Source organism: Pseudomonas rustica, from assembly GCF_049959085.1.
Taxonomy (GTDB): Bacteria; Pseudomonadota; Gammaproteobacteria; order Pseudomonadales; family Pseudomonadaceae; genus Aquipseudomonas; species Aquipseudomonas rustica.
The window spans coordinates 2,432,522-2,547,864 of record NZ_CP188200.1; the positions used below are offsets into that span (position 1 = coordinate 2,432,522).

At 59.6% G+C, this 115,343-nt stretch carries 84 protein-coding genes, 1 tRNA gene and 2 pseudogenes (1 of these 87 cut by a window edge); 41 read left to right on the plus strand and 46 right to left on the minus strand.

Annotated elements, in window-relative coordinates; genetic code table 11:
* The 3 genes from ACP3TY_RS11200 to ACP3TY_RS11210 all read left to right on the plus strand — a co-directional run.
* On the plus strand, nt 1-895 hold the 3' portion of the coding sequence (locus tag ACP3TY_RS11200; protein ID WP_159811297.1) for a zeta toxin family protein. Its footprint begins 14 nt before the window's first position; 895 of the gene's 909 nt are visible here — the last part of the coding sequence; its start codon lies off the left edge, out of view; the stop codon is at nt 893-895.
* 97 nt (nt 896-992) lie between these two features.
* Complete coding sequence (locus tag ACP3TY_RS11205) at nt 993-2,912, plus strand: PAS domain S-box protein (RefSeq protein WP_426619979.1); 1,920 nt, start codon at nt 993-995, stop codon at nt 2,910-2,912.
* A 74-nt stretch (nt 2,913-2,986) separates the two neighbouring features.
* The gene (locus ACP3TY_RS11210) at nt 2,987-3,523 is read left to right on the plus strand and encodes a hypothetical protein (RefSeq protein WP_053119988.1); all 537 of its coding nucleotides are present in this window, start codon (nt 2,987-2,989) and stop codon (nt 3,521-3,523) included.
* 254 nt (nt 3,524-3,777) lie between these two features.
* Here ACP3TY_RS11210 and ACP3TY_RS11215 read toward each other — a convergent pair whose 3' ends face one another.
* The 4 genes from ACP3TY_RS11215 to ACP3TY_RS11230 form a co-directional block, all read right to left on the minus strand.
* Nucleotides 3,778-4,074 carry a hypothetical protein gene (locus ACP3TY_RS11215; protein ID WP_159811295.1) on the minus strand — a complete coding sequence of 99 codons (297 nt, stop codon included), beginning with the start codon at nt 4,072-4,074 and terminating at the stop codon, nt 3,778-3,780.
* Between the two features lie 186 nt (nt 4,075-4,260).
* Entirely contained in the window at nt 4,261-5,604 is a 1,344-nt protein-coding gene (locus tag ACP3TY_RS11220; RefSeq protein ID WP_400651461.1) for a cation:proton antiporter, read from the minus strand.
* Nucleotides 5,605-5,773: 169 nt separating this feature from the next.
* Nucleotides 5,774-6,631 carry a glucose 1-dehydrogenase gene (locus ACP3TY_RS11225; protein WP_426619980.1) on the minus strand — a complete coding sequence of 286 codons (858 nt, stop codon included), beginning with the start codon at nt 6,629-6,631 and terminating at the stop codon, nt 5,774-5,776.
* A gap of 182 nt (nt 6,632-6,813) precedes the next feature.
* Entirely contained in the window at nt 6,814-7,962 is a 1,149-nt protein-coding gene (locus tag ACP3TY_RS11230) for a MalY/PatB family protein (RefSeq protein WP_426619981.1), read from the minus strand.
* A gap of 288 nt (nt 7,963-8,250) precedes the next feature.
* On the opposite strand from ACP3TY_RS11230, the gene fdnG reads away from it, so the two are divergent.
* The 7 genes from fdnG (at nt 8,251) to ACP3TY_RS11265 (ending at nt 17,322) form a co-directional block, all read left to right on the plus strand.
* On the plus strand, nt 8,251-11,316 hold the full coding sequence (gene fdnG / locus ACP3TY_RS11235) for a formate dehydrogenase-N subunit alpha (RefSeq protein WP_426619982.1): 3,066 nt from the start codon (nt 8,251-8,253) through the stop codon (nt 11,314-11,316).
* A gap of 14 nt (nt 11,317-11,330) precedes the next feature.
* Nucleotides 11,331-12,266 carry a formate dehydrogenase subunit beta gene (gene fdxH / locus ACP3TY_RS11240; protein WP_034154153.1) on the plus strand — a complete coding sequence of 312 codons (936 nt, stop codon included), beginning with the start codon at nt 11,331-11,333 and terminating at the stop codon, nt 12,264-12,266.
* A complete protein-coding gene (locus ACP3TY_RS11245) occupies nt 12,263-12,928 on the plus strand; it encodes a formate dehydrogenase subunit gamma (RefSeq protein WP_053120000.1) in 666 nt (221 codons plus the stop codon). The genes fdxH and ACP3TY_RS11245 overlap by 4 nt, the downstream gene beginning before the upstream one ends.
* 3 nt (nt 12,929-12,931) lie before the next feature.
* Complete coding sequence (gene fdhE, locus ACP3TY_RS11250) at nt 12,932-13,858, plus strand: formate dehydrogenase accessory protein FdhE (protein WP_426619983.1); 927 nt, start codon at nt 12,932-12,934, stop codon at nt 13,856-13,858.
* A gap of 45 nt (nt 13,859-13,903) precedes the next feature.
* Nucleotides 13,904-15,307 carry an L-seryl-tRNA(Sec) selenium transferase gene (gene selA, locus ACP3TY_RS11255; RefSeq protein ID WP_426620460.1) on the plus strand — a complete coding sequence of 468 codons (1,404 nt, stop codon included), beginning with the start codon at nt 13,904-13,906 and terminating at the stop codon, nt 15,305-15,307.
* Nucleotides 15,304-17,220 carry a selenocysteine-specific translation elongation factor gene (gene selB, locus ACP3TY_RS11260; RefSeq protein ID WP_426620461.1) on the plus strand — a complete coding sequence of 639 codons (1,917 nt, stop codon included), beginning with the start codon at nt 15,304-15,306 and terminating at the stop codon, nt 17,218-17,220. The genes selA and selB overlap by 4 nt, the downstream gene beginning before the upstream one ends.
* A 6-nt stretch (nt 17,221-17,226) precedes the next feature.
* Nucleotides 17,227-17,322, plus strand: a tRNA-Sec gene (locus ACP3TY_RS11265).
* Between the two features lie 64 nt (nt 17,323-17,386).
* On the opposite strand, the gene ACP3TY_RS11270 is transcribed toward ACP3TY_RS11265, so the two are convergent.
* From ACP3TY_RS11270 to ACP3TY_RS11295, 6 genes are all read right to left on the minus strand, one after another.
* Entirely contained in the window at nt 17,387-17,677 is a 291-nt protein-coding gene (locus ACP3TY_RS11270) for a type II toxin-antitoxin system RelE/ParE family toxin (protein ID WP_053120007.1), read from the minus strand.
* Entirely contained in the window at nt 17,670-17,915 is a 246-nt protein-coding gene (locus ACP3TY_RS11275; RefSeq protein ID WP_053120009.1) for a type II toxin-antitoxin system ParD family antitoxin, read from the minus strand. Before ACP3TY_RS11275 ends, ACP3TY_RS11270 begins: the two co-directional genes overlap by 8 nt.
* 172 nt (nt 17,916-18,087) lie before the next feature.
* Nucleotides 18,088-19,023, minus strand: a complete 936-nt coding sequence (locus ACP3TY_RS11280) for an IS110 family transposase (protein ID WP_426619984.1) — start codon at nt 19,021-19,023, stop codon at nt 18,088-18,090.
* Between the two features lie 309 nt (nt 19,024-19,332).
* Complete coding sequence (locus tag ACP3TY_RS11285) at nt 19,333-20,598, minus strand: OprD family porin (RefSeq protein WP_426619985.1); 1,266 nt, start codon at nt 20,596-20,598, stop codon at nt 19,333-19,335.
* 186 nt (nt 20,599-20,784) lie between these two features.
* Nucleotides 20,785-22,488: an amidase gene (locus ACP3TY_RS11290; protein WP_426619986.1), complete on the minus strand. Its 1,704-nt coding sequence runs from the start codon at nt 22,486-22,488 to the stop codon at nt 20,785-20,787.
* A gap of 260 nt (nt 22,489-22,748) precedes the next feature.
* Nucleotides 22,749-24,131 (minus strand): aspartate aminotransferase family protein, encoded by a 1,383-nt coding sequence (locus tag ACP3TY_RS11295; RefSeq protein ID WP_426619987.1) that lies wholly within the window; start codon nt 24,129-24,131, stop codon nt 22,749-22,751.
* A gap of 157 nt (nt 24,132-24,288) precedes the next feature.
* Between ACP3TY_RS11295 and ACP3TY_RS11300 the strand changes: the two genes are divergently transcribed.
* A complete protein-coding gene (locus tag ACP3TY_RS11300) occupies nt 24,289-24,894 on the plus strand; it encodes a TetR/AcrR family transcriptional regulator (protein ID WP_426619988.1) in 606 nt (201 codons plus the stop codon).
* Between the two features lie 953 nt (nt 24,895-25,847).
* On the opposite strand, the gene proP is transcribed toward ACP3TY_RS11300, so the two are convergent.
* The 3 genes from proP to ACP3TY_RS11315 all read right to left on the minus strand — a co-directional run bounded on the left by proP (nt 25,848) and on the right by ACP3TY_RS11315 (nt 30,293).
* Nucleotides 25,848-27,353, minus strand: coding sequence for a glycine betaine/L-proline transporter ProP (gene proP / locus ACP3TY_RS11305; protein WP_053120021.1), 1,506 nt, complete (start codon nt 27,351-27,353; stop codon nt 25,848-25,850).
* A gap of 190 nt (nt 27,354-27,543) precedes the next feature.
* Nucleotides 27,544-28,821 (minus strand): OmpP1/FadL family transporter, encoded by a 1,278-nt coding sequence (locus ACP3TY_RS11310; protein ID WP_426619989.1) that lies wholly within the window; start codon nt 28,819-28,821, stop codon nt 27,544-27,546.
* 206 nt (nt 28,822-29,027) lie between these two features.
* Nucleotides 29,028-30,293, minus strand: coding sequence for a mechanosensitive ion channel family protein (locus ACP3TY_RS11315; RefSeq protein ID WP_282351649.1), 1,266 nt, complete (start codon nt 30,291-30,293; stop codon nt 29,028-29,030).
* A 351-nt stretch (nt 30,294-30,644) separates the two neighbouring features.
* Here ACP3TY_RS11315 and ACP3TY_RS11320 point away from each other — a divergent pair, with 351 nt between their 5' ends.
* The 4 genes from ACP3TY_RS11320 to aspT all read left to right on the plus strand — a co-directional run bounded on the left by ACP3TY_RS11320 (nt 30,645) and on the right by aspT (nt 36,229).
* On the plus strand, nt 30,645-31,760 hold the full coding sequence (locus ACP3TY_RS11320; protein ID WP_400645582.1) for an AI-2E family transporter: 1,116 nt from the start codon (nt 30,645-30,647) through the stop codon (nt 31,758-31,760).
* Between the two features lie 55 nt (nt 31,761-31,815).
* Complete coding sequence (locus tag ACP3TY_RS11325) at nt 31,816-32,826, plus strand: helix-turn-helix domain-containing protein (protein WP_426619990.1); 1,011 nt, start codon at nt 31,816-31,818, stop codon at nt 32,824-32,826.
* A gap of 72 nt (nt 32,827-32,898) precedes the next feature.
* Entirely contained in the window at nt 32,899-34,512 is a 1,614-nt protein-coding gene (locus ACP3TY_RS11330; RefSeq protein ID WP_426619991.1) for a mechanosensitive ion channel family protein, read from the plus strand.
* 25 nt (nt 34,513-34,537) lie between these two features.
* Nucleotides 34,538-36,229 (plus strand): aspartate-alanine antiporter, encoded by a 1,692-nt coding sequence (gene aspT, locus ACP3TY_RS11335; protein WP_426619992.1) that lies wholly within the window; start codon nt 34,538-34,540, stop codon nt 36,227-36,229.
* Between the two features lie 554 nt (nt 36,230-36,783).
* Here aspT and ACP3TY_RS11340 read toward each other — a convergent pair.
* The 5 genes from ACP3TY_RS11340 to ACP3TY_RS11360 are packed head-to-tail and all read right to left on the minus strand — an operon-like array spanning nt 36,784 to nt 53,883.
* Nucleotides 36,784-38,880, minus strand: coding sequence for an HlyD family efflux transporter periplasmic adaptor subunit (locus ACP3TY_RS11340; protein ID WP_426619993.1), 2,097 nt, complete (start codon nt 38,878-38,880; stop codon nt 36,784-36,786).
* Nucleotides 38,880-40,226: an efflux RND transporter periplasmic adaptor subunit gene (locus tag ACP3TY_RS11345; RefSeq protein WP_426619994.1), complete on the minus strand. Its 1,347-nt coding sequence runs from the start codon at nt 40,224-40,226 to the stop codon at nt 38,880-38,882. The genes ACP3TY_RS11340 and ACP3TY_RS11345 overlap by 1 nt, the downstream gene beginning before the upstream one ends.
* Nucleotides 40,223-40,996: an efflux RND transporter periplasmic adaptor subunit gene (locus ACP3TY_RS11350; RefSeq protein WP_159811821.1), complete on the minus strand. Its 774-nt coding sequence runs from the start codon at nt 40,994-40,996 to the stop codon at nt 40,223-40,225. Before ACP3TY_RS11350 ends, ACP3TY_RS11345 begins: the two co-directional genes overlap by 4 nt.
* Nucleotides 40,977-42,512, minus strand: a complete 1,536-nt coding sequence (locus ACP3TY_RS11355) for a TolC family protein (protein ID WP_053120049.1) — start codon at nt 42,510-42,512, stop codon at nt 40,977-40,979. The genes ACP3TY_RS11350 and ACP3TY_RS11355 overlap by 20 nt, the downstream gene beginning before the upstream one ends.
* Nucleotides 42,513-42,537: 25 nt before the next feature.
* The gene (locus ACP3TY_RS11360) at nt 42,538-53,883 is read right to left on the minus strand and encodes a VCBS domain-containing protein (protein ID WP_426619995.1); all 11,346 of its coding nucleotides are present in this window, start codon (nt 53,881-53,883) and stop codon (nt 42,538-42,540) included.
* A gap of 443 nt (nt 53,884-54,326) precedes the next feature.
* Here ACP3TY_RS11360 and ACP3TY_RS11365 point away from each other — a divergent pair, with 443 nt between their 5' ends.
* The 5 genes from ACP3TY_RS11365 to ACP3TY_RS11385 all read left to right on the plus strand — a co-directional run bounded on the left by ACP3TY_RS11365 (nt 54,327) and on the right by ACP3TY_RS11385 (nt 60,499).
* Complete coding sequence (locus tag ACP3TY_RS11365; protein WP_159811819.1) at nt 54,327-54,695, plus strand: co-regulatory protein PtrA N-terminal domain-containing protein; 369 nt, start codon at nt 54,327-54,329, stop codon at nt 54,693-54,695.
* Between the two features lie 291 nt (nt 54,696-54,986).
* A complete protein-coding gene (locus ACP3TY_RS11370; protein WP_426619996.1) occupies nt 54,987-55,562 on the plus strand; it encodes an RNA polymerase sigma factor in 576 nt (191 codons plus the stop codon).
* A 75-nt stretch (nt 55,563-55,637) separates the two neighbouring features.
* Nucleotides 55,638-56,264, plus strand: a complete 627-nt coding sequence (locus ACP3TY_RS11375) for a response regulator transcription factor (protein ID WP_159811817.1) — start codon at nt 55,638-55,640, stop codon at nt 56,262-56,264.
* A 107-nt stretch (nt 56,265-56,371) separates the two neighbouring features.
* Nucleotides 56,372-59,917 carry a transporter substrate-binding domain-containing protein gene (locus ACP3TY_RS11380; protein ID WP_426619997.1) on the plus strand — a complete coding sequence of 1,182 codons (3,546 nt, stop codon included), beginning with the start codon at nt 56,372-56,374 and terminating at the stop codon, nt 59,915-59,917.
* A 111-nt stretch (nt 59,918-60,028) separates the two neighbouring features.
* Entirely contained in the window at nt 60,029-60,499 is a 471-nt protein-coding gene (locus ACP3TY_RS11385; RefSeq protein WP_159811815.1) for a hypothetical protein, read from the plus strand.
* 32 nt (nt 60,500-60,531) lie between these two features.
* Here the strand turns inward: ACP3TY_RS11385 and ACP3TY_RS11390 are convergent, their stop codons facing one another.
* Nucleotides 60,532-61,551: a hypothetical protein gene (locus ACP3TY_RS11390; RefSeq protein WP_426619998.1), complete on the minus strand. Its 1,020-nt coding sequence runs from the start codon at nt 61,549-61,551 to the stop codon at nt 60,532-60,534.
* A 372-nt stretch (nt 61,552-61,923) separates the two neighbouring features.
* On the opposite strand from ACP3TY_RS11390, the gene ACP3TY_RS11395 reads away from it, so the two are divergent.
* Nucleotides 61,924-62,610, plus strand: a complete 687-nt coding sequence (locus tag ACP3TY_RS11395; RefSeq protein WP_400645549.1) for a DUF5064 family protein — start codon at nt 61,924-61,926, stop codon at nt 62,608-62,610.
* Between the two features lie 45 nt (nt 62,611-62,655).
* On the opposite strand, the gene ACP3TY_RS11400 is transcribed toward ACP3TY_RS11395, so the two are convergent.
* The 5 genes from ACP3TY_RS11400 to ACP3TY_RS11420 form a co-directional block, all read right to left on the minus strand.
* Entirely contained in the window at nt 62,656-63,237 is a 582-nt protein-coding gene (locus ACP3TY_RS11400) for a HupE/UreJ family protein (RefSeq protein ID WP_426619999.1), read from the minus strand.
* Nucleotides 63,234-64,010, minus strand: coding sequence for a DUF4198 domain-containing protein (locus tag ACP3TY_RS11405; protein WP_426620000.1), 777 nt, complete (start codon nt 64,008-64,010; stop codon nt 63,234-63,236). The genes ACP3TY_RS11400 and ACP3TY_RS11405 overlap by 4 nt, the downstream gene beginning before the upstream one ends.
* A 174-nt stretch (nt 64,011-64,184) precedes the next feature.
* Nucleotides 64,185-65,246 (minus strand): DUF4331 family protein, encoded by a 1,062-nt coding sequence (locus ACP3TY_RS11410; RefSeq protein ID WP_426620001.1) that lies wholly within the window; start codon nt 65,244-65,246, stop codon nt 64,185-64,187.
* Between the two features lie 44 nt (nt 65,247-65,290).
* Entirely contained in the window at nt 65,291-65,989 is a 699-nt protein-coding gene (locus ACP3TY_RS11415) for a cytochrome P460 family protein (protein ID WP_400645541.1), read from the minus strand.
* 32 nt (nt 65,990-66,021) lie between these two features.
* Nucleotides 66,022-66,354 carry a cupin domain-containing protein gene (locus ACP3TY_RS11420; RefSeq protein WP_159811808.1) on the minus strand — a complete coding sequence of 111 codons (333 nt, stop codon included), beginning with the start codon at nt 66,352-66,354 and terminating at the stop codon, nt 66,022-66,024.
* Nucleotides 66,355-66,575: 221 nt separating this feature from the next.
* Here ACP3TY_RS11420 and ACP3TY_RS11425 point away from each other — a divergent pair, with 221 nt between their 5' ends.
* A complete protein-coding gene (locus ACP3TY_RS11425; RefSeq protein WP_426620002.1) occupies nt 66,576-67,346 on the plus strand; it encodes a DUF2092 domain-containing protein in 771 nt (256 codons plus the stop codon).
* Nucleotide 67,347: 1 nt separating this feature from the next.
* Nucleotides 67,348-67,929 carry a hypothetical protein gene (locus tag ACP3TY_RS11430; protein ID WP_159811806.1) on the plus strand — a complete coding sequence of 194 codons (582 nt, stop codon included), beginning with the start codon at nt 67,348-67,350 and terminating at the stop codon, nt 67,927-67,929.
* A gap of 366 nt (nt 67,930-68,295) precedes the next feature.
* On the opposite strand, the gene ACP3TY_RS11435 is transcribed toward ACP3TY_RS11430, so the two are convergent.
* Nucleotides 68,296-68,958 (minus strand): DUF3313 domain-containing protein, encoded by a 663-nt coding sequence (locus ACP3TY_RS11435; RefSeq protein ID WP_400645536.1) that lies wholly within the window; start codon nt 68,956-68,958, stop codon nt 68,296-68,298.
* Nucleotides 68,958-69,272, minus strand: a complete 315-nt coding sequence (locus tag ACP3TY_RS11440) for a hypothetical protein (RefSeq protein ID WP_282351683.1) — start codon at nt 69,270-69,272, stop codon at nt 68,958-68,960. The genes ACP3TY_RS11435 and ACP3TY_RS11440 overlap by 1 nt, the downstream gene beginning before the upstream one ends.
* Before the next feature lie 147 nt (nt 69,273-69,419).
* Here ACP3TY_RS11440 and ACP3TY_RS11445 point away from each other — a divergent pair, with 147 nt between their 5' ends.
* Nucleotides 69,420-70,142: a response regulator gene (locus tag ACP3TY_RS11445; protein WP_053120109.1), complete on the plus strand. Its 723-nt coding sequence runs from the start codon at nt 69,420-69,422 to the stop codon at nt 70,140-70,142.
* Complete coding sequence (locus ACP3TY_RS11450; protein ID WP_400645531.1) at nt 70,139-71,485, plus strand: ATP-binding protein; 1,347 nt, start codon at nt 70,139-70,141, stop codon at nt 71,483-71,485. The genes ACP3TY_RS11445 and ACP3TY_RS11450 overlap by 4 nt, the downstream gene beginning before the upstream one ends.
* Here ACP3TY_RS11450 and ACP3TY_RS11455 read toward each other — a convergent pair.
* A complete protein-coding gene (locus tag ACP3TY_RS11455; RefSeq protein WP_426620003.1) occupies nt 71,474-72,586 on the minus strand; it encodes a GlxA family transcriptional regulator in 1,113 nt (370 codons plus the stop codon). The two genes, ACP3TY_RS11450 and ACP3TY_RS11455, sit on opposite strands and share 12 nt — an antisense overlap.
* A 47-nt stretch (nt 72,587-72,633) precedes the next feature.
* Here ACP3TY_RS11455 and ACP3TY_RS11460 point away from each other — a divergent pair, with 47 nt between their 5' ends.
* The 7 genes and pseudogenes from ACP3TY_RS11460 to ACP3TY_RS11490 all read left to right on the plus strand — a co-directional run bounded on the left by ACP3TY_RS11460 (nt 72,634) and on the right by ACP3TY_RS11490 (nt 81,806).
* Nucleotides 72,634-73,611 carry an ABC transporter substrate-binding protein gene (locus tag ACP3TY_RS11460; protein ID WP_426620004.1) on the plus strand — a complete coding sequence of 326 codons (978 nt, stop codon included), beginning with the start codon at nt 72,634-72,636 and terminating at the stop codon, nt 73,609-73,611.
* A gap of 61 nt (nt 73,612-73,672) precedes the next feature.
* Nucleotides 73,673-74,791, plus strand: coding sequence for an aryl-sulfate sulfotransferase (locus ACP3TY_RS11465; protein WP_426620005.1), 1,119 nt, complete (start codon nt 73,673-73,675; stop codon nt 74,789-74,791).
* 104 nt (nt 74,792-74,895) lie between these two features.
* Complete coding sequence (locus ACP3TY_RS11470; protein ID WP_426620006.1) at nt 74,896-77,193, plus strand: TonB-dependent receptor; 2,298 nt, start codon at nt 74,896-74,898, stop codon at nt 77,191-77,193.
* Between the two features lie 101 nt (nt 77,194-77,294).
* Nucleotides 77,295-78,584 carry an NAD(P)/FAD-dependent oxidoreductase gene (locus ACP3TY_RS11475; RefSeq protein ID WP_426620007.1) on the plus strand — a complete coding sequence of 430 codons (1,290 nt, stop codon included), beginning with the start codon at nt 77,295-77,297 and terminating at the stop codon, nt 78,582-78,584.
* Nucleotides 78,585-78,609: 25 nt separating this feature from the next.
* Nucleotides 78,610-79,167: a helix-turn-helix domain-containing protein gene (locus ACP3TY_RS11480; protein ID WP_426620008.1), complete on the plus strand. Its 558-nt coding sequence runs from the start codon at nt 78,610-78,612 to the stop codon at nt 79,165-79,167.
* Between the two features lie 25 nt (nt 79,168-79,192).
* On the plus strand, nt 79,193-80,539 hold the full coding sequence (locus ACP3TY_RS11485) for a glutamine synthetase family protein (RefSeq protein WP_426620009.1): 1,347 nt from the start codon (nt 79,193-79,195) through the stop codon (nt 80,537-80,539).
* Between the two features lie 83 nt (nt 80,540-80,622).
* Nucleotides 80,623-81,806: pseudogene (locus ACP3TY_RS11490) on the plus strand (DUF2252 family protein).
* 118 nt (nt 81,807-81,924) lie between these two features.
* On the opposite strand, the gene ACP3TY_RS11495 reads toward ACP3TY_RS11490, so the two are convergent.
* Together ACP3TY_RS11495 and ACP3TY_RS11500 are read right to left on the minus strand one after the other, a co-directional pair.
* On the minus strand, nt 81,925-83,223 hold the full coding sequence (locus ACP3TY_RS11495) for a carbohydrate porin (RefSeq protein ID WP_401237848.1): 1,299 nt from the start codon (nt 83,221-83,223) through the stop codon (nt 81,925-81,927).
* An 89-nt stretch (nt 83,224-83,312) separates the two neighbouring features.
* Nucleotides 83,313-85,718: a glucose/quinate/shikimate family membrane-bound PQQ-dependent dehydrogenase gene (locus ACP3TY_RS11500; RefSeq protein WP_053120128.1), complete on the minus strand. Its 2,406-nt coding sequence runs from the start codon at nt 85,716-85,718 to the stop codon at nt 83,313-83,315.
* Nucleotides 85,719-86,091: 373 nt separating this feature from the next.
* Here ACP3TY_RS11500 and solA point away from each other — a divergent pair, with 373 nt between their 5' ends.
* Both solA and ACP3TY_RS11510 read left to right on the plus strand, forming a co-directional pair.
* On the plus strand, nt 86,092-87,270 hold the full coding sequence (gene solA / locus ACP3TY_RS11505) for an N-methyl-L-tryptophan oxidase (RefSeq protein WP_426620010.1): 1,179 nt from the start codon (nt 86,092-86,094) through the stop codon (nt 87,268-87,270).
* Entirely contained in the window at nt 87,267-88,046 is a 780-nt protein-coding gene (locus ACP3TY_RS11510; protein ID WP_156316147.1) for a MetQ/NlpA family ABC transporter substrate-binding protein, read from the plus strand. Before solA ends, ACP3TY_RS11510 begins: the two co-directional genes overlap by 4 nt.
* 5 nt (nt 88,047-88,051) lie before the next feature.
* Here ACP3TY_RS11510 and ACP3TY_RS11515 read toward each other — a convergent pair whose 3' ends face one another.
* Nucleotides 88,052-89,260: an MFS transporter gene (locus ACP3TY_RS11515; protein ID WP_426620011.1), complete on the minus strand. Its 1,209-nt coding sequence runs from the start codon at nt 89,258-89,260 to the stop codon at nt 88,052-88,054.
* Nucleotides 89,261-89,490: 230 nt separating this feature from the next.
* Between ACP3TY_RS11515 and ACP3TY_RS11520 the strand changes: the two genes are divergently transcribed.
* The 4 genes from ACP3TY_RS11520 (at nt 89,491) to ACP3TY_RS11535 (ending at nt 94,577) form a co-directional block, all read left to right on the plus strand.
* Nucleotides 89,491-90,411, plus strand: coding sequence for an AraC family transcriptional regulator (locus ACP3TY_RS11520; protein ID WP_053120135.1), 921 nt, complete (start codon nt 89,491-89,493; stop codon nt 90,409-90,411).
* 88 nt (nt 90,412-90,499) lie between these two features.
* Nucleotides 90,500-90,955 carry a (2Fe-2S)-binding protein gene (locus tag ACP3TY_RS11525; RefSeq protein ID WP_053120137.1) on the plus strand — a complete coding sequence of 152 codons (456 nt, stop codon included), beginning with the start codon at nt 90,500-90,502 and terminating at the stop codon, nt 90,953-90,955.
* Nucleotides 90,955-93,207: a molybdopterin cofactor-binding domain-containing protein gene (locus ACP3TY_RS11530; protein WP_426620012.1), complete on the plus strand. Its 2,253-nt coding sequence runs from the start codon at nt 90,955-90,957 to the stop codon at nt 93,205-93,207. Before ACP3TY_RS11525 ends, ACP3TY_RS11530 begins: the two co-directional genes overlap by 1 nt.
* 17 nt (nt 93,208-93,224) lie before the next feature.
* Nucleotides 93,225-94,577 carry a c-type cytochrome gene (locus ACP3TY_RS11535; protein ID WP_426620013.1) on the plus strand — a complete coding sequence of 451 codons (1,353 nt, stop codon included), beginning with the start codon at nt 93,225-93,227 and terminating at the stop codon, nt 94,575-94,577.
* Nucleotides 94,578-94,601: 24 nt separating this feature from the next.
* On the opposite strand, the gene ACP3TY_RS11540 is transcribed toward ACP3TY_RS11535, so the two are convergent.
* Complete coding sequence (locus ACP3TY_RS11540; protein WP_426620014.1) at nt 94,602-95,726, minus strand: ATP-binding protein; 1,125 nt, start codon at nt 95,724-95,726, stop codon at nt 94,602-94,604.
* A gap of 154 nt (nt 95,727-95,880) precedes the next feature.
* On the opposite strand from ACP3TY_RS11540, the pseudogene ACP3TY_RS11545 reads away from it, so the two are divergent.
* A pseudogene (locus tag ACP3TY_RS11545) lies at nt 95,881-96,027 on the plus strand (LysR family transcriptional regulator); the annotation flags it as partial.
* Nucleotides 96,027-96,275 carry a MarR family winged helix-turn-helix transcriptional regulator gene (locus ACP3TY_RS11550; RefSeq protein WP_282352033.1) on the plus strand — a complete coding sequence of 83 codons (249 nt, stop codon included), beginning with the start codon at nt 96,027-96,029 and terminating at the stop codon, nt 96,273-96,275. The pseudogene ACP3TY_RS11545 and the gene ACP3TY_RS11550, both read left to right, overlap by 1 nt.
* Before the next feature lie 36 nt (nt 96,276-96,311).
* Here the strand turns inward: ACP3TY_RS11550 and ACP3TY_RS11555 are convergent, their stop codons facing one another.
* The 3 genes from ACP3TY_RS11555 to ACP3TY_RS11565 form a co-directional block, all read right to left on the minus strand.
* Complete coding sequence (locus ACP3TY_RS11555) at nt 96,312-97,544, minus strand: nucleoside permease (protein ID WP_426620462.1); 1,233 nt, start codon at nt 97,542-97,544, stop codon at nt 96,312-96,314.
* Nucleotides 97,545-97,613: 69 nt separating this feature from the next.
* A complete protein-coding gene (locus ACP3TY_RS11560; RefSeq protein WP_426620463.1) occupies nt 97,614-98,666 on the minus strand; it encodes a sugar phosphate isomerase/epimerase family protein in 1,053 nt (350 codons plus the stop codon).
* A gap of 19 nt (nt 98,667-98,685) precedes the next feature.
* On the minus strand, nt 98,686-99,879 hold the full coding sequence (locus tag ACP3TY_RS11565; RefSeq protein WP_426620015.1) for a Gfo/Idh/MocA family protein: 1,194 nt from the start codon (nt 99,877-99,879) through the stop codon (nt 98,686-98,688).
* A 187-nt stretch (nt 99,880-100,066) separates the two neighbouring features.
* Between ACP3TY_RS11565 and ACP3TY_RS11570 the strand changes: the two genes are divergently transcribed.
* A complete protein-coding gene (locus ACP3TY_RS11570) occupies nt 100,067-101,086 on the plus strand; it encodes a LacI family DNA-binding transcriptional regulator (RefSeq protein WP_426620016.1) in 1,020 nt (339 codons plus the stop codon).
* A 7-nt stretch (nt 101,087-101,093) separates the two neighbouring features.
* Here the strand turns inward: ACP3TY_RS11570 and ACP3TY_RS11575 are convergent, their stop codons facing one another.
* The 12 genes from ACP3TY_RS11575 to ACP3TY_RS11630 form a co-directional block, all read right to left on the minus strand.
* Nucleotides 101,094-101,996, minus strand: coding sequence for a bestrophin family protein (locus ACP3TY_RS11575; RefSeq protein WP_426620017.1), 903 nt, complete (start codon nt 101,994-101,996; stop codon nt 101,094-101,096).
* 113 nt (nt 101,997-102,109) lie between these two features.
* Nucleotides 102,110-103,159, minus strand: coding sequence for an acyltransferase family protein (locus ACP3TY_RS11580; protein WP_426620018.1), 1,050 nt, complete (start codon nt 103,157-103,159; stop codon nt 102,110-102,112).
* Nucleotides 103,160-103,277: 118 nt separating this feature from the next.
* Nucleotides 103,278-104,753: a family 16 glycosylhydrolase gene (locus ACP3TY_RS11585; RefSeq protein WP_426620019.1), complete on the minus strand. Its 1,476-nt coding sequence runs from the start codon at nt 104,751-104,753 to the stop codon at nt 103,278-103,280.
* Complete coding sequence (gene galE, locus ACP3TY_RS11590; protein WP_426620020.1) at nt 104,750-105,805, minus strand: UDP-glucose 4-epimerase GalE; 1,056 nt, start codon at nt 105,803-105,805, stop codon at nt 104,750-104,752. The genes ACP3TY_RS11585 and galE overlap by 4 nt, the downstream gene beginning before the upstream one ends.
* Before the next feature lie 30 nt (nt 105,806-105,835).
* Nucleotides 105,836-107,254 (minus strand): oligosaccharide flippase family protein, encoded by a 1,419-nt coding sequence (locus ACP3TY_RS11595; protein ID WP_426620021.1) that lies wholly within the window; start codon nt 107,252-107,254, stop codon nt 105,836-105,838.
* A 13-nt stretch (nt 107,255-107,267) separates the two neighbouring features.
* Complete coding sequence (locus ACP3TY_RS11600; protein ID WP_159811782.1) at nt 107,268-108,221, minus strand: glycosyltransferase family 2 protein; 954 nt, start codon at nt 108,219-108,221, stop codon at nt 107,268-107,270.
* 17 nt (nt 108,222-108,238) lie between these two features.
* A complete protein-coding gene (locus ACP3TY_RS11605; protein WP_282351745.1) occupies nt 108,239-109,552 on the minus strand; it encodes an O-antigen ligase family protein in 1,314 nt (437 codons plus the stop codon).
* The gene (locus tag ACP3TY_RS11610) at nt 109,549-110,661 is read right to left on the minus strand and encodes a glycosyltransferase (RefSeq protein ID WP_053120167.1); all 1,113 of its coding nucleotides are present in this window, start codon (nt 110,659-110,661) and stop codon (nt 109,549-109,551) included. The genes ACP3TY_RS11605 and ACP3TY_RS11610 overlap by 4 nt, the downstream gene beginning before the upstream one ends.
* Nucleotides 110,658-111,740, minus strand: a complete 1,083-nt coding sequence (locus ACP3TY_RS11615) for a glycosyltransferase (protein ID WP_426620022.1) — start codon at nt 111,738-111,740, stop codon at nt 110,658-110,660. The genes ACP3TY_RS11610 and ACP3TY_RS11615 overlap by 4 nt, the downstream gene beginning before the upstream one ends.
* Nucleotides 111,741-111,742: 2 nt before the next feature.
* A complete protein-coding gene (locus tag ACP3TY_RS11620) occupies nt 111,743-112,447 on the minus strand; it encodes a WecB/TagA/CpsF family glycosyltransferase (RefSeq protein WP_426620023.1) in 705 nt (234 codons plus the stop codon).
* A 13-nt stretch (nt 112,448-112,460) separates the two neighbouring features.
* A complete protein-coding gene (locus ACP3TY_RS11625; RefSeq protein WP_426620024.1) occupies nt 112,461-113,801 on the minus strand; it encodes a UDP-glucose dehydrogenase family protein in 1,341 nt (446 codons plus the stop codon).
* Nucleotides 113,802-113,870: 69 nt separating this feature from the next.
* A complete protein-coding gene (locus ACP3TY_RS11630) occupies nt 113,871-115,262 on the minus strand; it encodes an undecaprenyl-phosphate glucose phosphotransferase (RefSeq protein WP_426620025.1) in 1,392 nt (463 codons plus the stop codon).
* Nucleotides 115,263-115,343: the final 81 nt, after the last annotated feature.

Sequence of the window (115,343 nt, forward strand, 5' to 3'; positions counted from 1 at the left end):
CATCTACCGCTACACCCCGGAACAACTCAGTGCCGCTCTCAGCGATATCACCGCAACGTTGTTCGCCGGAATCACGCCTGACACCCGACCAAAACTATTGATCACCGCCGGCGTACAAAGCTCGGGCAAGACCTGGCTGCTGGAAAAAACCTTGTTGCCATCCGGCAACTACAAAAACCACGTGCGCCTGTATTTGCCGGAATACCGCAGCAAACACCCGCAGTATCAAGAAATGCTCAAGCACGGCGTACTGCACGCCTATGAGCACAGCGAAACGTTCATTCGCGAGCTGTGCGGCAAGATCTTCGAAAAAGCCTTCACTGAGAAACTCAACATCATCATGGAATGCGCCTTCGACTCGATCGACTTTGCAGCGCTGCCTGCCATCGCCGTCAACGCGGGATATCAACTGGAGGTGCACATCGTCGCGTGCAATCAGCCTTTTGCATTTCTGTCCGGCTTCAAACGGGCCTTCAAAAGCCTGGAAACGCAGGAAGTCGAACGATTTGTCCGGCCCTCGGAACTCAAAGCCAGTCTGGCAACGGCGCATGCAGTAGTGTTTGCACTTGAGGCAGCGGCAAAGCTGTCGGATGGCTCGCAAATCCTTTTATACGAACGTGGAATGGGGGCTCTGCAAGATCGCGTGTTGCGTGCACGCAGCCTTTACAGCAGAGACGAGCAGGGCGTACTGAACGTGACCACGCCGAATGAGCCCTATAGCTATGCGGAGTACCAACGCATCAGCAGTGCTTCAATCAGTGGCAATATGGAACGCGACGAATTTATAAAGGCGTGCCACCGGATGCTGCTGCAGACCCGACAATACGCCGAGCAGATCCCTGACTATGTGTACGACGCGCTCTATTCACGCATTCTCAAGTACGTGCAGCGTTGAATGACCAAATCCTTGCGTGGTTTAACCGACATGCGCTTCCCAAACCGCCGGTTTGACGCATACTCCTCCAATACCAAATGTGCTTGAGTCGTACCTGATGATCAAAAACACCAAGACCGCTGCGATCGAAGAAATGCGTTTCAGGCTTTTGATCGATGCAGTGGTCGACTACGCGATCTACATGATCGACCCGGACGGCATCATCACCAGCTGGAACTCCGGCGCCAAACGTTTCAAGGGCTACGAAGAAGCCGAGATTCTCGGTGAGCACTTTTCCCGCTTCTATACCGCCGACGACCGCGCCGCCGGGTTGCCGCAGCGGGCGCTCGACACGGCGATTCGTGAAGGGCGCTTTGAGGGCGAAGGTTGGCGGGTACGCAAGGATGGCACCAATTTCTGGTCGCACGTGGTGATCGATCCGATCATCGACCCCAATGGCCAGCTGCTGGGGTTCGCCAAAATCACCCGCGACCTGACCGACCGCAAGATGGCCGAGGAAACCCTCAGACGCAGCGAACAGCAGTTCCGCATGCTGGTGCAGGGCGTGACCGATTACGCAATCTACATGCTCAGCCCCGAAGGTCGGGTCAGCAACTGGAACCAGGGTGCACAGCGGATCAAAGGCTATCTGCCTGAAGAAATCATCGGTCAGCATTTTTCGGTTTTTTATACGCCAGAAGACCGTGCGGCCGGCGAACCACAACGGGCGTTGGCGATTGCCACCCATGAAGGTCGCTTCGAAAACCGTAGCTGGCGGGTACGCAAGGACGGCACGCGGTTTCTCGCGCACGTGGTGGTCGATGCCATTCGCGGTGAAACCGGCACGCTGCTCGGCTTTGCCAAGATCACCCGTGATGTCACCGAAGCCCATAAAGCCCAACAAGATCTGGAAAAAACCCGCGAAGCCTTGTTCCAGGCGCAGAAGATGCAGGCTATCGGCCAACTCAGTGGCGGCATCGCTCATGACTTCAACAACCTGCTGACGGTGATTCTCGGCAACCTCGAGATTGTCCAGAAGCGCATTGGCGATGATCCGAAACTCACCCGGTTGCTGGAAAACGCCACCCAGGGCGCACTGCGCGGCGTGTCGCTGACCCAGCGCATGCTGGCGTTCGCTCGTCGTCAGGAACTCAAGACCGAGGCGGTCGATATTCCGCAACTGGTGCAAGGCATCACCGGGCTGCTGCGCAGTTCCTTGGGGCCGAACATCAAAATCGAGACACGTTTCCCCCTCGAACTTGATCGCGTATTGGCTGACACCAATCAGCTGGAGCTGGCGATCCTCAATCTGGCGACCAATGCCCGTGATGCCATGCCCGACGGCGGTAGCGTCATTATCAAAGCTGAACACGAAGTGGTGCTGGAACAAGCTCAGCATGCGCTGGCGGCCGGTCACTACGTGTGCCTGAGCCTCACCGACACGGGCGCCGGCATGGATGCCAACACCCTGGCATCGGCCAAGGATCCGTTCTTCACCACCAAAGGCTTGGGCAAGGGCACGGGGCTGGGCTTGTCGATGGTGCATGGCTTTATTGAGCAACTGGGTGGGCGGTTCGTTCTCAAAAGCGAACCGGGGCAGGGCACCACGGCTGAACTCTGGTTGCCAGTGGCGACCCATGCGGACATTGCCAGTCCGTTGCCGGTCATTGAACCCGTCAGTTCAGTGCCACGCTTGAGCGTATTGGTGGTGGACGACGACAGTCTGGTACTGACCAGCACGGTGTTGCTGCTCGAAGACCTTGGCCACCGGGTGCTGAGCGTCACCTCAGGTGCTCAGGCGTTGAGCCTGTTCGATCAGGGTGAAGTGATCGATCTGATGATCACCGACATGGCCATGCCACACATGAGCGGCGCGCAACTGGCACACGCCGTAAGGTTGTTGAAACCGGATCTGCCGATCATCCTCGCCACCGGTTACGCCGAGCGTCTGGAGGGTTTTGCGGCACAACTGCCGCGTTTGCCGAAACCGTTCACGCAACTCAATCTGCTGGAGGTCATTGCCCAATCAATGAAATGACCCGTCGGGAGATCCGCCTGAACTTGTCCGCTGTGGAGTTCTTCTAACTGTTTTCCACTCCGGAGCGTGCGTCCTTGTCTCGCATACTGACTCATCCAACTGCTGAAGAAACCCTGACCGAACACGACGCAAAAATGTTTGGCTCGCCCAAGGAGCGGCTGGATTTTTACCGTCGGGAAATACAATACGAAACCAGCATTCTGGCCAACCGTACTGACGCTTATCTGGCGGCGCAATCGTTTCTGGTGATCGCTTTTGCTTCGTGCATGGCCAATCTCAACCCGGAGTGGGGCAAGTTGTTCACCTTGGTGGTGCCACCGTTTCTGGCATTGCTCGGGCTGCTTAGCTCGCTCAACGCCTGGCCAGGGATTCGGGCGGCGTACGACATTATTGATCACTGGCACTTCAAGCAGAGTCATTTGCTGCACAGTGAACCGGTGATGGGCTTGGCGTATGACGAGTCGCCGCTGTTCAGTGAGATGGAGTCGACTCACAAGGGGTACCGAAAGTCGCTGCTGTTTTCGGTGCGTACGCCGTGGATTTTTGCGGTGTTCTGGATAGTGTTGGGGAGTTATGCGGTGTTTATCCAGGTGACTAACCCTGGGGGATGATGCATAGCAAAAAGCCCGACTGAAATGGCCGGGCTTTTCATATTTCGCAATCAATCTGCGGTGTGCTCTAAATCGATCCCCCTCACCCCAGCCCTCTCCCCCAAGGGGTAGAGGGGGAAGGGAGCAGATCTTTTGCTGTGTTCAAACCTGAGTTCGACCGGATATTTCAGGTCGGCGTATCTCGAACAAACACTGCGGTCAGTCCCCTCTCCCTCCGGGAGAGGGCTAGGGTGAGGGGCTTTTGACCTAGAGCCTCAAGCCACCGTCTCAAGCTCCCGACGCAACCCCGCCGAATTCTGCGAAGACATCGGAATCGGCGGGAAGTCCTCGTTCAGCACGCACAGATGATCAATCGCGTCTTCAAACATAAAATCGGCTTTCTTGCGCAAGGCCCGATAGTGCTCAAACTGTTCGAAATCCAGATTTTCCACTTCCAGCAACGCATTCGCCGCTCGATTGAGCGCGTGGGCGTTTTCGAAGAGTTGACGATTGCGTTCCAGAGCCAGTGCTCTGCAAGCCTTGATTTGCGCAGGAGTCGAGCATTCTTTCATGACCGTAACCTTATTCTTCGGGGTTCCTTTTCTCAGGCCCTCAAGCCGCAGGGGAACCGAACCTGCCGGGCCCCGTCGGACTCATCCGGCGGGGGGTTATGCTTGTGACTGTCGAAAATCGGGCAGGGATCCATTTTTTTTAAAAAGAATATTCGATGGGTTTTCATGGAAACCTGTAAGGAAAAATCAGCTTTTTTGTTTTTTTCGCTGTTCGTAGCGCGCCAGGATCGGTTGCGTGCTGATGCCGTGTAGCAGAATGCTCAGCGCAACCACTGACAGCGTGAGATCCGTGCACAGCGTCGCCACCGAATCCGTCAGCCCATGGTTCAGCGCATAAAACAGATAAAACAGACTGCCGATCCCGCGGATGCCAAACCAGCCGATCAACAATCGTTGCCTGCCTTCAAGCAACGATCCCCAGGGCATCAAAGCCACACAGGCCGGACGGATCACACAAAACAGCACGGCACCGACCAGTAATGCCCGCCAGTCCCAATGGGCGATCAACACGACGCCGAGCAGAGTCACCAAAAACACTTCCATGGCCCGTTCGACCAGACCGCCAAACGAAAGCATGTCACCCATCATGATGCCGGCAGCCACCTGGCTGCTTTCCAGCCGCTCGGTATCGCCATGCACCGCGTACTGCGGCTCGATGTTCTGGTGGCCCACCACCGGTTGCACCAGATGCTCGGCGGGCGGCTGCCCGGCACCGGTGGATTTCACTTCGATCTGGCGCAGGCCCAGGCCCGCTGCGAACACCGACAGAAAGCCGTAGCCGCCGATGGCTTCCGCCACCACGTAGGCGAGGGCGATCAGCGCTAGCGCGAGGTAATCGTTGGGGCTCAAGGTGCTGTCGTCATTACGGATGCGCAGCGACAACGTGACGCGTCCGATACCGCGCCCCATCCAATAACCGGTCAAGAGTCCCGCGGGCACGGCCCACAGCACATTGCGCAAGACCCAACCCTGCCACTCGGCGGAGGTGCCTTCGCCATGGATCAACAGCAGTCCGAGAATCACAAACGGGAACGCGATCCCGTCATTCAAACCCGCCTCACCGGACAGGCCGTAGCGCACGCTGTCGACGTCCCGCGCATCGTTGACTTGCACCAGTGCCGCCAGCACCGGGTCGGTCGGCGCCAGGATCGCGCCAATCAGCAGCGACGGCCCCCACGGCAATTGCAACGCCCAATGCAACAGCAGACAAACCCCGATGATGGTCACCACCATCACCGGCCCGGCCAGTCCAAAAGCGATTCGCCAACGCTTGTCACGCAAAGGCAATCGCAATTTCAACCCGCAGACAAACAGCGAAAAGAGCACCGCAACTTCCGTCAGGTGCTCCATCCACAGCGAGGTTTCTTCCAGAGGCAGTTTCAGCAGGCCCAAGCCACTGGGGCCGATGGCGATGCCCAGCAGCAGGCAAACCGCTGACGTCGTGACCGGCATCCAGCGCAGGTACGACGAGGTCAGTGCCAGGGTCAACAACACGGCGCCGAGCACCGCGACCCACACGATAAAACTCATGTTGTGCCGCCTCCGAATGTTCCATATGACGGCAATCGCACCGCATTTTTTGGGTAGCTGCCATATCACTGTAGGAGCTGCCGCAGGCTGCGATCTTTTGATCTTGAAAAACACAAGCAAAAGATCGCAGCCTGCGGCAGCTCCTACAGTGACGCAAGGCCACAGGGTTTCAGAGCATCGGTTTGCCGCCGGTGACGCCGTAGCGCTGACCGGTGATGTAACTGGCTTCATCCGAGGCCAGCAGCACATAAATAGGCGCCACTTCCACCGGTTGACCTGGGCGGCCAAGCGGGGTTTGCGCACCAAAGTTCTGCACTTCGTCGTCGGGCATGGTCGAGACAATCAGCGGCGTCCAGATCGGCCCCGGCGCCACGCAGTTCACGCGAATTTCCTGCGGCCCAAGCATCTGCGCCAGACCGCCGGTGAAATTGGCAATCGCGCCTTTGGTGGTGGCATAGGCGAGCAGGCTGGGTTTGGGCATGTCCGAGTTGATCGAGCTGGTATTGATGATCGACGAGCCGGCGCGCATGTGTTTGAGCGCCGCTTGGCACAGGCGGAAAATCGCCGTGATATTCACGTCAAAGGTCATCACCCATTCTTCATCGGGGATTTCCTCGAAGGTTTCGTGGGTCATCTGAAACGCAGCGTTGTTGACCAACACATCGATGCGGCCGAAGCGTTCGACGGTTTTATCGACCAAGGCCTGGCAGTGGGATTTCTGCGCGAGATCGCCCGGCAGCAAGAGGCAATGGCGCCCGGCCTGTTCGACCCAGCGTGCGGTTTCCTTGGCGTCTTCGTGTTCGTTCAGATAAGCGACCGCAACGTCTGCGCCTTCACGGGCAAAGGCAATCGCCACGGCGCGACCGATGCCGCTGTCGGCGCCAGTGATCAGGGCAATTTTGCCGGCCAGGCGTCCAGAGCCGACGTAGCTTTGCTCGCCACAATCGGGGTAGGGCTGCATTTTGCTTTGCGAACCGGGGACGGCTTGGGCTTGTTTGGCAAAGGGAGGTTTTGGATAGTCGGTCATCGCGGGTCTCCGAGGTCTCATGGCAGGTATGGGTGGTTGACCCGGGGTGTTTGCCGTGAGTTCGATCGGATTTCCATACCCCCCCCTGTAGGAGCTGCCGCAGGCTGCGATCTTTTGATCTGGTTTTTTAAGATCAAGATCAAAAGATCGCAGCCTGCGGCAGCTCCTACACGGGAATGGTGTCAGCGGTTAGCCAAAGCACGCTTCATCCGCGCAATGCCTTCTTCCAGCATCGAGCGTGGGCAGCCGAAGTTCAGGCGTACGAACTGTTGGTGCTGATCGCCAAAGTCCAGACCGGCGCTGAGGCCAACCTTGCCTTGCTCAAGGAAGAACTGCTGCGGGTTGGCCAGATCCAGCGCCGAGCAATCCAGCCACGCCAGATAAGTCCCTTGCGGCACATTAATCGTCACGCCCGGCAAACGGCTGCGCACCGCATCTACCAGATAATCACGGTTGGCTTGTAGATAGGTTTTCAGCTCGGCCAGCCACGGCGCGCCTTCGCTATACGCCACGCGAGTCGCTTCCATGCCCAGCGGATTGACGCTGTCGACCATGCCGCAGCGGGCGTGGTTGACGCGTTCGCGCAGGGCGGCGTCTTGAATGATCATGAACGAGGTCTTCAGGCCGGCGATGTTGTAAGCCTTGCTCGCCGACATCAGGGTGATGGTGCGCCGGGCAATTTCCGGGCTCAGCGAGGCGGTCGGAATGTGTACGCGGCCGTCGAAGCACAGTTCGGCGTGAATCTCATCGGAGACGATCCACGCGTCCTGCGCCACGCAAATGTCGGCAACGGCTTGCAGTTCTTCGCGACCGAATACTTTGCCCAGTGGGTTGTGCGGGTTGCTCAGCAATAGAGCGCCACCACCGTTTAGCGAATCACGCAATACGTCCAGCGGCGTCAAGTAGGTGCCGTCCGCCTGCGCATTGAATTCCAGCTCGACCTTGTTCAACCCCCAATGCCCCGGCGCATGGCGCAGCGGCGGGTAGTTCGGCACTTGCACCACAACGTTCTGCTGCGGCTGCACCAGCGCTTTCAACGCCATGTTGAAACCGGATTCAACGCCCGGCAGGAAGATCAGCTCTTGCGGTTTGACCTTCCAGGCGAACTTGGCCCAGAGGTCGGCGACGATGGCTTCGCGCAGGCTGTCCTGAGCAACGCTGTAACCCACCAGCGGGTGCAACAAGCGCTGTTGCAGCGCCTCGATGACTACCGGCGGCGCGGCGAAATCCATGTCAGCAACCCACATCGGCAACACGTCCGCCGGGTAGCGGCTCCACTTGGTGCTGCCGGTGTTGTGGCGGTCGAATAGCTGATCAAAATCGAAAGTCATGCGCGGTCTCGTGAAGGCGGGTTGTTCATGGGCGCCATGATAAACCCTCAACCCCTGTAGGAGCTGCCGAAGGCTGCGATCTTTTGATCTTGTTTTTTACAAGCAAAGTCAAAAGATCGCAGCCTTCGGCAGCTCCTACAAAGGCTCTGCAGCCTCCGACGGTCGGTTTTCACACAGAACGTGTGGTCTTTGTCTACAGTGAAAAGGTCGGCAGACGTTTGCCGCAACCGTGTTTGTCCAGATAAAACCCGGCACAAGTACCGGGTTCCACCTGATCAGGAGTGCACGATGGATCTCAGCCGTCGTCAGTTCTTCAAGGTCGCCGGTATCGGCCTTGCAGGCTCGAGCCTGGGCGCGTTGGGCATGACCCCGACGCTGGCCTTCGCCGAGCAGGTGCGCCACTTCAAGCTTGCCCACACCCATGAAACCCGCAACACCTGCCCGTATTGCTCGGTCGGCTGCGGTTTGATCATGTACAGCCAGGGCGATGCTGCGAAGAACGTTGCGCAAAACATCATTCACATCGAGGGCGACGCCGACCACCCGGTCAACCGCGGCACCCTCTGCCCGAAAGGCGCAGGCCTCCTCGACTTCATTCACAGCCCCGGCCGTTTGCTCTACCCGCAAACGCGCAAACCGGGCAGCAGTGAATGGACGCGGATCAGTTGGGACGAAGCGCTTGATCGCATCGTCGACCTGATGAAGACCGACCGTGACGCCAACTTCATCGAACAAAATGCCACTGGGCAAACGGTGAATCGCTGGCTGAGCACCGGTTTTCTCGCGGCGTCGGCGGCGTCCAACGAAGCCGGTTACATCACCCAGAAGGTGATTCGCAGTCTCGGCATGCTGGGGTTCGATAACCAGGCGCGTGTCTGACACGGCCCGACGGTGGCAAGTCTTGCCCCGACGTACGGCCGTGGTGCCATGACCAATACCTGGACTGATATCGCCAACGCGAATCTGATCCTGGTGATGGGTGGCAACGCAGCAGAAGCGCATCCGTGCGGCTTCAAATGGGTGACCGAGGCCAAAGCGCACAATGCTGCGCGGCTGATTGTGGTTGATCCGCGTTTTACCCGCACCGCTTCGGTGGCCGACTATTACGCGCCGATCCGCACCGGCACCGACATCGCCTTCATGGGCGGGCTGATCAATTACCTGCTGACCGAGGACAAAATCCAGCACGAGTACGTGCGCAATTACACCGACGTCTCGTTCATCGTCAAAGAAGGCTATGGCTTCGAAGACGGTATCTTCAGCGGCTACGACGTCGCCAAGCGCAGCTACACCGACAAGTCCGGTTGGGGCTACGAGATGGGCGACGATGGCTTTGCCAAAGTCGATCCGACGCTGCAGCACCCGCGCTGCGTCTATCAATTGATGAAGGTGCATTACAGCCGCTACAACATCGACCTCGCCAGCCAGATCTGTGGCATGCCGGTCGACGCCATGCAGAAAATCTGGGACGAAATCGCCACCTGCTCGATTCCGGGCAAGACCATGACGATTCTCTACGCCCTTGGCTGGACGCAGCACTCGATCGGCGCGCAGATCATCCGCAGCGCGGCGATGGTGCAACTGCTGCTGGGCAACGTCGGCATGCCCGGCGGCGGCGTCAACGCCTTGCGCGGGCACTCGAACATTCAGGGCCTGACCGACCTTGGCTTGCTCTCCAATGCGCTGCCGGGTTACCTGACATTGGCCAGCGACAGCGAGCAGGACTACGGTCAGTTCATCCACAAGCGCACGCAGGTTCCGCTCAGACCGGGGCAATTGTCCTACTGGCAGAACTACAGCAAATTCCACGTCAGCCTGATGAAGTCGTGGTACGGCGCCAACGCCACTGCCGAAAACAATTGGTGCTACGACCATTTGCCGAAACTCGACATCCCCAACTACGACGTCTTGAAAATGTTCGACCTGATGAGCCAGGGCAAGGTCAACGGCTACTTCTGCCAAGGCTTCAACCCGATCGCCGCGCTGCCGGACAAAAACCGCGTGATGGGCGCATTGGCGAAACTGAAATGGTTAGTGGTGATGGATCCGCTGGCCACCGAGACCTCGGAGTTCTGGCACAACGTCGGGCCGTACAACGATGTGAAAAGCGCGGAGATCCAGACCGAAGTCATTCGCCTGCCGACCACGTGTTTTGCCGAGGAGGACGGCTCGCTGGTCAACAGCAGCCGCTGGTTGCAATGGCACTGGAAAGGCGCCGATGGCCCGGGCGAAGCGCAGACCGACATTCGCATCATGGCGGAACTGTTCCTGCGCCTGCGCAAGCGCTATCAGGCCGAGGGCGGCAAATTCCCTGATCCGCTGCTGAAACTGACGTGGCCGTACAAGATCCCCGACGAGCCTTCGCCGGAAGAACTGGCCAAGGAAATCAACGGCAGCGCCGTGGCTGACTTCACCGATGCCACAGGCGTGGCGGTCAAGGCTGGCTCGCAACTGGCCGGTTTCGGCTTGCTCAAGGATGACGGCAGCACCGCGTCCGGCTGCTGGATTTTCGCCGGTAGCTGGACTGAAGCGGGTAACCAGATGGCCCGACGCGACAATGCCGATCCGTATGGCATGCACCAGCATTTGGGCTGGGCGTGGGCGTGGCCGGCGAATCGGCGGATTCTCTACAACCGCGCTTCGGCAGATGTTTCCGGTAAACCGTGGGATCCGAAAAAACGTCTGGTCTGGTGGAACGGCAAAGCCTGGGGCGGCACCGACGTGCCGGATTACAAGGCTGACGTGCCACCAGAAGCCGGGATGAACCCGTTCATCATGAACCCCGAAGGCGTGGCGCGATTCTTCGCCGTCGACAAGATGAACGAAGGGCCATTCCCCGAGCACTATGAGCCGTTCGAAACGCCGATCGGCATCAACCCGCTGCACCCGCAAAACAAGAAAGCCACCAGCAACCCGGCGGCGCGGATCTTCGATTCGGTCTGGGAAACCCTCGGCGAGGCCAAGGACTTCCCCTACGCCGGCACCAGTTACCGGCTCACCGAGCATTTCCACTTTTGGAGCAAGCACTGCAAGTTGAACGCGATTGCCCAACCCGAGCAGTTCGTGGAAATCGGCGAAGTGTTGGCGAAAGAGAAGGGCATCGCTGCCGGCGATCGCGTGCGGGTCAGTTGCAAACGCGGCTTTATCGAAGCGGTGGCAGTGGTGACGAAAAGGATCCGGCCGTTGCAGGTCAACGGCCAGGTCGTGCATCAGATCGGCATCCCGCTGCACTGGGGTTTCACCGGTCTGACGCGTCACGGTTACCTGACCAACACCCTGGTGCCGTTCCTCGGCGATGGCAACACACAGACCCCGGAATCCAAGTCATTCCTGGTCAACGTGGAGAAGCTCTGATGGAGAATCTTTAAATGGCCAGCCAAGACATCATTGCCCGCTCGGCCACCACGACGGTGCCGCCGTCGGTGCGGAATCAGGAGGCGGTGGCGAAGCTGATCGACACCACCAAGTGCATCGGCTGCAAGGCCTGCCAGGTCGCCTGCTCGGAGTGGAACGAGCTGCGCGACGAGGTCGGCCACAACCACGGCACCTACGACAACCCGCAGGATCTGAGCGCGGAAACCTGGACGTTGATGCGCTTCACCGAACACGAAACCGACGCCGGCAACCTCGAATGGCTGATCCGCAAGGACGGCTGCATGCACTGCGCCGAGCCCGGTTGTCTGGCGGCGTGCCCGAGCCCCGGCGCGATCATCAAGCACGCTAACGGCATCGTCGATTTCGATCAGGATCACTGCATCGGCTGCGGTTATTGCATCACCGGTTGCCCGTTCAACATTCCGCGCATTTCGCAGAAAGATCACAAGGCTTACAAGTGCACCTTGTGTTCGGATCGGGTCGCAGTCGGGCTGGAACCGGCCTGCGTAAAAACCTGCCCGACCGGGGCCATTGTTTTCGGTACCAAGGAGGACATGAAGGAACACGCTGCCGAACGCATCGTTGACCTGAAAAGCCGTGGCTTCGAAAACGCCGGTTTGTATGACCCGGCAGGCGTTGGCGGCACGCATGTGATGTACGTGTTGCATCACGCCGACACGCCAACGATCTACGCCAACCTGCCGCAGGATCCGGCAATCAGTCCGTTGGTGGGTCTGTGGAAAGGCATCAGCAAACCTCTGGGTCTGCTGGCCATGGGCGCGGCGGTGTTGGCCGGGTTCTTCCATTACGTGCGCATCGGCCCGAACCGCGTAGAAGAAGATGAACATCCAACACCGCCCGACACTTCGGTGCACGTCGTCGACCCGGCGGTGCACACCTTCGATCCACGCGGGGAGGAGCGGCCATGAGCAACAAGACGATCCTGCGTTACACCGCCAACCAGCGCACCAATCACTGGCTGGTGGCGATCCTGTTTTTCATGGCCGGACTGTCCGGGCTGGCGTTGTTTCATCCGTCGCTGTTCTGGCTGAGCAACCTGTTTGGCGGCGGGCCATGGACGCGGATTTTGCATCCGTTCATGGGTGTGGCGATGTTCGTGCTGTTCCTCGGTCTGGTGTTCCGTTTCTGGCGCGCGAACTTCTTTATCGACAACGACTGGAAGTGGATGCGCCGCATTGATCGGGTGCTGGTCAACGATGAAGAAAGCGTACCGCCGGTGGGCAAATACAACGCCGGGCAAAAGCTGCTGTTCTGGACTTTACTGCTGTGCATGCTCGGGTTGCTGTTCACCGGACTGGTGATCTGGCGCGCGTACTTCAGTGCGTTTTTCGGCATCACCGTGATCCGCTGGGCGATGCTTCTGCACGCGCTGGCCGGGTTCGTGCTGGTGCTGAGCATCATCATTCACATCTACGCCGGGCTGTGGATCAAGGGTTCGGTGGACGCGATGATGCACGGCTGGGTCAGCCGCGCCTGGGCGAAGAAACACCATGAACTGTGGTATCGCGACATCACCCGCGACGAGCGTCAACCGGACGTGCCGGAGCGACCGATCACCAAAAAGGGCTGACTTTTGCCAACCATTCTTGAACCTGGGGAAATTGAAGCGGCGGCCAGTTCGCCGCCGTTTCTGCACCTGCCGCCGCACAATCTGTTTTCCCTGCGCGCTGATCGCCTCGAGCAGTTGGCCGAGGGGCATCCGTTGGCCGAGTATCTGCGCCTGATCGCCGGTTTATGCCGGGTTCAGCAGCAGGTGTTCGACGATCCGCCACTGACCGCGCCGTTTGATCAGCAACGGATTGAGGCGTGTCAGCAGCACGGTTTGCCGCCGTTCGCGGCGGATACGTTGGTGCGCGAGGAGGGATGGCAGGCTTATCTCGAGGCTTTGTTGCAACGTTATCAGCCGGGTGAACAGCCTGCTGTTGTCGAGGCGGTCGACACCTTGCGCGGCGCCAGTTCCGGCCAGTTGCGCGCGTGGGCGGTGGCGCTGGTCAGCGGGCAGTATTCGATGGTGCCGGCGCAATTGGTGCCGTTTCTCGGCGCGGCGCTGCAAACGGCGTGGAGCCATTGGTTGCTCACTGCGCCGGATCTGAAATTGAAACCTGGCGATAGCCTCAGCCAGTGCCCGGCTTGTGGTTCACCGGCGATGGCGGGGGTGATCCGTCATCGTGGCAAGCACAACGGTTTGCGCTATCTGGTCTGCTCGCTGTGTGCCTGCGAATGGCACGTGGTGCGGGTCAAGTGCGTGTATTGCGAATCAAGTAAGGGTCTCGATTATTTCAGCCTTGAGGATGATCGCCACGCGGCGAATCAGGCGCCGTTGCGGGCTGAGGTTTGTCCGGGCTGTAACAGTTATCTGAAACTGGTTTATCTGGAAAACGATGCTGACGCCGAGGCGCTGTCGGCGGATCTCTCCAGTTTGCTGCTGGATATGCGTCTGGCGCAGGACGGTTATCAGCGTCTGGCGCCGAATCTGTTGCTGGCACCGGGAGACGAATGATCTGAGCGTCTACACTCTGGCGCAGTGATCTGTCTCCAGGAGTGGCTGATGTCCCTGCGGTTACCTTCCATTGATGGTTTGTTGCGTCACCCGGCTTGCGCTCCTTTGGCCGAGCGTCATGGGCGTGAATCGTTGTTGGCAAGCTTGCGCCAACTGCTTGATGAACTGCGTCCCGCCGTGTTGAGCGGGCAATTGTCGGCGGTTGAAATCAGCCCCGAAGTGCTCGCCGGTCGCGTCGGCGAACGCTTGGCGCAGCAACAACGCAGTAACGTGCGCCGGGTGTTCAACCTCACTGGCACCGTGTTGCACACCAATCTGGGCCGCGCGCTGTTACCGGACGAAGCCATCGAAGCCGTGCAAATGGCCGCGCGTTATCCGCTCAATCTCGAATTCGATCTGGCCAGCGGCAAACGCGGTGATCGCGATGATCTGATCGAAGGCCTGATCCGCGAACTGACCGGCGCCGAAGCCGTCACCGTGGTCAATAACAACGCTGCGGCGGTGCTGCTGACGCTCAACAGTCTGGGCGCGCGCAAGGAAGGCATCATCTCGCGCGGTGAGCTGATCGAGATCGGCGGCGCCTTTCGCATCCCCGACATCATGGCCCGCGCCGGCGTGCGTCTGCACGAAGTCGGCACGACCAATCGCACCCATGCCCGCGATTACGAAGCAGCGATCAGCCCACGCAGCGGCTTGATCATGCGCGTGCATGCGAGCAATTACGCCATCGAAGGGTTTAACGCGCGGGTGCCCACCGCTGAGCTGGCCGAGTTGGCGCATCGGCATGCTTTGCCGTTGCTGGAGGATCTGGGCAGCGGCAGTTTGCTCGATTTGACGCGCTGGGGTTTGCCGGCCGAGCCGACGGTGCGTCAGGCGCTGCTCGATGGCGCGGACATCGTCACCTTCAGCGGCGACAAATTGCTCGGGGGGCCGCAGGCCGGTTTGATCGTCGGGCGCAAAGAACTGATCGCGAAAATCAAAAAGAACCCGCTGAAACGCGCGTTGCGTGTCGACAAGTTGACCTTGGCCGCGTTGGAAGCGGTGCTGGGTTTGTATCGCGATCCGGATCGGCTGGCCGAGCGTCTGCCGAGTCTGCGACTGCTGACTCGACCGCAGTCGGACATCTTTGCGCAGGCCTCGCGCTTGCAACCGGCGCTGGCTGAAGTGCTGGGCGAGGGTTGGCAGGTCAGTGCGGTTGAGGCCTTGGGCATGATCGGCAGCGGCAGCCAACCGGTGGCGCGTTTGCCGAGTGCGGCGTTGTGTCTGCGCCCGCACGTTTCCAAGCGATTGCGCGGGCGTTGCTTGTTGAATCTTGAAGCGGCACTGCGCGCGTTGCCGATCCCGGTGCTCGGCCGTATCGACGACGATGCGCTGTGGCTGGATCTGCGCCAACTCGACGATGAACCGGCGTGGCTGGCGCAATTGCCGCAGTTGCAGGTCGAGCCGTGATTGTCGGCACAGCGGGGCATATCGACCACGGCAAGACATCGCTGCTGCAAGCGCTGACCGGACAAACCGGTGATCGTCGTCCGCAGGAACGCGAACGCGGGATGACCATTGACCTTGGTTATCTGTATGCCGAACTCGAACCGGGCGCGGGCCTGACCGGGTTTATCGATGTGCCGGGGCATGAAAAATTCACCCACAACATGCTCGCCGGGGCGCAAGGCATTGATCGGGTGTTGCTGGTGGTTGCGGCGGATGACGGCGTGATGCCGCAGACCCGTGAACATCTGGCGATCGTCGAACTGCTCGGAATACCGCGTGCACTGGTGGCTATCACCAAGTGCGACCGGGTCGAGGCGGGCAGGGTGGAAGAAGTGCAGCGTCAGGTGCTCGATCTGCTGGAGGCCGGGCCGTTTGCCGAGGCGCCGGTTGTGATTGTCTCGAGCGTGACCGGGCAGGGCGTTGATGAACTGCGTGAGCTGTTGCTGCAAACGCAACGTGAAGTGCTGGAACGCAGTCGTGAGGGTGGTTTTCGATTGGCCATTGATCGGGCGTTCAGCGTCGCCGGTGCGGGGATTGTGGTGACGGGTACGGCGCTGTCGGGCGAGGTCTCGGTGGGCGATAAACTCACGCTCGGGCCGTCCGGGAAATCGGTGAAGGTGCGCGGGTTGCACGCGCAGAATCAGGCGGCTGAGCAAGCCTTCGCTGGGCAACGGGTGGCGCTGAATCTGAGCGGCGAACGCCTGGAATTGGCGCAGATCCATCGCGGGCAATGGCTGCTGCCGGAGTGGTTGCATGCTCCGACTCAGCGGGTGGATATCGAATTTCAATTACTGCCGGGCGAACGGACTTTCGAGCATTTTCATCCGGTGCATGTGCATCTCGGCACGCAGGACGTGATCGCGCGGGTGGCGCTGCTTGAAGGGTCGCGCCTGAGTGCTGGCGAGCGGATGTTCGCGCAACTGCTGATCAACGCGCCGGTGCATGCGGTGAAGGGCGATCGGCTGATCCTGCGTGATTCCAGCGCTCAGCGCACTCTTGGTGGCGGGAGTGTGCTTGATCCGTTTGCCCCGGCCCGACAGCGCCGCAGTCCTGAGCGTTTGGCGCAGTTGCAGGCGTTGGCTGACAGCGAGAGTTTTGAGCAGGTGTTGTCAGCGTTGCTTGATCACAGCGCCGGCGGCCTCGGCCCGCAACGGCTGGAACGCCAATTCAATCGTCCGCGCGCAAGCTGGTCTTTGCCTGAGAATGTGCGCCTGATCGAGACGCGCCAGGGCCCGGTGCTATTCAACGTGCAGCGCTGGGGGCAGCTGAAATTCACCCTGCTGGAGCAATTGGCGAAGTTTCATGAACTGGAGCCCGATCAGATGGGCCCGGATCGTGATCGCCTGAGACGCTTCAGTGCGCTGCCGCTGGAACGTTCGACGTTTGCCAGTTTGCTCGACGAATTGCGCGACGCCGGCGCGATCACCGCCAGTGGCCCGTGGCTGCATCTGCCGGATCACCAGGTGCGTCTGAATGCCGAGGACGAAATCCTCTGGCAGCGACTGCAACCGCTGTTTGAAAACGGCGGCTTCGATCCGCCGTGGCTGCGCGACGTGGCGAAGATGCTTGGCGAGGATGACGCCGTGGTGCGTTTGCTGTTGCGCAAACTGGCGCGACTGGGGTTGATGCATCAAGTGGTGCGCGACCTGTTCCTCAGCGACAGCCAACTGCGCAGGATGGCGGCGATCCTCCTGCAACTGGCCAAGGAAAATCCGCAGATCCAGGTGACAACCTTCCGCGATGCGCTAGGCTTGGGACGCAAACGCTGTATTCAGTTCCTCGAATACTTCGACCGCCTCGGCCTGACCCGGCGCAGCGGCGAAGCACGGCAAATCCGCTACGACAACGCACTGGCCAACACCAGCGCGCACTGAGTTCAAGGAAGGCAATCGCGCCCGGTGGCGCGGCCGGGCTTCAAACCCGGTTGGGGACGGCATCCGTTCCCGGGCAGGTTCGACTCCGGCTGCCTTCCGCCAATTATCAGAATCAAAAGATCGCAGCCTTCGGCAGCTCCTACAAAAGCCTGCGATCTTTTGATGTTCAAAGTTTGCGTTGCGCATCCATCCGATCATGCAGGATTCGAATGATCGCAATGCCATAGGCCGTAATGCGAAAGTAGATCATGTGCCGTTCTACGCTGCAGCGCCGATAACCAACACGGATGGCATCGCAGGCGGGTGCTGTTTTGGGACGCTCAGTCAATTGAGCAAATGCAGTGGTGAGAATATCGATGTAACGATTTGCCTGATCTAGGCCCCATTGTTGCGCGGTATAACTCCAGATCGCCTCGAGGTCGCCCTCGGCAGCAGGTGTCAGGCGATATTCAGCCATGCGTAGTCAGCATTCTCTGTTTGAACGCCTCTGGATCGAAGGGGCGTGGTTTGCCGCTGGACTCACCTTCGCGAAGCGCTGCACGAATCGTTTCAAGTTCAGCAGTGCGTTCTTGTTCACGTCGGATCAGATCGCGAATGTATTCGCTGTCGTTGGTGTAATGGCCGGCGTCGATTTGAGCTTTGATCCAGTTATCTTGTTGGTCAGTCACGGTGATGGTTTTTCGAACGGTTCCCATGATCGGGCCTCCAGTGAAAGGGTCGATAGCGCGGAATTTATCATACTATTGGTGCGCTAAGATGCTCTCTTGTGGGAGCAACTGTCTTGATACCCTTTATTTTGAATGCAGGGTGATAGGCAGCTGATCTCCCACAGCCCATAGCCGTGCATTTTTTCCCAGAAACACCGCTCTATTTCAAGCCAACTGTTCCTTCCATGGCGTTCGATCTCGGATCATTGCGTTCAGTCTTATCAACAGCACACGCATGCAGGCGATCAGCGCTACTTTTGCGCATTTTCCTTTGTTGCGTAGGGTTTGATATCGAGCCTGAAACTCGGACTGGCGCGTAATCACGACCCAACTTGCCATGTACATCGCGCGGCGAGCGGAAAATCTTCCCCCCCTCAATGTGTCGAAGTCCTTTGTGTTTCCCGCTGTCGTCGTTGTAAGGGGCTATACCTGCCAAAGCTGCTATTTCGTGGCGTCCAACCTCACCCAGCTCAGGTAAATAGGCCATTAAACTGGCAGCCGTCACGAGCCCGATACCCTTGACCGAGCACAAGCGCGCAGCTTTATCACTGTCCAGTTTTTTCGCACTTTGACGGATCAGCTTTTCTATCGACTTTATTGCCTGGGTTAAATAGTCGATATGGCTCTGCAACAAGGGTTTCACCAAATCTGCTGAAGCCGTTTTGATGCGTCGCAAATCGTCACTTTGTTGCTGAACAAAGTTTTCACGCTGCTGTACGAGCGCACGCAAATTATCCTGCTCAGGGCTAGAGACTCGACTGTTAGGCGACTTTATGACTTCTGCAAACTGCGCAAGAAGTCGTGCATCAATCGGGTCGGTTTTAGCGCGTTGGCCCATTGCACTGGCAAAGCTCTTGGCGCGGCGAGGATTGATTCGTATAACGTCGAACCCCCCGGCCTGAAGCGCTTTCATGACCTCTCGCTCATAACCACCTGTGGCTTCAAGCAACACGCGATTGACCTTGTAGCAATTAAACCAATCAATAAGCTTGGGGAAGTCACTGATGCTATTGGAAAAACTCGCACCTACGTCTTGCGGGTTAATCCGAATCTCAAGAGTATCTTTGGCGACATCGATACCGGCGCAGGAAAACATGGCGGAATCCTCTTACACTCAAAGGTGAGAGCACTCTGGTTGGGCACCACGCTTGTACTGTTCGAGGTCGGCTCGTTCAACTGTTCGGGCTCAATAACCAGAGCGAGAGATGATTGGCAGCTTGGGCTCCCACACGTGCTTTAAGCACCCCGGGCATTCAGCTTGCCAACCATCCCTCTCATCCCGATAAGCGGGCTTGCTCGCGAAAGCGGTGGGTCAGTCAACATTGCGGGCGACTGATGCGCCGCTTTCGCGAGCAAGCCCGCTCCCACAGTTTTGATTGTGTTTCGGGCAGGGTGATTTGTTCTGTCAGAAGGCGAGCGGGTATTGGATGACGATGTAGATGCGGTCGATGTCGTCGCCGGCCTGGGCTTCGTTGGCGCGGTGGGAGACGTGGGAAAGTTGTACTGAGAGGTCTTTTGCCGCGCCGGACTGGACGATGTATTTCATGTCGATGTCGCGCTCCCAATGTTTGCCGCCATCGCCTTGCTGAAATTGATACGCGCCGCCAACCGGGGCGTGGGTGCCGTCGATGTGGTCGCCGGTGACGTAGCGGGTCATGAAGGTCAGGCCGGGGATGCCGAAGGCGCCGAGGTCGAGGTCGTAGCGTGCTTGCCAGGAGCGTTCGTGGGCGCCGTTGAAGTCGGCGTATTTGATCGAGTTGGCGAGGTAGATCGAGTCGCCGCCGACAAAATCGAACGGCGTGTCGCCATTGACTCGCTGCCAGCCAAGCATTACTGCGTGCGCGCCGAAGGCATATTTGCCGGACAGGCTGAAGGCTGTGTTGTCGATCGCGCCGGCCAGCGCCTGACCGGTGTTGCGGGTGTGGTAGAGGTTGGCGTCGAGCAGCAGGCCGGATTGCTTGAAATGCAGATTGCCGTAGTACTGGCGCCAAGTGTCGCTCAGGTCGGAGGCGTAGAGCGCGCCGCCGAGTGGGCTGTCAGCGAACAGATCGGCGCCGATAAAACTGATGCCGCCGGCTGCGGTATTGGCGCCGTAGCCGTAAAAATCGCCTTTGCCCGATGAGCTGTCCTGATTCTTGAACGCGGTGAAATGTCCGGCGACCAGATTCAGGTTGTCGATCTCTCGGCTGTTGAGCAGCAAACCCGTGGCGTACTCCGGTTGCAGGCGTTTGTCGGAGGTGTCGAAGACCGGCGTTTCTACGGTCATTTCGCCGAACGCCAGAGTGGTGCGTGAGGTTTTCAGCTTGAGTGCACCGCCGGCGCTGGAGTAGTTGCTTTCGCTGCGGCCGTCACTGTCGACCGGCAGCAAACCCGTGCCGGAATGGCCCTTGCCGCCATCGAGTTTGATCCCGGAAAAGGCGTGGGCGTCGATGCCAAAGCCAAGTGTTCCTTCAGTGAAACCTGATGAGAAGGTACCGATAAACCCTTGCGCCCATTCCTGTTTATAGTTTTTGCCGCTGGGTGAGGGGGATCGGTAGTCGTTGCTCAGGTAGAAATTGCGCAGAAGGATTTCGGTTTTCGCGTCGTCAAAGAAATCGCTGGCGGCGCCGGTTCCGGACAGACCACAGAGCAGGGCTAGCAGGGTGATACGCGAGGGAGCGCGATCAATCATGGTCGGAGGCCAGCAGCAATTGAAGTGGCACCGATGATCGCGGGATTTCAGAGCAGGCGATTGAGCCAATGTGCTGACTTGATGGGCCCTTGTAGGAGCTGCGGCACGCTGCGATCTTTTGATCTTGATTGCAAAAAACCAAGGATCAAAAGATCGCAGCGTGCCGCAGCTCCTACAGGGATGGTGTTACGACAGTGGCGGGGTGCGTGGCGGGATCTGGCGTTTGCTGCCGGTCGATTCGAATGCGGCGGCTAGGCGCAGCAGGCTCGAATCGTCGTAAGCGCGACCGGCGAAGGTCAGGCCGACCGGCATACCGATGTCGGCCATCACGCCCATCGGCACGGTGACGGTCGGTACCCCGAGATGACGGATCGCGAGGTTGCCGTTGGCCACCCAGACGCCGTTGCTCCAGGCGATGTCCGCCGATGCCGTGTTAACGTCGGCATCCGCCGGGCCCACATCGGCCACCGTCGGGAACAGCACGGCGTCGAGACCGAGCTTATCCATCCACTCTTCCAGATCGATGCGACGCGTCTCTTCTAGCCCACGCAAGCCATCGGGCACGGTGCTGATTTCATTCCACGGCGTGATCCCGCGTTCAGCCATGCGCACGTATTCGTCCATGCCGGCGACCAGATCGCCCTCACGGTTGGGCAGGGTGCCCGGCTCGTGCGGGAAAATCTTCAGCCCGTCGACGTCAACCAGACGATTGAGCTTCGGATCGCCGTTGGCTTGCAGGAAGTCGTCGAACGCCCAAGCGGTCAGATCCCACAGTTCATGGTGAAGAAACTCTTTCGAGACCAGACCACGGGTGAACACGGTCGGCGCGCCAGGACGATCGCCTTCGCAGTTGGAGACCAGCGGGAAGTCAGTTTCGATCACTTCAGCGCCCGCCGCTTCGAGTGCCAGACGTGCCTGTTTCCACAGATCAATCACCGATTCGCGGGTGTTGATGCGCTGGCCGGTCGGGCCACCGATGCCCGGTGCTTCGCTGGTGCCAGCCTCAGGATCGGCATTGATGAACATGCGTGGTACGGCGAATCGTTTGCCGGCCAGCGCTTTCGCGTCGGCGGCCAGATCAGCATAAGCAGCAGGGCGCACGGAGCTGACGCTCGGGATCGGCACCCAGGGTTGCAGGCGCCACAGGTCGCCACGGGTGTCCGGGTCTTCGGCGACGACGATGTCTAGGACTTCGAGCAAGTCAGCCATGGTGCGCGCGTACGGCACCACAACGTCCATGGTCGGGGTTAACGGCCAGTTGCCGCGCACCGAAATTACGCCGCGCGACGGCGTATAGGCGCACAGGCCATTATTCGAGGCCGGGCCGCGACCGCTCGACCAGGTTTCTTCGGCCAGACCGAACGCGGCGAAACTGGCAGCGGTGGCAGTCCCGGCGCCGTTGGACGAGCCGGAAGCAAAGGGTGCGGTCAGGTAATCAGCGTTGTACGGGCTCTCGGCGCGGCCATAAACGCCACGCTGCATGCCGCCATTGGCCATCGGCGGCATGTTGGTCTTGCCCAGGCAAATCGCCCCGGCCGCGCGCAGGCGCTCGATGGTGAAGGCGTCGCGATAGGCGACCAGATCGGCAAACGCCGGGCTGCCGGACGCGGCGGTCAGTCCCTTCACCAGATAACTGTCTTTGGCGGTGTAGGGGATGCCATCGAGCGGGCCAAGGGTTTCACCTTTGGCGCGACGGGCATCGGCGGCTTGCGCTTCGTTCAGCGCTTCAGGGTTGCGCACCACCACGGCATTCAGCGCCGTCGGGGTGTCGGCGCCGTCGTAGGCGTCGATGCGCGCGAGGTAGGCTTGCACCAGCTCGACCGAGGTGGTCTGGCCGGACTCCAGCGCAGCGCGCAGTTGCGCAATGGAAACTTCGGTGACTTCGATCATGCGGTCACCGCCGTTGGAATGTGGGTGTTTTTCTTGGAATGGGTGTTCATATCGGTTCTCGTTGCACAGCTTTAAGCGACAAGGTGAAGACTGGCGCCTATTTAACACCAAGCGGCGCGCGGAGTAATCGGCGGGATCTAACTTTGTCCGCCAATAATTATGTTGGCTGGCCCATTCGCGAGCAGGCTCGCTCCCACAGGGAAATGCATTCCAAATGTGGGAGCGAGCCTGCTCGCGAAGGCGTCCGACCCGCCAACCGATCAGAGGACGCCGTACTCCCGCGCCGTGCGATCCACGGCAATTCGGGTCTTGTCGATCAACTCATCCAGCTCCGCCCGGGTAGCTACCAGCGCCGGCGCCATGATCATCCGGCCCAGTGTCGAGCGGATGATCAAGCCTTCTTCAAAACCGATCGTGCGGCAACGCCAGGCCATGTCGTTTTCGTTGGCAAAGCGCTTGCGGCTGGCCTTGTCCTCAGCAAACTGCAACGCGGCCACCAGGCCGACGCCCTGAATCTCGCCGATCAACGGGTGATTACCAAACACCTCGCGCAAGCAATTTTGCAGGTACGGCCCGGTATCAGCCTTCACCTGAGCGACCACGCCTTCATCGCGCAACGCCTTGAGGTTGGCAATCGCCACGGCAGCCGCCACCGGGTGCCCGGAATAAGTCAGGCCGTGGGCGAACACGCCACCTTTCTCAACCAGTGCATCGGCCATACGCCGCGACAGAATCAGACCGCCCATAGGGATGTAACCGGAGGTCAGGCCCTTGGCGATCGACAGGGTGTCGGGCTCGAAACCGAAGGTCTGATGCGCGAACCATTCGCCGGTGCGGCCGAACCCGCCGATCACTTCGTCGGCGCACAGCAACACGTCGTACTTGCGGCAGATTCGCTGGATTTCTGGCCAGTAAGTAGCCGGCGGAATGATCATGCCGCCCGCGCCCTGGAACGGTTCGGCGACAAAGGCTGCAACCTTGTCAGCGCCAAGCTCTAGAATCTTGTCTTCCAGTTGCTGCGCCGCTTGCAGGCCGAACTCTTCCGGGCTGAGGTTGCCTTCGTGGGCAAACCAGTACGGCTCGTCGATGTGCGCGACGTCCGGGATGGTGCCGCCCATTTCGTGCATGAACTTCATGCCGCCCAGCGCCGTCGCTGCGAGGGTTGAGCCGTGGTAGCCGTTCCAGCGGCCGATCATGATTTTCTTCTCGGGCTTGCCCATCACTTGCCAGAACTTGCGCACGGTGCGGATCAGCACTTCGTTGGCTTCGGAGCCGGAGTTGGTGTAGATCGCGTGGCTGTAGTGCTTGGGCAGCAGGCTGAAGAGCAGCTCGGACAGTTCGATCACCGCCGGGTGGGTCGTGTGGAAGAACATGTTGTAGTAGGGCAGCTGTTCCAGCTGCGCGGTTGCGGCGGCGGCCAGATCCTTGCGGCCGTAACCGAGGTTGGTGCACCACAGGCCAGACATGCCGTCGAGGTAGCGATTGCCATCGTTGTCCCACAGCGCCAGGCGATCACCGCTGACCATCACCCGTGGGCCTTCTTCGTTGAGGGCCTTTTGGTCGACGAACGCGTGAATGTGGTGCGCGGCATCGGCGGCTTGGTAATCGCTGGTACTGCGGGTCGAATCGAATTCGGCGGACATGGCTGATCTCCAGAGAAAAGGGCGGGTGAGTGCGTTCGTTGCCGCGCTGCACGAGTAAAGTTTTGTCACCTAAAAATATTTTTGTAAAGAAAATATTTGTCGGTGAAAAAATATCGCCGTAGGCTGAGGGTCATTGGCAAGCATCATCAGAGGCAACATGAGCGGACTTCGAGAGCGGCAAAAGGAACAGCGCCGGCAGGTGATTGCCGAGGCGGCGCTGGAGCTGTTCAAGACCAACGGGTTTGCGGCGACGACGCTGGATCAGATCGCGGTGCAGGCCGGGGTGTCGGCGCCGACGGTGGTGAATTATTTCGGCGGCAAGCAGGAGATTTTGTTGGCGTTGCTGAAGCAGCCTGACGAAAAAGCCATGCGCGATTCGCGGGCTCGTCTTGATGACGACAGTGATCCGCTGGAGGCGTTGTGTGCGTTTGAGGGGTTGATGACGCATTACCAGTTGGAGGCTATGCCGGCTTCACTGTGGCGGGAGTTGGCGCCGTTTTTGTTTACCGGGGAATTGGCTCGTGCGCTTGATCCTTGGAATGCGGCGGTGATTGAGGAGACCAAGGCGCTGCTCGTGCATTTTCAGGGGGTTGGCAGGATTCGAGACTCGGTTGATATTGATGTGGCGGCGACAGTGTTTAATCAGTATGCGAATGTGGCGTTTATTCGGTTGGCGACTGAGGTGATGCCGGATCGGGAGGCGCATTCGCGGCATATGCGGAGTGTGTTGGGGTTGATGTGTCATGGGATGTTGGTTGGGTGATTGGGGGCATATCCGTTGCTGCGGGTGTTGCTGATTACGGTTTCGCCCTTACGGCGAGTCACCTTTTCCAAACGCCGAAAAGGTAACCGAAAAGGCTTTGCCCTGACGTTCGGCCCTCGCTGTGGCTCGGGTTCCTTCGCTGCGGGATTGATCCGGGGGGCAGCGCCTACGGTTTGCTTCGCTGCACCTCCTCTCGCTGTGTTTGGCTGCGCCAAACGGTCGCTGCGCTCCCACCCCCGGATCAATCCCTCCGCTCAGCCTGCCGACGGGCTCCGAGATCAAGATCAAAAGCAGGCGAGCTGACACTCGGCCTATTGAGTGGTGAGGAGCGGGGGGCGCACGGCTTTTGATTTGTGTTGTTGCTGCCCCTCACCCCAGCCCTCTCCCGAGGGAGAGGGAGCCGATTGGTGGGCTTTTCAAAATGTGTGTGCGACTCGGTATTCCACGTCGGCGTACCTCTCCCATTCCACGCAATCAGTCCCCTCTCCCTCCGGGAGGGAGAGGGGGCCGATTGGTGGGATTTTCAAGATATGCGTTCGACTCGGTCTTTCACGTCGGCGTACCTCTTCCATTCCACGCAATCAGTCCCCTCTCCCTCCGGGAGAGGGCTAGGGTGAGGGGCCTTTGATCTTGATCTGGTTTTTGATCTCAAGCCCCTTCGGCAGGCCGAGCGTAGGTGTCCATCCGGGGTTGGCGCGTAGCGCCGTGCGGCGCAGCCGCACACATCGAGAGGAGGTGCAGCGAAGCAAACCGTAGGCGATGTCCCCGGATGGACACCGTAGCGAGGGAACACTGAGCCTCAGCGAAGTGCCGTACGCCGGGGCGAAAGCCTTTTGCTTACTTTTCGCTGGGCCGGCACTCCGGCGTCTGGAAAAGGTGACTCGCTGTAAGAGCGAAACCGCCAGCAGCCATCACCGCAGCAACGGATATGCCCCCACCCCTAGAAACCAACCTCACTCATTAATCCGCGGATGCTGCTGCACCAGGTTCTTGCGCTTCGCCTCCAGCTCAGCAATCTCGGCATCAATGTCTTCAATCTTCTGCTCAATGTTGTCGTGATGCTCTTTCAACAGCTCCTTCGCCTCCGCCAGATCCGAAGCCGCCGGGGCCGCGCCGCGTAGCGGTTGGTTGGCGGTTTCTTTCATGGTGACGCCGGTGAACAGGCCGACCACGGCGATGACCATCAGGTAGTAAGCCGGCATGTACAGATCGTTGGTGCTTTCGACCAGCCAGGCGACGATGGTCGGGGTCAAACCGGCGATCAGCACGGAGATGTTGAAAGCAGCGGCCAAAGCGCTGTAGCGAATGTGCGTGGGGAACATCGCCGGCAGGGTCGAGGCCATGACGCCGATGAAGAAGTTGAGCAGCACCGCGAGCATCAGCAAACCGGAGAAGATCAGGCCGATCTTGCCGCTGTTGATCAGCATGAACGCCGGAATCGCCAGAATGAACAGGCCGATACTGCCGACGACGATGAAGGGTTTGCGGCCGATCTTGTCGCTGATAAAACCAATCGCCGGTTGCACAAACAGCATGCCGACCATGATCGCGATGATGATCAGCACGCCACGGTTTTCGCTGTAGTGCAGGTTGTGCGACAGGTAGCTCGGCATGTACGTCAGCAACATGTAGTAGGTGACGTTGGTCACCACCACCACGCCGACGCAGGTCATCAGGCTGCGCCAGTACTTGGTGGCGACCTCCTTGAACGAGACTTTCGGGCCATCGGCGAGGCCTTCGCGGTCGCCTTGTTCGAGTTTTTCGACGTGCTGCTGGAATGCCGGTGTTTCTTCCAGTGCGTGGCGCAGGTAGAGGCCGATCATGCCCAGGGGCAGGGCGAGGAAGAACGGCAGGCGCCAGCCCCAGGATTCAAATTGCTCTTCGCCGAGTGTCGAGGAAATCAGCACGACGACACCGGCACCGAGAACAAAACCGGCGATGGAGCCAAAGTCCAGCCAACTGCCGAGGAAGCCGCGTTTGCGATCCGGCGCGTATTCGGCGACGAAGATCGAGGCGCCGGTGTATTCACCGCCGACCGAGAAGCCTTGAGCCATTTTCGCCAGTAACAGCAGGATCGGCGCCCAGATGCCGATCGATGCATAAGAGGGAATCAAGCCGATGGCGAAGGTGCTCAGCGACATGATCACGATGGTCGCGGCGAGGACTTTCTGTCGCCCGTATTTATCGCCTAGCCTGCCGAAAAACAGGCCGCCCAGCGGACGGATGAGGAAGGGCACGGAGAACGTCGCCAACGCGGCGATCATCTGTGTGCCGGGGTCGGCGCCGGGAAAGAACACTTTGCCGAGGACGTAGGCGACGAAGCCGTACACGCCAAAGTCGAACCATTCCATGGCGTTGCCAAGCGCAGCGGCGGTAATCGCTTTGCGCATTTTTGCGTCGTCGACAATGGTGATGTCTTTCAGTCTGATTGGACTGACGCTTTGTTCATTGGATTTCATGGGCGGTTTCCCTGTACCTGATCTGAATCGGTGCTATCTGTTTGATGGCATTGCGCTTTGGGTTCAGATACATGGCGATACGAAATAATTCAGCGTTCACTGAATTATTTCGTGGCGAGCTTCAAAAGGCAGTGCCGGGCGAACTGAAAGCTCCATGCAAACAGGCTAGTTCATCGACGGCCAATGTCGATCAGAAACGCCAGGTCGCGCCGCCGCCAACGATATGAAGGAGGGCGTCGGGGTAGCTCCCCGACAGCGACTGGCCATTGCGTTTGGTCTGTTCAACGTCCATGTCACCGAGCCATACCAGGGTGTAGTTGAGGTTGATGTCCATGTCTTCGGTCATCTTGTAGCTGACGCCGGTTGCCAGCCGCCAGGCTTCGGCCATCGGGTTGTCGACGGTGCGATCCTTGTCTTTCACCGCCGAGCTGTCGTAGCCCACGCCCATGTTCCAGCGCAGTTTCGGCGTGAGCTGATTTTGCGCACCGAGCGACAGGTGCCAGGTGTCCTGATATTTACGGTTGACCGAACGCGACACATCGCCACCGGCGGTATCCACCGAAACGCCGATGTCGGCAAAATCGCTCCAGTCCTGCCAGTCAACGGAACCCAATAATGTCCATTGCTCGTTCAACTGGTGGGCAACGCTCAAGGTTGCGGTTTGCGGGATATTCATGTCGATTTCCAGATCGTCGACATTGGCCCGGGAAAACGCGAAATTGAGCAGCGGATTGCGAATGCCGTGCACCGAGGGCGAATCCTTGAATTCCAGTTTGACCTTGCTGGTATACGCCAGGCCCACGGTGGTGCGCGGATCCAGTTGATAACGCAGGCCGAGGTTGATCCCGGTGCCGGTGTCGGTGTCTTTGTATTGCACGTTGCCGTCCTGCTGGAACGGCGTGCCGGGCAGGAGCGCGTTATTGTCGATGGCTATTTTTGTGTAGTAGTAGCCGTAGACCAGCCGCGGGCCGATACCCATCGACAGGTCATCGGTGATCTTGTAGGCAAAGGTCGGTTGCAATGAGATGCCGATCAGCGTCGATTCCTGAGTGAAATAGCGGCCGGCCCAGTCATCGTCGTACTTCACGCTCAGGCCAAAATTGCCGTACATGCCGAAACCGATGCTGGCGCGGTCATTGACCTCATGACTGATGAACAGACTGGTGCCCGGCAGGAAAGGCAGCGGATTGCCGCCCTCGTTGCCGGAAAAGTCATTGTTGCCGTCGCGATCAAACTTGATGCCGCCAAACAGCGCCTGACCGGTCAGACTGACCTGCGTGCCCTTGAGCGCCGCGATGCCCGCCGGGTTGTTCATCATCACGCTTGGGTCGGTGGCCTGCGCCGCCGACCCGGCATTTGCCAGCCCGGCCCCTTCCTGTCCTGCTTCATACAACTGAATGCCACCTGCCAATGCCTGCCCGCTGCAGCCGGCCAGTGCAAGAATCAACAGTGAGTGCGTGGATCTCATCCGTAACTTCCTTATACATAGGGACGTGCATCAGTTTTAGACGGGAATCGGCCCGCGCACCAGTCGCCTGGCGGATGTATCGTCAGTAAGTCAGTCCCTAATGTATTTCACCGCAGAATTGCAGGAGCCGGGCTTGCTCGCGAAGGCGTCATTTCATTCACCATCGCCGTCATGGACACAACGCTTTCGCGAGCAAGCTCAATGTTTCAAACGATCGCATCAGCCATCGGGAATACACCGCGCAAGTCCTTACCGCTCGGTTGCTGGTACAGGCTCAGGCCGAACTCGGGCAATACGGCCAGCAGGTAATCGAAAATATCCGCCTGAATGCGCTCGTAGTCCGCCCAAACGGTGGTTTGCGTGAAGCAATAGATCTGCAGCGGCACACCCTGAGCGGTGGATTGCATCTGACGCACCATGCAGGTCATGTTTCGCGCAATCGAAGGATGGCTGTCCAGATAGGCCTGGGCGAAGGCGCGGAAGGTGCCGAGATTGGTCATGCGGCGACGATTGGCCGAGAGCGCCGCGACATTGCCCTGCGCTTCGTTCCAGTGCTTGAGTTCAGGCAGTTTGCGCGCCAGATAAGCGCTCAACAGGCTGACCTGACTCAGGTGATGTTCTTCCTCGTCCGTCAGGAAGCGCACGCCACCGGAATCAATGTGCACGTCACGCATGATCCGTCGGCCACCGGCCTGCTGCATGCCACGCCAGTTCTTGAACGAGTCGGACATCAAGCGCCAGGTCGGAATCGAGACAATGGTCTTGTCGAAATTCTGCACCTTGACCGTGTGCAACGTGATGTCGACCACGTCGCCATCGGCACCCAGTTGCGGCATTTCGATCCAGTCACCCACGCGCAGCATGTCGTTGCTGGTCAACTGCACACTGGCGACAAACGACAACAGGGTGTCCTTGTAGACCAACAGGATCACCGCCGACATAGCGCCAAGCCCCGACAGCAGCAACAGCGGCGAGCGGTTGATCAGAATGGCGACAATGATGATGGCGCCGAGCACGTACAACAGCATTTTCGCCAGTTGCACATAACCCTTGATCGAGCGGGTGCGCGCATGTTCGGTGCGCGCATAGATGACCAGTAGGGTGTCGAGCACGGCGCCGATAGCCATCACCAGCGACAACAGGGTGAAGGCCAGGGCGATGTCACCCAGGATGGTTTGCAGCTTTGGGCTTAACCCCGGAATGATGTTCAAACCGAACTGGACGATCAGCGACGGGATGATTTGCCCGAGGCGCAGAAACACTTTGTTGTTGTGCAGATCGTTGATCCAGCGCATCGACGCCTGACGCCCGAGCAACCGGACGCCTTGCTGAATCAGAAAGCGACCCAGACGCCCCAACAGCAGCGCGACGAACACCAGCACCAGCAATGTCAGCGTGGCGTTCACGTAAGGATGATTGTCCAGCGAGCGCCAGAACTGCTCAACATTGAGCCAAATCTCTGTGAAATTCATCGGTTTGATATTCCTGTACGGCGCGGCCCTTTCCTTGAATGAGAGAGGGGGCGGCTGAGGGAAAGACGTTGCGAAGGCTGCGATTGGCGGTTGTTTTTCAATCGCGGGAGAAGCGATTCAGCAAGTCCATCAAGGTTACGCAGCAAGCGAATAAGCAACTTGATTTTTCGCGAACAAAGGTTGATGGATCACGAACGTGGCATTGACGACTCAAGCGCTGCGCAATAAGTTCTGCCGCGCCCGGGCAAGCCTCCGGCCGCTAAATCATGCGTAAAAACGGCTGGGCCCGGCGTTGTGTTCTAGGCTGAGCCAACCGACATCCCGCAATGGGTGCTTCTCAGGAGAACCACGATGGAAGAGAAACCGCTGCTCACGTTCAACAGCTCAAGGGCGTTACTGGACGTGTTGATACGCGCCGGCTTGATCACGGTTCTGGTGCTGTTCTGCTACGACATCTTTCATCCGTTTCTCAACGTGATGCTCTGGTCGCTGATTCTCGCGGTGACCCTCTACCCACTGAACCAGATGCTCGGCGCCAAGCTGGGCGGGCGTAATGGTTGGGCGGCAGTGATTCTGGTGATTCTCGGGCTGGTGATCCTGATGCTGCCGTTAAGCTTGCTGGGTGCCTCGGTGGCGGACTCGGTGCAAACCGGCATCCACGCGGTGGAGAATGGTCAGTTCGAAATTCCGCCGCCACCGGCCAACGTCGAAAACTGGCCACTGATCGGTGCGCCGTTGTATGGCATCTGGCTGCACGCCTCGCAGGATTTGAGTTGGGCCTTTCACCAGGTCGCCCCACATCTGAAAGACTGGAGCAAGGTTGCGCTGCACCAGGTAGCCGGCGTCGGCACCGGCATTGTGGTGTTTATTCTGGCGCTGATCTTTGCCGGGCTAATTATGAAAAACGGCGAGCGCGGTCAGCGGACAGCCGTCGCAATCACCAGTCGTGTCTCCGGGCCGGTGCGCGGGCCGCAGATTGCCGAACTGTGTACCGCGACGATTCGTGCCGTGGCGCAGGGTGTGGTCGGGATTGCGTTCATTCAGATGCTGTTGATCGGTGTGGCGCTGGTGATCATGGGCATTCCGGCAGCCGGCGTGCTGGCGTTGTTGGTGTTGCTGCTGGGCATCATGCAATTGCCGGTTCTGCTGATCACGCTGCCGGTGGTGATCTATGCCTTCGCTCAGGGCGGTGTCAGTGCCAGCACGATTATTTTTGCGATCTGGATGATCATCGCCGGGCTTTCTGACAACGTCCTCAAACCGATGCTGCTAGGGCGCGGTGTGGCCGTGCCGATGCCGGTGGTGTTGATCGGTGCGCTCGGCGGGATGATCACCAGTGGCATCATCGGCTTGTTCACCGGGCCGGTGATTCTGGCGATCGGCTACGAGCTGTTTATTGGCTGGGTGTATCAACCTGCCGAAGCCGTCACGCCATTGACGCAGACCGTTGAGGAACATTCCCCTTGAGCGCCCACGGTCAGTAGCTGATCCATCACTCTTTTTACGGCTAAGGATGCAGGCAATGTTTCTGTTACGCAGCGGTGCCATCGAGGGCTACAGCGCGCTAGTGACCGAACTGGGTCACAACCCGGTAAGTCTGCTGCGTGACAGCGGCATGGTGGTGGCGCAATTGCGCGAACCGAACAGTTATCTGTCGTATGAAAAAACCGCAGACCTGCTGGATGACACCGCACGTCATTGTCAGGAACCGCTGTTCGGTTTGCGGCTGGCATCAAGACAGAATCTGCTCGCCATTGGCGACGTGGCCCTGTCCGGCAGCCGCCAACCCACCGTGGGCGAGGCATTGAATTTCGCCCGCCAATACTTGTACCTGCACGCCAGTGGCTTGCACCTTGAAGTCAGTCGACGGGGCGAGCGTGCCGAAATCAGGTTCAAGTTCGACTTCACCAATGAACTCGGGCTGCAGCAACTGAGGCAGCTCAGCGGCGCGCACCTGTTCAACGCGGTGAAAATTCTCACGGGCGCCGACAGCCCGCAGATTCGTTTGCACTTGCAGCAAGGCACCTTGAAAACCCCGGGTTGGTCATTTGCCGACGTCTACGGAAAAATCCGTTTCGACAGCAGCTTCGACGGCGTCAGTTTTCCTTTCGATTACCTCAAACGCGCGCCGCTCGCCGATGAGGTTTTGATGCGCGAACACTGGAACAACCGCATGCAATTGCTCAAAACCCAATACCCCGACAACCTCAAGGCGCAGGTTTGCCATCTGATCGGCAGTCTGCTCAACACCGGCGAATGCAATATCGATGCGGTCAGTCACTCGCTGGGGCTGCAGCCACGTGTTCTGCAAAAACGCCTTAAAGCCGAAAACATCAGCTTCAGTCGCCTGCTGCAGGACACGCGCCTTGATATCGCCAGGCAAAACTTGCTGCTGGACAAGACCAGCATCACCGATCTGGCGCTGAATCTGGGCTACGCCGACGTCTCGGTGTTCAGCCGTCATTTCAAACAATGGACGGGTGTTTCGCCCAGAAACTGGCGGGCACAACAACTGTCGACTGTGGAAATCTGACAACCGTTCATCGCTCAACTACGCTGCCTTACGTATCCCTCACAAACAACTGTGGCGTAAGGAAAAAGGCGCATGCGAAGCAGGCTGCTGGCTGTATTAATAGTGGTTTTCGCGATGCTCTGGACGGGGTCTGGCTGGGCGCTCGACGCTGCGGCAAAAGCGGAAAATGATGCGGTAGAGCTCAAGGTCGCGAATCGCAGCATCATGCTGTTTCGCGCAACCATTCTGGGCGAGGCGCCGGCCTCGCGGGTCAAACGGGCGAAAATGGTCATCAGTGAAGCGCTCGATGAAGACGCCGAACTGAACATCAGCATCGATTCGATCCAGAACAGTTACATGGTGCTGCTCGGCAACAAACGGGCATTCATCGTTTCACCCAACGATGTCGACAGCCTGCAATATTCCTCGGTGCAGCAGGCCGCCGAAGGTGCGGCTGAAAAACTGCGTCAGGTCGTTTCCGAGACCCGTGAAGCGCGCAGCATGGATCTGATCATCAGGTCGCTGGCCTTGGCGGCGGTGGCCACCGTCATCTATGTCGCGTTGTTGTGGGCGCTGGCCTGGATGCGCCGCCGCTTGCTGAGAAAACTCCCCGAACTGATGGATCGCCACACCAAGGCGTTGAAGGTCGGGCGGGTGCAGGTGATCGACGCCAATTTCCTTTATCCCTTGGTCAGCCGTTTACTGTTGGTGCTGCGCTGGCTGGTGATTTTGCTGCTGACCTATGAGTGGTTGGGCTTTGTCCTGTCGCGGTTTCCCTACACCCGGCCTTGGGGTGAAAGCCTCAACAACTACCTGTTCGAACTCGCCGACTATCTGCTGCAAGGCATCGTTGGCGCCGTCCCGGGATTGGGCGTGGCGTTGGCGATTTTCTTTATTGCGCGCGGCGCTACTGCGTTCACCCGGCGCATGCTGCGGCGCATGTCGACGCCGGGCACGTTCAGTTGGCTCAATCACGAAACCCTGCAACCGACTCAGCGGCTGACGTCGCTGGCGATCTGGTTGTTTGCGCTGGCGATGGCTTATCCGTATCTGCCCGGCGCCGGTACCGATGCGTTCAAGGGCTTGTCGGTGTTGATCGGTCTGATGATTTCCCTCGGTGCGACCAGCGTGGTGGGGCAGGCAGCGGCAGGGTTAATCCTCACGTATACCCGCACATTGCGCCCGGGCGAGTTCGTCAAAATCGGCGAATACGAAGGCACGGTCACCGAGTTGGGCATGTTCACCACGCGTATTCGCACGGGGCTTGGTGAAGTGCTGACGCTGCCCAATTCACTGATCACCGGTACGGTGACCAAGAACTACTCGCGCACCGTGCAAGGCCCGGGTTACGTGGTCGACACGGTGGTGACCATCGGCTACGACACACCGTGGCGGCAGGTCGAAGCGATGCTGCTGGAAGCGGCCAAACGCACGCCGGGGATTCTCGAAGACCCGGCGGCGCAGGTGTTTCAGACCGCGCTGTCGGATTTCTATCCTGAGTACCGACTGGTTGCGCAGGCGATTCCGAGTCAGCCGCGGCCACGCGCGGTGCTGTTGAGCATGCTCCACGCCAATATTCAGGACGTGTTCAACGAGTACGGCGTGCAGATCATGTCGCCGCATTATCTGGGCGATCCGCAGGCCGAGAAGTGGGTGCCGCGAGAGAAGTGGTTTACCTCGCCGGCGCAAGAACCGAAGGATCAGTGACCGTCGCTGCAAGGGAGTCCGCACCATGCTCGATTTTGTCCTCCACGCATTACGCGCTGATCCGGAAATCGCCGTGTTTCTGGCGATCGCGCTGGGCGTATTTGTCGGGCGCATTCACATTGGCAGCTTTCATTTGGGCTCGGTGGCCGGCGCGCTGTTGATGGGTTTGCTGATCGGCCAGATCGGTCTGGAAGTGCCGACGGGGTTGAAGTCGGTGTTCTTCGTGATGTTCATCTACGCGGTCGGCTTCAAGAGCGGGCCGGAGTTTTTCGGCAGCCTCAATCGCGGCACGCTGAAACTGGTGTTGTTGTCGGTGGTGTTGTGCGCGACGGCATTGGTGGCGATTCTGGCGATGTATTGGCTGTTTGATTTCGACGCCGGTTTCACCGCCGGACTCGGTGCCGGTGCGCTCACCGATACGGCGATCATGGGCACCGCGACCAGCGCGATCAATCAGTTGAGTCTCGACGCGGCAGCCGTGGCGAAACTCAACAGCCACATGGCGATTGCCTACGCGATCACCTACCTGTTCGGCACCATTGGTTTGATCGTGTTTGTCGGCAGCATTGCGCCGAAGTTGCTCGGTGTGAATCTGCGCGAATCGGCGCGTGAACTGGAGCTGGAACTGGGGATCGCCAAGGAAGAAGAGGCGATCACCGTGCCGTACACGAGGATCGTTGTGCGTGCGCATCAGGTGGCGAGTAACGGCCAGGCTGACGGGCAGCGGATTATCGACATCGAAAAGCTGCACGAATCGCTGACGGTCGAGCGCGTGGTGCGGGCCGGGCAGGTGATTGAACGCGATGAAAACTTTGTGTTGATGGCGGGGGATGTGGTCGGTGTGTATGCCTTGCGCGACGCGGTGGGCACACTGAGCCATTGGGTCGGGCCGGAGATCGATCATCCTGAGTCGCTGTCGTTTCCGACCCGCGAGGTGGACATTGTGCTGACCTCGGCGGAGTTCGCCGGCAAGACGATTCATCAGGCGAAAAGCCGTTTGGCCAATGAAAAGCGCCTGGGCTGCTTCGTCAACAACATCACGCGTCAGGGCTATGACTTGCCGCTGTTGCCGAACACGGTGTTGCGCCGGGGGGATGTGATTACGTTGACCGGGCGCACCGCCAGCGTCGAAATGATCGCCAAACGGCTGGGGCGCATTCGCAAGAACAATTACAAAAGTGACATCGCCATGCACACGCTGGGCATGGTCGTGGGCTCGTTGATCGGCTTGCTGTCGACGCATATCGGCATGATCCCGGTGGAGCTGGGCATTGGCGGCGGGGTGTTGGTCGCGGCATTGGTGATTGGCTGGTACAACTCGCGCCACCCGGAAATCGGCGCGTTGCCACCGGCGGCGCAATGGGCGTTTTCCGAATTCGGTCTGACTGCGTTTGGCGCGGTGGTCGGCTTGCTTGCAGGGCCAGCGGCGTTTGCGGCGATGAAAGAGCAAGGGCTGGCGTTGTTGCTGTCCGGCGCCGTGGTGACGATTCTGCCGCCGCTGGTGGCGCTGTATTTCGGTCGCTACGTGCTGCGCCTGCACCCGATGATTCTTTTTGGCGCATTGGCTGGGGCACAGACAGAGGCGGCTTCGATGAACAAGATCATTGAGCAGTCCGGCAGCAATACACCGGTGATTGGCTTCACCGTGTGCTATGCGATTTCCAACGTGCTGCTGGCGGTGTGCGGGCCGATCATTATCTTTGTGGTGGCGGGCTGAATTTCCCCGGAGCTACCTACACACCATCTTGGCGCCACCTACACACCATCTTGAAGCACCCCATTCCCTGTGGTGAGGGGATTTATCCCCTATCGGCTGCGCAGCAGTCGTGAAGCCATTGCATGCGGTGTGTCTGATGTACCGGGATTGCAGGTTTTGGGGCTGCTTCGCAGCCCAACGGGGATAAATCCCCTCGCCACAGGGTTTGTGGTGTGTCAGTTGGAATGGGTTTGTGGTGTGTCAGTTGAGATGGGTTTGTGGTGTGTCAGTTGGAATGGGGTTGATGGCTGGCTGGGTTTCGCAGAAGTGCAGTTTTCTGAGGTGACCCCCATTCCCCTGTGGTGAGGGGATTTATCCCCGTTCGGCTGCGCAGCAGTCGCAAAGCCATTGCATGCGGTGTGTCTGGTGTACCGGGATTGTAGGTTTTGGGGCTGCTTCGCAGCCCATCGGGGATAAATCCCCTCGCCACAGGGTTGGATGTGTTCTCAAGGGTTGGGGTGTGTCTGGAGGACAGCCTTTGCTTGTGGTGAGGGGATGGGTTGAGAGCTTGGGGGTTAGAAGCCACTCTCGCGCATCAACACTGCCAATACATGCGTTGCACCATCGGCCAGCAAACTGCGCCGTTCGCCTTCGATTTTCAGATGCCCACGGGTTTCGCGCAGGGTGGGCATGGGTTCGTCGAGCTGGATCAGTACCTGAAACAACGCGCTGCTCGGGATCAACGAGTGCTCGGCAGTCGTGGTGGGTACCGGGCCGCCGAAGCGTGACGAGAGCATGCGGTGTGACAACTGGCTCGCGCGGGTGCTGCCGATTTGCAGGACGCGGCCGCTACGTGGCGTGGTCTGGCCGTCGGGGTAGAAGCGTACGCGGTCGCCGATGGCCATGCGGTGCACTTGATCCTGCGCGACATACGCATCCACCTGCCAGCTGCGCGGGTCAACCAGCATGCCCAGCGACTCTTGACGACCGACCCATTGCCCCGGTTTCCAGTCCGGGTTGACGTCCAGCCACACCCCGGCAAACGGTGTTTGCAGATTCAGCCGGGCGATTTCCGAGCGGGCCGCGCGGGCTTCTTCGAATTGCACGTTGAGGCGTTGACGGGTCACAGCATCCTCAGCCAAACCACCGGGATCAGCGATCAGCCCGGACAGCCGCGCTTCGTAACTGCGCGCATTGGCTTCACTGCTGCGTACCCGCGAGGCGATGTCCGGCTCGTCGAGCACGACCAGATTGGTGCCAGCCTCGACCGGGCCATCGGCGTGAATCGATTGCAGCCGCGCCGGGTAGGGCGCATAGACGCGCATCTGATGCTCGGCCCGCGCCACGCCCACTGCATCGATCTGCGTGCGCCAAGGGATCGCCAGCCCCGCCAGAATCGCCAGCAACACCAGATACAGTTGCACCTTGCGCCGGCTCGGCACCGCCGCGCGGTGCTTCCACCAGTGACCGAGTTCGCGCATGACGGGCAGGGCGATAAACCACGACAGTTCGACCATGAACAGGAAAATCCCCAAGACCTTGAAGAAGAACAGATAGACCGCCAGCGCGATCCCCAGAAACAGCACCAGACGATATATCCAGGTGAAGATCGCAAACGTCACCAACAGTCGCCGCTGACCGGTCGGAAACGTCTCCGGCCAGTCCTCGCGCAAACCGAGCAGATTGCGCCGCAACGTCACCCGCGCCAGTGCCGATGCACGCTCATGCAGATTGGGAAAATCAAGCAGATCAGAAAGAATGAAATAGCCGTCAAAACGCATGAACGGACTGGCATTCAACGCCAATGACAGCAACCAACTGGTGGTCGCCAGATACAGCAGGGCATTGCGCAGCGCCCCCGGATCGCACACCGCCCAGCCCAGCGTCGACAGACCGGCCAGTGACAATTCGGTGATGATCCCCGCCGAGGCAATCGCCAGACGCTGCCGCGAACGGCTGAGTTTCCAGCTCTCGCCGGTGTCGGTATAGAGCATCGGCCACATCACCACAAACGCGATGCCCATGTGCCCGACGCGCAAGCCCAGCCGCGTCGCGACCAAGGCATGCCCGAGTTCATGCAGAGTCTTGGCGACGATCAACGCCAAGGCAAAACTCAACAGGCCTTCGGTGGAAAACGACTCGACCACCGCGCTGGTAAACGTGTCCCACTGCTGCAACACCAGGACGATGCCGAGCAGGCTCAAACCGAGCACGAGCATGCCGGTGAGCGGATGAAACAGCCAGCCCAGCGCCTTCGCCAGATGCTGTAAATGTTGTTGCGGGCGCAGCAGCGGAATGCGGAAAAACAGGTAATGGTGCAGCCACCAGCGCCAGGTCAGCCAGCCGCCTTCTTCGCTTTTTGCTTTGAGCTTTTCCAGCGCCGCCGGGCCGGCACGCAGCAGCTGATGCTGTTCAAGAAACTGACGGAAATCGAGAATCTGTTCGACGTCGGGTTTGAGCGCCGTGCCTTCAGCAATCTGCTCGCTGATCTGCCGGGGCGATTGGCCCCAGCGCAACAGGCACTCGAATTCCAGCCAGCCGATGCGGTAGAAACGATTGATCACCGTGTCTTGAATCACCCACGCCGGTTCACCGTTGCTGCCATCGGCAGCCTCGCTCAGGCGCAGGTCTTCACGCAGAGGGGGCAGGGGCAGATCGGCCGGATCGAGCATTACCAGCCACTCCACGCCCGCATTGTCGCCAGTGGTCGACGCAGCAAGTAATAACCGAGCATCACTCGACCGCCATACAGTTTCGCGGTGCCGTGCAAGCCCAGTCGCGCGTGTTCCGGTGCGCCGTCGATGCTCGCCAGCAAGCGATAGGCGACCACGCCTTCGTCACTCGGCCGTGCCTGATAGCTGGTTTCAAGGATCTTGCCCTTGAGCGGCGTCAGCGGGTAAGCGGTCAAAAACAGCGTGACTTCGGCGCCCGGTTCCAGCGCAATCGCGTCGGCTACGGCCAGTTGAATCAGCATCGCCCGTTGCGTCGGATCAGCGACTTGCATGATGCGTTCGCCAGTCACCACCGGTTTGCCCAGCCAATCGTTGGGATCGCTGAACACCGCAACGCCGCCTCGAGGCGACAGGACTTTGGTGCGCTTCAACTGCGCGGTGACCGCCGCCAGTTCTGCGCGACGCTGTTGGGAGCGGCCTTCAAGCAGGGTCAATTCGCTTTTGCTTTGCGGGTTGTCGAACGCGCGTTGACTGGCCGCCTGCAACTCGGCATCGGCCACCGCGACTTCCTTGCCGAGCACTTCGGCGCGACTGCGCAATGTGGTTTCGTCGAGGGAAAACAGCAGCGTGCCAGCATCGACCGGTTGATTGGGGCGAACCTCGATCTTCTCGATCACGCCATCGATGGGCGAACTGATGATCTGTGCCTGGCGCGAGACGATTTCGGTCGGCGCCAGCGCGGTTTGCCGTACCGGCAACAGCAGCAGGGCACCGAGCACAATCGCGGTCAGCAGCAATTGTTTGCGACTGGGCCGCCAGCGGTTGAAACGCTTGCGCTTGGTCAGCGCCGCCCAGCAATACGCCCAGGTACCGACCAGACCTTTGAGGTGCTGCCACAACACCGCCGGCGGTTCTTGCTCCAGGAGCAACAGCAGCAAACCGAGGCGCTGCTCATCGCGATCCTGGATCGGCACGCACCAGACGCCCGACGGCCACCATTCGCCCCAACCTTCGGCGATGTCGGCCGGTGCGTCGACCGTTTCCTGCGTCAGCCATACCGGTTCGCCAGCAGGGACTTGCGTGGCGATCCAGCGACTGGCGCGGCGCAGCCACACAAGGTACGGCGAGTCTTCACTGGGCCGGGACAATCCCGAGACGTTCAACAACTCCAGTGATGATTCACGCTGGGCAAACACCAGCGCCTGATGAAATTGCAACAACGGATACAAGTCGTTGGCCATGCTGAATGCCAACGCGTTGAGCGAGTCGGCCGCCATGGCCTTGTCGCGCAGCGCGTCGAGTTCGAGCAGCAGGTGAGGGTGCGGCAATTGCTCGTTCATGGTCATGGTTGCGCAGCTTGATCAAATTGCGCCGTGCCGCTCATGCCCGCCATCAGGTCGGGATATTTGTTGTCGAGACGCGCTTCGAGTTCGACGGTTTGTGCCACCGCATCGACGCGCGAGTTGATCCCGCTGACATGCGCGGGATAGGTCTTGCCGGTCTCATGAATGCTGACTTGCAGCGGCAGGCCGGGTTTCAGATTTTTCAGTAGGTTGGACGGCACGTTCAAACGCACTTTCAGCGCGCCATCGCTGACCAGATCAAACAATGGCGTACCGGCGGTGACGGTCTGATACGGCTTGACGTACACCTTGGCCACACGCCCGGAAAACGGCGCGAGCACTTGGCAATAACTGCTTTGCGCGGCACCCATGGCCCGCGCGCCGTCGGCCTTTTGCACTTCGGTGTTGGCCATCGACACTTCGATATCGCCAACGGCATTGAGTTGGCGCAGTTGTTTTTTTGCCTCCAGATTCTGTTTGGCCATGGCCAGTTCTGCCGCTGCGACTTTGGCCCGCGCTTCGGCCTCGTTGCAGTTGAAGCGGGCGAGCAGTTCGGACTTGCCGACCTGTTCGCCGAAACCGGCTTTCAGTTCGCCGAGGGTGCCGCTCATTTGGCTCGACAGCGTGGTTTCCAGCTCCGAAGCGAGCAACACACGAATGGCGCTCGCGCTTTCCAGGGACGGTGCCGAAGGTGCGTCTTCGGCGTGGGCATTGAGGATCAGACTGGCCAACAACAGAACCCCGAAACGGGGCTCAAGGGCGATTTTGCGCATTCGGCGTTCCTTGCGAAGTGACGAGCAGGCGTTGCTGTTCTTGTTGGTTCAGGGTGCGCTGGATTTCCCGCGACAGGGTCTTGATGTCGTGTTGGTCGATTTCCTTCGGCAGCACATCGAGGCCAACCGAGTTGTACATCCGCCCCCACGCCGCTTGGGCACTGGAGAACGCCGCTTCACGCTGATAACGCGAGAGCAGATAACGGCCCTCGGAGCGGATCACTTCCAGCTCCGAGCCAAGTGCGCCGGTCTTCGCCGCTTGCGCGTAGTCGAGCAGGCTGCGGTCGACGCGCAGGCTGTCTTCAGCAAACTCCACTTCCTGACGCGCCAGTTGATAGCGCAGGGTGCCAACGCGCACTTGCGTGAGAATCGCCATCGACAGCGCCACGCGGCGGGTGTCATCGGTTTCGCTCTGGGATTTCTCCGCAGCATTGAGCGACGGCAGTTGCAGCAGGCGCAGCAGGTTGGTCGACACTTGCAGGCCGGTGCTCATCCAGTCGTTGTTGTAGAGGTATTTGTTCGAGTCGTATTTGTAGCCGAAATCGACGCTGACGTTCGGCCACAACTGCGCCTTGGCAATCTCCAGATCCTTCTGGTTGACGCGTTTGCGATACCACTCTTCCATGATTTCCGGGCGGTTCTCCAGCGACAGCTGTTCAAGCTGCGCCATGCTCTGACGCACTTCCGGCAGCGGTGGATCGGGCACGTCAGCCAGCACCATTTTCGAGCCCGGTGGCAGCGACATCAGCGCCGACAATTCGGCTTGGGCGAATTCCAGATCCTGACGGCGCACGGTCAGCAAGTAGATCGAGTCGAGGAGGGCGCGTTGATAGGCGAGGATCTCCTGACGCGGCAACAGGCCCCGGGTTTCCGCTTCACGCGCGGAGGTCAGCGCGGTGTGGGTGCGCATCAGCAGCTTGTCGACTTCCGGCATCAAACGTTGCGCGCCGAGTGCTCGCCAGTACGCGTTGCGCACATCCTGCAGGACGTTTTGCGCGACTTTGCGCCGGCGTTCTTCGGCCATCAGAATCTGGTCGGATTTCTGTTGCGTGCGGTAATAGGCGACGCCGAAATCCAGCAGGCTCCAGCTCAAACCGAGGCCGTAGACTTCGCGGTAGCGTTCCTCTGACGTCGATGGCCGCAAGCTGACCTGACGATCCTCGATGCCGATCGAGGTGCCGCCGGAATCGTTGTTTCGTCCGGCATAACCGGCCGAGGCTACCAGCTTCGGCAGCATTTCATGGCTGGACACGTCGCGCAGGTCTGAGGCCAGCGCGCTCTCCATCAGTTTCAGTCGATAGTCGAGGTTGTATTTCAGCGCTCGGGCTGCTGCGTCGTAAAAGGTGATCGGCGCTGTGACCGGTTCCTGCCCGGAGTACATGCGCGACTGATCGGCAATGATGCGTTGGCGGTTTTCCTCGTCGGTGGAAGGTTTCGGTTCCGTCGACGAACAGGCACTGAGCAGCAGTGCGGAGGCGATGGCGGTACTGAGAAGCCGGGTCGCGTTTTTACGCATGTTCATTCCTTTGCATTCTTGGAATTTATTCGGATCTGCTGCTGTTACCGCTGGGATTGCTGGTATGCAAGCGCTGGGCCGCGTGTCGCAACTGCGCCGAGAAGCCTTTGCTGTGACGCGTTTCTTGCGGTTTTTCCGCGTTGATCGGGTGTTTCGTCATGTTTGCCGGATCGAGCGCAAACAACGATGGATCACTGAGCAAACCGTCGGCACTCAAATTGGTGCGACCCTCACGGCCCTGCACCCAGAGCTGGTCGAACTCGCTGGCGCGGCGACTTTCGCGCACCGCTTGCGCCACGAATTGTCCCGGCACCAGACCCAAGCCGTTACCCAACGAATCAACCTCGAATTCCCCCACCGAGGCCAGACGCAAATTGCTGCCATCGACACCGTAGCTGGTCAGCTCGTTGACCTCGGCGTAACGCTCGACCACCGGGGTGATGAAGATTGCTGGTTGCGGATCAGGAATCAGGAAATCGCTGGAATCCAGATCACTGTCGCGACTGAAACGGTTGCCGCCATCCGGTGCCGGAATGAACGGCGTGGCGATGTCCAGGGTGATCACCAGTTCGGCTTGATCGCTGGCGCCGGCGCGGTCATTGATGGTGTAGGTGAACACGTCACGCAGTACCCGGCCGAGTCCGGCTGCGGCGAGCACGTCCGGGTTGCTCTGATCGATGGTGTAGGTGTAGCTGCCGTTGGCGTTGAGTACGAGCGTGCCGTAGAGGCCTTTGATCGGTTGACCGATCACACCGTCCGCGCCTGAACCCGCTTCGGCGCCGGTGCGTACGCCAACCACGACCAGGCTGTCATTGGCATCGATGTCACCATCGTTGGGCAGCACGTTGCCAGTGGTTTGTGGCCCGGCGATCTGATCGCTGGCGAAGCCGCTGTCGTTGCGTGCAATCGGCGCATCGTTGGCACCCTGAATGACCACGGTCAAACGCGCGTCGGCAGTTGCACCAGCGGTGTCGACCATGCGGTAGGTGAAGGTTTCGCTGAGGGTTTCACCGGCCGTGCGCAAGGCTTGAACAACCGGGTTGTTATTGTCGATGACGTAGGTGTAGCTGCCGTCGGCATTGATCGTCAGTTGCCCGTAAAGGCCCATCAATACTTGTCCGGCGCCTGCTGACTGACCGGCCTGATTGCTGACGCTCAAGACGTGTTTGCTTTCGCCATTGGCGACGCTGTCGACATCGCTGTCGTTGTCGAGCACGTTGCCGGTGGCGTTGCTGCCCGGAGTACCGTTGTTGACGCCGCCGGCTTCGACGGCCACGGATCCATCATTGACGGCGGTCGGCGTGTCGTTGCGGCCATCCACCGTCACGCGCAATTCGGCGGTGCTGGTTTCACCCCACTTGTCGACGATGGTGTAAGTGAACACCTCCGACAGCGTCTGGCCACTTTGACGCAAGGCTTGCACGGCGGCGAGGCTGTTATTGACGGTATAGGTGTAGCCGCCATCCGCGTTGAGCAACAGTGTGCCGTACTGTCCTTGCAAGGTTGTGCCCACGGTGCCGACCGTGCCGATGTCGCTGGTGGTGCCGGTATGGATGCCGATCACCGTCAGCGGATCGCTTTCAGCATCGGTGTCGTTGTTGAGGACGTTGCCGCTCGGGTTGACCCCGGGTTGGCCGTTATTGACGCCGCCAGCCTCGACCGCCGTCGCTGTGTCGCCATTGGCCACCGGTGCCGAGTTGCGCCCGCGAATGATGATGTGGATTTCCGCCAGATCATTCTGCCCGCCACTGTCGGTGACCTGGTAGGTGAAACGCTCGTTGAGAAATTGCAGTGGCCCCAGCGCCAGAACGGCCGGGTTGCTGGAGTCAAGGTTGTAGGTGTAGCTGCCGTCAGCGCCGATGATCAACTGACCGTAGAGGCCGTTGATCAACGTGCCGTTGCTGTTGTCGGTCTCGGCATTGACGTCGGTCAGGGTGCCGTTGGCCCCTTCAGCACCGAAGCGGATACCGGTGATGGTTTTGCTGTCACCCTGATCGACATCGGTGTCGTTGGGCAGCACGTTGCCGCTCGGATTGACCCCGTTGTCATTGCCGTTATCGGCCACGGCGACAGCCAGATCGTCTGCCGCGACCGGGGCATCCCATGCGCCGTCGATGCGAATGCTCAGTTGCGCGGTATCAGTGGCACCGGCGATGTCGCGCATGCGGTAAGTGAAGGTTTCCACCAGCGAATCGCCAGCCTTCAATGCTTGAACCGCCGCCAGATTGTTGTCGAGCACGTAGCTGTAAGTGCCGTTGGCGTTGATGGTCAGGGTGCCGTACAGACCGGCGAACGATTGCGTGACGCCAATGGTGGTGAACGTCCCGCCCGCCGCTTCGGTACCACTGCGAATGCCAGTGACCAGCATCGCGTCGTTGGCATCGACATCGTTGTCATTGGTCAGCACATTGCCGGTTGGATTCACCCCCGGCGTGCTATTGAACGTGCCACCGGCCTCGACCGAAACCGTGCTGTCATCGGTTGCCAGCGGGTTGTCGTTGGCACCGCGAATGGTGATGGTCAGCGACGCGGTGCTGGTAGCGCCGGCGAGGTCGCGGATCTGGTAGGTGAACGTTTCGCTGAGGGTGTCGGCGTTACTGCGCAGTGCCTGAACCTGCGGATTGAAGTTGTCGACCAGATAGCTGTAACTGCCGTCGGCATTTAAGGTCAGCCTGCCGTAGGTGCCATTCAAGGCACTGCCGACCAGGCCCACCGAGCTGCCCTGATTAAAGCCGACCACGCTGATGACTTCACCGTTGCCATCGACGTCGGTGTCGTTGGTCAATACGTTGCCGGTCGGGTTGACGCCCGGCGTGGCGTTGTTCAAGCCTCCGGCTTCGACGGCCGTGGCGGTATCGTTCTGCGCCACCGGCGCGTCGTTGCGCCCCTGAATATTGATATTCAACGTGGCGCGATCAGTGGCGCCTGTCCTGTCGACGACCTCGTAGCTGAACGAGTCGAGGAGGCTGTTGCCAGCGCGCAAGGCCTGGACTTCAGCCATGTTGTTGTCGAGGCGATAGCTGTAGCTGCCGTCGGCATTCAGGGTCAGCCAGCCATAAGTGCCGCGCAGTTCGGTGCCCAAGGCGCCGGCGGTGCCGGTGTCGAGTTCACCGCCGGTGCGTACCGAGAGCACGGCTTTGGTTTCGCCATAGTCATGGTCGGGCAGGTCGCCGGGCACTTCGCCGCCGTCGACATCGGTGTCGTTGTCCAGCACGTTGCCGGTCGGATCCTGTCCCGGTTGCGAGTTGTTCAAGCCGCCAGCCTCAATGGACAGACCGCTTTCATCGGTGGCAACCGGGTTGTCGTTCTGCCCACGGATCAACACGATGATTTCCGCCGAGTCGGTTTCCGGGGTCGCGCCGACGCCATCGCTGATGGTGTAGGTGAAGCGCTCCAACAGCAGATCACTGCCACGGCGCAGGGCCTGGACATCAGGGTTGTTATTGTCCAGTTGGTAAACGTAGCTGCCATCGGCGAACATCGTCAGCGTGCCGTATTGGCCGAGGACCTGAGTGCCGCCAGCAATGACCGCCTGATCAGTGCCCGCACTGCCTTCGGGGCCTGCCTTGATCAGCGTGACGGTCAGAGGGTCTCCGTCAGGATCGAAGTCGTTGGCCGTCGCATCTCCATTCGGATTGACCCCCGGTGTCTGGTTGGCAATACCGCCGGCTTCCGTGGCAATCACCACCACGGTTTGCGCCACGGGTGGGTCGTTGATGCCGCGCACAGTAATCACCAGTTGCGCGGTATCGGCCAGGCCGGTGGTGTCGGTGATGCGATAGGTGAAAAATTCAGTCAGCGTCTGGCCCTGGGCCAAGGCCTGAACCGCTGCGTTGGTGCTGTCGACATCGTAGAAATACGAACCGTCCGCGCCGATGGTCAGCGTGCCGTAGAGCCCGACGACCACAGTACCGTTGGCCGACGTGGTGCCGGTGTTCACGGTGCTCAGTACGTCGACGGCGGGGTTGTAGCTGGCTTCACTTTTGTTGATGACGCCATTGACAATTAACTGGCTGCTAGGACGATCGTTGTCATCAACGTCCTGATCGACGCCGTTGCCGCCGGGCTGATTGATGGTGCCGGGGCGACTTGGAAAAAGAATGACGTTGCCGCTCGGATTGCTCTCCGCGGAGTTGGGGTTGGTCGATGCCGCTTGCGCTTCGGCAGCATCATCGCTGGCCACCGGATTGTCATTAGCACCCTGAATCGTGATGCGCAGTTGCGCGACATCGTCCAGACCGCCGGTGTCGGTGAGGCGGTAGCTGAAGAATTCGATCAGTTGTTCGCCGGCACTCAGGCGCTGCACCGCGGTGTTGGCGTTGTTGATCACGTAGGTGTAAGTGCCATTGGGGTTGATGGTCAACGTGCCGTACGCGCCGATGATATTGGTCGGCCCGCTGACCGCCGTGAAATTACCCGTACCAGCTTCGGCCGCCGCACGGATACCCGTCACGGTGCGGGTTTCGCCATTGGCCACGCTGTCGACGTCCTGATCGTTGGTCAACACGTTGCCGGTGGCTGGGCTGCCGGGGGTGCCGTTGTTGATGCCGCCAGCCTCAATCGCCACGCCGTCGTCATTGATGCCCAGCGGCGTGTCGTTGGCGCCCTGAATGGTTACGGTCAACACGGCGGTTGACGTCGCCCCGGCAAGGTCGGCAAGCACGTAATTGAAGGTGTCTTGCAGGGTCTGGCCGGACAGCCGCAACGCCTGCACGGTGGCATTGTTGTTATCGACGACATACTCGTAGGAACCATTGCTGCCGATGAGCAATTGGCCGTACAGACCGTTGACGACCACCACTCCGTTGCTCGGTATCGGGATCCCGGCGCCGGGGCCAACCGACACTACCTGCAGTGAATCGGCGTTGGTGGCGATGTCGACGTCGATGTCGTTGTCCAGCACATTGCCGCGCGGGTCGATACCGGCCGAGGCGTTATTGGTGCCGCCAGCCTCTACGGCGGTGGCGCTGTCGTTGACGCTGATCGGGTTGTCGTTGACCGCGGCGAGGACGATTTGCAGAGTGTCGGTGTCGGTCAGCGCATCCGCTGCTGTACCGGGAATACCGTCGCCATTGGCATCGCCGTAATTGCCACGGTCGTTGCTGATCACGGTCAGGGTATCGGTGCCGTTGAAGTTGGCGTTGCCCAGATAACGCAAACCGGCCAGTGCGGTGTTGATATCGGCGAGGTTGCCGGTCAGGGTCAGGGTGGCGGTGTTGGCGCCAGTGACGGTCACGCCCGGCACAGTTGCACCGAGGAACAATGTGCCTTGGGTGACTTGCAGGGTCACGCTGATCGCACGGTCGTTGACGTTCGGATCGCGGTTGGCGTCGACGTCGGCAACGCTGATGCCGCCGATCGCCAGCACGATATCTTCCTGACCGTTTTGCGTGCCGGGCAGGGTGTTGACCGGCGCGTCATTCTGCTCGACATAACCGGCATTGGCGCTTTGCGCGGCAGCATCGCCGAGGCTGATGGTGATCTGACCAAGAGTGCCGGCATCACTGTCGACGCGTACGCGCAGATCACCGATCGGTTGCGGGTAGCTGACCAGGCCGGCCGGCACATCAATGCGGAACACACCCAGCGGCAGCACGCCGAAACGGTACTGACCGTTGGCATCGGTGAGGGTGGAGAAAATCAGGTTGTCGGCAGTGGTCGCCAGATTGCCGTCGGCACCGGCCCACGTCAGGGTCACGGTTTGTCCGGCGAGGCCTGCGCCGTCCGGTGTGGCGCTGGCGGTCGGGCTGGCGGTGTCGTTCCACAAGGTACCGCTGATCACACCGAGCCCGGCGTTGTCGCGCAGGATGTATTGATTCGGGCCAACCGTGCTGCCGGTGCGTTCGCCGGTAGTGGTGCCGTCGACGCCGACGCTGTTGCCGCCCCAACTGGTGAAATCTTCCGGCAGGCTGCTCCACGTTAACGTTGCGTTGCTGCTGGCGACGATGGTCGAGTTGGGCAGGGTGACCTGATAGCGCACTTGAATCTGCGCGCCGACGTCGAGTTGGTCGAAATTCACGCTCAAACCGCCACTGGTGCTTAAGCTCACACCGGCCGGCAGGTTGCCCGGGCCGTAGGTCACGCCGTTGATGCTAATACTGACCAGCGTGTAGTTGCTGCCGCCGGCAAAGCTGTCGCTGACTTGCGCGTCGAATGCGGGCAGGCCGCCGTTCTGGGTGAAACTCAGTTGCACCGTGGCGTTGCCGGTGGTGCCGGTTGGATTGGGGTCGAACGCAACGATCTGTTTGTCGAGGCCGCTGAAGCTCGGTTCGACGATGCGCTCCACCACCGTGTCGCTGACAGCCCGTCCGCCGCCGTTGACGATTTCCCGCGCGGTCGCCCCCAATTGCACGCCGGCGACGTTGGCGGCAATGTTAGTCACGCGTACGTTGAACTCGATGGAAATACCTTCCAGGTCATCGTCGTCGCCGGCGTTGACCACGTTGCCCAGATTGAACGTCACCACCTGGCTGCCGTCGGGATTGGTGATCACGGTCACGCGGCTCGGGTCGAACACGCCTTGCGGGGCGGCACCTGAAAGGTTGGCGGTAATCGGCAGGGCTTCCGGGCTGTTTTCGTTGCCATCGATATTCAGCGTGCCCCCGACGATCAGGTTGGCATCACTGCTGAGCCCACCGTTGGAAATAAAGGCGATGCGCAGCGCATTGACCAAGGCGTCCGGGGAGATGAATTGCAAGCCGTTGGCCAGGGTGATCTGTATCTGGTAATTGGGGTTGTCACCCTCGGGCACGACCACCACGACACGATAGCGGATGACTTCGCCGACCGTCACTTGCTCAACGATTGCCGTGGTCGGCGAAGGTGCGGCGGTGTCCGGCAGACCGCCGACCCGGGAAATCTCGATGGCCTGGGCCACAGGGATAATCAATGTCGAGAGGTTGCGGTAATCGTTGAGTGTGCCGCCATTGAGTGTGCCGTCGACACCGGTGCGCTCACCGGCATTGGCGCCATCAAGGCTGGTCCACTGCACGCTGGCGACGTTGGCGATATTCGACTGCGCGGCAGCGCTGGCGTTGACGACGCCCGACAGGCGCAAGACGATGCTGCCACCCTTGGCGATGTCGATATTGGCGCCGTTGGCGGTCACCAACTGGCCATTGATGAGCTGGAAATCGACGCCGCCGTTGTTGGTGGCGCCGTTCTGATACAACACGCCCACCAGCGTCACGTTGCTCAATTGGGTCGGCAGGTTGTCGAGAAAACTGATATCGAACGCGGTGAAATCGTTGCTGCCATTTCCATTGCTGATAGTAATGGTGAACGTCACCGTATCGCCCTGATCGTAACCACCGAGCCCTGAGGTCGAGGTGATCACCTGATTGATCTGCAGCGTTGGTTCGCGCACGGTCACAGTGGGCTGGCCACCAGTGAGCGCGACGTTACGATCCTGCGCGACCGTGCCATTCGGCGTGCTGCCATCAGGGTCGCTGTAGGTCAGTTGCGCATTGTTTTGCAGGGAGACGTTGGCCTGGTTGGCGATGACGTTATTGGCCACCAGTTGCAGGCGAATCACAAAGGTGTTGTTGCCAGTCACGTTGTCGGCCGAAACGCTGGACACGCTGAAGATCCAGCGCGCATCGACGCCGTCACCGCCCAACGCTCCGCCGACGCCGGCGAATCCGCTGATCAACACGCTACCGGCAAAATCGGCTCCAAGTGCGCCGCTGCCGGCGCGGGTGGTGATGATCTGATAACCGAGGCCGCCGTTGAAACTGGTGTCCAGACGCATGCCCGGTGGAATCAGATCCTGAATGCGCAGGTTCTGCGTAGTGCCTTCCGGCAGGCTGATGACGATGTCGTAACGCATGTTTTCGCCGACCACCAGATCGCTGCCGGTGGTGTGTGTGGCGCTGGAATCGCCGTTGTCGAGGGAACCGTCGGCGAAGCCTTTTTTGATCACTGGCGCGGCGACTTGCTGGTTGGCCAGATCGGTCAGATCAGTCGGGGTGAAATCGGTGCCATTGTTGACGCTCGCGTAGTTGTTCAGGGTCGCACTCGATTGCAGGGTGCGATTGGCTTCGATGGTGCTGCTGACCACCACGTCATAACTGATCACCACGACGTTGGCGCCGCTGGTGTCAGCGGCGGTGCCGGCGCGTCCGGCGAGCAAAGTCGCCTGTCCGCCGGCATCGAGGAAGGTAATCTGGTTGCCACTGACGCTGTAATCGGTGCCAAGAACCAACAGGGTGCCGTCACCGCGATAAATCTGCAGGTTGGCCGCGGCCAGACTGCCGCCAACAAAACTCAGCCCCGTGGGCAGGGTGATGCTGGTGCCGACATCGAACGCGCCGCCGCCACCGGTGTTTTCAATCGCGGTGACCAGGCGCAGGCGATCAGCGCCGTCAATGTTGCTGATGTTGCCATCGACGGCGGCCAGATCGGTGACGCTGCCATTGAACGGTACGCCGGTGCTGCCCGGTGGATTCCAGCTGCCGGTGGTGCCAGTGACGGTGCCGTTGGTGCCTGAAACCACGCCGTGTTTGATGTTCAACACTGGCTCTGCGACGGAGACGATCGCCACCACGTCCGAGGAAATCAACGTGCGGTCGGTGAGGGTGGTTTGCTGGGTCGATTGCGCAAGCACATCCAGCGAGCGCTGGTCGGCAAATGGTTGATCGCCGACGCGCACGGTAAAGCGAATGACGATGCGACTGCCGGTGGTGGTGTTGGTGGCAAAACTGCCGAAGTCGAACACCACGGAATTGCCATTGGCGCTGGTCACGCTGACGACGCCGCCGGCATTGGTATTGCCCGGGCCCAGTTGCCACTGGCCGACATCGCTGCCGCTGCCCCAGGTCACGCCGTTTACGTTGAACAGCGGCAATGGCAGATACGCGGTGAGTTTGAATTGCTCGTAGTCACCGGTGACCAGGTCATAACTCAGCTCGAACGTGACTTCATCGCCCGGACGCAGTTCGCCGTTGCCGGGTGGTGTGCCGTTATTGACCTCGACCAGACTGATGTCGACGGTACTGGTCGGAATCACGCTAGTGGTCGAGGAACCGTCGGTTTCGCTTTGACCGGTCAGGTTGAACTGATCCACCAGCAACGTGCCATCGACGGTGGCCGTGTTGCCCAGCTCATCGCCTTCATTGATGTCCGGTTGCGGGTTGCCCGACGGTGGCTTGTAGGTCTGACCGACCACGGCCGAATAGCTCAACACCGCCAGCACGGCGCCTTGCAGCGTGTCGTCGAAGGCCAGATCGCCGTTGAGCCAGCCGCGAATATTATTCGATGAATTACGCAGTGACTGGCCGATGTCGAACACGATCGAGGTGCTGCCGTCAGCGTTGGCCACTGACGTGGTCACCAGGTTAATGGTTTGCGCAACGCCATTGATGGTCACGGTGACGGTCGGCGTGCCACTCAGGGTCTGGCCGTCGCTGAGTTGATCGCGCACCACCAATTGCCCTTCGTTGAAGAAGTCCTTGCCGAAGGCGAAGTAGTCGGAAATCGCCACATTGAGGCTGTATTGCAGCGTGTCGCCGGGGCTGATGCCGACGTGGCCGATATCGGTTTGCATCGACACGGTTTTCAGCAGCGTGATCGACTTGGCCACAAACTGTGTGCCCAGGCCGGTGCCGCTGAAATCAATGGTGGTGTTCGGTGCGGTCACGTCGCGCGGATCAAGCGGCGTCCATTGCCCGGACGCGGTCGGAGGGCCCATGGTGATCGTGACAGCATCACCGGTGACCGGGTTGATCACTGGCTGACCGTTGGCATCGACTTCTGGTACGTAAAACGCAACCACGGTGTCGGTCTTGCCGGTGAGGGTGGCGTACTCGACCGTGAACGAATTGATGTACACGTCGTTCGCGGCCAGCAACACGGCAATTTGCGCAGGATTGCTGACCACGGTGCCGTCGTGCAGGGTGATCGACGCGAGACGGCCACCGGCCCCCGGGGTAATCGAATTAACCTGAATGTTGTCCGGCAGCGGTTGGGTGATGACCACATTGGTCAGGGTCTGCCCCGGCGCGGGTGTGGCCGACAACGTCAGCGTGCGCGCGTAGTTGGGGCCGCTGACCGTTTCGCCTTCGGGAGCATTGATGATTTCACTGACGGTGATGACCGTCGGATGCACGACAAACGCTGCGGTACCGGCCTGAATCAGGCTTGGGTCGTTGGTCGGATTGTCCAGCGCATCGTTACCGAACTCGAAGCCACCGCTGGCACGCAAGGTCAGATCCGGCGTGCCGTTGGAAAACGAGGTGTCAGCCAGATTGCTCAGGCTGGCGGTGACCTGCACGCTGATCAGCGGTTGCTGGTTGGTAACACTGGCAAACGGCAGTTCGATCACCACCAGTTTGTCGCCGGCGCGCATGCCGTAGCTGGCGGCATTGATGATCAGAAAGTTGCCGCTGGCGTCTTTGGCGAGCGGGTGGGTCGCGTTGCCATTGGCGTCAAACGTCAACACTTGGGCGGTCAGGTTCTGACCAAGGAACGTGGCAGAAATGAAGTTGACGCCGTCATCGCCGTCCTTGCCGGTGGCCGGCATGGCCAGGTTGATGAAGGGCGCGAATCCGGTCTGGCCCGAGGTATTGCTGAAATTCACGGTAAAGGTGAACCGCTCGCCGATCAGTACATCGGTGCCGGCGGTGGTGACGGTCGCAGTGGGCGCAGCGTCGGCCAGCAAGCCATCGAAGTGGCTCATGGCCAGGCCGCTGATGGCGATGCTCTTGTCGATGTCGCCGACTTTGGTTTCCAGCGTCCAGTCGCCGCCAGCCTTGGCACTGCCGGTATCATTGCTGGAGGCGCCAACATCGGCACCGGTCCAGCGCGCCAGTTCGGTGACCAGCGTTTGCCCGGCAGCCCCAGCGCCGACGTCGCAGCCGTACAGTTGAATGTCCGCACCCTGCGTGAGGTTGCTGCGCCATTGTTCGAGGGTTTTGTTGAGGGAGTCGACGTTGTCCGAGGTAATGGTGCGATTGCCGAGGGTGAACTGGCCGGATGCGCCGTGGGACATCACTTGTATTGAGTCGACCTTGCCCAGTTGCGCCAAAGCGGCAGAAATGGCGGCGAGACCGTCCTCGCCGACGTTGACCACAATCGCCGTGACATTGCCGGGCAATTGCGCCAGCAGTTGGTCGCGGTTTTCGATACGACTGTCGATCACCAACAGGCTGCGCGCCGCTGATGGCGCCTGTTCTGGCGTGGCGCGGGCTTCGGTGGGCGTGGCATGCGGGACTTGTGCATCCACCGCTGCCGGCGGCGCAGCAGGGTCGCTGTGATGCTGGTCGACAGCGGCAGACGCGGCGGCGCCGTCAAAGAGAATCCGTGGCTCCAGCGCAAGGGCCTGACGTTGTGGGCGCAAATGGGAGCCAAACTGCGAACGAGGAGACTCTTGCATCGTTTCCATACCTCTAACTGCGTGGTCAGAAATTTCGTCCGTATCAAGTCCTTTACGAACAGATTCAGCGTAGGACTTTTCTTGTGCTTTTCCAGTCTGTTGGCGAAATACCTTATAGCTAAAAGAATCGGCTGCCCCTACGTGCGCATGCGCAAAAAATCAAGTTGGATTTGAGGAGATTTCCTATAGCGCCCCGACCGTTGCAGCGCGGAAGATTCGCGCCCGCGAATGAACAGACGAGCCCGCGAAATCGGTGATGCAGAAGACCGTGAGGGACAAAAGGAAAAAATATCCAAGTTCTGAGTGATGAAAATATCCAACTTTAGGAAATTTCCTACAGAGTCGATTGATCACAGGCGCTAGGTTTTAAGTGAACTGCCGACCTGTTCGGTTGGAAGTTGATACTTATAAAACAACCACTGCCTATCGCTATGGATATAACAATGAATCACTTCAAATCTGTATTACTTGCGGGTGCCATGTTGCTGTCTTCTACCGTTTATGCGGAAGGCGGCGGTGATCGGACGTTTGCCCATATCGAAGAGCTGATGCGCATGCAACAAGCGTCGGCCATGATGTTGACCGACATTGAGAAAATGCCGAAAAAAGATCAGGCCCCCATGGTGGGTGAACACATGAAAATGCTTGGCGATGTGATGGATCAGTTGAGCAAAGCCACGCCCGACACCGCCATGTCCGACAAGGACAAGATGGTCTGGATGCAAAAACATCAGGCAATCGTTGCCGATGTGTTGAGCCAGATGCGCCGCGAGCACGCGATGATGTTTTCGCTCAGCCATAACCTGAACTGACGACGGCTGCGGTTTCGCCCGAGCATTTCGCGGGCGAGACCAGCGCTTCGCTCGACTTCATGCTTGCAATGACCTGATCCGGTAAAAGATCCCGCCTCAAGCCATGCTTTCTGCATGGCATTCATGTTCCCATTGAAACAGTTTTAGCGCTGGGTCGAAAAATCGGCCTGGTGTTGAATGAGTTGCGCCGAGAGATTTCGGAAATTTCCTACAGCGTCTGGTTTTTTTTATCGATAAGTTGAACCGGTTCTTCAGCTAAATAAAAAATAATCAAGCCTTGCGGAATACCCAATGATTTCAGAATGCACGTTGTTATCGAACTTGATCGAAGGCGATCAATATGCCTTCAACCAGTTTGTAAAACGGCATCAGAGCCGTATGGATGCAACGGCCCGAGCGATTGTCGGCCCGATGCTGGCGGATGATGTCGTACAGGATGCCTGGTTGAGTATTTTTCGTAACATCAAGTCTTTCGAGGGCCGCGCGAGCCTGCGTACATGGTTGTTGGTGATCACCGCAAACATGGCCAAGGCCCATTTGCGAAAGTCGAGAAATGAACTATCCCGCATCCCCCGCAATGCGTTGAAAGTTGTATCCGTAGAGGAACAGGAAGAACACGGCGCCAGTGTGTTGTGGCACGACGAAACGCCAGATGCTCTACTGGCTCGAGATCAAAAGTGCGAGGAACTGGAGGCGGGATTGCAAGCATTGCCAAAACGCCAGCGCGAGGTGGTTTACCTCTATGATTATCAGGGTATGGCGATGAACGATATTGCCGACCGGCACGGTATTACGCAGGGCAATGTCAGGGTGCTGCTGCATCGCGCGAGGGCGACATTGTTGTCGGCAATGGAACGGCGCGAGTGAGCGCAGCCAGTCTGCCCAATCACCTGGCAGGGGCGCGTAACTGCACCACGAGCGTCGACCACCGGAGAACGGGCCATGTATAAAGTCATTGTTGTAGACGACCATCCTTTCGTGCGCGCCAGCGTCAAGGCGCTGTTGTCCCAGGACGGCTTCGATATAGTCGGCGAAACCGGCAACGGCCAGGAAGCGATCCGCTTGGTGCGTGACCTGCAGCCTGACTTGATCGTGCTGGATATCGGCATTCCCGATCTCGATGGTTTTGAAGTCATCAATCGGTTGTCCGGCCTCAGTCGTGCGGTGAAGGTGCTGGTGCTCAGCACACAGTCGCCCGAACAGTTTTCGATTCGTTGCAAACATGCCGGTGCGGCGGGTTATGTGTGTAAAAACGATGAATTGGCCGAATTGTCGAAGGCGGCCCGCGCCGTCATGAGTGGCTACACTTATTTCCCGAATATCGCCTTCAGTTCCGTGCGCAAGCTCGACGGTGACGCCGACGAGCAACAACGCCTGGGAACGGTGTCTGATCGCGAAATGCGGGTGCTGCAGCAGTTGGCCAAAGGTTTTAGCAACAAGCAGATTGCCGACACCATGTTTCTCAGCAACAAGACCATCAGTACCTACAAAAGCAGACTGCTGGAAAAACTTGAGTTGAAATCGGTCGTGGAACTCGCCGAACTGGCTAAACGCAACGGTTTGATTTAGCGCGCAAGCGCTCGGAACGGATGAGAGCACTCCTGTTACGCTTTTTTGTAACTGTTCAATTGTTGGCCGGATGCGCAGTCGTTTGCCAGGCAGCGCCCGGCGACGAAATGCGTTTGTTCGGACGTTCCGCTGTCGTTGGATATGAGGCCCACCTCAGCGAGGCGGATCATCGGTGGTTGGCGCAAAAACGTGTTTTGCACATCGGTGTGTCACTGCCCGATTACCCGCCGCTCGATATCATTGCCAACAACCGCGACTACGAAGGGATCACTGCCGACTTTACGAGCCTGCTGGGCCAGTTGCTCGGTGTGCAAGTTGAAGTCAAAGGCTACCTGTCCCGTAACGCCGCGATCGAGGCGCTCAAACGCGGTGACGTCGATCTGCTCGGCACCGCCAACGATTTCGACGTGGCCGACCCGGATCTGGTGTTATCCAGACCCTATGCCAATGATCAGCCGACGCTGGCCACGCGCCTCGGTGAAGACGTCGTATACCCGGTCGATCTGGCGGGGGTGCGGGTGGCCACGGTTTATCACTACCTCCCTACGCGCGCGATCCGCGAGGTTTACCCCAAAGCCTCCTTGCATTTGTATCCCTCGACGCTGAGCGCCATGGGAGCAGTGGCGTTTGGTCAGGCGGATGTGTTTCTCGGCAACGCCATTGGCGCCCATTACCTGGTCAACCGCAACTACCGGGGGATTATGCGGCTGGTGAATTTCGCTCATCTGGATACTGCCAGCTTCTCTTTCGCGCTGACGCGTTCCAACCAGACACTGTTGCGCTTGGTCAATGAGGCGCTGGAGGCGATCCCCAAAGGCGAGCGGATGACTATTCTGCAGCGCTGGGGCGCTGATAAAATCAGCATTCCCGGTGAGCAACGCCTGCAACTGAGCGCTACTGAACAGCACTGGCTCGAGCACCACCCCACCGTCAGGGTGTTGATCGACGACAGCCTGTTGCCGTTCACATACCTGGATGAGTCCAATCGCTTTCGTGGGCTTAGCGCCGACGTACTGGACAACGTCAGTCAGCGCACCGGGCTGAAGTTTGAAATCAAGACCGTACACGCTCAGACAGACCTGGCCGCTGCGTTGAACCGCGGTGAGGCCGACATGCTGGCGGCGTTTTCTTCCGGTCAAGAGCAGGGCGTGTCCTTGAGTTTGACCCGACCATACTTCACGACGTCATTCGTGCTACTCAGCAAAAATGCATTGAACAGCCCGGGGGCGCTCGATGAGCTTGACGGGCAAACGGTGGCGTTTACCGATGATCGCTACCTGCGCAGCTTTTTGACCCAGCACTACCCGACGATTCACAGGGTCGAGACCGCCAGCACGTCGCAGGCATTTACGATGGTCGCTGAGGGGCACGCGCAAGCGGCTATCAGCTCGTTGATCAGCGCGCGTTACTTGTTGTCCCGTGATTTCAAGGATCGCCTGAAGATCACCTCAACCGTCGGCACCTCGCGCTCGCAGATCGCGTTTGCAACAACGACCGAAGCGCCTGAGCTCAATTCGATCCTGAACAAAGCCTTGCTCAGTATCCCGCCCGGTGAGATGGATAAGCTGGCTGAGCGCTGGCGCTCCGAGGTGGTCTTCCAGGACAGTTACTGGCGGCGTCATCGCGGGCTGATCATTCAGGGTTTCATCATTGCCGGTGTTCTGTTGCTCGTGGCAATTACCTGGATTACTTACTTGCGTCGCCTGGTGCACCGGCGCGAGCAGGCCGAGCGAGCGCTCAGCGATCAGATGGAATTCATGCGGGTGCTGATTGATGAAACGCCCCATCCGATTTACGTGCGTGATCGTGAAGGCAAACTGATTTCCTGCAACGCCAGTTATCTGGAAGTGTTCGGGCGGGAAATGGAGCAACTGTTGGGCAAGCGTCTGGTTGACAGTTCGGAATTCAGCCCGGCTGACGCCAGATTATTCGACAAATCCTATCAAGACGTCATGCGCCACGGTCGGGCGGTGATCGGCGACCGCTTGCTGACGCTGGCCGATGGCAGCACGCGCACCGTCTATCACTGGGCACTGCCCTATCGCGGCAGCAGCGGCATGGTCAGTGGATTGATCGCTGGTTGGATCGACGTCAGTGATCGCAAGCGACTGCTCGATGAGCTCAAGGAGTCCAAGGAAGAAGCGGAAAGCGCCAACCGCGCCAAAACCACATTTCTCGCGACCATGAGCCACGAAATCCGCACGCCGATGAACGCGGTGATCGGCATGCTCGAACTCGCCATGAAGAAGGGCGATCAGGGCATCATGGACAGGCTGGCGCTGGACGTCGCCTCTGGCGCGGCGCGGGATCTGCTGGATCTGATCGGCGGAATTCTTGATATCGCGCGCATCGAGGCCGGCAAATTGACGCTGACCCCGGAGCGCGCGCAGTTGCGCAACATGATCGAATCCACCGTGCGAATCTTTGACGGTCTGGCGCAACAAAAAGGCATCGCACTGGTGCTCGATGTGCAGGAGACCAGCGATCACGACGCCCTGCTTGATCCGCTGCGCCTCAAGCAAGTGCTGTCCAACTTGATTGGCAATGCCATCAAGTTCACCGAGACGGGCGGGGTGCGGGTCAGCTATCGCAGCCGCCAGTCGGACGATGGCTTGCGTTTGCAAGTCGAATTTGACGTCAGCGACAGCGGCATAGGCATCTCCGCCGAGGATCAAGCACGTCTGTTTACGCCGTTTTCCCAGGCCCGCGGGAATCGCAATGCGGCGCGTACGGGCTCGGGTTTGGGGTTGGTGATTTCACGGTCATTGTGCGAAATGATGGGCGGAACGCTAAGCCTCTCCAGTCAAGTCGGGCAGGGCACGTGCATCAGCGTCCGGCTGGATTTTCCGCTGCTGGAACCGGAAGAACCGCGCGACATCAAGCCAGAATCACCAGCGCCCGCCGGTGCCCGCTTACGGGTGTTGGTGGTGGATGATTACCCGGTCAATCGCATGTTGTTGTCGCAGCAACTGGAATACCTCGGGCATCGGGTCGAAGAAGCGGTTGATGGCGTTCATGGTCTGCAAGTCTGGGGGCGCAAGCAGTTCGATGTGGTGATCACCGACTGTCATATGCCCAGAATGACCGGTTACGAACTGGCCAATGCCATTCGCAAGGATGAGCAGCAACGCAACGTGAAGGCGTGCCTGCTGCTGGGCTTCACGGCCAATGCGCTACCCGAAGAACGTTTGCGTTGTCAGGCGGCCGGCATGGATGGCTGCCTGTTCAAACCGATCACGCTGCATGATCTGCAACAACGCTTGAGCGGCGTTGAACCGCCGTTGCAATCGCCGCACCCCGAAGAGGATGAAGACAACTCTGGCGGCGGGGACTGGAGCGCATTGCTGAAGCTGACCGGGGGCAACGAACAAGTGGCTCGTGGTCTGCTGATGGACTTGGCGCGCAGCAATAAAGAAGATTTGGCTCTGCTGCAAACGTTACAGGAACCGTTGAACCTGAATGCCTTGCAGGATCTGGCACACCGCGTCAAAGGCGGGGCGCGCATCATCAAGGCATCGCGTTTGATGGAGGCGTGTGAGGCAATGGAGTCCGTCAATGACAGTGCTGAACGCGCCCAGGTATTGATGGCTGCCGCGCAATTGCGTCACGCCATGATGCAATTGCGTGAAAACCTTGAGCGGCAGATTGGCTAAGAAGCGGTTTGCCGTGTAGGGTCGGGGGCGCTCATCAAGAGCACCGTGTTAAAGAAGGAAAGGAATGCATATGAAACGCCGCAGGAACGGGTTTTGAAAGCGACTCGAATAATGGCTGCACTGCTGTTTTTGCTGGTGGCTGGCTGTGGGAGTAATCAGGATTTCGATTACAACGAACAGGTCATGACGCAATACGTCTCGCACCGCGACAAGGTCAATGAAGTCCAGCAGCGCGTTGACAGCGGGGAATTCACTTACGACTACTATTCGTTGAAATATCGCACCATGCAGCGGTTGAGTGACGGCGCGCGGCAAGCCATGGCCGATATCGACAACATCCCGCACGGCGCGAATGCCAACGCTTTTTCACTGGCCCTGAGTCGTTATTACGAGACCGAAGCGCTTTATTATTTAAGGGTCAAGCGATACATCAAGAAGACCGGCAACTTCAACGGTGTGCAGTTGCTGATGGGCATTAACACCTCTTACGGCAAACTCTTGCAGCTCTCCCGTCAGGTTGATCTGACCCAGCGTGAATTTCTTCAATCGGCAGGCCTCAGTTCGCCCACCGAGTCATCCTGAACGGCACTGATTCGGGTCACTGGCAGCGGGTATCATTTCGCCCGCGCAAGTGCTTGGTTTAGCACCTTCAGTACTGGTTTGGCACCTTCGATTTTCAACCGTGCCTGAAAGATCCTGCGCACCTCGTCACCGCTGTGCGCGAGCAACTTGACGGCGCGTGTGCGCTCGCTTTCCGTGCCTTTGTTCATCAGCAGACGCAGGTGCGGCAGCTTGAGCGGCAGTGGCAGTGCAATCACCTGTGACGCCGCGACGATGCGCACTCGGCGATCGCCCGTCACGGCAAGCCTGACCATGATGTCGGCGAAGGTTTCGGCCAGCAACGGGTGAGCGTCGAAAACCTTGAGCAATGACAAGCGCCCGCTGATTGATAGCTCGTCGATCAGGCGGCGGGTCATGCGCGGATTGTTCAGCACAAAGTCCGTGAAATCAGGCCATTCAAGCAGGCCATCGAAATCGCGCCAATACAGATGATCCCGACGTTCCAGCACCACGCGCAAGGCGTCCAGAGGCGGGCGCTGATCCGCAGCCAACAGACTGTTCAGCAATTTGAAATTCCAGCTCGGCGGCATGGACGCACGGCAATGATCGCCCCTCTGCGTACAGGTAGTGCTAAGCGCGTCCACCGTCAGATACAGAAACCACTCAGGTGCTTCGGCAATTCGGCGCAGGTGAATGCCCTTGCAGGCAGCGCTGAGCACTTTACCCAAGCGTACCAACTTCAATGCATGCGCCTCGTGGGCGAACGCGTAAAGCCGGGCGCGAGCGCGGGATGCGGACTGAATCCGTTGCTGATATTTCTGCGCAAACATGGACGGCGAGCGCCACCAGCTGGAAATATCGGGCTGGCAGAAAATGGCATTCGCCGCTCCGGCATCAACGTCATGCAGCTTGTCCAATACGTCCTCAGCGTTGCCGGTCAAGACATAAATCACAGCTTGCACGGCCAGACCGGGAGACAGCAGGTCGAGCACTTCCAGACTTCTAACGGTGTGTCTGGCAAAGGGGCAGGTCAGATTGGCGGTGTTGAACGTTTGCAATGAAGTGAATGGCATGGAGGGCTCGGAAAGAAATCTACGCCTGCAACCTGTTGCGCCAGCTGTTTCGTCAACGATGAGTGCAAATTGCGAGGCAAATCCGAGTCAGTTTCCGCAAGGTTTGCATGGGTGGCTGTAGGAAACGTCCTGTTTTTCCATCCGAGAGCGGCGTGGTTTGCCTTGAGACACGACTCCAATACCGCGACCAAAATGAAAACGGAAAATAGGAAATTTCCTACAGATCTACGCAGCCTATTTGATTATTTTCCTATGCCTGCGACTGCCTAATCAGGCGTAGACCTCTCTTTCAGCCTCCCATTGGGAGGTTTTTTTTGAACAGCACTTTTATGACCGCCAGCCCTTCGAGCGGAACAAAAAAGGAGCATCACCATGCGTACTGAACCAGGCTACATACGTCATCGCAGTCGACCTGAGCATTCTCCCGAGTTCACCATCGACGTTGCGTACGAAGTTGTTCGTGAGCATGAGAACGATCCGTTCATGCACCTGACCGTGCGCAGCGACGTCGCGGGTGTGATCACCCATGACGAGTGCAAGCTCAGCCGTCAGTCTTCACCGTGCATTGCCAAAGTCATCAACTTCATCGCGCGCAACCGCGGCATCGCCGAGGCTGATCTGCTGACGGCAGAGCATTCGGAGGTTATTCGCGTCAACAAGGACATCGACGAGCGTTTCGCGGAGTTTCGCCGCGCCTTTGAAACGAGCTGCTCGGCGTACGACAGCTTTGTGCCCGGCCGCCTGCACCGCGCCAACCAGAATCCGCTGGACGGCCAGCCGCCATACTGCGTCGATCTGCATTACACGATCGTGCATGACGCCAAGGAAGGTTCGGTGGTGCAAATGCGGCTGGCGGGAGAGGTCGGCGGCAAGCGTTTCGAAGAGTCATTCAGCCTGCCGCGCAGCAGCGCCTACAACTTCGGTAGCGTGGCCACGCGTGTCGCCCATAAACACGGCATGCCGCGCGATAACGGCTTGATCAAGTACAACCACAAACTCTACGACCTGATGTACGCCGACATCCGCACTCGTCTGGCGGCGTGCAGCGAAGGTGCCTGAACCTGGACGCCTTTGGGGTGAGGGAGGCAAGCTCCCTCGCCCCATTTACAGGGTGGTGAGCAACCAGGCACCCGCTGCCGCGCAGATGAAGCCCAGGCCGCGCAGCATGCGGGCGCCGGTGTTGAGTTTGAGGATCAGCACGGCGCCAACGGCACCGATCACGTGCAGGCAGGCCGTGGTGGTCAGGAACCCGGCGGCGTAGGCGAATTTGTCGTCCATCACTGGCATTTCGTAGCCATGGGCGTAGCCGTGGAAGATTCCGAAGACACCGACACCGATGGCCGCCACGGGCACAGCGAAGGTCTTCTGCATGCCGATGGCCAGTCCCAGCAGAACAACCGACAACGACACGCCGATCTCACTGCCCGGCAGGTTCACCTGATCGAACCCGAGCAATCCGCCGAGCAACATGCAGCAGACGAAGGCGCTGGGCACGATCCAGATTGCCCGGCCACCCATCTGGCAACTCCAGGCGCCAACGGCGAGCATGGCCAGCAAATGATCCAGCCCCGACAATGGATGCAGCCAGCCGGCGGAGCCACCGGCGTGGGCTTGCGCCATTTCACTGACGCAAACGCCCGTGAGCAGCACCGGCAGATTGAAGTAACGCTGCAGATTCGCCGTCATTGCAACGGGCTCCTGTCTTGGAAGGAGATGTTGACGGTCAACGAGGCCCAGAGACTTTCCCAGTCCACACCGTCTTCGCCGCTGGGCTCCATGTGCACGGTGCTGAACAGCCACAGGCCCGGGTCGGTGAGCGGCAAGGCGACCCGGCCTTGCGCGTCGGTGACGGCGGTGACTTCCTTGACCGGATCGGATTTGAGCTGCGCCTTGACCAGGGTGTCTGCCAGCGGCTCACCGTGCAACAGCAGCTGCAACTGAAATTTTTCACGGGACTGAAACTTCAATGGATCGGTGTGGGCAACAAACTCCAGCGGCAAGTCCATGACCTGGTCAAACCCTTCGCTGCGCCCATCGACCAGCACGATGCTTTTGGCGCAGCGTGAATACTGCTCGCGTCCCTGCGTTTGCATCAGGTCGTAGCGCTTGCGCAGGGCCAGCGCGTTTTTCAGGCCTTCGTCTTCCAGGTACTGATTGAACTCGCTGGCCGACAGACTGATCCGCGTAGGGTGGGTGCGCATCGCCACAACGGTGGCGCCGGGTGCTCGCGTGTGCAGATGGCCAACCGACAGGGCACCGTCGCGTCCGTCGACAGTGCGCATGCCTTGGGCGTCGACGGCTTTGAACCAGTCGACCAGGTTTTTCAGACGCGGGCTCTGCACGCCGGGCCAGGTCGGCCCGATACGCAATTCAAACACCACTTGTTGATCGACGCCTGTCACCGCGTCGTGAGGGACAAGCCAAAACTCATGGGCCGACGCCAACGGGGTCAGCAGCATAAGTGCCAGAGCCTGCGCGGCGCGCTGCAGGTTGCCGCTTCGACGCGTCGGGGTTGTTATCGCGATTGCGCGAGAGGCATTCAACGGTAAATACAAGGGGCTGATCCTCGCCAGGATTGAATGGGAGAGGAGGGTGCCGGCCCTCCTCAGGTGGTCAGTGCGCAGCGTGAGGGGCTATTTGACTTGCGCTGGCATCAGGTAAGGGAAAGTCGCGGTGTGCAGTTTTGGATTGGCGATCTTCTGGTCGGTAGGCGTACCGAGCAGCATCGTCAAAACGGTGCTCATGGCATCGTCATCCAGCGACCGACCGTTACGCTCTTTGACGGTGTAGTGGGCGGCGGTACCGACGTTGTAAGTCAGAACATCGGGGATCAACTGATCGGCAATCGAATCGCCGTATTGCTGTGGATCCTTCACGGTTTTGGCCAGTGCTGATGCCCGAGCGACGCGCGCCGAGACGATGGCTTTGATGCCGTTTTCGGTATCCGGACGGCTTTGATCGTGCTCGGCTTTTAACGCTGCGTTTTCGAACAGCATGATGTGGGACAGCAACGGATTGGCCGAGTACTGCACTTGCTTCCAGGTGCCCTTGTCGTCAACGGCGGTGGTCATGAAGGTGCGCACGGTTTTGCCGAGAATCGCGTTCGGCACTTCCAGTACGATGGCCGAGGCCTGACGGCCGAGGAAGATGCTTTTGCCTTGCGCCTGCGCCCAGACCGAAGCGTCATATGACTTGCCCGCGTTCAACTGCGCGCGCAACAGGCCAAGGCTGGTGGAGTTGCCGAAAAACGGATCTTTGACCACCCCGGCCCAGACTTTGATGCCGGTGGCCAGTTCGCTGGTTTTGCCGAGTTTACCCGAGCCAATTTCCGCGCCTTTGCTTCCGATCGCGCCGTTGGGCGTCTGCGCCTGATAAACAGTGAAGGTGTTATCGCTGTTGAACGACAGGCTGAAGGTATGCCCGGTTTTGTAACCGGCATCGTCAGCGACGTGAATGTTGTACAGCGCATCCGTGGCGAAAATGCCGTTAGGGCCCGACTTTGGTACCGAGTTCACGGTCATGACGAACACCGTGTGATCGGCTTTCGGCGAGGCGAATACGTAGTTATCCAGCTGATTGAGTGCTGGCGTTTTCTGAACAATCACTGATTCAAAGTGATGGCTGGCCATGGCCTGGCCACTGACCAGGCTGGCGGCCGTCAGGGCGAAAGCAAATGTCGAAATTCGATAATTCATAGTGTTTTCCTGCAAAGGGATGGAAGTGAAAGAGTGATCAGAGGTTATTGCTGCAAACCCAGGTGCAAATCACTGAAGACGAAGTCCCTGTCAGCGCGATTGGCGACATGGCACCCGGAGCATTGCTCCATCGGGCGCAGTTCTGCGGTTTTCGGGTAAGGCGTACCTTTCACCGGGCCGAAGCCGAAGTAACCCCAGTTGCCGGGGGCCTTGGGGAAGCGCTTGGCGTCCTTGACCATGTAGCCAGCACCGAAGTAGTACTGTTCGAAAACGCCTTTGCCATGGGTGGTCGCGCAGACACCGGTGACCTTGTCGCAGCTCTTGATTTCCTGAGGCCATTTTTTGCCCTGATTCATCGAACAAACGCCGGACGCAGCGTCACACTGATCGCTGAAACCTGACGCCGAGAAGTCTTTGAGCAGTTGCGTGCCATCAGGCCATTTGCCGGTTTTTTTGAACGCCGCCAAGGCCGACGGCTCGACATAGGTATTGCCGAACTGGGCGCCTTTGATGACGCTGCCATCGAGGATCGTGGTCTTGCCCGGCTCCTTGAAGTACGTGCCGATGTGGGTCCAGTTGCGATAGCCTTCCGGCAGTTTCACCACCGTATTGCTTTCAAATGTTGCTCTGGCGCTCGCGGCTACGCCCTCGGTCACAGAGGCAGCCGAACTGCCAGCGCTGAACGCTACGGCGAGCAAACAAGCGCTGAGATTGAGCAGACGAATTTCGGTTTTTTTATGCACGCCGACACTCCTTTTAAGTGAATGAGCCCCTGTCATTCGGGCTGGGCAAATTTCTCGATCAAATCCTGGCGCGGCGGCGTCCAGGTCGAAATCATCTCGCCGACCGGCGTCAGGCAGCGCATGTCGTGTTCGACGTTGGGCGCCACGCACACCGCTTGTCCCGGATACACCGGGAACTGTTCGTCGCCGTTAGTCGCGATGAACTCGCCATTGATGACCACATTCACTTCTTCATTGCTGTGGTGATGAGTGCTGCCGAAGCCCTTGCCGGTAAACCAGAACCGCGCCGTCAACATGTGTTCGGAAATGCTGATGATCTGCAGGCTGACGTCATCGTTAAGCTTGAATTTTTTGTAGGTTTTCACGGTGTTCCGCCTTGGTTCGAGTGGAGCTCTTGTAGAGTTTTTCGACGGAGAGGTGTTACAGACCTGCCTTGCAGGGAAAGGACGGGCGGCCATTGGCGCTCTTGGGGATGGCGGTCTAGGCTCAGCTTTCCAGCGCGCGGGCAATGCTTGCCAACGCCGGGTATCCGAGCATTTGAATATCTTCCGGGAGCGACGGCCCGACTGGGCCAGGAGTGGGATCCATGAAAGCCGGAACACCTGTTTTGTGCCTGTTCTTCAGCCTGATCCTCAGCCCCGTGGTGCATGCCGACGATCCGCCGGCAACCGACGACAGCCCGCCGGTCAACCCGCAGGTGGTCGACAAACTCATCGACATGGGCAATTACCTGCGCAGCCTGCCGAAGTTTCAGGTCGATGCCGATGTGTCGCGGGACACCGTTCTGGAGTCCGGGCAGAAAATCAAAACCGAGTCGTCCAATACCCTGAAGGTCGTCGGCCATGACCGCATGTACGCCAAAACCGAAGGCGACATGCGCACTCGCGAGTTTTTCTACAACGGCAAAAAACTCACTCAGTATTCGCCGTACCTCAAGTACTACACCACCGTTGATGCGCCGCCGAAGGTCGCCGAGGCGCTGCACATGATTGAGGATCACTACGGCGTGCAAGTGCCGATGGAGGATCTGTTTTTGTTCGGCAGCGACCAGTCGCAGATTGATGCGCTGAAAGCGGCGTTGTACGTCGGGCCGTCGACGATTAAGGGGCAACTGTGCGATCACCTGGCGTTTCGGCAGGAGGGCATTGACTGGCAACTGTGGATCACCCGCTCCGACAAGCCGTTGCCGTGCAAACTGGTGATTACCACCACCGACGAAAAAAGCTCGCCTGAATACAGTGCCGTGTACCACTGGAATCTCAAGCCGACGATTGCAGATTCGATCTTCACCTTCAAACCGGCCAAAGGCGACGTGGCGATCGCGATGAAGAAAGCCAGCGATCAGGGAGGGCAGTGACATGATCAAGTCAATGTCGTGGAGTTTGTGCATCTCACTGGCGACCGCTGCGCTGCTGACCGCCGGCCTGATCGCTGAAGCGGACGCCAGACCCATGCGCGCCCAAGGGCATGCACGAGCGTCGGTCAACCGCGCCCCTGCGCCGAATGTACATCGCGCGCAACGGATCAACCCGCCGCAGCGGGCGAATGTGAACGCCGGCAATCGGGCGCACGCGGGTAATCGGGTCAACTCGGGCAACCGGGTCAATGCCGGTAACAACGTCGGCAATCGCAATTACGTCAACAACAGCACACGCAATGTGAACGTCAATAACCACCGTGACGTCGACATCGACGTGGATGGCCATGGTCGCTACGGCTACGACGACCATTACCACCCGATAGCAACCGCCGCTGCCGTGACGGCCACCGTCGCGGTGACGGCAGCGGTAGTCGGTTCCATAATGACGCCTGCGCAAATGCCCAGCAGTTGTACGCAGGTCATCCGTTACAACGTCGCCTACATGCAATGCGGCTCAACCTGGTATCAACCGCAGTATCAGGGCAGCGACGTGACCTACGTGGTGGTCAACGCGCCATAACCCTTGCAAGAGCAAAGCGTGCCCGCAAAAAAACCGTCGTCCCGCTCAAACGGAGCGACGGTTTTTTAGCAGAAGCCCCTCCAACCCCCGTAGGAGCTGCCGAAGGCTGCGATCTTTTGATCTTGCTATTAAAGATCAAAAGATCGCAGCCTTCGGCAGCTCCTACAGAGGTCAAAAACGTCTACTACTCGATGCAAATTGGGCAGGCCATGACGGCCTCTTCGCGAGCAAGCCCGCTCCCACAGGTTTTGAGTACACCGCAGACCCTGATGTTTACCGCAAAACCACTGTGGGAGCGGGCTTGCTCGCGAAGGGGCCGGTACATTCAGCGTCGATGTTGAATGACCGGATGCGTTCGCGAGCAAGCTATTTATGGAGGGCGGTATAGGACTGGCTCAAATCGCTGGCCCAGCCATCGAGCACCACTTTGATGTCATCGGCCTTGAGGATTTGCTTGTCATTGTCCAGCGGCACCCCGGTGCCTTTGCGCACGACTTCGGCAACCACTTCACCAGTCGAGCCGTCCTCAAACGACACTTCGGTGCTGATTTCACTGTCCTGATCGCGGATCCCGGTGGCTGTGCTCACGCCAGCGGCGACGAGGGTCACCGGCAACCATTCATAGAAGCGCAAACCCTGGGTGCTGGTGGCCACCCGGGTGATGGCGGGTCTGACAATTAACGTGTTCGGGCCGGGTTTGTTGACGATGTGCAGCACCTTGCCCAATTCGAGCCTGAGCGCCGCGTCGTAGTAATCGGTGACGCCGGCCAGCGTGCTGAGGGGTATCCGTTCAGTCGGGACGGCGCTGGGGTAAAACTGGCTCGGCGCCAGATAGACCTGGGTATAGCGCGCTCTGGCCAACGCCGGGCTGACCCAGCTCAGCACCGGTTGACCCGAAGGCGAATGACGTTCGGTCAGCACGCTGTAGCTCTGCAGAAATCCGCTTTTCGGTTCAACTTTGTTATTGCTGCAGGCTGACAGACTCAAGGTGGTCGCCATGACCAGCGAGAGTGAGCGAATGCGCATCATCAACGTGCTTCCTTTTGGTGAGACGGGGTGTTGTCCGAACACTCGATGTGCAGATGTCCGTGGCTCATGACCCATTCGATAAGGTCCGCGGTGGAAATGCTGTGAACGTACTCAACCCAGTGCGCATTGGTCGGGCTGAAGTGCTCGAAATAACGACGCAGGACGACCCGGGTCTGATCGTTGGAAACCCCCAGGCATGACTCCTGAAAAACGATCGGCGTATCGTGGCCCAGCGCGCCGGTACGCTGGCTCAGAATCAATGGGCGATTGGCGGTGTGGCTTTTGCTGTTATGGCCGCTGTTGAAATCCATCATGCAAACCCTTTGGATTGGAATGCGCACAGGGTGCCCGAGGGTTTTTGCCGGACGATGTCCGCTTGATGTCGCTGCGGACGAAATGTTGCTCGATTGAAATAAATGACCCGCAGCGGCAAATGGCTTTAGATTGGCGGCTTTCGGTCCATGGATTTTGCAACCGTGAGCAAATTGCTGTTCGTCGACGATGATGTGGAAATCCTCTCCTTGTTAAAGAAGTTCTTCACCCAGCACGGCTATGACGTCGACGTGGCAGAGAACGGTGAAGCCATGTGGGCGGCGATTGCGCTGGGTCGTCCGGACACGCTCATTCTCGACGTGATGATGCCCGGCGAAGGCGGCCTGAGCCTGTGCCAGAAGGTGCGGGCGCAGATGGGCATTCCGATCATCATGCTCACGGCCATGGCCGAGTTGAGCGATCGCATCGTCGGCCTCGAACTGGGCGCCGATGATTACCTGACCAAACCGTTCGCCCCGCAGGAATTGCTTGCTCGTGTCCGCGCATTGCAACGCCGCGCCGGTGAACAGGCCAGTCCGGTTGAGCCGTCGCGACCGGTGATTGCCTTTGCCGGTTGGCATCTGGACATCACTTGCCGCGAATTGCGCTCACCAGAAAACGTGATGATTCCGCTGTCCGGCGGCGAGTTCGATCTGCTGGTGGTGTTCCTTGATCACCCGCAGCGCATCCTCACGCGCGAACAGTTGATCGACCTTACGCACGGCCAGGGTCACGATGCCTTTGATCGCAGTATCGATGTCCAGGTCAGCCGTTTGCGCCGCAAGATCGAGCCCGACTGCAAGCGTCCGGATTTGATCCGAACAGTGCGCAATGGTGGCTATATGTTCACTGCCAAGGTCAGCCGTACGTGATCGGGCGGCTACTGCGCGGCGACACGCTGCGGCGACGAATCGCCCTGACCATCGTCGCGGCGATGCTCGCATCGGTGGCGTTGAATGCTTTGTTTATTCAAGTCGCCGGCATCTGGGCGCGTCCGCCCATCGAGCGTACCGGGCTGCTCGAGCAGATCGCCGTCACCTCGCGGCTGATCGAGGTCGCGCCCGCTGACTTGCGCCCGCAACTGGCGCAAGCCGCCAGCAGCGACATGCTGCAAGTGGTGTGGAAGGCGCAGCGCGCCGATTTTGGTTTGCCCAACGACGGCGCCCGCGTGGAAGCGAGTCGGGTGCCGGTGCTGGAACAGTTGTTGGGGGGTGATCGAAACATCGAGGCGTTCAACCCCGGCGACTGGACGCGGGACAATCCTCAGGCGCATTACGCCGCGCTGGTGCAATTGGTCGATGGCAGCTGGTTGTCATTCACCCCGCCTGAAAGGAGTTGGGGCCTGGAAATCGGCACGCGGATCGCGATCATCATTGCCTTGGGATTGATCGCCACGTTCCTTGTCGCCTGGGTCGCTACCCGCCAATTGGCTAATCCACTACAACGCTTTGCCACTGCCGCGAGACGTTTCGGCACCGACTTGCGCGCACCGCCGATCAAGGTCGAAGGGCCGCACGAGATTCGTCAGGCCATCGTCGCCTTCAACACCATGCAGGCGCAGATTCAGCATTTCATTGCCGAGCGCACGCACATGCTCGCTTCGATTTCCCACGACTTGCGCGCGCCACTGACGCGCATGCGTCTGCGCAGCGAATTCATGGAAGACCTCGACCATCAGCGCAAACTGATCCGTGATGTCGAAGAGATGCAATCGATGATCAACGCGGCGCTGGAGTTCTTCCGCGAGGACACTCATCGCGAGGCGACAACGGCGTTCGATCTGTCGGAGTTGCTGCAAACCATCGTCGACGACTATCGCGACCAACACATTGATGTCGACTTCGACGGCCCGGCGCATCTGGTTTACAACGGCCGGCCGCTGGGCATCAAACGAGTGATCGTCAATCTGCTGGAAAACGCCGTGAAGTACGCGCGCAATCCGCGCATCACTTTGAGCCGTAATGATTACGCAATTCGCATCGAGGTCAGCGATGAAGGGCCGGGCATTCCGGAAGAGGCGCTGGAAAAGGTCTTCGACCCGTTCTTCCGTCTGGAAACTTCGCGCAACCGCAGCACCGGTGGCGTAGGCCTCGGACTGTCGGCGGCGCGAGCGATCATACGCGAGCAGGGCGGTGATCTGACGTTGCGCAATCAGCGCCGCAAAGGTTTGGTGGCGCGCGTCGAGCTGGCCGTTGCGCCGACGCTATTGGGCTAACCACTCCAGCGCGATGCCGACGCGGGAGGATTGCCGGCGATCTAACGGCTCAGGTGCGTCGGTCTGGTTGCGATAGCCATTCGGGCTGGTTGCCAGATGCTTCTGGAAGGTGCGGCGCATGCGTTCCTCGCGACCAAAACCGACGGTTTCGGCGATTCGCTTGATCGGTTCATGGCTGGTTTTCAGCAATCGGCAGGCCGCCTCAAGACGCAATTGTTCGACCGCTTGCGCCGGTGTCTGCCCGGTCGCGGCGACATAGGCGCGGGCGAAGTGCCGAGGACTCATGCCGAATTGCTCGGCCAGTCGTTCCACGCGTAAATCTTCGTTGAGGTGCCCGGCAATCCACGCGTGCAGCCGCGCCACACGCACGTCCGGATCGGTGCGCAAGGCACTCGATTGCGCATTGAGTGACGCGCTTAGCTGCGGTTGTTCCGCGCCGCGCCAAAGAAATACCGTGAAGTAGCGCGCCAGTGACAACGCCGCTTGCGCGCCCAAATCCTGCTCAACCAGACCCAACGCCAAATCGATGCCCGCCGTCGCACCGCCACACGTCCACAGGTTGCCGTCGTGCAGGTACAGCGCGTCGGTCTGGCAGCGCACCGCCGGATACCGCGCCTGCAATTCAGCGGCGAATTTCCAGTGCGTCACCACTTGGCGCCCGTCGAGCAATCCGGCAGCGGCGAGGGCAAAGGTGCCGGTGCCAATCGAGCAGAGCCGGCGGATGTTTGCAGAGCGAACCCGTAACCAGTCGCAAGCACGTTCGTCAGCCTCAAGTGCCGCCATGCCCGGGCCGCCGGCGACAATCAGCGTATCGATCTGCGGCGCCTTTTGATCGATTTGCTCAAGCGAGCACGTACTCACGCTGATCCCCGAAATCGACATCACCTGACCACCCTGCGCCGAAGCGATCAACAGTCGGTAGGGCGGGCTGTCGATAAACGCTCCGCCGAGCACGCGCGGGATCGCCGCAAACACCTCCAGTGGTCCGGCGGCGTTGAGCAACAGCAAATCATCGAACGCCAACACCACCACGGTACGCACGGGCTGCGGCGCGATGTCCGGGATGGCAGGAAAGGAGGGGTGTTTGGCATGGAGCGGCACGGCGGGCCTCGACATACTGAATTCAACGCAAAAATGAGAGCACGACAATGCCGGTAAAACCTTCTGCTGCCAAGCCATCGCTCACCCTGAAAGCGCTGTTGTGCTGCGCTTCGTTGTTGATCGCACATCCGCTTTGGGCGGCGAACGAGGGGCTGAAAGTCGGCGACCAGAGCGGTCTGACTCAGGCGCTGCTGCACGCCGCCGGCGAAGATGAGGGCATCACGTATTCGCTGTCGTGGCATCCATTCCTGGCCGGCACGACCATGCTTGAAGCCTTGAGCGCCGGGGCAATCGACGTCGGCGTGGTCGGCAATGCGCCGCCGGTATTCGCTCAGGCCGGCGGCTACGATGTGCGCATCGTCGGTGTGGCCAGTGGCGCGCAAAACAACAATGCACTGCTGGTGCCGGAAGGCTCCACCGTCACGCAAGTCGCCGACCTTAAAGGTCAGCGCGTGGCCGTGGCCAAAGGCAGTAGCGGCCATTACTTGTTACTCGCGGCCCTGCAGCGTGCCGGGCTGACGCCGCGTGATGTGAACATTGCTTACGTCAGCCCGGTGGATGCGCAAAACGCTTTCGCCAGCGGCAAACTCGATGGCTGGGCGGTGTGGTATCCGTTCGTAGGGCAGGCCACTTCGCGCGGCGCCCGCGTGTTGGTCGACGGCAGTGGCTGGCCGGAAACCGGTTTGAATTTCACCGTCGCCGGCCTGCAAGCGTTGAACGATCCGCAACGGGCAGCGCATCTTGGCGACCTGCTGGGCAGATTTGCCCGCGCTCAAGCCTGGGCCACCGCGCATCCGCAAGCGTGGGCCGAGGTATTCGCGCAGACCACGCGCCTGCCGGTCGCGCTGGTGCAAGAGATGCTTGCACATCAAGACCTTCGTTATGTACCGATTGAGAAAACCGTCATCAATTCGCAGCAGCATCTGGCCGACATGTTCGCCGCCGAGCGCTTGATTCCGCGACCGCTGCAGGTCGAGCAAATCTTCGACGACCGCTTTAACCGCTTGCTGCCCAACCCTCAATAACCCTTTGAACTGACCGTGCCGCGTTGCTCGCGGCCGGGATTCACTCGCCTGGAGAAAAGCCATGCCTCAACTGCATCCCACCACACTCAAGCGTCGCAAAACCGGCCTCATCGCCGTCGATCACGCCCGTAGCGCCGGCGGCTACACGCTGTTCGCGCCGCAGACGGCGGACGGCAATGTGTTCCTCATCGACCTCGATGGCGAAGTCGTGCACCGCTGGAAACTCCCGCAACGCCCCGGTCGCGACGCGGTGATCTTGCGCAACGGCAACCTCGGCTACAACGGCAATCACGCGGATTCGCCGGATCTGTTTCCGGGCTGGTCGGTGTGGCACGGCGGCGCGTTCAGCGAAGTCACCCCGGATGGCGAAGTGGTCTGGCAGCACACCGATCTGCTTCATCACCACGATGCGCAATGGCTGGATAACGGCCATCTGCTCTACACCACCGCCGAGCCGTTGCCGCCGGAACTGGCGAAACGCGTGGTCGGCGGCATTCCCGGCAGCGAGGCGCCGGGCGGGGTGATTTATGCCGACGTGGTCAAGGAAGTCGATCGTCAGGGCAACACGGTGTGGGAATGGCGCAGCTGGGAACACCTGCAACCCGAAGATTATCCGCTGCACGAAGCCTTCGAGCGGCATCACTGGCCAATGACCAACGCGGTGACGCCGGGCCGTGACGGCAAGGTGATTCTCAGCCTGCGCAGCGTGTCTTCGGTGATCGCCGTGCAGCGTGGCAGCGGTGAAGTGCTGTGGCGTCTGGGCCACGATCTGGTTGCCCAGCAACATTGCCCGAGTGAATTGGAAAACGGCAACGTGCTGGTGTTCGACAATGGCATCTTCCGCCCGCACGTGAGCATGCCGCACTCGCGCATCCTCGAAATCAATCCGTCGACTCAACGCATCGAATGGCAATACGCCGACACCCCCGGATATGCGTTTTTCACCCCGTTCATGGGCGGTGCGCAGCGGTTGCATAACGGCAACACGCTGGTCACCGAGGCCAATTTCGGCCGGTTGTTTGAGGTGACGCCAGCCGGCGATGTGGTCTGGGAATACGTCAATCCACACTTCGCCACGTACCCCGATGCCGCCTCGCGCCGCTACCTGCCGGGCGAAAACAACGCGATCTTCCGCGCTCACCGTTATCAACGCGAAGACCTGCCATGGCTGCGTGACTGATCAGCCATAAACCTCAACCGCAACGATCACGCTCACGCAGGCCACGCGCAGCGAAGTATCGATTCCTCTCAAAGAGCTGCGTGATGCAGCTCCAGGAACCACCGATGAATCTTCTTTATTCGCGCAATTTTTCTGCGAGCGCTCTGGGCTTGTGTTCGTTAATGCCGCTGCTGCCGGCGATCGCCAACGATTTACCCGGCAACAGCGATGTCTTGCAAACGGTAACGGTCGAGTCCCGTCGCCGTAGCGAAGACGCGCAACAAGTGCCCACGGCAATGAGCGTGCTCGGCGCGCAAACCCTTGAGGAACAACGTCTGTATCGGCTGCAGGATTTGCAGCAGGCGATGCCGAGCGTCAACGTCGCGTTTATGCACGCTCGGCAGTCGAGCCTGTCGATTCGCGGCTTGGGCAATAACCCGGCGAGCGATGGTCTGGAAGGCAGCGCCGGGATCTATCTGGACAACGTCTACCTTGGTCGGCCTGGCATGGCCGTGTTCGACCTGCTCGATGTCGAGCAGATCGAACTGCTGCGCGGCCCGCAAGGCACTTTGTTCGGCAAGAACACCACGGCGGGCGTGCTCAACATCACCACGCGCCGCCCCTCAGCGACACCGCAAGGCACCCTCGCGACGTCGGTCGGCGAGGATGGCTACTCGCAGACTCAAGCGAGTTTTTCCGGGCCGTTGAATGACACGCTCACCGGGCGCATCGCCGCTTACAAGACCCATGAAAATGGCTACGTGAAAAACCAATACGACGGCCATGAACTCGGCGGCGGCATGCGCCAAGGCGTTCGTGGGCAACTGCTGTTTCAGCCCAACGAGGATTTCAATCTGCGCTGGCTGGCCGATTATCACGAGGAGGATTCCAGTGCCGGCACGCGTTCGCTGTTCAGCACGGGGCCGGTGATCAACGGCGTCAACCGTTACCAACAGCGTGCAGCGGCGGTCGGCGCGACGCTGGTGGACGGCCGTCGGGTCAATCTGGATGCCGATCAGAACGTCACGGTGTTTCAGGGCGGCACCTCGCTGGAAGCCAACTGGAATCTGGCCGGGGATTACACACTGACCTCGATCAGCGCCTATCGCTGGTGGGATTTCACCCCGCGCAATGATGATGAGCTGAACGTCGACGTGATGCACAACGTCGGGCAATCCGCGCGCGACAAACAGTATTCGCAAGAGATTCGTCTGGCCTCACCGGTGGGTGAACATTTCGACTACGTGCTCGGCGCCTATTACTTCCGCCAGGAAATGAGCAACACCGTGTTCACCGATTACGGCCCGTTGGCGGACACGTGGAACGGCACCCCGCAGGGCGCGCTGAACAACGTCACCAGCGTCGGCCATGGCGATGTCGACACCGACAGTTACGCCACGTTTGCCCAAGGCACCTGGCACTTGACGCCAACCCTGGATTTCAGCCTGGGCGTGCGCGGCACCTATGAACGCAAACTCGCAGAGGTCACCCGCAACGTGCCGCTCGGTGGCGATGCGGCCAGCGCCGCTGCATTGCGCGTCAGAGATGCGAGGGTCGGTGCTTACGATTCCGGCGACTTGAGCCTCTACAGTTTCAGCCCCTCGGCGCTGGCCAGTCTGGCCTGGCATGTCAGTGATCAAGTGCTGGCGTACGGTTCGTTGTCGCACGGCGAGAAATCCGGCGGCGTCAATCTCGGCGTGGCCAGCGCCCCCGTCGCGGGTGCCGATTCACTGTTGATCGGCAGCGAACGCGCCAACGACGCCGAACTGGGCATCAAAACCACGCTGCTCGACCAGCGCTTGCTGCTCAATGCCAATCTGTTCTGGACGGTGGTGCATGGCTACCAGACCAACGCTTACGACGATGTCTCGCTCACCAGCTATTTGACCAACGCCGGCACGGTGCGCAGTCGAGGACTGGAACTCGACAGCAGCTGGCGGCCGGTATCGGGTCTGACGATCAACGCCAACGGCTCGTTCAACGATGTGCGTTACCTGTCTTACGACGATGCACCGTGTCCCGCCGAAGTGGCTTTGCGCCCCGGCGCCTTGGCATCCTGCGACCTCAGTGGCCACGCGGTGGTGGGCGCGTCGAAATGGATCTTCAACACCAGCGCCAGTTATCAATGGAATCTGCAGGACGGCCTGCAACCCTACGTCAACGGCAACTACGCCTGGCGCTCGCATGCGGTCGGCACCGTTGATGATTCCAGTGAAGCGCAGTTGCCGGGCTATGGACTGGTCAACCTGTCCACTGGTGTACGCGGCGATTGGGGCAAAGGTCAGTGGGATATTTCTTTGTGGTTGAAAAATGCCTTCGACAAGACTTACTACACCACGCTGTGGAACTCGCCGAATGGCGCTTATACGGGAGTGTTGGGCACACCGAGGACGCTGGGGATGACGGCGCGTTACGATTTTTGATCATTAAACATCTGTGTTTTCACTCTGCCGATGTTGCTTGCGTGAAATTAGTTCTGTAGATTTTCATGAAATTATAAAAAGATAATTTCATGAGGTCGCGAATGTTTCAGCAATCCACGCAGCACGTCGACAGCTATTACGCCCACAGTTGCGCGGATATTTTGCGTGAGCGACCTGCGCTGGAAGGCGAGCAGAACACCGACGTGGTCATCATCGGCGCCGGTTTCAGCGGTCTGCACACCGCGTTGCGTCTGGCCCTGGCCGGTAAACGCGTGACGTTGCTGGAAGCCAGTCGGGTGGCGTGGGCGGCTTCGGGGCGTAATGGCGGGCAGGCGATTCTTGGCTGGTCGTGCGACATGCCGCCGCTGGAAGCCGCGCTCGGCCATGAACGCGCCAAACGTCTGTGGGACGGTATGCGCTGGGCGGCGCAGGAGTTGCGTGAATTGCCGGGGCGTCATGGTTTTGATTGCGACTACCGGCCCGGCCATTTGTGGACGTCGGTGATGCCGCGCCGGGTTGGATTGCTGACCGAATGGCAACACGAGGCCAGCCACAAATGGGGCCACGATGCTTTGCAGTTCATTCCGCGTGAACAGTTGCCCGAGTGGGTCGCCAGCGATCGCTATCAGGCCGGGCTCTACGATCCGCAAGGCGCACACCTCAATCCTTTGAAACTGGCCCTCGGCCTTGCCGCCGCGATAGAACGTGCCGGTGGCCACATCTACGAACAAAGCAAAGCGCTGAGTTATCAGGAGGAGGGCGCAGGTTTTCGGGTCAACACTGCGCGCGGATCAGTTCGCGCTGATGTGTTGATCCTTGCCTGCAACGCTTATCTCGATGAACTCGATCCGCAACTGGCCGCCTGCATTTTGCCGGTCGGCACTTATCAGGTCGCCACCGCGCCGCTGACGCCCGAGCAAGCCACGGCATTGCTGCCGAGCAACGTCTGCGTGACCGACAACCAATTCGTCCTCGATTACTTCCGCCGCACACCGGACAACCGTTTGTTGTTCGGCGGTGGCTGCACCTATCTGGGCGGCATGCCCAAGGATATTGCGGCGGCCACTCGGCCGTTTCTGCAGCGAGTGTTCCCGCAACTCAAAGGCGTCGAGGTGGAATTTGCCTGGGGCGGCCATATCGATCTGACGTTGAAGCGCACGCCGGATGTCGGCGGCGAGGGCAATCGCTATTGGCTCCAGGGTTACTCGGGGCATGGCGTGTTGCCGACACTGGCCGCCGCCCGCGCGGTGTCCGATGCCATTCTCGGTCAGAGTGATGAATTGGCGTTGTACCAAGGCCTGAGCAACGGCCGTTTCCCCGGCGGTAAACATTTTGCCGCGCCGCTGGAAGCCATCGGCAAGGCCTGGTATCGACTGCGTGACAGCGTCTGATGCGTCACTTTCCGGAATTTGAATCATGAACAAGCAAGAAGAAATCGCCGCGCTGGCGATCCTCATCCATGACCTGCGCAAGCACAAGAAGTGGACCTTGAAGGAGTTGGCCGACAAGATCGGCCGCTCGGTGGGTTTTCTCTCGCAGGTCGAGCGCGGCCTGTCGCGGCCAACCGTGGCAGACCTCACCGCGATCAGCGAAACCTTTGGCGTGCCGACCACCTATTTCTACAGTTTGCCCAAGCCCAAAGAGCTGCCGTGGGTCACGCGCCCGGACGAACGCCGCACACTGTATTACGCCAACGGCATCACCGACATTCTCGTGTCGCCGCAGATGCGCGCCTCGTTTTCGATGCTTGAAAGTCATCTGGAGGCGGGCGCCAGCAGCGGCGATCGGCATATGATGGACAGCTCGGAGCAGGGCGGTTACGTGCTCGAAGGCGAGCTGACGTTATGGCTGGGCGACGACGAAGAGCCGGCAACGCTCAAGGCCGGCGACAGTTTCCAGTTCGACAGCCACACCGTTTGCCGCTACGGCAATCTCACCGATCAGCTCACACGCGTGCTGTGGGTCTACACCTGATAACAACAAATAAAGGATGAACACGATGGACGCTGTCTGCGCCGACCTGTTGGCTGAAGTGCGCGCGTTTCGCCAACAACACCCCGAAGTGCGTTATGTCGACCTGATTTCTCTGGATATTCCGGGGCACTTTTACGGCAAGCGCTACCCGATCGACATGCTCGAAAAAGTCGCGGCGGGCAGCGCGCTCAAGTTGCCGCAAAACTGCGTGCTGCTGGGCGTGCAGGGCGGGTTGTTCAAAATTGGTGATTACTGCTTTAACGATGGCGATCCGGATGCCGTACGGCGTTTGGTGCCGGGCACTTTGAAGCCAGTGACCTGGGAAGCGCAGCCGCTGGGGCAAATGTTGATTACCTCGGACGGCACCGAAAAACCCATCGAATTCGAACCCCGTGAAGTGTTGGCGCAGGTGCTCGATCGACTGGCGCGCAAAGGCATTCACCCGGTGGTGGCGTTCGAGCTGGAGTTTTATCTGTTCGATAAAAAGCTGCGCGACGGCTTGCCGCAATTCCCCCGTGACGACCTGACCGATGATGCCGATGATCAGCCGAACATGCACATCGAGCGCTTGTCGCGGTTTGCGCCGGTGCTGGATGAGATGGTCGAGGCGACACAAGCGCAGGGTATCGACGCCACGGTAATCACGGCGGAACTCGGCCCCGGTCAGTTTGAAATCAACTTCGGCCATCTCGACGATGGATTGCGTGCTGCCGATTGGGCGGCGCTGTTCTGCCGCAGCACCCGTGGCGTGGCGCTCAAGCACGGTTATCGCGCCAGTTTCATGGCCAAACCGTATTTGCAGCACCCGGGCAGTGGCATGCATGTGCACGTCAGTTTGTACGATGCTGACGGCAATAATCTGCTGGCGGCGAATCAGCAACAGCCGTTGCGTCATGCGGTGGCGGGGTGTCTGGAATTGCTGCCGCACAGCATGCCGATCTTCGCCCCGAACCAGAATGCGATGCGCCGCTTGGGCGGTACGGTGAACACGGCGACCAAGGCAAGCTGGGGTTTTGAGGATCGTGATGCGTGTTTGCGCATTCCTGAATCGGACGCGAAAAACCTGCGCATTGAATATCGACTGGCCGGCGCGGATGCCAATCCGTATCTGGTGTTGGCAGCGATTCTGGTGGGACTGGAACACGGCTTGACAGCGGGCAAGGAACCCATCGCACCGCTGAATGAAGACCGTGACAGCGGTATCGGTTTCCCCACTGAAATGTTTGAAGCGGTAAAAACCATGCAGCAGCAGCCGCAATTGCGTGAAGGGCTGGGCGCCGAGTTTGTGGACGTGTATTGCGAGAACAAACGTCAGGATCATTTGGCGTTTATGCAGGAGATCAGCGCGCGGGAGTATCGCTGGTATTTGTGAAGATTTATAAGAATCCAGAAACATTCTGAAACATTCACTCGATGGCAGGGGTCAACAGAGCACATCCCCTGCCAGAAGTCCCCATGAAAACACCTCGTCCCTCCGCACGCCTGGAAACCCTTTCGCAACTGCGAAATTTCAAGATGGCGAGGTCTGCGCATGCTTATGTTCGCGGTAGCACGGTGCAATTTTATGAATGGCTGCACAGCCAACCCGGCCGGCGCCTTCCCCACGGGCCTGCCGTATGGATCTGTGGCGATTGCCACGCCGGCAATCTCGGGCCGACCGGGGATCTGAAAGGGCAAATCGACATCCATATCCGCGACCTCGATCAGACCGTTATCGGCAATCCTGCGCACGATCTGGTCAGACTGGCCCTGTCATTGGCCACGGCGGCACGCGGTTCCGATCTGCCCGGTGTCGCAACCGCGCGCATGCTCGAAGAGATGATGCGCGGCTACGAGCAAGCCTTTGTCGACGACGTCGATAAAGAACCGCCACGCCCGGCGCAGGTCAAGGCGGCATGCGCAGTGCCGTGCAGCGCACGTGGAAGCATCTGGCGCAGGAGCGTATCGAGAACACCAAACCGACGATTCCCTTGGGCAAACACTTCTGGTCGCTTTCGCGGGCAGAGCGTGCGGCGCTGAAAACCCTGTGCGCTACCGACGATATTCATACGTTAGTGACTTCGTTGAAGGGCCGGTCGAAGGATGACCGGGTCAAACTGCTCGACTCGGCGTACTGGGTCAAAGGCTGCAGCTCACTCGGATTGAAGCGTTACGCGGTGTTATTGGGCGTGGGCGAGGGTGATGATCAGGACTTCTGTTTGCTCGATGTCAAAGAAGCGGTAACGGCTGCAGCACCGCGTGCGGCCAGATCTTCGATGCCGCGCGATAACGGTAAACGTGTGGTTGAGGGCGCGCGGTTTCTATCGCCGGGGTTGGGTAACCGCATGATTGCGACGCGCGTGCTTGATCATGGCTTTTTTGTCCGCGAATTGTTGCCGCAAGACATGAAGCTGGAACTGGATCAGTTGAGTCAGCGCGACGCGATGTTGGCGGCGGGGTATCTGGCTCGGGTAGTCGGGATTGCCCACGCACGGCAGATGGATCTGGCGACGCGGTCAGCGTGGATCAGCGAGTTGCAAAACTGCCGTTCGAAGACACTGGATGCGCCGTCGTGGCTTTGGTCGAGTGTGGTGCAGTTGGTTGGCAGTCATGAGAAAGGCTATTTAGAGCATTGCCGACGCTACGCGCTGCAACACTAAAGCCCTTACACACTGCAACGCTGAACCCTTGTAGGAGCTGCCGCAGGCTGCGATCTTTTGATCTTAAAAAACAACGTCAAAAGATCGCAGCCTTCGGCAGCTCCTACAGGGCGCGATGTTAGAGCGAGGCTTTTACTTGCAGGCCCACGACCAGTGCGTTGTCGATGTCTTGCCCCGAGAACGCGCCTGGTTCGATGATGTATTGCACATTCGGGCGCAGCGTCAGCCATGGCGTGGCTTGATAGCCGTAACCCAGTTCGATCAATTGCTCGGCGCTGTCCAGATTCGGGAACGCGGTGCCATTCGCCAGCGCGGCATCTTGCTGCACATCACGGCTGCGCGGGTTAGGCACTGCGCGACCATAACCCAGCGCGACGGTGTCATGCGGGCGGCTGTCGAACGGTTTGTACAACACCACGCCGGTGCCATACCACTTGCTGAACGGCGAGGCCGCGTCGCTGGCCGCTGAATACTGACCGAACGCGTGCAGGCTGCGGCCGGTGGAAGTCTGCGAAGCCCACACCGCTTGATCAACCAGCAAATAATGACCGCCGCGACCGGACACTTCATCGTCGCTGCCGATGCGTTTAACGTCGGAGCTGTCGTAGTAGTAACCCACCTTGTATTCGCCAGGCAATTCGCCGCCGTGCTTGTACACCAGCTCGATCGGCACCACGGTACCGGTGGTGTGTTTCGGCCCAAGGTGCCAGGCGCGACTGGAGTTGCCGTTGCTTTGCGGGTCGACGTTGAACGCCGCCACGCGCAATTGCCAGGAGGACGACAGGTCGTATTTCACCCGCACGCCCAAATGCGCGTTGGGGTAGTTGGTCCAGCCGCTGCCGCCGGACATGTTCAACGGATGACCGCAGAAACCGGCGTTCATGAAGTTGCAGAGAATGCCGCTGTCGAGGCCACCGAGGTCGTTGCCCATCGCCATGTAGCCGAGTTTGACGTTGAGCGCCGGGGTGAACAGGCTGCGCTCATAGCTCAGCTCGGTCAGGCGGGTGTACAGGCCGCCGTAGTTTTCCTGAATCGGCAAACGGTTGCCGACAAGGTCTTCTGAAGCGCTGTTGCCGCGCCTGTCGTTGATGGTCAATTGCACTTTGCCGGCGTTGTCGACGCCGTACAGTTTGCTCAGATCGAACTGCACGCCGAGCTTGATGTTCTGCGAGTAACGCGCCGAACGGTGCAAGCCGCCGTCAGCGTTGTAAGCGGTTTCGCCGCTGTAATCGCCGGTGAATTTAACGCCTTGTTCATCCATCTGATGACGCAATCCGCCCCAGTCGCCAGTGAGCGTGCTGCGGGTCAACAGATCGGATTCGCCGGCGGCCAGCGCGGGCAGGGCAGTGGTGCAGGAAAGGCCGATCAACAGGCCTTTGAACAGGTCGGAACGAGAAAAACGAACAGCCGATTGCATGTGAATCTTCCTGCTGGAATCTTGGGCAATGGAGCAAAGCAGCGCGGCACCCTAAGGTGCCGCGCTTGACTGGATGAGGTGACGACGGCTTACGGCAAGGCGTAGGCCATGACGAGGTCGCCACGATCGGTCGACTGACGAGCGCCGCCCGCGGTGATGACGATGTACTGCTTGCCGGTTTTCGGCGAGACGTAAGTCATCGGGCCGCCCTGGCTGCCCACCGGCAGACGCGCTTTCCAGACTTCTTCACCGTTGCCGCTGTTGAACGCGCGCAGGTAGAAGTCTTGCGTGCCGGCGATGAAGATCAGGCCACCTTGGGTCGACAGCGTGCCGCCGAGGGTTGGCAGACCGATCTTGATCGGCAGGTGCATGCGGATACCCAACGGACCGGTGTCTTCAACCGTACCGACTGGAACCTGCCAGGCGATTTTCTGCGTCTTCATGTCGATTGCGGTCAGGGTGCCGAACGGCGGTGCCTGGCACGGAATGCCGGCCACCGACAGGAAGCGGTTTTTGTTCACGGCGTAAGGCGTGCCCTTCAGCGGAACGGCGCCCATGCCGGTGTTCAGTGCTTCGCCGCCGGACGTGGCCTGGCCTTTGTTCTGCGACGGGATCATCTGAATCCACAGACCCAGACGCATGTCGTTGACGAAGATGAAACCGTGTACCGGGTCAGTCGAGATGCTGCCCCAGTTCATGCCGCCCAGCGAACCCGGGAAGCTCAACGATTTATCCATGCCCGGCGCAGTGTACAAACCGTCGTAACGCATGCCTTTAAAGTCGATGCGGCAGAGCAACTGATCGTACGGGGTGGCGCCCCACATGTCGGATTCGGTCAGGTGCTGCGCACCGATCTGCGGCATGCCCACCGATTTCGGCTGGGTAGGGGAGTACGGTTCGTTCGGGATGTTCGCCGCTTTGACCGGCACTTCTTTCACGTCGGTCAGCGGTTTGCCGGTGGCACGGTCGAGCACGTAGATCTGCCCGGCCTTGGTGCCGATGACCAGCGCCGGAACGGTTTTGCCGTCCTTGGTGAAGTCGATCAGGCTCGGCTGCATTGGCAGGTCGAAGTCCCAGAGATCGTTGTGCACGGTCTGGAACACCCAGCGCTCTTCACCGCTGGTGGCGTCCAGCGCCAGAATCGAAGCACCGTAGGTGTGATCGAGCTTGCTGCGCTCGACACCATAGATGTCGGTGGACGAACTGCCCATCGGCAGAAAGACCGTGTTGGTCGCCGGGTCATACGACATCGGTGCCCAGCTGTTCGGCGTGCTGCGCACGTAGGTGCTGCCGTCTGCCGGCGCGTTGCGATCCTGCGGGTTGCCCGGGTCGAACGCCCAGCGCATGGCGCCGGTCATCACGTCGAAACCACGGATCACGCCGCCCGGCATGTCGGTTTGCACGTTGTCAGCCACGCGACCGCCGACCACGACAGTGGTGCCGGCCATCAACGGTGCGGAGGACAACTGATAGTAGCTGTCCGGGACGTTACCCAGACCGGCCTTCAGATCGACCTGACCGTTGTTGCCGAAACCCTGACAGAACTCGCCAGTGTCGGCATCGACCGCGATCAGGCGAGCATCAATGGTATTGGTCAGCAGACGACGCTGGCAATTGGCGGCCGGCGCCGGTTTGGCTTCGATGATGCTCGAATTGCTCGGCTGGGCAATGGCGGCAGTCGCATCGAAATAGGCCATGCCACGGCAGCGCTGCCAGACTTTCGACTGGGCGTTGATCGAGTTCTTCCACAGCTCTTTGCCGGTGTCGGCATCGAGGGCGATCAGGTTGTTGTGCGGGGTGCAGATGAACACTTTGTTGCCGATTTGCAGAGGGGTGAGCTGGTCTTCGGCGCCGTTGCCATCGCTCTCGGCGATGTCGCCAGTGTGATAGGTCCAGGCGACTTTGAGCTTGTCGACGTTGTTGCGATTGATCTGATCCAGCGCAGCGAAGCGGCTGCCACCTTCGGTATTACCGTAGTGCGCCCAATCCTTCTGCGCCTTGTCCGGCTCAACCGGGGTGAGGCCCGGGCCAGTGCCGGTGGCGGCAACGGTCGGATGCGCGACGAACATGTTGCCGGCAGCAACAGCCAGGCCAACCGCCAATACAGCGGCAACGCCGTAAGCGCCACGACCCGCAACGCCACCGTTGGCGCGCTTGAGCATCGGGTAGACCAAGGCCACCACCAAGCCGATCGCGCTGAACATGAACAGGCGCGAGAACACCGGCCAGAACACCAGACCGGCATCACTGACAGCCCAGATCGCCGTCCCGACCAGGAACGCCGCGAACAACCAGGCACCGCTCAGCTTGAAGCGCGCGATCAACAGACCGGAAACGGCCATGACCAAGCCACCCACCAGGAAGTACCACGAGCCTCCCAGGCTGACCAACTTCACGCCGCCCGCAGCCAGCGCCAAGCCGAGCAGGGCGATGACGACGCCCAGCCCGACCAGAATGAATTTTGATATGCCCGAGAGGCGTTGACTCTGCTTCACGTTGAGTGTCCCGTTGAAATGAGGCGCGCATTATATAGTTAGGTAACTACCTAGTTAAATCACAAATTTCACCGTGAAGCGTAGTTCGCGGTTTTGGCTCATGCCTGAGGTGAAGCTTAGACGCTGAAATGTCTGTCGAAATACGCAAAAAAACGCTGTTATGTCAGCTTGATTGTGATTTGTGACAGACATTGAATGTCGCGCCGTAAGGCGTAAATCATTTTCGCCAGGTTGTAAATGCGACGAATAACCACCCGGTAGCCCGATCCAGAGCCGTCGGCGGACGCGTCGAGCTATATGGATATGCTTTTTTAATCTTGGAATTCTTATTCTTTTATCGCTCAACTGGCGCCTTTTTGATCGGTGACTATTTATGTCCGAGCGATGTGAGGTGCTGGTTTTAGGCTTGGGCGCGATGGGCGCCGCCACGGTTTACCAGTTGGCGAAAGCGGGGGTGAACGTCGTCGGAATTGATCGTCATCACCCGCCGCATAACCTCGGCTCCAGTCATGGCGATACCCGAATCACAAGGCTTTCGGTTGGCGAGGGCGCGCAATATGTACCGATCGTGCGAAATTCGCATCGCATCTGGCGTGAGCTTGAGGCGTTGTCGGGTGAGTCACTGTTCGAGCAGGCCGGATTGCTGGTGCTGACGTCGAGCGCCGAGTTCGATCCTGCAGATCAGAGCGACTTCACCTTGCGCACCATCGGTCTGGCGCAGACCTACGGCATCGAGCACGAAGTCTTGTCCGCCGAGCAGATTCGCCAGCGCTTTCCTCAATTCGCCAACGTGCACGACACGGCCATCGGTTATTTCGAACCCGGTGGCGGCTTCGTACGTCCGGAGCGCTGCATCGATGTGCAGCTCATACTGGCCGAGCAGCACGGGGCGACGCTTTATAAAGGCGAGACCGTCACCGCAATCACCTCGGACGCGGACGGTGTCACCGTTACCACCGACCGGCGCACGCTGTTTGCCAACAAACTGGTGATCAGCGCAGGCAACTGGAGCGGCGAGTTGCTCGGCAAACCGTTTGAAAATCTGCTCAGTGTGTACCGGCAGAAACTGTTCTGGTTCGAACTGGAAGAGAACGCCGGACTGGTGGGCCATTCACCGACGTTTATCCTGACCCACGGCCGTGGCGACGACAAAATCAACTACGGCTTCCCCGCATTACCCGGCGAGGGCAGTTTGAAAATCGCCACCGCGCAGTACCACACCGCATCGGCGCCGCAGGCCATCGACCGCACGGTTTCAGCAGCCGAAGCGCAGGACATGTACGAGCAGCAAGTACACAAGCGCATCGCCGGCGTCACCGCGAAGGTCAGCAAGTCCGCCGTCTGCGCCTACACCGTCACGCCGGATCGCCACTTCATCATCGACGAGCATCCGTCGCTGCAACACACGCTGTTCGTGTCGGCGTGTTCGGGCCATGGCTTCAAGCATTCCGCGGCACTGGGCGAGGCGTTTGCACAGTGGTGCATGCGTGGCTCGACCGACCTGGATCTGTCCTCTTTCTCCCTGAAACGCTTCGAAGGAAAACTATCGTGAAACGTGTCGCGCTCTCCGTCGCACTGCTGGTCGCCGCCATGGGTTCTGCCTATGCGGAAACTTTGAAAATTGCTGTGGTGCCCGTGCCCCATGCCGAGATTCTCGAGTTCCTGAAACCTCAGCTGGCAAAAGAAGGCGTGACGCTCGACGTCAAAGTCTTCTCTGACTACATTCAGCCCGACCGGCAGACGGATGAAGGTTTGCTCGACGCCAATTACTTCCAGAGCAAACCGTATTACGAAGCCTACAAAAAGGATCGCCCGAGCAGCGATCAGGTGCCCGTCGTCGCGGTACACATCGAACCGTTCGGCGCCTATTCGAAGAAGATCAACAACATCAGCGAACTCAAGGATGGCGCGACCATTGCCATTCCCAACGACCCGACCAACTCCGGTCGTGCGCTGTTGCTGATCGCCAAACAAGGCCTGATCACCCTCAAAGACCCTGACAACATCATGGCGACGCGCCTGGACATCGTCAGCAATCCCAAGCACCTGAAGTTTCAAGAGCTTGAAGCGGCGATGCTGCCGCGCGTGTTGAATCAGGTCGATCTGGCTCTGATCAACGCCAACTACGCGCTGGAAGCCAAACTGGTGCCGCACAAAGATGCGCTGTTTATCGAAAGCTCAGAATCGCCGTACGCCAATTACCTGTACGTGCGCCGCGACAAGGCCAACGCGCCGGCGGTGCAGAAGCTCGGCGCATTGCTTAACTCGCCGCAAGTGAAGCAGTTCATTCTTGAGCGTTATCACGGCGATGTAGTGCCGGCGTTCTGACCACGTCAGGCCGTCGCGTTCGATTCGGCAAAATGCACTTCAGTGGCTGCGCGACCCGCCAGCCACGCGAGTACGGACGCGACGACCAACACGGCAGCGCTCAACTCGAATGTGGCTTTGTAGCCGCTCAGATCAAAGGCCAAACCGCCGACAATGGCGCCGCCGGCGATCGCCAGTTGAACAATCGCCACCAGCATGCCGCCACCGGCTTCCGCATCATCCGGCAGCGTCTGCGCCAGCCATGTCCACCAGCCGACCGGCGCGGCCGTGGCGACCAATCCCCATAGTCCGAGCAGCACGGCCGTCAGCATTGCCGACTCGCCGAAGTTCACCAGCGCCAACGCGATGCCGGCCATGATCAACGGGATAACCGTGAGCGTGCGGTAGAGGCCGCGGCCCATGAATCTTTCGATCAGAAAGGTGCCGATAAACCCTGCGAGTCCCAGCCCCAACAGCATCAAAGACAGTGTTGAAACACTGACGCGGGTGACGCCCTCAAGGAACGGGCGCAGGTAAGTGAACAACATGAACTGGCCCATGAAAAACACGCTGACGGCGATCATGCCCAAGGCCACGGGCGGCTGACGCATCAGTTGCAGGGCGTTGGCGCCGCCGGCCTTGCGTTCGGCCTTGAAGGACGGAAGGCTGATCATCAACCACACCGCGGCCAGCGCTGCCACCGGCACCACACAAAAAAACGCACCGCGCCAGCCGATCAACGAACCGAGGAAGGCGCCCGCCGGGGCGGCGATCACCGTTGCGAGCGCGTTGCCACCGTTGACCATGGCCAGTGCGCGCGATACTTGATCAGGCGCTACCAGGCGCATGGCCGTCGCCGCCGACAATGACCAGAAACCACCGATGGCGATGCCGATCAAGGCACGTCCGATCATGAATGACGGATACCCCGGCGCGAGCGCGACGATCGTGCCTGACACGATCATCAGCAAGGTCAGACTCAACAGCAATTTCTTGCGTTCAACGCGGGCAGCGATGCTTGCAATCAGCAGGCTGGTGATCAACGCGAACGCACCGGACACGGAAATGCCCTGACCCGCCTGGCCTTCGGTAATGTGCAAATCGGCGGCAATCGGCGTCAGCAGGCTGACCGGCATGAATTCTGAAGCGACCAGAGCGAACGCGGCCAGGGACATAGCCAGCACGGCGCTCCAGCCGCTTTTCTTTGTAGAAGGATCGGAAAGAGGGGTTGTCATGGAAACTACCTGTGTTGCGCGAAAAGCGTAGGAGGTGATGCGCAGGGGTTGAAGCGATGGATGCCTGCAAGGGCATGCCCCTGTAACAGTTCGACACATTCTCCCGGTCGATCCGCCGCTGCTCTAGTGCATTCCTCTTGAATGCTTGCCTGATCCTCTGAGGATGCAGGGTTGTGGATAGGAAAGCTCGGTTGCGCGGACTACAGTTCGGTCAACAGGAGTGACCGACCATGATCCACATCCCCCATCGCCATGAATCGCCGTTAGCGTTGCAGATTGACCCGCGCATCAGCGCAGCGGGTGACTTCGCGACCTGCATACCCGGGCTGTCGCTGTTTCGCCGCGACCAGCCAGCGCCACCTGCCGTGTGCATGATCGAACCGAGCCTGATTCTGGTCGGCCGTGGCGAGAAACGCTTGTGGGTCGGAGGGGAGGGTTATCGTTACGACCCTTCGCGGTTTCTGGTCACGTCGCTGGATTTACCCGCCAACTCCGAAGTGCTGCTCGCCAGCCCTGAGCAGCCCTGTGTCGGTCTGGTGTTGAAACTGGACATCGGCATGCTCGCCGAGGTCATCACCAAAAGTGGCTTGCCCGCCAAGCGGCAGCCATCCACAGGCACCGGCGCCGGCATTGGCAATGTGTCCTCGGCGCTGGAAGGCGCGCTTGATCGGCTGTTGGCCCTGCTTGATGAACCCGAGGCGATCCCGGTGCTGGCGCCGCTGATCCTGCGCGAAATCCATTACCGGCTCCTCAATACCGATCAAGGTTCACGCCTGCGGCAGATCACTGCGGTGGATGGTCAGGGCTATCGCATCGCCAAAGCCATCGACTGGCTGAAACTCAACTACACCGTTGCACTGCGCATCGACGATCTGGCCGCACGCGTGCAGATGAGTGCGCCGACTTTTCACCTGCATTTCCGCCAACTGACCGGCATGAGCCCGCTGCAGTACCAGAAGTGGCTGCGGCTCAACGAGGCGCGTCGGCTGATGCTGGTCGAGCGTCTGGACGTTTCGCGCGCGGCGTTTGCGGTCGGTTACGAAAGTCCTTCGCAGTTCAGCCGTGAATATGGCCGCCTGTTCGGTACCGCGCCCAGTCGCGACATGGCGCTGCTGCGCGGGCAACCAATCGAAGCAGAAGCGGCAAGCTAAACCACAGACACGCTTTACCGGGGATGCGCCTCGCCGCGCGTCACCGTTCATAACAATGCACGTCAACCGATGATAGAGCGGGTGAGCCATGGAACTACGAATCAACCAGAAGACCTATCAGGTCGATGCCGACGCCGATACGCCCTTGCTGTGGGTGATCCGCGATGACCTCGGCATGACCGGCACCAAGTACGGCTGCGGACTGGCGCAGTGCGGCGCCTGTTCCGTGCTGGTCGACGGCAATGTGGTGCGTTCGTGCGTGACGCCGGTGGCCGGCGTGGTCGGCCGCGAAATCACCACCATTGAAGCCATCGAGGCTGACGAAGTCGGCAAACGGGTGGTCTCGACCTGGGTCGATCTCCAAGTGGCCCAGTGTGGTTACTGTCAGTCGGGGCAGGTCATGGCCGCCACGGCGTTGCTCAAGCAAAACCCGCAGCCAAGTGACGCGCAAATCGACGCGGCGATGGTCAATCTGTGCCGCTGCGGCACCTACAACGCCATTCATGCCGCCGTGCATGAGCTGGCCGGCAAGAGGGACGCCTGATGAGCATCCGTATCGATCCGTCCAGTGAGGCATCCGCGTTCGCGCTGCACGAGCCGATCAATGTCTCGCGCCGACGTTTTCTGACCGGTACCGCCGTCGGTGCGTTGGTGCTTGGCTTCGGTCTGCCGCTCGGTTCGACCCGCGTGCAGGCCGCAACGGCTGCGGCGACTGCCGCGCGTGGCACGCAGGTTCCGGCGTTTCTGGAAATTCGTCCGGACAACCGCGTGCGTCTGCTGTGCCCGTTTATGGAAGGCGGGCAGGGCACGTTCACCGCGATGGCGCAAATTGTCGGTGAAGAACTCGATGCCGACCCGGCGACCTTCCTCGTCGAAGCCGCACCGCCCGGTGAAGCCTACGTGGTTTTGGAGAACGGCATGCGCATCACCGGCGGCAGCATGTCGGTGCGCATGAGTTACCCGGTGATGCGCCGCCTCGGCGCACTGGCCCGCGCCATGCTGTTGCAGGCCGGCGCGGAAAAACTCGGCGTGCCGGTCGGCGAGCTGACGACCGAACCCGGTAAAGTCCTGCATGCCGCGTCGCGCCGGTCGTTGACCTACGGCGAATTGGCCGGGCGTGCGATGGATTTGCCGGTTCCCGATCCCGCCTCAATAACACTGCGAGATCCGAGCCAGTTCCGCTGGATCGGCAAACCGGTGAAGCGCCTTGATGCCTATGACAAGTCCACGGGCAAGGCTGTGTACTGCATCGATCTGAAGGTCGACGACATGCTGCACGCCGCCGTTCAGCATGCGCCGCGTTTGGGCATGACGGTGGGCAAGCTGCGCAACGAAGACCAGATCCAGGCGATGCAAGGCGTGCATTCCGTGCACCGTCTGCCGGGCGCCGTGGCAGTGGTTGCCGAGCGCTGGTGGCACGCGAAACGCGCGGTCGAGGCGATTCAGGTCGACTGGCAAGAACCATCAGCCGACAGCAAAGTCCGGCCGATGCCCGCCGACTTTTCCAGCGATGCCTGGCTCAAGCGCCTCGCTGAAGATAAAAGCCCCGCCAAAGATGATGAACATGAAGGCGACGTCGCGACCATTCTTGCTGATACCAAGACGCGGATCGACGCCACTTACCACAATCAATACCTCAACCACGGTCAATTGGAGCCGCCCTCGGCGCTGGCCAGATTCAATCCGGACGGTTCGCTGGAGGTCTGGTTGCCCAATCAGGCGCCGGATATGTTCCGCGCGGACATCGCCAAGCGCACCGGTCTGGATCCGTCGCGCATCACCTTGCATTCGCCGCTGCTGGGGGGCTTCTTCGGTCGGCATTTTCTCTACGATTCTGCCAGTCCTTATCCGCAGGCGATCGAGTTGGCCAAAGCGGTGGGTCGCCCGGTCAAACTGATCTGGAGTCGCGAGGAAGAGTTTCTGCGTGACGTGCTCCGCCCCGTTGCGGCGGTGAATTTCCGCGCCGCGCTGGACAAGGACGGCTGGCCGCTGGCAATCGAGGCGATCAGTGCCACCGAAGGCCCGACCGAGGCCCTCGCTGGCAAGCAGGGCGAAAAACTCGACCCCACCGCGCTTGAAGGGTTGTCGGGCAAATCCTATGCAATCGCCAACAAGCGCATCGCGCAAATCTACGTCAAAGGCCCGGCGATGCTCGGTTATTGGCGTTCCGTGGGCAATTCCCTCAACGACTTCTTCTACGAATCGTTCCTTGATGAACTGGCCGATAAGGGCGGTAAAGACCCGTTCGAACTGCGCCTGCATTTGCTGCGCGACAACAAACGTTTGACCACTTTGCTGCAAGCGGCGGGTGAGTTATCAGGTGGCTGGAAGCGCGGCCCGTTTACCGCCGACGACGGCAGTCGCCGTGCGCGTGGCGTGGCAATGGCTTCGCCGTTCGGAACGCACACGGCGGTAATCGCCGAGGTGTCGATCGAAAACGGCCAGGTCAAAGTGCATGACATCTGGCAGGCGATTGACCCGGGCAGCATCGTCAATCCGGCGATTGTCGAGGCGCAGGTCAATGGCGCCGTGGCGTTGGGGCTGTCGCAGACACTGGTGGAAGAGGCCGTTTGGCTGGATGGCAAACCGCGCGCGCGCAACTACGACTTGTACCCGATCCTGCCGCCTGCGCGGATGGCGCGGGTGCATGTGCGTGTCGTCGAGAGCGGGGAAAAAATGGGCGGCATCGGCGAACCGCCATTGCCCGCCGTCGCGCCAGCCGTGGCGAACGCAGTGGCAACCCTGACCGGGCAACGGGTTCGCAGCCTGCCCATGAGCCGACACACCTTCACTTGAACAGCGCCGGAGCGTCCATGAATAACAGCCGATTCGCAAGAACCGCTGGCTGGCTGGCAGTGCCGTGCCTGGTCGCGGCAGGCTTGCTGGCCTGGTATGTCACCCGCGAGCCTGTCTCGCCTTTTGAAGATCACACGATCACTGCCGCCGACGTCGACCTGGCGTTGCTGGCTCGGGGCGAATACGTCGCCAGGCTCAGCGATTGCGTGGCTTGCCACAGCGTACCGGGAGCGGCCCCGTTCGCCGGCGGCCTGGAAATGGCCACGCCGCTGGGCGCGATTCACGCGACCAACATCACCCCGGATCCTCAAACCGGGATTGGTCGTTACAGCCTGGCCGATTTCGACCGTGCCGTGCGTCACGGCGTGGCACCTGACAGTCGCCGTTTGTACCCGGCGATGCCCTATCCGTCGTACGCCAAGCTCAGTGACGACGATGTGCGTGCGCTGTATGCGTTCTTCATGAAAGGCGTGGCGCCGGTCAAACAAGCGAACCTTGCGAGCTCGATTCCCTGGCCGCTGAACCTGCGTTGGCCGATTGCCGTGTGGAACGGTGTGTTTGTCGACGCTGGATCCTACCTGCCCAAATCGTCTCAAGATGAAGTGTGGAATCGCGGCGCTTACCTGGTGCAGGGCGCCGGCCACTGCGGCAGTTGCCATACGCCTCGCGGCCTGGCGTTCAACGAAAAGGCACTGGATGAATCCGCTGCGCCGTTCCTCGCGGGCGCCTTGCTGGACGGCTGGTACGCGCCAAGTCTGCGTGATGACCACAACACCGGGCTGGGCCGATGGAGCGAGGCGGAAATCGTCCAGTTCCTCAAAACCGGTCGCAATCGCCACGCGGTGGTCTACGGCTCAATGACCGAGGCGTTCAACAACTCCACGCAGTTCATGAGCGACGAAGATCTGACGGCCATCGCCCGCTATCTCAAATCGTTGCCTGGCGACCCGCAGCGCGACGGCCAGCCATGGCAATACCAGGCAGATTCGGCAGCGACGCGTCTGGATTCGCCGGGTGGTCACACCTACGTCACGCGGTGTGCCTCGTGCCACGGCCTCGACGGCAAGGGTCAAGCGCAATGGATGCCGCCGCTGGCAGGCGCCACTTCTGCGCTGGCCAAAGAGAGCGCCTCGGCAATCAACATCACCTTGAACGGCTCGCAGCGCATCGTCGCTGCCGGTGTGCCGGACGCCTATCGCATGCCGGTATTCCGTGAGCAGTTGTCGGATCAGCAGATCGCCGAGGTGCTGACATTCATGCGCAGCACATGGGGCAATCAGGCCAGCGCTGTTGATGCACAAGCCGTTGGCAAGTTGCGTGAACACACTGATCCAGCCAGCAGCAGCCCGATCATTTTGCACATGCGCTAGAGGGGGCAAGCGTAGAACTCGCCGTCAGTCGAGCGGCACCTTCACCAGAAAAGAGGTGCCGTGCTCGGTGTTGGAGACAACCTCGATTGTTCCTTGATGTGATGCGACGATCTCGGAAGCGATGAACAGCCCCAGACCCAGCCCCTCGGAAGGCGGGTGATCAACGACCGAGCGTTGCGAAAAACGCCCCATGGGATTGAAAATAAACGGCAGTACATCCTCGGCAATAGGCTCTCCGCGGTTGTGCACGGTAAAGATTGCCGAGCGATCAGAGACCGCCAGATGCACTTCAATGGGCGTCTGAACATCGCCATGCTGGACAGCGTTGCCGATGATGTTGGAGAACACCTGCTCCATACGCGGCCCATCAAATTTGCCTGCAACCGGTGATTCCGCCGTGAAAACAACGTTGGCGTCAGGGTGAAACGCTCGTATTTCATCGACGATGCGTCCACACAGCGGCGCTAGATCCAACGCCGTTTTTTTAACAGGAATGCCTGGCCCCATCTGGCAACGGGTCAAGTCCAGCAAGTCGTCAACAATCTGATTCGCGCGTCTCACGCTGGTGAAAATCTGGTTCGCCAGTCGGGTACCGCGTTCTCCGACATCGGCAGACCGGCGCAGGCTGTCCGCACCCAGCAGAATGGCGCCTAACGGTGTGCGCAAATCATGGCCGAGGATGCCCAGAAAGATATTGCGCGACGCGTCCACGGCTCTTGAATAACTGGCAATGGATTCGGCGAGCGCCTGATCGATGGCTTCGTGGAAGCGGTTCATGTCGTCCGCATCGAAGGGCGTGCCGGACTTCACTTTGACCATCCACTGATTGAGCACGCTGGTTCTCAACGCCCGGTATTCCGAGACCATCTGATCGATGGTAAACCCCGCCATCAACCGGGTGACGGCGTGGGTTTCGGCCGGCGTCTCTTCAGCGCTGCTGGGTCCATGCCCCAGAGATTTTGCGATTTGTTCCGAGCGTGTCTGTTGGGTGCGTAGATCTATAACGATGGCTTCGAGCATCTGGCCGGCATGATCGCGCAAGGCTTCACGATCCAGCGCCGCGCCGGGCGTCTCGATGGTTCTGGCGAAATCCTCCCACGCCTGAAGAATAGGCTCGATATGTTCAATGATGAAATCGGGGAGGCGCATGTCGGGAATCCTGGTGAGGGCTTATGAAAAGTCGCCGAGCGTTCGTTTCACAGCATGAACGATCCAGTATGCTCACTTTCGTCCGACACTGCGCACTCCGATCGCAGCATCCATCAGTCGGGTTTGATCCTGCTACTTTTCCAGGAACCGTTTCATGCGCTATCGACGACTCGATCTGAATCTTTTAGTGGCGCTGGACGCTTTGTTAAGTGAGTGCAGCGTCAGCCGCGCGGCTGAGCGATTACATCTCGGGCAGTCGGCGACCAGCTCGGCACTCGGGCGCTTGCGCGAGCATTTCAATTGCTGGTGCAGGCGGGGCGGATCACCAGTCAGCTGGATCCCAAGGACGCGCGGCGTTACACCGTGCGATTGACGGCCAGCGGCAAGGAGCTGCATGACCGTGTGCTTAAAGTGGCGCTGGAGCGCGAGTCGCGTCTGCTCAGCGGATTGACCCCGGGCGAGGTCGACACGCTGGTTGACTTGCTTGGGCGCCTGCATCTGCAGGTGCCCAATGTGAACAGTTATGACCCGAGTGACGATCAAGTCTGACCACCGCTGGCACGCGCAGCGATCGGCGGGTCGCACTTATATCGCAGGTTTCATATCGCGCTCGCCCCGCCCGGTGAACGTCAGCCAGAACAAAATAAACACCGCGATGGCAAAGGCTGCCGGAAACAGCCAGATGCTTCGCCAGTCGTGAACGCCCGCTGTCGAAAAGTGGTCGGTCACCTGACCCGCAACCCAGAATCCGATCAGCATGCCAAAGCCGTAGGTGGCCAGTGTAATGAGTCCCTGCGCGGAACTGCGAAAGCGCTCTGAGGCTTTGGCGTCGGTGTAGATTTGCCCTGAGACGAAAAAGAAGTCATAGCAGACGCCGTGCAAAGCGATGCCGGCCAGCAGCATCATGGCTTGATCACCGTTACTGCCATAGGCGAACAGCAAATACCGCAATGCCCACGCCGACATCCCGATCAACAGTGCGATTTTGATGCCGAAACGATGGATGAACAGCGGCAGCAGCAACATGAAAAGCACTTCGGACACCTGCCCGATGGCCATTTTTGCGGTGGGGTTTTCGACACCGATTTCGGACAGAAACGGATTGGCGTTCTGGTAGTAAAACGCCAGAGGAATACAGATCAGAATCGAGGCGATGAAGAAGATCAGGTAGCCTCGATCCTTCAGCAAACCTAGAGCCTCCACCCCCAGCAGCTGTTTGAGCCCACCGGTATTTTCACCGTGCTCAAGCGGCGCGGTCGCGGGCAAAGTGAAGCTGTAGACACCAAGGATCAACGAGGCGACGGCGGACATCAGAAACGTGTTGCGCAGCGCTCCCTGCGCGATTGCCTGTTGAGAGTCCCAGGCAAAGCCGAAGCTGATCACCAGCCCGGCGATAATCCAGCCGATCGTTCCCCAAACGCGAATCCGCGAAAACTCCAGCGCGGGATCTTTCATTTGCCTGAACGCGACGGCATTGACCAATGCCAGGGTCGGCATATAGACCATCATGTAGGCGAGGACGTAAGGGTAAAACGCGCTGAAATCATCAGCGAGATAGAGCCGGTAGAGCAGGGCGGCGCCCAGTAGATGCAGCACCGCCAGAATGCGTTCCGCGTTGAAAAAGCGGTCAGCAATCAGGCCAATCACGAACGGGGCGAAAATCGCTCCCCACGATTGCGTGGAGAAGGCCATGCCCACCTGACCGCCGCTGGCAGCCAGCGTCGTGGTGAGGAACGTCCCGAGGGTGACGAACCAGCCACCCCAGATAAAAAATTGCAGAAACATCATCGCGCTCAGTCGCGCGTTAATTCCAGGCATGTCAGTCACCCTATTATTCTTATTGGATAGACGTTATTGGATAGACGTTAGTGGCCAGCCGCTGTGGCGTCAGTCATCGACCAGGCCGAGCAGTCGTCGATTGGATTGCTGATCGGCCGTCACACGGGCGAAATCGTCGAAAGCCTTGTCGGTCTTCTTGATCATGTGTTGCTCTATGAATGCCGCGCCTTCTGCGGCGCCCTGGGCGGCGTCCTTCAGGCAGCATTCCCATTCCAGCACGGCCCAGCCGCTGAAATCGTATTGGGTCAATTTGCTGAAGATCGACTTGAAATCGATCTGGCCGTCGCCCAGCGATCTGAATCTGCCAGGCCGATCCATCCAGCCCTGATACCCGCCGTACACGCCGGAGCGGGCGTCGGGACGGAACTCGGCATCCTTGACGTGGAACATGCGGATGCGCTCGTGATAGCGATCGATGAAACCCAAGTAGTCCATTTGTTGTAAAAGCAGATGGCTTGGATCGTAGAGAATCGCCGCGCGCGGGTGATGATTCACCGCTTCGAGAAAGCGTTCGAACGAGGCCCCGTCGTGCAGATCTTCCCCAGGATGGATCTCGTAGCAGAGATCAACGCCCGCTGCTTCAAAGCAATCGAGGATCGGTAACCAGCGCCGCGCCAACTCGGCAAACCCCTCATCGACAAGCCCGACCGGACGTTGCGGCCATGGGTACAGAAACGGCCAGAGCAAGGCGCCGGAGAATGTCGCGTGAGCCGTCAGGCCCAAGCGCTGGCTGGCCCGGGCGGCGAGTTTGAGCTGGGAAATTGCCCACTCTGTGCGAGCCTTGGGCTGGCCGCGTAAATGTTCAGGGGCAAAGTCGTCGAAGACGGCGTCGAACGCGGGATGCACGGCGACCAACTGGCCTTGCAAGTGCGTCGACAGTTCGCTGATCACCACGCCGGCTCGCGCACAGGTGGCGATGAGTTCGTCGCAGTAATCCTGACTCTCGGCTGCTCGCTCAAGGTCGATGAATTGCGTGCCGAGGGTCGGTATCTGGATCGCCTTGTAGCCTTGGGAAGCGGCCCATTGCGCGATCTCGGATAACGTATGGAACGGGCTCTCGCTGGACATGAACTGGGCGAGAAAAATACCCGGCCCGCGCATGCCTTTGGTCTGTCGCAACTCAGCGTTCATCTGAGGATTCTCCTGCGATGTAGGTGTCGGGGATTTCGCTCCACTTGGCGTCACCCCGATGGTTGGCGATGGCCGTCTCGATGAACGCCATGCCGCGTAAACCAACGTTGATTCCGGGAACGCCCGGCGCATCGTGGCCAGGCACTTTGTGCAAAATCGATTGCGCCAGTGCGCGATAAAGATTGGCCATCGCTTCGAGATAACCCTCCGGATGCCCCGCGGGCAGGCGCATCCGCGTTAAGGCGTCGGCGCACAACCAGGGTTGCCCGACGCCTGAGCGCAACAGGCGGATCGGCTGGTCAATCGAGCGATGGATCAGGCTGGCCGGGTATTCCTGGCGCCACTCCAGCCCTCCTTTGTCACCGTAGAGACGGATCTTCAGCGGGTTTTCCTCCCCCGCGCAGACCTGGCTGGCGATCAACACGCCGCTGGCGCCATCGGCCATTTTGAACAGCATCGAGGCGTCGTCATCCAGCTGACGGTTATCGAAGTGAGCGCTGAGCATTGCGCTGACGTACTGAATTTTCTGGTCGGCGACAAACTCCGCGAGAGAGAAGGCGTGAGTGCCGATATCACCGATGCAGCCACCGATGCCGGACTGCGCGGGATCATCTCGCCAGTCCGCCTGTTTATTGCCGCGTCCGGAGACATCTTCGCTGAGCCAGCCTTGAGGATATTCGACCAGCACCTTGCGCAGGCGGCCGATCACACCGCTGCGAACCATTTCGCGGGCCTGCCAGACCATCGCATAGCCGAGGTAGGTGTGAGCCAGCCCGTAGATTCGATCGCTGTGGATGACGTCGTGTCGGAGCGACTGCAGTTCAGCAAGATCCAGCGCAGCAGGTTTTTCACTGAATACATGGAAACCGGCGCGCAGCGCTTTACTGGCAATCGGTGCATGCAGATGGTTTGGCGTGACGATCACCAGCAATTCCATGCGCTGCTCAGGCGCAAGCACACTTTCGGCATCGAGCATCGCCTGCCAGGTGTCGTAGCAGCGCTGGGCACGCACACCCAGTGCTGCAGCGGTGCGCTGGTTATTTTCAGGCGTGCGACTGAAGGCACCACAGACCAGCTCGAACTGGCCATCCAGGCGTGCCGCCTGCCGATGCGCCTGAGCAATGAAGGCGCCTTCACCGCCGCCGACAAAACCCATTCTTATTTTTCGACCTGCTGAACTCATGTCACTCGTCTCGATGGGGTAATTGTTCACTATGATTGAATGATGATGTAACCGGTTACATCTGCCCGGAAATTTAGGCTTCAATTCCGGCAGTGTCAAATCCTGCGACGATGTGGAGTGGACATTTCCGCCTGTCGCGACGTGCGGTAAGCTGCCGCACTCGATCTTCCGAACACGCGAGGCGTTTGTGTCAAATATCCGTGAGGTTGCTCGACTGGCAGGTGTATCCGTGGCGACGGTGTCCAGAACACTGAAATCACCGGAAAGGGTGCTCCCCGAAACCCGCGACAAGGTCAACGCTGCCGTCGAACAAGCCAACTACCGGCCGAACCTGATGGCCGTGCAGTTTCGCTCGCGAAAAACCGGCAACCTGGTGATCCTCGTTCCGGCAATCGCCAATACATTTTTCGCACGGGTGATCAGTGGGGCGCAGAAGGCGGCGCAGGCGGCCGGGTATCGGCTGCTGCTTTGCGATACTCAAGGGCAAGAAGCCGTCGAGCGGCAATTCGCCGAACTGGTGTATGCCCACCAGGCGGATGGCGTGATTCAACTGCGCGCGTTTGATCCCTTTGATACCGCGGCTTCGAGCGCGGATCTGCCGCCGATCGTCAATGCCTGCGAAGTCATCAGCGACGGGCGTCACGCCACCATCAGCCTGGATAATTTCGCGGCCGCCAAGGCGATGACGGAACACCTTATCGCGCTGGGACATCAGCGGATCGGGCTGATCAAAGGCTCAAGAAGCAGTCCTCTGACACGCGACCGACTGGCCGGGTATCAGGCCGCTTTGCGCGAAGCCGGAATCGGTTTCGACGAGGAGTTGGTCTGCCATGGCGATTTCACCCTGAATGCCGGGTTCGTCGGCGCCTCGAAAATGCTCACGATGGCCACGAAGCCAACTGCGCTTTTCTGTGAAAACGACGAGATGGCCATCGGTGCCTTGAAACTTATCAAGCAAGCGGGTTTGCGCGTGCCTGAGGACATTTCGCTGGTGGGCTTCGACGATATTCCGATGGCCGCCTACTGCGATCCACCCCTGACGACCATCTCGCAACCCGCTGAGGCGTTCGGTGAGAAAGCCGTGCAAATGCTGATCATGCTGATCGATAAGAAACCGCTGCCCAAGCGCCACGTCGTGCTGCCGTTCGAGTTCACCGGCCGCGCCAGTTCAGGCCCTTGCGCGGCTAGCAAAGCGCAGCCGGTTTAAGCAGGGTTCAAGCAATTTCACCGTGCCGGCGCACGTCGCCCAACGAATCGCGTTGCATCGACTGCAGGTTTTTCTCGATGGTTTCGCACAACGCTTCCATCTGAATCTGATGCTCGCTGTGGCGAAACGGACTTTGCAGATCGGTGCCAATCCGCTCGATGGCCAGCAACATAAACCCGACCACGGTCGAAGCCAGCGGCGTGAACCAGCCCAGCGACTCCACCAGGCCCACCGGCACGATCAGGCAGAACAGCGAAATAAACAGCCGCGGAAAATACACATAAGGGTAGGGCAGCGGCGTATTCGCGATCCGCTCCATACCGCCCTGACTGTTCGACAGATCCACCAGCGTCGATTCCAGCCGCGCCAGACGAATGCTGTCCAGACGCCCGGCCTTGTATTCCCGCGCCAACAACGCAGCGGAGCCGGTGAGAATGTCGTTGGCGAAGTTATTGGTCGTGCCGCTGCGCGCAAACTCATCAGCAGGAATAAACGCCCGGACTTCCTCAGGGCAAGACAAACCTTGCAGATGCGCCGCAAGGCAATTGACGTAAGCAACGTGACGGCGCAGCAACGTCGACTTGACCGGATTCACCTCGGTGCCGGGATCATCCAGCAACGTCAGCACCTGCCGGGCAAAACTGCGCGAACTGTTGATCATCGAACCCCACAGCGTCCGCGCCTCCCACCAGCGGTTGTAAGCGCTGCTGTTACGAAAACTGATCAGCACGATCAATGCCGAGCCCAATAACGTCAGGGGCATCAGCGGCAAATTCAGCTTGGCGTTGAGAAACAGCATGAAGTCGACCGTGACGGCGATGTCCCACAGCAACAGCCAGAACAAGGCCCAGCCGACATAGCCCAGGGTCTTGATGATCAAACGGTATTTTTTGACGATGGCAGCTTTCAAACGGAAACCTCGTGGCGAGCGGGAAGCAGTGATGCTTTAGCTCGGACGGTGTTTTCGCTGCAAGGTTCGATGAGGGCGGCGGGGGCATGATAGATAGGGGTGCAGGAAGCCGGCTAATCGGCTCTGACACGTTTGAAGGAGATTGAAAGGTATCTTTTGATGAAGCGGGCAATCGGCGTTTCGATTTTCTTGTTGATGAACCAGGACGCGGCAATCATGAGGATGATGGTGCCCCAGAACAGCAGGTGCGGGTTCACCGCCGGGTAAGCGATGTTGAAGATCATGAAGCCGATCATTTGATGGAGCAGGTAAAGCGGATACGTCAGCGCACCCAACACCGTCCAGTTGCGCCGACTGATCGCAGGCGTTCGGTTGGTCGTGATCAAGTAGAACAGGATGAAAAACAGGCCGATCAGACCGCATACGATCAGCGGGTTGTATTCAGTTGAGTATTTGGATTCGATCGATTCGGCCCACTCCATCGCGGTAAAGCAGGCTAACGCCAACGCGCCCAGCAAGAGCAGAACCCGGGTTGTGTTAAAGCCTTTGACCCACGCCAGGTAGAACGTGGCTCCGGCGATGAAGTAGGCGGCGTAATCAGTGATCAATAGCGAGCGTAGCTTTTCCAACACCAGTATTTCCGCTGTTGCAGAAACCAGCAGCCAGGCCACGAGGAACGGTTCGATTTTGTCTATTTTCTTCACGCTCAACAGGACGGAAATCATCAGGTAGAACTTTATTTCTACAAACAGCGACCAGTACACCCCATCGATCGGTTCTACATTCAGCATCTCGCTCAGAAAGGCCATGTTGATCAAGTATTGGTAAAGATCGGCCGAGAAGCGTGGCTGGCCGATGGCTAACGTGAACAAAAAGGTCAGCGTGCAGCACACCCAGAACGCCGGGCAGAGGCGCACGACGCGGGATATGAAAAATACGCTGAGGTTGTTGCTCGACGCGGTCATCAGGATGACAAATCCGCTGATCATGAAAAAAAGTTCGACGCCCAGATAACCGTATTTGGCAGGCTCGGCCAACCAGGGATAGGGCATCGTCGACATGTCGCCTTTTGCATAGCCGCGAAACGCATAGTGAAAAATCACGACGGCGATAGCGGCGAGGAAGCGCAGCAAATCCAGTTCCTGCAGCCGTCGGTTGTTCATATAGGGCGCTCCAGACTTTTTCGCGCTGATTGAAACTGACGACTCTGGTCACTGAAACGTGACCCTAGGCGAAAGCGATTGAAGCCGTGGCGATTCGTCCCCCGGTTTGATGAGACGGCTATGGACTGCGTTGCCACATGTGGATGTAGTCGATTTCGAAGGTGGAGGGCAGGTCAGCGTCATCGACGATGCCAAACCACTTCCACATCGCCTCACTGTCAAAGACGATCTCCATGGGGAAGAAGAAGTGGCTGTTCTTCGATTCCCGCACCAGCACACCATCGACGTACCAGCGCAGGGTGTCGGGCTGCCAGTCGAAGCCGTAGACATGGAAGTCTTCCGCCAGGCGCCATGGACTCAGCCAAATGCTGCCGTCGGCGATGTGTTCGCTGCTTTGCGGCGTGGCCCACAAGTGCGCGTTCATGTTGTACGAACGGTCGAGGGCGGCATTTTTGGTTTTGCCGCCGATTTCGAAAATGTCGATTTCGGTGGCGTTGTCCATCATGCCCGTCCACGCCAGCCAGAAAGCGGTGGAACCAGCGGAGTTCATCGGCTTGGCCCGTGCTTCGTAGTAACCGTAAAAACCGCGCTCAAGGGTGCGAACCATCGCTGAGGTGTAGTCCTTGAAACCGAGTTTGACGTACTTGTCGGGCAAGCTTTCTTTGCGGAAGACGATGTTCAGGTTGCCATCGCGGACGAAGGCATTGTTCGGCGAGTAAAGCGCCGGTTTACGTCCGAGCGATTCATTGCCGATGCCGTTATTGACGTGCCAGCGGGTGCGATCGAGGGCGGTGCCATTGAACTCGTCCGACAGGGTCGTGTTGAGCGTCCACTGACCGGCATTGGCCTGATCGGACAGCGGCAGATCGGGATTACTCCGCGTCGGCAACCGGCCTAGCGACCCCACGCGCGTCCAGGTATTGGCCACGCTGGGGATGGCCACTGACCACTTGTTTGCCAGGTAATGAAAGACTTGCTGGCGCTCGGCGAGGGAGGCAAAGGCACGGTCGTAGATCAGTACTTCGGCGATGTCGCCACGAAAGTTTTCGGCATTGCCCACGGCATTACGACCGACCCCATACGGGCCAATCGGCACATCGTAAAGCTCCAGCACCGACACCGTCGGCGCGTACGCGTCGGTCTGCGCCAGGCTGATGGCGATATTCGGCAGCACGTTATCGTTTTGCGACGGCTGCGGGCGTGAACTGAACAAGCGTTGCCAAGGGTCACTCCCGGCCTGTTCGGGCAGTCGGCGCGACACGATCAATACCGTCACCGGGCCTTTGGCGCTGCGCAGGGTCGTACCCAGAAACCCCGACTCACCAGTGAAACGCACCACCGGAAGGCTATTCAGGGCGTTCGCCATGCGCTGTGGCGGCGCGATGGCCTCGTCGACGCTGGCATCATTGCCCTTGCCGGATTTGTCTTTCCAATGCCGGACACGGTTCTGTCCGTCCAGGGTCATCGTTGACGGATCCGCCGCATCCAGCCACAACACCAGCCCGGTGGTGGGTACAGCGGGCGGCGTCGAAGCGGCGTTGCCCGCCATCGAAACCGCTAGCAGGGCGATCAGCAAAGCGCCTCTAACGCTCATTTGACTGCAGTCAGCGTTGGCACTTCGAAGGAAGACTGATACCCCTGCGGATTACACGACTGCCACCGCCACGTATCGACAATCATCTGTTGCAAATCGCGTTGCGCCGTCCAGCCCAACTCGCGTCCAGCCTTGCCGGGGTCGGCCCAGCATTTTGCGATGTCACCCTCGCGTCGCGGGGCGAAGCGGTAGGGAATGGTGATGCCAGTGATGTCTTCAAAGCTCTGGATGATCTGCAGCACGCTGTAGCCCACGCCGGTGCCGAGGTTCCAGAAATGGATGCCGTTATTGCGCTGCAACACCAGCAGTGCCTTGAGGTGGCCGGTGGCAAGGTCGACCACGTGGATGTAGTCGCGCACGCAGGTGCCGTCCACCGTGGGGTAATCGCTGCCGTACACCGTGAGTTCGGCAATCCGGCCAATGGCGACCTGGGTCAGACACGGCAACAGATTGTTGGGACGGCCTCGGGGATCTTCGCCGATCATTCCGCTTTCGTGGGCGCCAATCGGGTTGAAATAACGTAATAAACCGATGCTCCAGCGTGGGTCGGAGTGGCACAGATCGGTGAGCAACTCCTCGATCATCAGCTTGGTGCGGCCGTAGGGATTGACCGGTTTGCCGGTGCCGCAATCTTCGGCAATCGGTATCTGTGTCGGCTCGCCGTAGACCGTGGCCGAGGAGCTGAAGACCAATTGAAAGACGTTATTGCGCGCCATCGCCCGACACAGTTCAAGGGTGCCGGCGACGTTGTTGGTGTAGTAATCCAACGGCTTGCGCACGCTTTCTTCAACGGATTTGAGGCTGGCAAAATGCACCACGGCATCGATGTCATAGCGTTGGAAGATGTCGTCCAGCAGGGCCGCATCGCGGATATCGCCGTGGATGAAATCGACCCGCGTCAAGGTCAGTTGCTCAAGACGCTCGATGCACTCTCGACAGCTGTTGCTCAAATTGTCGAGCACCACCACGGGGTGACCGGCATTGATCAGTGCCAACGCGGTGTGTGAGCCAATGTAGCCGGCCCCTCCGGTAATCAAGGTCGTTTTGCGCATAGTGCGGGCTTCCTGTTTCAGGGAGTGAATTCAGCGGGAGGTAAAAACCGATTTGAATTCTTGCGGCCAGCGCGGGTGCATGAAGCTATACGTCACGGCATAGCTCAGCGCGCCGATCACAACATTGCCGATCAGGTGCAGGTAGCCCTGCAAACCTGAGTGTGCCGACGCATACGAGACGGTGGCGGCCATCACCAGGGAGGCCGTCACGCTGCGGTAATTGGAGTCGAAGAACCGCTGCCAGCCGTAGCCGATGGCCGCATTGAGTCCACGGATTTGCAGGGGGGTGATGATCAGCATCCGCGCCAACAGGGCAATGGCGGCGGCCATGCCGCCATAAACGCTGCCAAAGCCGTAGACCAGCGCCAGCGCCAGAACGGTGGTGAGCACTTCCGCCTTGATCGTCAGCTGGCTGCGGTTGACCGCCACCAGTGCGGTAGTGGCGTACATGGCGGTGTTGCCAATGGCCACTGTGCAAGCCAGCACTTGCAGCAGGGGAATGGCTTCGGCCCACTTGGCGCCGAATATCAACAGGATGAGGTCGTTGGCCGTGAGCGCGATGCCGATGAACAACGGCGTCAACACGAAGCCGCTGACGGCGGTGGAATCGCCAAGGATTCCGAGCAGTCGTCCCGGCTCGGCACTGCGTCGCGAGAACACCGGCAGCGCATAGCTGAGCAGGCCGTTATAAATGGCCGTGCGTGGCAGATCGATGATGCGCATCGCCATGTTGAACATGCCGACCGCGTTCGCCCCGGCCGTCATCCCCAGCACCACGTTGACCCCGCGCTGCAGTGTCTGAGAACTCAGTGCGTTGATGGCAACCGGAGTGCCGGCCTTCAACAGTTCGCGCAAGAACCGAAGGTCTATATGAAACGCTATGCGCCGTGGCTCTGCGCGCATCAACACGATGATCGACACGAACTCCATGATCAGTGCCTGGGCAATCACCGCCCAGGCCCCCAACCCCCACAGCGCAACCGCGATGCCGCCGACGCCGCCAACGACTTTGCCCAGTAACGTACGCGACGCGAGCATCTTGAAATTGCCGCTGCGGCGCATTTGCGCCACATACACCCGGGCCATCATGGTGAAGAGGATTTTCACCGAGGCCGCCGCCGTCATCCATCGCAGCAACGGGTCCGGCGTGTACAGCATCACCGCGCCCGAAATCATCACGATGGACAACAGGCTGACGATGACCGACGCCCAGAACGCCGTGCTGATGTGTTTTTCCTCCAGGCGCTCGAGGCGTACCAGCGGGTCTTCCAGCACCGATGAATACACCAGACCGACCAATTCGACGATGGCAATGATGATCGTGCCCACGCCCAACTCGGCGGGCGACAGCAGCCTGGCGTAGGCAACAAAGGTAATCATCGAGAGGAAGATCAGTCCGAATTTCTCGGTGAATATCCAGCCCAGTGTGATGAGGCGACGATTGGCCATGGCGGATACCGGTTCAATGAGCGGCGGTTGAAACCGTTGGCTTGCGCAATGTTTTGGCGCGGGCGTAGAGGTAGCGCAACGTCGGCTTACCGTGGTCGAAGATCAGGGTTTGCCAGGAATGCCGGAACATGCGCTGGTACACGTCGATCACTTCGACATGCTCGCCGCCTCGGGAAAATGTATTGAGAAAGTCGGTGTGGTTGCCCAGCACGAAGTCGATCTGTTGCTGCTTGCTCAGCTGTGCGGCGTAACGGGCGAGGTAAACCTCAATGAAACGGATCTTGTTCTGGTAGTACTTTTTCGGTTGCGCGGTCATGTTGCCGCTGTTGATCGAACGCTCCAGCAACACCTGCGGCACCGTGTGGATTTCCCAGTTTTCCGCGATTCGTGTCCACATGAAGCGGTCTTCGCTGTAACGCAGGCCAGCATCGAAACCGCCGAGCTGCATGATCACATCGCGCTTGACCAGGGCGGCGGACACGCCATTAACGACATTGGCGTGAATGAAATCGTAGAAGTGCATGCCGTTCTTCAGGCGGTTGTCCATCTGCCGCCGGCCGTCGCTGTAATTGACCTGCACGTAGCAGTCGATCAGCCCCACCGGTCGGCCCTGACGGGTGAGTTCGTCATACAGGGCCAGTTGCAGCTCCAGCTTTTGCGGACGCCATTGGTCGTCGGCATCCAGCATCGCCACAAACGTCTCCTGGCTGTGGCGCATGCCGTGGTTTCGCGCGCTGGACTGGCCTTCGTTGGCTTGTTGCAGCAACGTCAGGCGAAACGGCGCTTTGAAATCCCTGACCCGTTGCGGGCCGTCATCGGTGGAGCCGTCATCGATGACGATGACGTGATCGGGCAGGCGGGTCTGGTCGGCCAGGGATGCCAGCGTTTGCTCGATACTGGCGGCGCCGTTGTACATCGGGATAACCACGCACACGGAATGCGCTGAACGGAGGGCTGGGTTGGGCACGGTTGTTTCTCCTGCTGTTACGCCTTGGCTGAATCACGCGGAAATACGGCGCCAGCGCGAGGCTGACGCAGGGTGGCCGGTGATGACTCGGGGAATGTCGCTGGGTGACGCCGAAAGGACAGAGCGAGGGTGCAGAACACCAGGAACTCGGCGGATCGATAGTTGGGGATCACGTACGCCACGTAATTGGTGACGGCGAACAAACCGATGATCACCAGCGCGCTGGCGCGAAACTGCGCGGCCTGATTCGCCGTCACGGCGCGGTATTGTTTGAGCAGCGCTTCGCCCAGCAGCAACACCAGTGCCGCCAACTGAATCAAACCGCCGTTGAGCAGGGTTTCCATGTAGCCGCTGTGGGCGTTGCCGATGTAACCCCAACGCGTGATGAACGCGTCGGCATCAGGACTGGCCCAGAACGCGCCGTAGCCATAACCCTTGAGCCATTGCTGGTCGACATACGGCGCAAGCAGTTCCCAGATCAACGTGCGGTCAGTCAGTGAGGGATCGCGACCGGCCACCTCCAGCAGCCATGCAATGTGGTTGTACAGCAGCAGGCAAAACAGCATGAACACCAAGGTGCAACCGAGGAACAGCCACTGCGAGCGATTGATACGCAAGCGGATCAGGGTGAGGAAGTAGCCGTAGCTCGCCGTGCCGCAAATGATCAACGCCACGCCGGTGGCCGACTGCGCGAGCAGGATGGCGATCAGCGAAAAAAACGAGCAGAACAGCGCCCAGCGGTTGCCTTTGCGGATCATCGGCAGCAACAGCAGGATGGCGATCGCGTTGAGCCGTGCGCCGGCGTTCTTCTCGGCAAAAATCCCTTTGAATGCGCCGTCGCGGATCCCCCCGGACAGGAACGCGACGCTTGGCATGACCACGGCGAGTATCAAGCCGATCAACGCCGCCACGCCGATGGCACAGCCGAGCATGAAAGTGATTTTTTCCAGTGGGTAGTTGTAGGCGATGAAACCGGCAAAAAACACCACGCTGAGCATCGCGACGACGCGCTTGAGGCTCAGCATCGGGTCGTAAGACCAACCGATTGAGGCGATCACCGTGAGCAGGAACAGCAGCAGAAAGACGTTGCTGCGATAAAAGGTTTTGCTCAGGAAGACCTTGTTGCGGATGAAGAAGAACAGCGGCACCAAAAGCGTGATGAGACCGCAGACCTGGTTGGCGACGCTGCCCTCGAGGTCGCGATCGACATCGCCGAAATTGAACCCGCCACCGAGGCCGAAGATAAAGGTGAGCACCTGGATGTAAAACAGCACACCGAACAGGGTGAAGCCATCCCGCAGCGTCGAATATCTGATCGCCAGTGTGTTCACGGTGATGGACTCCCCAGCAACGCATCGAGGTAGGACTGCACCGCTTTGGCATTCATGAATCGGGCGGCCGCCTGAAGGCGCAGATGACGTTGAAAATGGCGGGGGGTGGCGAGTTGCAGGGCAATCGCTTGCGCCAATGCCGGCGGGTCGTCGACGTCGACAAGCGGCGCAACCAGACCACCGATCAAAATGTCCTGAGGCCCATGGGGGCAGCGCGTCGCCACCACCGGAGTGCCCGTCGACAACGCTTCAACCAGCGCGTTGGGGCTGCCTTCGAAGCGGGACGACAGCACAAAACAATCGGCCGCCGCGACTTCAGCCAAAGGGTCGATGGTGTAACCGGGGAGGTCGACGCGATCGGCGACGCCCAACGTGCAGGCCAAATCAACCAATCGCGACTTGAGCGCGCCTTCACCAAAAATGATCAAACGCACACGGCTGTCCGGCAACGCGGCGAACGCTCGGATCAGGGTGTCGAAACCTTTTTGCGGCGCCAGGCGTCCGACGGCGACGACTACTGGGCCGGACTTTTCCCGCAACCATTGATGGCTGGGCCGCGCCGGTGTCTTCTCGCGAAAGTCGTTGTCGAGCACCGGGTTGTCGGCAGTGGTCACGTCCTGGTGCCGCGCAATGGTGGTTTCGACCAGATCCAGCGCGACACCGCGCGAGACGCAGATCACCGGGTTGGGTATCAGCCGATACAGCAGCGGAGCCAACAGATAAGCGACGCGCACCATGAAAGCGGGGTTGACGTGTTTGTCATGGGAAAAGGCATTGCGTTCGCTGACGTGCAAACGTGCGAGCGTGCCGGACAGTGCAGCCGCAGCGATCGCCACGACGTTGACGTGAGTGAGGGCCGCCAGTTGTGCATCAAAGCGATTGCGCCGAAGAAATCGCGCGAGTGCCGGCACCGCACGCACGCTGCGCGGGCTGTGCAATTCAACTTTTTTCACGCGTGGGTCGAGGTGCGCGGCGTTGACGCCACCGCCGGTGAGCATCAGCAACGTCACGTCGTTACCGGCGTCGACCAGCGCACCGGCCAGTCGCGTCATCATTTTCTCGGCACCGCCGGCGCCGAGGTCGTGCAGGATAATCAGCAATTTTTTCATTGGTTCCACACCTGGTAATAGGCCTGCGCGGCGTGCTGACTGGTGTACGGGCGGATGGCGTCAGTGATCATGGTTTCGCTGGGCGCGAGATCATCCCGCGCTGTCAGGCTTCGGAGCATTCCATCGGCCAGTGCCGGTACGTCGTTGACCTTGACCAAAAGGCCCAGTCGGCCGTCGTCGAGCAGTTCTCTGGGGCCTGTCTGGCAGTCGCAGGCAAGTACTGGCGTGCCCAGCGCCAAGGCCTCGATCAGTACGGTCGGCATGCCTTCATGCAGGGAACTCAGGATGAACAGGCGCGCGTGTCGGAGCAGGGGGTAGGGGTTGTGCAAATAACCGGTGAAGTGCACCCGGTGCGCGACGCCCAGACGCTGGGCCTGCGCCGCTAACGCAGCGCGCAAGTGGCCGTCTCCGGCGATCACCAGATCCGGCAGCACCCGGCGGTGCAATGCCAAAGCGTAGGCATCGAGCAACAGGTGAAACCCTTTTTGCTCGGTCAGTCGACCCAGCGCCAACCAAAAATCGCCGGGTAATCCTGCAGGCAGCGGCGCCTGTGCGGCTTGAAACAGTTGCTCGCTGATGACCGCGTTGGGGCAATAGCTCACGCGCTGCTGACCCCAAGGCAGCAAGTCGACAAGAGACTGGCGCAGCACCGTGGAAACCGTCACCACTTTTCCGCTGCCGCACAGGTACAAGGCATAGAGCAGGCGCAGGCTTGAAGGGCCGGTTTTCTGCTCGGTGCTGTCCAGCGTCACGTGCCGGCTATAGATGACTTTGCAGGCACTGCCCAGGGTGGCGAACCAGGTGCAGACGTTGGCCTGTTCCTTGGCGGAAATAAGATGAGTGACGTTCTCGCGATGAATCAGTCGGCGCAACAGGATGATCGAGCGGATCAACCCGGCGATGCCGCTGCCACCACCGTTGTGGTGACGCTGATCGCCTTCAGTGTCCGGCGTCTCACCGTTCATGACAAAGAAGCTCACCCGCTGGCCATCCTTGAGAAACTGCTCGGACAACCGTCGCTGGACGCGCTCGACGCCACCGCCCAACTTGAAATCCTTGAGGATAAACAGGATGTGCATGGTCATTCCCCAACGCTGATGGCGACTTTGTGCCGGGCCAGCATCGCCAGCAGCTGCACAAAATTGCTGGGGTAATCGATGAGGTAGCGCTTGATCGTGTGGGGCTCGCGGTACATGCGATAAAACGCGCGCAGGTGCAGGCGATTGATCAGTGCCGGGTAGTACTGCCGCGTCGCCAACGCTTCCTGACGAATGAACCCGCCGCAGGTGAAAGCCACCCCGCGAAAGCCTGCCTGCAACGCATCCTGCTCGAACTGTTCCTGCAGTCCGGCGCCGAGGCCGACGATCAGGATGTCCGCTTCGCTGCGACAGATATCAGCCCTTATGCCTTCGGCCTGTTCGGCGTTGAAATAGCCGTGGTGATAACCGGCGATGACCAGTTGCGGATAGAGGCTTCTGATCTTGAGGATGAACAGATCCAGCTCGGCTTGCCGGGCACCGACGAAATACACACGCTTGCCCAGTTGTTCGGCACCGCTGAGCACGCGGTCGGCAATCGAGGTGAAGTCAAAACTGACCCGGCCGATCGTCCTGCCGGTCACGCGCGACATGAATGTCGACATGAGCATGCCGTCGCAAAAATAGGTAATGGTGCCCGGGTTCTGCTCGAAAACGCTGCCGATGGAGGCGAAATTGATGAAGGAATACGCCTGGTTGGCGTCCAGTAAGCGCGGTGAGTAATGCCCGACCAATTCCAGTTTGAACATGGCGTGGCTCCTTTCAGATGACTGAAGGGGTTGGCCGCCCCACGGATACGTAGGTGAAGCCGCGCTTACTCAAACGCTGCGGATCGAACAGATTGCGCCCGTCGAAAATCAACGGTTGCTTGAGCTGCTGAGCGATTCGGTCGAAGTCCGGCGCGCGAAACGCTTGCCACTCGGTGACGATGATCAGCGCGTCGGCATTTTTCAGCGCAGCTTCCTTGGTGCCCGCCAGCGTCAGGTCATCGCGCGCGCCGTAAATGCGCTGGGCCTCTTCCATGGCTTTCGGATCAAAAGCCTGGACGTTGGCGCCGGCCTGCCACAACGCCTCCATCAACACGCGGCTGGGCGCTTCGCGCATGTCGTCGGTATTGGGCTTGAAGCTCAACCCCCACAGGGCAAAGGTCTTGCCGCGCAGGTGACCGTCGAAGTGGTTGAACACCTTGCTGTACAGGCTGGCTTTCTGCTCTTGGTTGCGTGACTCCACTGCCTTGAGCAGCCGAGCGTCAATGTCGACACTGGTCGCGGCATGGATCAGTGCCTTCACGTCTTTGGGAAAACACGAGCCGCCGTAGCCGAGGCCGGGATAGATAAACTGATAACCGATGCGGGGGTCGGCGCCGATGCCGTGGCGCACTTTCTCGATGTCTGCACCGAGCTTTTCCGCCAGGCAGGCCATTTCGTTCATGAAACTGATCTTGGTCGCGAGCATGCAATTGGCGGCGTACTTGGTCAGTTCCGCACTGCGCACGTCCATGACGATGATTTTTTCGCGGCTGCGATTGAACGGCTCATACAGTTCGCGCATGACCTCTTCGGCACGCGGGCTATCGGTGCCGACGATGATTCGGTCGGGGCGCATGCAGTCTTCGACCGCGCAGCCTTCCTTGAGAAATTCAGGATTGGAAACCACGTCGAACGTCAGATCGCCGCGATCATGGTCGGCCAGCACCTGCTCGACACACTCACGCACCCGGTCGCCCGTGCCCACCGGCACCGTGGATTTGTTGACGATGATGAGGTGACGATCCATGTTCAGCGCGACGGTTTGCGCCACGCTCAGCACGTATTTGAGGTCGGCCGATCCGTCCTCGTCTGGCGGTGTGCCGACGGCGATCAACAGCACATCACCGTGCTGTACGGCTGCGGCCAGATCCGTGCCGAAGCGCAGTCGGCCACTTTGGTAGTTGTCGCGCACCAAGGTTTTCAGGCCCGGCTCGTAGATGGGCAGCGTGCCTTCTTTCAGCGCCTCCACCCTGGCAACATCGACGTCGACGCAGAGCACGTTGTGCCCCACCTCGGCCAGTGCAGCGCCTTGAACAAGGCCCACGTAACCAATACCGAATACGCTCACATTCATGGTCAAACCTCAGGTCGTTTGATGGGTGTCAACGCAGGGGCAGGGGGGGCTGAAGCGCTCGGGCAGCGGTCAGTAGATGTTTTTCGAAAACAACGTGAAGGGGGTTTTGAGGAGGATTTTCAGGTCGAGCCACAGCGACCATTGGTTGATGTAGTTGAGGTCTTGAGCGACGCGCAGCTGCATCTTTTCCACCGTCTCGGTTTCGCCGCGATGCCCCGTAATTTGGGCCAACCCGGTGATGCCCGGCTTGAGACGATGACGGGCCATGTAGGCGCGCACCTTGCCGGTGTAATAAAGGTTGTGGGTGACGGCATGCGGGCGCGGGCCAACCAGCGCCATCTGGCCGCAGACGACATTGAACAGCTGGGGCAACTCGTCGATGGAGGTGCTGCGCAGGAAGTGCCCGATTGACGTCAGTCGGTCATCGTTACGGGTGGCCTGACGCACCTCGCGGTCGTCGTGGACGCGCATCGACCGAAACTTCCAGACCTTGATCACTTCACCGTTGCAACCGTGGCGGTTTTGCTTGAACAGCACCGGGCCCGGCGAGGTCAGTTTGACGGCGGCCGCCACGCCCAACAGCAGCGGGCTGAGCAGAGCAATTGCCAGCGTGGCCAGGCTGCGTTCCAACAGATCCTTGCAAAGCAGGCTGGCAGGGTGCGAGCTGATCAGGCTTTCATTGAGGTAAATGGCGGGCATTCGCTCGATTTCCGAGATCGAATGGTTGAGGAGCATCATGCTGCCAAAATCAGGTATCCATACGACGTCGACATTCATGTCCAGCAGGTCGATGTAGAGCGCTTCAATGGTCGCGGCATGGGCCAGGGTCAGCACGATATACACGCGGCGCACTTCCCGGCGCGTGATGATTTCGCGGATCGCATTGACGTGGCCGAGCAGCGGCAAAATGCTCGGCGCCGGGCCGCTGTCATCGGCTGCGGCGATGAAGCCCAGCACCAATGCGCGGTTCGGTCTGGAGAGTTTCTTCGCCAGCTCATGGGCGGTCGGGCAGGTGCCGATGATCACTGCGCGACGCCCGTTGCACACCCTGCGCGAGTGCAGCCTGGCGAAGTAATGCAGCGGCAGAAAACTCAACGCCTGCACCACGAAACCCAGCACCGCCCAAATCATGATCACCTGGCGCGAATAAATCGCACTGGTCTGGGTGCTGAAGGCAATCGCGGCGAGCACGGCCAGCAGGATCAACCAGCCAGCCAGCAACCTGCCGAGTCCGACCAGCAGGCCATGGCGCTTGTGGTAGACCTGCATCACGCTGTAAATCGGCACTGAACCGAGCACGGTCAGAATGATCAGGACGCGGTATTCGCTGGTCAGACTGCCGACGCGCCAATACACCAGCAGCATCAGCAGCGAGGTGGCCAGCGCCAGCGCACAGGCCCACTGGCCCCAGAACGTCAGGCCGCGGCGGTGCGTCATATGAGCGGTATAGAGCGGCGTCATGGGCTTAACCTCAGGCAACAGTTATCCATCAGCGCTGATCGGGCAGACACGAGGTCTCTTCCGCAGGCTGTTCCGTGGTCA

Bases quoted from the DNA above. Each gene is read 5' to 3' on its own strand.
- ACP3TY_RS11205 (WP_426619979.1), top strand. From the start codon at position 993: ATGATCAAAAACACCAAGACCGCTGCGATCGAAGAAATGCGTTTCAGG.
- ACP3TY_RS11215 (WP_159811295.1), bottom strand. From the start codon at position 4,074: ATGAAAGAATGCTCGACTCCTGCGCAAATCAAGGCTTGCAGAGCACTG.
- ACP3TY_RS11220 (WP_400651461.1), bottom strand. From the start codon at position 5,604: ATGAGTTTTATCGTGTGGGTCGCGGTGCTCGGCGCCGTGTTGTTGACC.
- ACP3TY_RS11225 (WP_426619980.1), bottom strand. From the start codon at position 6,631: ATGACCGACTATCCAAAACCTCCCTTTGCCAAACAAGCCCAAGCCGTC.
- ACP3TY_RS11230 (WP_426619981.1), bottom strand. From the start codon at position 7,962: ATGACTTTCGATTTTGATCAGCTATTCGACCGCCACAACACCGGCAGC.
- fdxH (WP_034154153.1), top strand. From the start codon at position 11,331: ATGGCCAGCCAAGACATCATTGCCCGCTCGGCCACCACGACGGTGCCG.
- ACP3TY_RS11245 (WP_053120000.1), top strand. From the start codon at position 12,263: ATGAGCAACAAGACGATCCTGCGTTACACCGCCAACCAGCGCACCAAT.
- ACP3TY_RS11270 (WP_053120007.1), bottom strand. From the start codon at position 17,677: ATGGCTGAATATCGCCTGACACCTGCTGCCGAGGGCGACCTCGAGGCG.
- ACP3TY_RS11275 (WP_053120009.1), bottom strand. From the start codon at position 17,915: ATGGGAACCGTTCGAAAAACCATCACCGTGACTGACCAACAAGATAAC.
- ACP3TY_RS11280 (WP_426619984.1), bottom strand. From the start codon at position 19,023: ATGTTTTCCTGCGCCGGTATCGATGTCGCCAAAGATACTCTTGAGATT.
- ACP3TY_RS11285 (WP_426619985.1), bottom strand. From the start codon at position 20,598: ATGATTGATCGCGCTCCCTCGCGTATCACCCTGCTAGCCCTGCTCTGT.
- ACP3TY_RS11290 (WP_426619986.1), bottom strand. From the start codon at position 22,488: ATGATCGAAGTCACCGAAGTTTCCATTGCGCAACTGCGCGCTGCGCTG.
- ACP3TY_RS11295 (WP_426619987.1), bottom strand. From the start codon at position 24,131: ATGTCCGCCGAATTCGATTCGACCCGCAGTACCAGCGATTACCAAGCC.
- ACP3TY_RS11300 (WP_426619988.1), top strand. From the start codon at position 24,289: ATGAGCGGACTTCGAGAGCGGCAAAAGGAACAGCGCCGGCAGGTGATT.
- proP (WP_053120021.1), bottom strand. From the start codon at position 27,353: ATGAAATCCAATGAACAAAGCGTCAGTCCAATCAGACTGAAAGACATC.
- ACP3TY_RS11310 (WP_426619989.1), bottom strand. From the start codon at position 28,821: ATGAGATCCACGCACTCACTGTTGATTCTTGCACTGGCCGGCTGCAGC.
- ACP3TY_RS11315 (WP_282351649.1), bottom strand. From the start codon at position 30,293: ATGAATTTCACAGAGATTTGGCTCAATGTTGAGCAGTTCTGGCGCTCG.
- ACP3TY_RS11320 (WP_400645582.1), top strand. From the start codon at position 30,645: ATGGAAGAGAAACCGCTGCTCACGTTCAACAGCTCAAGGGCGTTACTG.
- ACP3TY_RS11325 (WP_426619990.1), top strand. From the start codon at position 31,816: ATGTTTCTGTTACGCAGCGGTGCCATCGAGGGCTACAGCGCGCTAGTG.
- ACP3TY_RS11330 (WP_426619991.1), top strand. From the start codon at position 32,899: ATGCGAAGCAGGCTGCTGGCTGTATTAATAGTGGTTTTCGCGATGCTC.
- aspT (WP_426619992.1), top strand. From the start codon at position 34,538: ATGCTCGATTTTGTCCTCCACGCATTACGCGCTGATCCGGAAATCGCC.
- ACP3TY_RS11340 (WP_426619993.1), bottom strand. From the start codon at position 38,880: ATGCTCGATCCGGCCGATCTGCCCCTGCCCCCTCTGCGTGAAGACCTG.
- ACP3TY_RS11345 (WP_426619994.1), bottom strand. From the start codon at position 40,226: ATGACCATGAACGAGCAATTGCCGCACCCTCACCTGCTGCTCGAACTC.
- ACP3TY_RS11350 (WP_159811821.1), bottom strand. From the start codon at position 40,996: ATGCGCAAAATCGCCCTTGAGCCCCGTTTCGGGGTTCTGTTGTTGGCC.
- ACP3TY_RS11355 (WP_053120049.1), bottom strand. From the start codon at position 42,512: ATGCGTAAAAACGCGACCCGGCTTCTCAGTACCGCCATCGCCTCCGCA.
- ACP3TY_RS11360 (WP_426619995.1), bottom strand. From the start codon at position 53,883: ATGCAAGAGTCTCCTCGTTCGCAGTTTGGCTCCCATTTGCGCCCACAA.
- ACP3TY_RS11365 (WP_159811819.1), top strand. From the start codon at position 54,327: ATGAATCACTTCAAATCTGTATTACTTGCGGGTGCCATGTTGCTGTCT.
- ACP3TY_RS11370 (WP_426619996.1), top strand. From the start codon at position 54,987: ATGATTTCAGAATGCACGTTGTTATCGAACTTGATCGAAGGCGATCAA.
- ACP3TY_RS11375 (WP_159811817.1), top strand. From the start codon at position 55,638: ATGTATAAAGTCATTGTTGTAGACGACCATCCTTTCGTGCGCGCCAGC.
- ACP3TY_RS11380 (WP_426619997.1), top strand. From the start codon at position 56,372: ATGCGTTTGTTCGGACGTTCCGCTGTCGTTGGATATGAGGCCCACCTC.
- ACP3TY_RS11385 (WP_159811815.1), top strand. From the start codon at position 60,029: ATGGCTGCACTGCTGTTTTTGCTGGTGGCTGGCTGTGGGAGTAATCAG.
- ACP3TY_RS11390 (WP_426619998.1), bottom strand. From the start codon at position 61,551: ATGCCATTCACTTCATTGCAAACGTTCAACACCGCCAATCTGACCTGC.
- ACP3TY_RS11395 (WP_400645549.1), top strand. From the start codon at position 61,924: ATGCGTACTGAACCAGGCTACATACGTCATCGCAGTCGACCTGAGCAT.
- ACP3TY_RS11400 (WP_426619999.1), bottom strand. From the start codon at position 63,237: ATGACGGCGAATCTGCAGCGTTACTTCAATCTGCCGGTGCTGCTCACG.
- ACP3TY_RS11405 (WP_426620000.1), bottom strand. From the start codon at position 64,010: ATGCTGCTGACCCCGTTGGCGTCGGCCCATGAGTTTTGGCTTGTCCCT.
- ACP3TY_RS11410 (WP_426620001.1), bottom strand. From the start codon at position 65,246: ATGAATTATCGAATTTCGACATTTGCTTTCGCCCTGACGGCCGCCAGC.
- ACP3TY_RS11425 (WP_426620002.1), top strand. From the start codon at position 66,576: ATGAAAGCCGGAACACCTGTTTTGTGCCTGTTCTTCAGCCTGATCCTC.
- ACP3TY_RS11430 (WP_159811806.1), top strand. From the start codon at position 67,348: ATGATCAAGTCAATGTCGTGGAGTTTGTGCATCTCACTGGCGACCGCT.
- ACP3TY_RS11435 (WP_400645536.1), bottom strand. From the start codon at position 68,958: ATGATGCGCATTCGCTCACTCTCGCTGGTCATGGCGACCACCTTGAGT.
- ACP3TY_RS11440 (WP_282351683.1), bottom strand. From the start codon at position 69,272: ATGATGGATTTCAACAGCGGCCATAACAGCAAAAGCCACACCGCCAAT.
- ACP3TY_RS11445 (WP_053120109.1), top strand. From the start codon at position 69,420: ATGGATTTTGCAACCGTGAGCAAATTGCTGTTCGTCGACGATGATGTG.
- ACP3TY_RS11460 (WP_426620004.1), top strand. From the start codon at position 72,634: ATGCCGGTAAAACCTTCTGCTGCCAAGCCATCGCTCACCCTGAAAGCG.
- ACP3TY_RS11465 (WP_426620005.1), top strand. From the start codon at position 73,673: ATGCCTCAACTGCATCCCACCACACTCAAGCGTCGCAAAACCGGCCTC.
- ACP3TY_RS11470 (WP_426620006.1), top strand. From the start codon at position 74,896: ATGAATCTTCTTTATTCGCGCAATTTTTCTGCGAGCGCTCTGGGCTTG.
- ACP3TY_RS11475 (WP_426620007.1), top strand. From the start codon at position 77,295: ATGTTTCAGCAATCCACGCAGCACGTCGACAGCTATTACGCCCACAGT.
- ACP3TY_RS11480 (WP_426620008.1), top strand. From the start codon at position 78,610: ATGAACAAGCAAGAAGAAATCGCCGCGCTGGCGATCCTCATCCATGAC.
- ACP3TY_RS11485 (WP_426620009.1), top strand. From the start codon at position 79,193: ATGGACGCTGTCTGCGCCGACCTGTTGGCTGAAGTGCGCGCGTTTCGC.
- ACP3TY_RS11495 (WP_401237848.1), bottom strand. From the start codon at position 83,223: ATGCAATCGGCTGTTCGTTTTTCTCGTTCCGACCTGTTCAAAGGCCTG.
- solA (WP_426620010.1), top strand. From the start codon at position 86,092: ATGTCCGAGCGATGTGAGGTGCTGGTTTTAGGCTTGGGCGCGATGGGC.
- ACP3TY_RS11515 (WP_426620011.1), bottom strand. From the start codon at position 89,260: ATGACAACCCCTCTTTCCGATCCTTCTACAAAGAAAAGCGGCTGGAGC.
- ACP3TY_RS11520 (WP_053120135.1), top strand. From the start codon at position 89,491: ATGATCCACATCCCCCATCGCCATGAATCGCCGTTAGCGTTGCAGATT.
- ACP3TY_RS11525 (WP_053120137.1), top strand. From the start codon at position 90,500: ATGGAACTACGAATCAACCAGAAGACCTATCAGGTCGATGCCGACGCC.
- ACP3TY_RS11530 (WP_426620012.1), top strand. From the start codon at position 90,955: ATGAGCATCCGTATCGATCCGTCCAGTGAGGCATCCGCGTTCGCGCTG.
- ACP3TY_RS11535 (WP_426620013.1), top strand. From the start codon at position 93,225: ATGAATAACAGCCGATTCGCAAGAACCGCTGGCTGGCTGGCAGTGCCG.
- ACP3TY_RS11540 (WP_426620014.1), bottom strand. From the start codon at position 95,726: ATGCGCCTCCCCGATTTCATCATTGAACATATCGAGCCTATTCTTCAG.
- ACP3TY_RS11555 (WP_426620462.1), bottom strand. From the start codon at position 97,544: ATGCCTGGAATTAACGCGCGACTGAGCGCGATGATGTTTCTGCAATTT.
- ACP3TY_RS11560 (WP_426620463.1), bottom strand. From the start codon at position 98,666: ATGCGCGGGCCGGGTATTTTTCTCGCCCAGTTCATGTCCAGCGAGAGC.
- ACP3TY_RS11565 (WP_426620015.1), bottom strand. From the start codon at position 99,879: ATGAGTTCAGCAGGTCGAAAAATAAGAATGGGTTTTGTCGGCGGCGGT.
- ACP3TY_RS11580 (WP_426620018.1), bottom strand. From the start codon at position 103,159: ATGAACAACCGACGGCTGCAGGAACTGGATTTGCTGCGCTTCCTCGCC.
- ACP3TY_RS11585 (WP_426620019.1), bottom strand. From the start codon at position 104,753: ATGAGCGTTAGAGGCGCTTTGCTGATCGCCCTGCTAGCGGTTTCGATG.
- galE (WP_426620020.1), bottom strand. From the start codon at position 105,805: ATGCGCAAAACGACCTTGATTACCGGAGGGGCCGGCTACATTGGCTCA.
- ACP3TY_RS11595 (WP_426620021.1), bottom strand. From the start codon at position 107,254: ATGGCCAATCGTCGCCTCATCACACTGGGCTGGATATTCACCGAGAAA.
- ACP3TY_RS11610 (WP_053120167.1), bottom strand. From the start codon at position 110,661: ATGAAAAAATTGCTGATTATCCTGCACGACCTCGGCGCCGGCGGTGCC.
- ACP3TY_RS11615 (WP_426620022.1), bottom strand. From the start codon at position 111,740: ATGCACATCCTGTTTATCCTCAAGGATTTCAAGTTGGGCGGTGGCGTC.
- ACP3TY_RS11620 (WP_426620023.1), bottom strand. From the start codon at position 112,447: ATGTTCAAACTGGAATTGGTCGGGCATTACTCACCGCGCTTACTGGAC.
- ACP3TY_RS11625 (WP_426620024.1), bottom strand. From the start codon at position 113,801: ATGAATGTGAGCGTATTCGGTATTGGTTACGTGGGCCTTGTTCAAGGC.
- ACP3TY_RS11630 (WP_426620025.1), bottom strand. From the start codon at position 115,262: ATGACGCCGCTCTATACCGCTCATATGACGCACCGCCGCGGCCTGACG.